The 111,127-nt window shown below is 63.4% G+C and carries 114 protein-coding genes and 1 pseudogene (2 of these 115 only partly in view); 59 read left to right on the top strand and 56 right to left on the bottom strand.

Annotated elements, in window-relative coordinates; all coding sequences use genetic code 11:
* A protein-coding gene (locus tag ACWGTO_RS03495; protein WP_454573453.1) for an IclR family transcriptional regulator crosses the window boundary here: on the top strand, positions 1-728 show its 3' portion. It extends 19 nt beyond the left edge of the window; the window shows 728 of its 747 coding nt (coding positions 20-747); its start codon lies beyond the left edge, outside the window; its stop codon occupies positions 726-728.
* Positions 729-798: 70 nt separating this feature from the next.
* Here the strand turns inward: ACWGTO_RS03495 and ACWGTO_RS03490 are convergent, their stop codons facing one another.
* Positions 799-1,899, bottom strand: a complete 1,101-nt coding sequence (locus ACWGTO_RS03490) for an OmpA family protein (RefSeq protein WP_454573452.1) — start codon at positions 1,897-1,899, stop codon at positions 799-801.
* Positions 1,900-2,017: 118 nt separating this feature from the next.
* Positions 2,018-2,557, bottom strand: coding sequence for a GNAT family N-acetyltransferase (locus ACWGTO_RS03485; RefSeq protein ID WP_454573451.1), 540 nt, complete (start codon positions 2,555-2,557; stop codon positions 2,018-2,020).
* A 250-nt stretch (positions 2,558-2,807) separates the two neighbouring features.
* Here ACWGTO_RS03485 and ACWGTO_RS03480 point away from each other — a divergent pair, with 250 nt between their 5' ends.
* The 4 genes from ACWGTO_RS03480 (at position 2,808) to ACWGTO_RS03465 (ending at position 6,491) form a co-directional block, all read left to right on the top strand.
* Positions 2,808-3,263, top strand: a complete 456-nt coding sequence (locus ACWGTO_RS03480; protein ID WP_454573450.1) for a DUF2214 family protein — start codon at positions 2,808-2,810, stop codon at positions 3,261-3,263.
* Positions 3,264-3,437: 174 nt separating this feature from the next.
* Positions 3,438-4,415 carry a tripartite tricarboxylate transporter substrate-binding protein gene (locus tag ACWGTO_RS03475; RefSeq protein ID WP_454573449.1) on the top strand — a complete coding sequence of 326 codons (978 nt, stop codon included), beginning with the start codon at positions 3,438-3,440 and terminating at the stop codon, positions 4,413-4,415.
* Positions 4,416-4,499: 84 nt separating this feature from the next.
* Positions 4,500-4,973, top strand: coding sequence for a tripartite tricarboxylate transporter TctB family protein (locus ACWGTO_RS03470; RefSeq protein WP_454573448.1), 474 nt, complete (start codon positions 4,500-4,502; stop codon positions 4,971-4,973).
* A 9-nt stretch (positions 4,974-4,982) separates the two neighbouring features.
* Entirely contained in the window at positions 4,983-6,491 is a 1,509-nt protein-coding gene (locus ACWGTO_RS03465; RefSeq protein WP_454573447.1) for a tripartite tricarboxylate transporter permease, read from the top strand.
* Here ACWGTO_RS03465 and nth read toward each other — a convergent pair.
* Positions 6,488-7,288 (bottom strand): endonuclease III, encoded by an 801-nt coding sequence (gene nth / locus ACWGTO_RS03460; protein ID WP_454573446.1) that lies wholly within the window; start codon positions 7,286-7,288, stop codon positions 6,488-6,490. The genes ACWGTO_RS03465 and nth overlap by 4 nt on opposite strands.
* Before the next feature lie 22 nt (positions 7,289-7,310).
* Here nth and ACWGTO_RS03455 point away from each other — a divergent pair, with 22 nt between their 5' ends.
* Positions 7,311-7,805, top strand: a complete 495-nt coding sequence (locus tag ACWGTO_RS03455) for a DUF2244 domain-containing protein (protein WP_454573445.1) — start codon at positions 7,311-7,313, stop codon at positions 7,803-7,805.
* A 10-nt stretch (positions 7,806-7,815) separates the two neighbouring features.
* Here ACWGTO_RS03455 and ACWGTO_RS03450 read toward each other — a convergent pair whose 3' ends face one another.
* Positions 7,816-8,631, bottom strand: coding sequence for a class I SAM-dependent methyltransferase (locus tag ACWGTO_RS03450; protein WP_454573444.1), 816 nt, complete (start codon positions 8,629-8,631; stop codon positions 7,816-7,818).
* Positions 8,632-8,778: 147 nt separating this feature from the next.
* On the opposite strand from ACWGTO_RS03450, the gene ACWGTO_RS03445 reads away from it, so the two are divergent.
* The 4 genes from ACWGTO_RS03445 (at position 8,779) to ACWGTO_RS03430 (ending at position 12,941) form a co-directional block, all read left to right on the top strand.
* Positions 8,779-9,684: a methylated-DNA--[protein]-cysteine S-methyltransferase gene (locus ACWGTO_RS03445; RefSeq protein ID WP_454573443.1), complete on the top strand. Its 906-nt coding sequence runs from the start codon at positions 8,779-8,781 to the stop codon at positions 9,682-9,684.
* Between the two features lie 151 nt (positions 9,685-9,835).
* Positions 9,836-10,744 (top strand): ribokinase, encoded by a 909-nt coding sequence (locus ACWGTO_RS03440; protein WP_454573442.1) that lies wholly within the window; start codon positions 9,836-9,838, stop codon positions 10,742-10,744.
* Between the two features lie 5 nt (positions 10,745-10,749).
* Entirely contained in the window at positions 10,750-12,201 is a 1,452-nt protein-coding gene (locus tag ACWGTO_RS03435) for an amidase (protein WP_454573441.1), read from the top strand.
* 125 nt (positions 12,202-12,326) lie between these two features.
* Complete coding sequence (locus ACWGTO_RS03430) at positions 12,327-12,941, top strand: LysE family translocator (protein ID WP_454573440.1); 615 nt, start codon at positions 12,327-12,329, stop codon at positions 12,939-12,941.
* A gap of 168 nt (positions 12,942-13,109) precedes the next feature.
* Here ACWGTO_RS03430 and ACWGTO_RS03425 read toward each other — a convergent pair whose 3' ends face one another.
* Positions 13,110-14,051 (bottom strand): nucleoside hydrolase, encoded by a 942-nt coding sequence (locus tag ACWGTO_RS03425; RefSeq protein WP_454573439.1) that lies wholly within the window; start codon positions 14,049-14,051, stop codon positions 13,110-13,112.
* Between the two features lie 144 nt (positions 14,052-14,195).
* Here ACWGTO_RS03425 and ACWGTO_RS03420 point away from each other — a divergent pair, with 144 nt between their 5' ends.
* Both ACWGTO_RS03420 and ACWGTO_RS03415 read left to right on the top strand, forming a co-directional pair.
* On the top strand, positions 14,196-14,621 hold the full coding sequence (locus ACWGTO_RS03420) for an Hsp20 family protein (RefSeq protein ID WP_023669741.1): 426 nt from the start codon (positions 14,196-14,198) through the stop codon (positions 14,619-14,621).
* Positions 14,622-14,686: 65 nt separating this feature from the next.
* Positions 14,687-14,944 carry a BQ00720 family protein gene (locus tag ACWGTO_RS03415; RefSeq protein ID WP_023683072.1) on the top strand — a complete coding sequence of 86 codons (258 nt, stop codon included), beginning with the start codon at positions 14,687-14,689 and terminating at the stop codon, positions 14,942-14,944.
* A 134-nt stretch (positions 14,945-15,078) separates the two neighbouring features.
* Here the strand turns inward: ACWGTO_RS03415 and ptsN are convergent, their stop codons facing one another.
* The 6 genes from ptsN to lptC form a co-directional block, all read right to left on the bottom strand.
* The gene (gene ptsN, locus ACWGTO_RS03410) at positions 15,079-15,543 is read right to left on the bottom strand and encodes a PTS IIA-like nitrogen regulatory protein PtsN (protein WP_454573438.1); all 465 of its coding nucleotides are present in this window, start codon (positions 15,541-15,543) and stop codon (positions 15,079-15,081) included.
* 106 nt (positions 15,544-15,649) lie between these two features.
* Positions 15,650-16,234 (bottom strand): ribosome hibernation-promoting factor, HPF/YfiA family, encoded by a 585-nt coding sequence (gene hpf / locus ACWGTO_RS03405; RefSeq protein ID WP_454573437.1) that lies wholly within the window; start codon positions 16,232-16,234, stop codon positions 15,650-15,652.
* Positions 16,235-16,528: 294 nt separating this feature from the next.
* Positions 16,529-18,055, bottom strand: a complete 1,527-nt coding sequence (gene rpoN / locus ACWGTO_RS03400; protein ID WP_454573436.1) for an RNA polymerase factor sigma-54 — start codon at positions 18,053-18,055, stop codon at positions 16,529-16,531.
* 215 nt (positions 18,056-18,270) lie between these two features.
* Positions 18,271-19,089: an LPS export ABC transporter ATP-binding protein gene (gene lptB / locus ACWGTO_RS03395; protein ID WP_454573435.1), complete on the bottom strand. Its 819-nt coding sequence runs from the start codon at positions 19,087-19,089 to the stop codon at positions 18,271-18,273.
* On the bottom strand, positions 19,089-19,670 hold the full coding sequence (locus ACWGTO_RS03390) for an LptA/OstA family protein (RefSeq protein WP_454573434.1): 582 nt from the start codon (positions 19,668-19,670) through the stop codon (positions 19,089-19,091). The genes lptB and ACWGTO_RS03390 overlap by 1 nt, the downstream gene beginning before the upstream one ends.
* Positions 19,657-20,370 carry an LPS export ABC transporter periplasmic protein LptC gene (gene lptC / locus ACWGTO_RS03385; RefSeq protein ID WP_454573433.1) on the bottom strand — a complete coding sequence of 238 codons (714 nt, stop codon included), beginning with the start codon at positions 20,368-20,370 and terminating at the stop codon, positions 19,657-19,659. Before lptC ends, ACWGTO_RS03390 begins: the two co-directional genes overlap by 14 nt.
* Positions 20,371-20,666: 296 nt before the next feature.
* On the opposite strand from lptC, the gene sppA reads away from it, so the two are divergent.
* The 4 genes from sppA (at position 20,667) to ACWGTO_RS03365 (ending at position 23,383) form a co-directional block, all read left to right on the top strand.
* Positions 20,667-21,623 carry a signal peptide peptidase SppA gene (gene sppA / locus ACWGTO_RS03380; protein ID WP_454573432.1) on the top strand — a complete coding sequence of 319 codons (957 nt, stop codon included), beginning with the start codon at positions 20,667-20,669 and terminating at the stop codon, positions 21,621-21,623.
* Between the two features lie 80 nt (positions 21,624-21,703).
* Positions 21,704-21,988: an integration host factor subunit beta gene (locus ACWGTO_RS03375; RefSeq protein WP_006200394.1), complete on the top strand. Its 285-nt coding sequence runs from the start codon at positions 21,704-21,706 to the stop codon at positions 21,986-21,988.
* Positions 21,989-22,042: 54 nt separating this feature from the next.
* Positions 22,043-22,387: a DUF1049 domain-containing protein gene (locus ACWGTO_RS03370; RefSeq protein WP_454573431.1), complete on the top strand. Its 345-nt coding sequence runs from the start codon at positions 22,043-22,045 to the stop codon at positions 22,385-22,387.
* Between the two features lie 30 nt (positions 22,388-22,417).
* Positions 22,418-23,383 carry an ornithine cyclodeaminase family protein gene (locus tag ACWGTO_RS03365; protein WP_454573430.1) on the top strand — a complete coding sequence of 322 codons (966 nt, stop codon included), beginning with the start codon at positions 22,418-22,420 and terminating at the stop codon, positions 23,381-23,383.
* On the opposite strand, the gene ACWGTO_RS03360 is transcribed toward ACWGTO_RS03365, so the two are convergent.
* From ACWGTO_RS03360 to ACWGTO_RS03345, 4 genes are all read right to left on the bottom strand, one after another.
* Positions 23,373-23,813: a VOC family protein gene (locus tag ACWGTO_RS03360; protein WP_454573429.1), complete on the bottom strand. Its 441-nt coding sequence runs from the start codon at positions 23,811-23,813 to the stop codon at positions 23,373-23,375. The two genes, ACWGTO_RS03365 and ACWGTO_RS03360, sit on opposite strands and share 11 nt — an antisense overlap.
* 80 nt (positions 23,814-23,893) lie before the next feature.
* Positions 23,894-24,328: an EVE domain-containing protein gene (locus ACWGTO_RS03355; protein WP_454573428.1), complete on the bottom strand. Its 435-nt coding sequence runs from the start codon at positions 24,326-24,328 to the stop codon at positions 23,894-23,896.
* Positions 24,325-24,705 carry a VOC family protein gene (locus ACWGTO_RS03350; RefSeq protein WP_454573427.1) on the bottom strand — a complete coding sequence of 127 codons (381 nt, stop codon included), beginning with the start codon at positions 24,703-24,705 and terminating at the stop codon, positions 24,325-24,327. The genes ACWGTO_RS03355 and ACWGTO_RS03350 overlap by 4 nt, the downstream gene beginning before the upstream one ends.
* Positions 24,706-24,793: 88 nt before the next feature.
* The gene (locus ACWGTO_RS03345) at positions 24,794-25,492 is read right to left on the bottom strand and encodes a helix-turn-helix transcriptional regulator (RefSeq protein WP_454573426.1); all 699 of its coding nucleotides are present in this window, start codon (positions 25,490-25,492) and stop codon (positions 24,794-24,796) included.
* 129 nt (positions 25,493-25,621) lie between these two features.
* Here ACWGTO_RS03345 and ACWGTO_RS03340 point away from each other — a divergent pair, with 129 nt between their 5' ends.
* The 6 genes from ACWGTO_RS03340 to ACWGTO_RS03315 all read left to right on the top strand — a co-directional run bounded on the left by ACWGTO_RS03340 (position 25,622) and on the right by ACWGTO_RS03315 (position 32,607).
* Entirely contained in the window at positions 25,622-26,698 is a 1,077-nt protein-coding gene (locus ACWGTO_RS03340; RefSeq protein WP_454573425.1) for a class I SAM-dependent methyltransferase, read from the top strand.
* 34 nt (positions 26,699-26,732) lie between these two features.
* Positions 26,733-27,590 carry a TrmH family RNA methyltransferase gene (locus ACWGTO_RS03335; protein WP_454573424.1) on the top strand — a complete coding sequence of 286 codons (858 nt, stop codon included), beginning with the start codon at positions 26,733-26,735 and terminating at the stop codon, positions 27,588-27,590.
* Positions 27,587-28,075: a signal peptidase II gene (gene lspA / locus ACWGTO_RS03330; protein ID WP_454573423.1), complete on the top strand. Its 489-nt coding sequence runs from the start codon at positions 27,587-27,589 to the stop codon at positions 28,073-28,075. Before ACWGTO_RS03335 ends, lspA begins: the two co-directional genes overlap by 4 nt.
* A 98-nt stretch (positions 28,076-28,173) precedes the next feature.
* Entirely contained in the window at positions 28,174-29,163 is a 990-nt protein-coding gene (gene acuI, locus ACWGTO_RS03325) for an acrylyl-CoA reductase (NADPH) (RefSeq protein WP_454573422.1), read from the top strand.
* 100 nt (positions 29,164-29,263) lie between these two features.
* Positions 29,264-31,555 (top strand): response regulator, encoded by a 2,292-nt coding sequence (locus ACWGTO_RS03320; protein WP_454573421.1) that lies wholly within the window; start codon positions 29,264-29,266, stop codon positions 31,553-31,555.
* A gap of 176 nt (positions 31,556-31,731) precedes the next feature.
* Complete coding sequence (locus ACWGTO_RS03315) at positions 31,732-32,607, top strand: GNAT family N-acetyltransferase (protein WP_210285015.1); 876 nt, start codon at positions 31,732-31,734, stop codon at positions 32,605-32,607.
* A gap of 123 nt (positions 32,608-32,730) precedes the next feature.
* Here the strand turns inward: ACWGTO_RS03315 and ACWGTO_RS03310 are convergent, their stop codons facing one another.
* Both ACWGTO_RS03310 and grpE read right to left on the bottom strand, forming a co-directional pair.
* Positions 32,731-33,363, bottom strand: a complete 633-nt coding sequence (locus ACWGTO_RS03310) for a trimeric intracellular cation channel family protein (RefSeq protein ID WP_454573420.1) — start codon at positions 33,361-33,363, stop codon at positions 32,731-32,733.
* A gap of 104 nt (positions 33,364-33,467) precedes the next feature.
* Entirely contained in the window at positions 33,468-34,097 is a 630-nt protein-coding gene (grpE, locus tag ACWGTO_RS03305; RefSeq protein WP_454573419.1) for a nucleotide exchange factor GrpE, read from the bottom strand.
* Between the two features lie 239 nt (positions 34,098-34,336).
* Between grpE and ACWGTO_RS03300 the strand changes: the two genes are divergently transcribed.
* Both ACWGTO_RS03300 and ACWGTO_RS03295 read left to right on the top strand, forming a co-directional pair.
* Positions 34,337-34,537, top strand: a complete 201-nt coding sequence (locus ACWGTO_RS03300) for a hypothetical protein (RefSeq protein WP_454573418.1) — start codon at positions 34,337-34,339, stop codon at positions 34,535-34,537.
* Between the two features lie 84 nt (positions 34,538-34,621).
* Entirely contained in the window at positions 34,622-35,644 is a 1,023-nt protein-coding gene (locus ACWGTO_RS03295) for a fatty acid desaturase (RefSeq protein WP_454573417.1), read from the top strand.
* A 48-nt stretch (positions 35,645-35,692) separates the two neighbouring features.
* On the opposite strand, the gene ACWGTO_RS03290 is transcribed toward ACWGTO_RS03295, so the two are convergent.
* The 7 genes from ACWGTO_RS03290 to cysG all read right to left on the bottom strand — a co-directional run bounded on the left by ACWGTO_RS03290 (position 35,693) and on the right by cysG (position 43,058).
* Complete coding sequence (locus tag ACWGTO_RS03290; protein WP_454573416.1) at positions 35,693-36,313, bottom strand: DJ-1/PfpI family protein; 621 nt, start codon at positions 36,311-36,313, stop codon at positions 35,693-35,695.
* 194 nt (positions 36,314-36,507) lie between these two features.
* Entirely contained in the window at positions 36,508-38,112 is a 1,605-nt protein-coding gene (locus ACWGTO_RS03285) for a GMC family oxidoreductase (RefSeq protein ID WP_454573415.1), read from the bottom strand.
* Positions 38,113-38,205: 93 nt separating this feature from the next.
* Entirely contained in the window at positions 38,206-38,739 is a 534-nt protein-coding gene (locus ACWGTO_RS03280; protein ID WP_454573414.1) for a DUF934 domain-containing protein, read from the bottom strand.
* Between the two features lie 121 nt (positions 38,740-38,860).
* Positions 38,861-39,625, bottom strand: a complete 765-nt coding sequence (locus ACWGTO_RS03275; RefSeq protein WP_454573413.1) for a phosphoadenylyl-sulfate reductase — start codon at positions 39,623-39,625, stop codon at positions 38,861-38,863.
* A complete protein-coding gene (locus ACWGTO_RS03270; RefSeq protein ID WP_454573412.1) occupies positions 39,600-41,270 on the bottom strand; it encodes a nitrite/sulfite reductase in 1,671 nt (556 codons plus the stop codon). The genes ACWGTO_RS03275 and ACWGTO_RS03270 overlap by 26 nt, the downstream gene beginning before the upstream one ends.
* Before the next feature lie 46 nt (positions 41,271-41,316).
* On the bottom strand, positions 41,317-41,610 hold the full coding sequence (locus ACWGTO_RS03265; protein WP_454573411.1) for a DUF2849 domain-containing protein: 294 nt from the start codon (positions 41,608-41,610) through the stop codon (positions 41,317-41,319).
* On the bottom strand, positions 41,607-43,058 hold the full coding sequence (gene cysG, locus ACWGTO_RS03260; protein ID WP_454573410.1) for a siroheme synthase CysG: 1,452 nt from the start codon (positions 43,056-43,058) through the stop codon (positions 41,607-41,609). The genes ACWGTO_RS03265 and cysG overlap by 4 nt, the downstream gene beginning before the upstream one ends.
* Here cysG and ACWGTO_RS03255 point away from each other — a divergent pair.
* Together ACWGTO_RS03255 and ACWGTO_RS03250 are read left to right on the top strand one after the other, a co-directional pair.
* Positions 43,057-43,311 carry a hypothetical protein gene (locus ACWGTO_RS03255; protein ID WP_454573409.1) on the top strand — a complete coding sequence of 85 codons (255 nt, stop codon included), beginning with the start codon at positions 43,057-43,059 and terminating at the stop codon, positions 43,309-43,311. The two genes, cysG and ACWGTO_RS03255, sit on opposite strands and share 2 nt — an antisense overlap.
* A 165-nt stretch (positions 43,312-43,476) precedes the next feature.
* Entirely contained in the window at positions 43,477-43,926 is a 450-nt protein-coding gene (locus ACWGTO_RS03250; protein WP_454573408.1) for a baeRF12 domain-containing protein, read from the top strand.
* On the opposite strand, the gene ACWGTO_RS03245 is transcribed toward ACWGTO_RS03250, so the two are convergent.
* Entirely contained in the window at positions 43,907-44,071 is a 165-nt protein-coding gene (locus ACWGTO_RS03245; RefSeq protein ID WP_454573513.1) for a hypothetical protein, read from the bottom strand. The two genes, ACWGTO_RS03250 and ACWGTO_RS03245, sit on opposite strands and share 20 nt — an antisense overlap.
* Here ACWGTO_RS03245 and ACWGTO_RS03240 point away from each other — a divergent pair.
* Positions 44,013-44,301: pseudogene (locus ACWGTO_RS03240) on the top strand (hypothetical protein); the annotation flags it as partial. The gene ACWGTO_RS03245 and the pseudogene ACWGTO_RS03240 sit on opposite strands and share 59 nt — an antisense overlap.
* Here ACWGTO_RS03240 and ACWGTO_RS03235 read toward each other — a convergent pair.
* Positions 44,222-45,028: an AraC family transcriptional regulator gene (locus ACWGTO_RS03235; RefSeq protein ID WP_454573407.1), complete on the bottom strand. Its 807-nt coding sequence runs from the start codon at positions 45,026-45,028 to the stop codon at positions 44,222-44,224. The pseudogene ACWGTO_RS03240 and the gene ACWGTO_RS03235 overlap by 80 nt on opposite strands.
* A gap of 98 nt (positions 45,029-45,126) precedes the next feature.
* Between ACWGTO_RS03235 and ACWGTO_RS03230 the strand changes: the two genes are divergently transcribed.
* A complete protein-coding gene (locus ACWGTO_RS03230; RefSeq protein WP_454573406.1) occupies positions 45,127-46,047 on the top strand; it encodes a zinc-binding dehydrogenase in 921 nt (306 codons plus the stop codon).
* A gap of 20 nt (positions 46,048-46,067) precedes the next feature.
* Here the strand turns inward: ACWGTO_RS03230 and ACWGTO_RS03225 are convergent, their stop codons facing one another.
* The 7 genes from ACWGTO_RS03225 to ACWGTO_RS03195 all read right to left on the bottom strand — a co-directional run bounded on the left by ACWGTO_RS03225 (position 46,068) and on the right by ACWGTO_RS03195 (position 52,393).
* The gene (locus ACWGTO_RS03225) at positions 46,068-46,820 is read right to left on the bottom strand and encodes an SDR family NAD(P)-dependent oxidoreductase (RefSeq protein WP_454573405.1); all 753 of its coding nucleotides are present in this window, start codon (positions 46,818-46,820) and stop codon (positions 46,068-46,070) included.
* A 63-nt stretch (positions 46,821-46,883) separates the two neighbouring features.
* Complete coding sequence (locus ACWGTO_RS03220) at positions 46,884-49,175, bottom strand: transglycosylase domain-containing protein (RefSeq protein WP_454573404.1); 2,292 nt, start codon at positions 49,173-49,175, stop codon at positions 46,884-46,886.
* A gap of 205 nt (positions 49,176-49,380) precedes the next feature.
* Positions 49,381-49,527 carry a hypothetical protein gene (locus tag ACWGTO_RS03215; protein WP_454573403.1) on the bottom strand — a complete coding sequence of 49 codons (147 nt, stop codon included), beginning with the start codon at positions 49,525-49,527 and terminating at the stop codon, positions 49,381-49,383.
* Positions 49,528-49,610: 83 nt separating this feature from the next.
* On the bottom strand, positions 49,611-49,865 hold the full coding sequence (locus ACWGTO_RS03210) for a GlsB/YeaQ/YmgE family stress response membrane protein (protein WP_112397442.1): 255 nt from the start codon (positions 49,863-49,865) through the stop codon (positions 49,611-49,613).
* 107 nt (positions 49,866-49,972) lie between these two features.
* Positions 49,973-50,179 carry a hypothetical protein gene (locus ACWGTO_RS03205; RefSeq protein WP_142868968.1) on the bottom strand — a complete coding sequence of 69 codons (207 nt, stop codon included), beginning with the start codon at positions 50,177-50,179 and terminating at the stop codon, positions 49,973-49,975.
* 127 nt (positions 50,180-50,306) lie between these two features.
* The gene (locus ACWGTO_RS03200; protein WP_454573402.1) at positions 50,307-50,927 is read right to left on the bottom strand and encodes a ribonuclease D; all 621 of its coding nucleotides are present in this window, start codon (positions 50,925-50,927) and stop codon (positions 50,307-50,309) included.
* Between the two features lie 80 nt (positions 50,928-51,007).
* A complete protein-coding gene (locus ACWGTO_RS03195) occupies positions 51,008-52,393 on the bottom strand; it encodes a M20/M25/M40 family metallo-hydrolase (RefSeq protein ID WP_454573401.1) in 1,386 nt (461 codons plus the stop codon).
* On the opposite strand from ACWGTO_RS03195, the gene ACWGTO_RS03190 reads away from it, so the two are divergent.
* On the top strand, positions 52,386-52,676 hold the full coding sequence (locus ACWGTO_RS03190) for a hypothetical protein (RefSeq protein WP_454573400.1): 291 nt from the start codon (positions 52,386-52,388) through the stop codon (positions 52,674-52,676). The two genes, ACWGTO_RS03195 and ACWGTO_RS03190, sit on opposite strands and share 8 nt — an antisense overlap.
* Positions 52,677-52,929: 253 nt before the next feature.
* The gene (polA, locus tag ACWGTO_RS03185) at positions 52,930-55,878 is read left to right on the top strand and encodes a DNA polymerase I (RefSeq protein WP_454573509.1); all 2,949 of its coding nucleotides are present in this window, start codon (positions 52,930-52,932) and stop codon (positions 55,876-55,878) included.
* 167 nt (positions 55,879-56,045) lie between these two features.
* Here the strand turns inward: polA and ACWGTO_RS03180 are convergent, their stop codons facing one another.
* Positions 56,046-56,450 (bottom strand): Fur family transcriptional regulator, encoded by a 405-nt coding sequence (locus ACWGTO_RS03180; protein WP_112562754.1) that lies wholly within the window; start codon positions 56,448-56,450, stop codon positions 56,046-56,048.
* A gap of 258 nt (positions 56,451-56,708) precedes the next feature.
* Between ACWGTO_RS03180 and ACWGTO_RS03175 the strand changes: the two genes are divergently transcribed.
* From ACWGTO_RS03175 to amrB, 5 genes are all read left to right on the top strand, one after another.
* On the top strand, positions 56,709-58,928 hold the full coding sequence (locus ACWGTO_RS03175) for a caspase family protein (protein WP_454573399.1): 2,220 nt from the start codon (positions 56,709-56,711) through the stop codon (positions 58,926-58,928).
* A 92-nt stretch (positions 58,929-59,020) separates the two neighbouring features.
* Positions 59,021-59,413 (top strand): hypothetical protein, encoded by a 393-nt coding sequence (locus tag ACWGTO_RS03170; protein WP_454573398.1) that lies wholly within the window; start codon positions 59,021-59,023, stop codon positions 59,411-59,413.
* Complete coding sequence (locus ACWGTO_RS03165; protein WP_454573397.1) at positions 59,410-60,135, top strand: DUF4760 domain-containing protein; 726 nt, start codon at positions 59,410-59,412, stop codon at positions 60,133-60,135. Before ACWGTO_RS03170 ends, ACWGTO_RS03165 begins: the two co-directional genes overlap by 4 nt.
* Positions 60,136-60,146: 11 nt before the next feature.
* The gene (locus ACWGTO_RS03160; RefSeq protein WP_454573396.1) at positions 60,147-63,170 is read left to right on the top strand and encodes a caspase family protein; all 3,024 of its coding nucleotides are present in this window, start codon (positions 60,147-60,149) and stop codon (positions 63,168-63,170) included.
* A gap of 65 nt (positions 63,171-63,235) precedes the next feature.
* Positions 63,236-64,894: an AmmeMemoRadiSam system protein B gene (gene amrB / locus ACWGTO_RS03155; protein WP_454573395.1), complete on the top strand. Its 1,659-nt coding sequence runs from the start codon at positions 63,236-63,238 to the stop codon at positions 64,892-64,894.
* Positions 64,895-64,916: 22 nt separating this feature from the next.
* Here amrB and ACWGTO_RS03150 read toward each other — a convergent pair whose 3' ends face one another.
* On the bottom strand, positions 64,917-66,716 hold the full coding sequence (locus tag ACWGTO_RS03150) for an MORN repeat-containing protein (protein ID WP_454573394.1): 1,800 nt from the start codon (positions 66,714-66,716) through the stop codon (positions 64,917-64,919).
* Between the two features lie 190 nt (positions 66,717-66,906).
* The gene (locus ACWGTO_RS03145) at positions 66,907-67,986 is read right to left on the bottom strand and encodes a trypsin-like serine peptidase (protein WP_454573393.1); all 1,080 of its coding nucleotides are present in this window, start codon (positions 67,984-67,986) and stop codon (positions 66,907-66,909) included.
* A 395-nt stretch (positions 67,987-68,381) separates the two neighbouring features.
* Here ACWGTO_RS03145 and ACWGTO_RS03140 point away from each other — a divergent pair, with 395 nt between their 5' ends.
* Positions 68,382-69,473 carry a S1 family serine peptidase gene (locus ACWGTO_RS03140; RefSeq protein ID WP_454573392.1) on the top strand — a complete coding sequence of 364 codons (1,092 nt, stop codon included), beginning with the start codon at positions 68,382-68,384 and terminating at the stop codon, positions 69,471-69,473.
* A gap of 65 nt (positions 69,474-69,538) precedes the next feature.
* Here the strand turns inward: ACWGTO_RS03140 and mgrA are convergent, their stop codons facing one another.
* The 8 genes from mgrA to ACWGTO_RS03100 form a co-directional block, all read right to left on the bottom strand.
* Positions 69,539-70,585, bottom strand: a complete 1,047-nt coding sequence (mgrA, locus tag ACWGTO_RS03135) for an L-glyceraldehyde 3-phosphate reductase (RefSeq protein ID WP_454573391.1) — start codon at positions 70,583-70,585, stop codon at positions 69,539-69,541.
* Positions 70,586-70,641: 56 nt separating this feature from the next.
* Positions 70,642-71,784: a Gfo/Idh/MocA family protein gene (locus ACWGTO_RS03130; RefSeq protein WP_454573390.1), complete on the bottom strand. Its 1,143-nt coding sequence runs from the start codon at positions 71,782-71,784 to the stop codon at positions 70,642-70,644.
* A gap of 11 nt (positions 71,785-71,795) precedes the next feature.
* The gene (locus ACWGTO_RS03125) at positions 71,796-72,542 is read right to left on the bottom strand and encodes a sugar phosphate isomerase/epimerase family protein (protein ID WP_454573389.1); all 747 of its coding nucleotides are present in this window, start codon (positions 72,540-72,542) and stop codon (positions 71,796-71,798) included.
* 88 nt (positions 72,543-72,630) lie between these two features.
* Positions 72,631-73,722 (bottom strand): ABC transporter ATP-binding protein, encoded by a 1,092-nt coding sequence (locus tag ACWGTO_RS03120; RefSeq protein ID WP_454573388.1) that lies wholly within the window; start codon positions 73,720-73,722, stop codon positions 72,631-72,633.
* 5 nt (positions 73,723-73,727) lie between these two features.
* Positions 73,728-74,669, bottom strand: coding sequence for a carbohydrate ABC transporter permease (locus ACWGTO_RS03115; RefSeq protein ID WP_454573387.1), 942 nt, complete (start codon positions 74,667-74,669; stop codon positions 73,728-73,730).
* Between the two features lie 4 nt (positions 74,670-74,673).
* Positions 74,674-75,567 (bottom strand): carbohydrate ABC transporter permease, encoded by an 894-nt coding sequence (locus ACWGTO_RS03110; RefSeq protein ID WP_454573386.1) that lies wholly within the window; start codon positions 75,565-75,567, stop codon positions 74,674-74,676.
* 81 nt (positions 75,568-75,648) lie between these two features.
* On the bottom strand, positions 75,649-76,887 hold the full coding sequence (locus ACWGTO_RS03105) for an ABC transporter substrate-binding protein (RefSeq protein WP_454573385.1): 1,239 nt from the start codon (positions 76,885-76,887) through the stop codon (positions 75,649-75,651).
* A gap of 70 nt (positions 76,888-76,957) precedes the next feature.
* Positions 76,958-77,227, bottom strand: a complete 270-nt coding sequence (locus ACWGTO_RS03100) for a hypothetical protein (protein WP_454573384.1) — start codon at positions 77,225-77,227, stop codon at positions 76,958-76,960.
* Between the two features lie 54 nt (positions 77,228-77,281).
* Here ACWGTO_RS03100 and ACWGTO_RS03095 point away from each other — a divergent pair, with 54 nt between their 5' ends.
* On the top strand, positions 77,282-78,325 hold the full coding sequence (locus ACWGTO_RS03095; RefSeq protein ID WP_454573383.1) for a LacI family DNA-binding transcriptional regulator: 1,044 nt from the start codon (positions 77,282-77,284) through the stop codon (positions 78,323-78,325).
* On the opposite strand, the gene gndA is transcribed toward ACWGTO_RS03095, so the two are convergent.
* Positions 78,322-79,749: an NADP-dependent phosphogluconate dehydrogenase gene (gndA, locus tag ACWGTO_RS03090; RefSeq protein WP_454573382.1), complete on the bottom strand. Its 1,428-nt coding sequence runs from the start codon at positions 79,747-79,749 to the stop codon at positions 78,322-78,324. The two genes, ACWGTO_RS03095 and gndA, sit on opposite strands and share 4 nt — an antisense overlap.
* 193 nt (positions 79,750-79,942) lie before the next feature.
* On the opposite strand from gndA, the gene ACWGTO_RS03085 reads away from it, so the two are divergent.
* The gene (locus tag ACWGTO_RS03085) at positions 79,943-80,389 is read left to right on the top strand and encodes a VOC family protein (RefSeq protein WP_454573381.1); all 447 of its coding nucleotides are present in this window, start codon (positions 79,943-79,945) and stop codon (positions 80,387-80,389) included.
* Positions 80,390-80,486: 97 nt separating this feature from the next.
* Here ACWGTO_RS03085 and ACWGTO_RS03080 read toward each other — a convergent pair whose 3' ends face one another.
* The 6 genes from ACWGTO_RS03080 to ACWGTO_RS03055 form a co-directional block, all read right to left on the bottom strand.
* Positions 80,487-81,011 (bottom strand): hypothetical protein, encoded by a 525-nt coding sequence (locus tag ACWGTO_RS03080; RefSeq protein ID WP_454573380.1) that lies wholly within the window; start codon positions 81,009-81,011, stop codon positions 80,487-80,489.
* A 193-nt stretch (positions 81,012-81,204) separates the two neighbouring features.
* The gene (locus ACWGTO_RS03075) at positions 81,205-82,830 is read right to left on the bottom strand and encodes a copper resistance CopC/CopD family protein (protein ID WP_454573379.1); all 1,626 of its coding nucleotides are present in this window, start codon (positions 82,828-82,830) and stop codon (positions 81,205-81,207) included.
* A 53-nt stretch (positions 82,831-82,883) separates the two neighbouring features.
* Positions 82,884-83,402 carry a YcnI family copper-binding membrane protein gene (locus tag ACWGTO_RS03070; RefSeq protein WP_454573378.1) on the bottom strand — a complete coding sequence of 173 codons (519 nt, stop codon included), beginning with the start codon at positions 83,400-83,402 and terminating at the stop codon, positions 82,884-82,886.
* A gap of 37 nt (positions 83,403-83,439) precedes the next feature.
* A complete protein-coding gene (locus tag ACWGTO_RS03065; RefSeq protein WP_454573377.1) occupies positions 83,440-83,976 on the bottom strand; it encodes a copper chaperone PCu(A)C in 537 nt (178 codons plus the stop codon).
* A 97-nt stretch (positions 83,977-84,073) separates the two neighbouring features.
* On the bottom strand, positions 84,074-84,430 hold the full coding sequence (locus tag ACWGTO_RS03060; protein WP_454573376.1) for a DUF2946 family protein: 357 nt from the start codon (positions 84,428-84,430) through the stop codon (positions 84,074-84,076).
* A gap of 222 nt (positions 84,431-84,652) precedes the next feature.
* Positions 84,653-85,555, bottom strand: a complete 903-nt coding sequence (locus ACWGTO_RS03055; RefSeq protein WP_454573375.1) for a GntR family transcriptional regulator — start codon at positions 85,553-85,555, stop codon at positions 84,653-84,655.
* A gap of 260 nt (positions 85,556-85,815) precedes the next feature.
* Between ACWGTO_RS03055 and ACWGTO_RS03050 the strand changes: the two genes are divergently transcribed.
* The 6 genes from ACWGTO_RS03050 (at position 85,816) to ACWGTO_RS03025 (ending at position 93,481) form a co-directional block, all read left to right on the top strand.
* A complete protein-coding gene (locus ACWGTO_RS03050; protein ID WP_454573374.1) occupies positions 85,816-87,321 on the top strand; it encodes a UxaA family hydrolase in 1,506 nt (501 codons plus the stop codon).
* A gap of 141 nt (positions 87,322-87,462) precedes the next feature.
* Complete coding sequence (locus ACWGTO_RS03045; RefSeq protein ID WP_454573373.1) at positions 87,463-88,461, top strand: aldo/keto reductase; 999 nt, start codon at positions 87,463-87,465, stop codon at positions 88,459-88,461.
* 296 nt (positions 88,462-88,757) lie between these two features.
* The gene (locus tag ACWGTO_RS03040; RefSeq protein ID WP_454573372.1) at positions 88,758-89,753 is read left to right on the top strand and encodes a substrate-binding domain-containing protein; all 996 of its coding nucleotides are present in this window, start codon (positions 88,758-88,760) and stop codon (positions 89,751-89,753) included.
* A 139-nt stretch (positions 89,754-89,892) separates the two neighbouring features.
* Positions 89,893-91,446 (top strand): sugar ABC transporter ATP-binding protein, encoded by a 1,554-nt coding sequence (locus tag ACWGTO_RS03035; protein WP_454573371.1) that lies wholly within the window; start codon positions 89,893-89,895, stop codon positions 91,444-91,446.
* Entirely contained in the window at positions 91,443-92,408 is a 966-nt protein-coding gene (locus ACWGTO_RS03030; RefSeq protein WP_454573370.1) for an ABC transporter permease, read from the top strand. Before ACWGTO_RS03035 ends, ACWGTO_RS03030 begins: the two co-directional genes overlap by 4 nt.
* A gap of 56 nt (positions 92,409-92,464) precedes the next feature.
* Complete coding sequence (locus tag ACWGTO_RS03025) at positions 92,465-93,481, top strand: zinc-binding alcohol dehydrogenase family protein (protein WP_454573369.1); 1,017 nt, start codon at positions 92,465-92,467, stop codon at positions 93,479-93,481.
* Between the two features lie 21 nt (positions 93,482-93,502).
* On the opposite strand, the gene phnF is transcribed toward ACWGTO_RS03025, so the two are convergent.
* The gene (phnF, locus tag ACWGTO_RS03020) at positions 93,503-94,237 is read right to left on the bottom strand and encodes a phosphonate metabolism transcriptional regulator PhnF (RefSeq protein ID WP_454573508.1); all 735 of its coding nucleotides are present in this window, start codon (positions 94,235-94,237) and stop codon (positions 93,503-93,505) included.
* Between the two features lie 134 nt (positions 94,238-94,371).
* On the opposite strand from phnF, the gene phnG reads away from it, so the two are divergent.
* The 3 genes from phnG to ACWGTO_RS03005 are packed head-to-tail and all read left to right on the top strand — an operon-like array spanning position 94,372 to position 96,558.
* Positions 94,372-94,833 (top strand): phosphonate C-P lyase system protein PhnG, encoded by a 462-nt coding sequence (gene phnG, locus ACWGTO_RS03015; protein ID WP_454573368.1) that lies wholly within the window; start codon positions 94,372-94,374, stop codon positions 94,831-94,833.
* On the top strand, positions 94,833-95,444 hold the full coding sequence (phnH, locus tag ACWGTO_RS03010; protein ID WP_454573367.1) for a phosphonate C-P lyase system protein PhnH: 612 nt from the start codon (positions 94,833-94,835) through the stop codon (positions 95,442-95,444). The genes phnG and phnH overlap by 1 nt, the downstream gene beginning before the upstream one ends.
* A gap of 1 nt (position 95,445) precedes the next feature.
* Positions 95,446-96,558 carry a carbon-phosphorus lyase complex subunit PhnI gene (locus ACWGTO_RS03005; protein WP_454573366.1) on the top strand — a complete coding sequence of 371 codons (1,113 nt, stop codon included), beginning with the start codon at positions 95,446-95,448 and terminating at the stop codon, positions 96,556-96,558.
* A gap of 2 nt (positions 96,559-96,560) precedes the next feature.
* On the opposite strand, the gene ACWGTO_RS03000 is transcribed toward ACWGTO_RS03005, so the two are convergent.
* Positions 96,561-96,764, bottom strand: a complete 204-nt coding sequence (locus ACWGTO_RS03000; protein ID WP_454573365.1) for a hypothetical protein — start codon at positions 96,762-96,764, stop codon at positions 96,561-96,563.
* 65 nt (positions 96,765-96,829) lie between these two features.
* Between ACWGTO_RS03000 and ACWGTO_RS02995 the strand changes: the two genes are divergently transcribed.
* From ACWGTO_RS02995 to phnE (ACWGTO_RS02955), 9 genes are all read left to right on the top strand, one after another.
* A complete protein-coding gene (locus tag ACWGTO_RS02995) occupies positions 96,830-97,723 on the top strand; it encodes an alpha-D-ribose 1-methylphosphonate 5-phosphate C-P-lyase PhnJ (protein WP_454573364.1) in 894 nt (297 codons plus the stop codon).
* Entirely contained in the window at positions 97,720-98,496 is a 777-nt protein-coding gene (gene phnK / locus ACWGTO_RS02990; protein ID WP_065009749.1) for a phosphonate C-P lyase system protein PhnK, read from the top strand. Before ACWGTO_RS02995 ends, phnK begins: the two co-directional genes overlap by 4 nt.
* Positions 98,497-98,498: 2 nt before the next feature.
* A complete protein-coding gene (gene phnL / locus ACWGTO_RS02985) occupies positions 98,499-99,206 on the top strand; it encodes a phosphonate C-P lyase system protein PhnL (protein WP_454573363.1) in 708 nt (235 codons plus the stop codon).
* Positions 99,203-99,820 carry a DapH/DapD/GlmU-related protein gene (locus ACWGTO_RS02980; protein ID WP_454573362.1) on the top strand — a complete coding sequence of 206 codons (618 nt, stop codon included), beginning with the start codon at positions 99,203-99,205 and terminating at the stop codon, positions 99,818-99,820. Before phnL ends, ACWGTO_RS02980 begins: the two co-directional genes overlap by 4 nt.
* Before the next feature lie 86 nt (positions 99,821-99,906).
* Positions 99,907-100,620, top strand: coding sequence for a DUF1868 domain-containing protein (locus tag ACWGTO_RS02975; RefSeq protein ID WP_454573361.1), 714 nt, complete (start codon positions 99,907-99,909; stop codon positions 100,618-100,620).
* 109 nt (positions 100,621-100,729) lie between these two features.
* On the top strand, positions 100,730-101,587 hold the full coding sequence (phnC, locus tag ACWGTO_RS02970; RefSeq protein ID WP_454573360.1) for a phosphonate ABC transporter ATP-binding protein: 858 nt from the start codon (positions 100,730-100,732) through the stop codon (positions 101,585-101,587).
* A gap of 88 nt (positions 101,588-101,675) precedes the next feature.
* Entirely contained in the window at positions 101,676-102,584 is a 909-nt protein-coding gene (phnD, locus tag ACWGTO_RS02965) for a phosphonate ABC transporter substrate-binding protein (protein ID WP_454573359.1), read from the top strand.
* 57 nt (positions 102,585-102,641) lie between these two features.
* Entirely contained in the window at positions 102,642-103,598 is a 957-nt protein-coding gene (gene phnE / locus ACWGTO_RS02960) for a phosphonate ABC transporter, permease protein PhnE (RefSeq protein ID WP_454573358.1), read from the top strand.
* A 2-nt stretch (positions 103,599-103,600) separates the two neighbouring features.
* Complete coding sequence (gene phnE / locus ACWGTO_RS02955) at positions 103,601-104,968, top strand: phosphonate ABC transporter, permease protein PhnE (RefSeq protein ID WP_454573357.1); 1,368 nt, start codon at positions 103,601-103,603, stop codon at positions 104,966-104,968.
* Positions 104,969-105,200: 232 nt separating this feature from the next.
* Here the strand turns inward: phnE (ACWGTO_RS02955) and ACWGTO_RS02950 are convergent, their stop codons facing one another.
* From ACWGTO_RS02950 to ACWGTO_RS02940, 3 genes are all read right to left on the bottom strand, one after another.
* Positions 105,201-106,052: a sugar phosphate isomerase/epimerase family protein gene (locus ACWGTO_RS02950; RefSeq protein WP_454573356.1), complete on the bottom strand. Its 852-nt coding sequence runs from the start codon at positions 106,050-106,052 to the stop codon at positions 105,201-105,203.
* 98 nt (positions 106,053-106,150) lie between these two features.
* A complete protein-coding gene (locus tag ACWGTO_RS02945) occupies positions 106,151-107,338 on the bottom strand; it encodes a Gfo/Idh/MocA family protein (protein WP_454573355.1) in 1,188 nt (395 codons plus the stop codon).
* Between the two features lie 147 nt (positions 107,339-107,485).
* Complete coding sequence (locus tag ACWGTO_RS02940) at positions 107,486-108,541, bottom strand: sugar phosphate isomerase/epimerase family protein (RefSeq protein ID WP_454573354.1); 1,056 nt, start codon at positions 108,539-108,541, stop codon at positions 107,486-107,488.
* Positions 108,542-108,941: 400 nt separating this feature from the next.
* Between ACWGTO_RS02940 and ACWGTO_RS02935 the strand changes: the two genes are divergently transcribed.
* The 3 genes in view from ACWGTO_RS02935 to ACWGTO_RS02925 are tightly spaced (at most 58 nt apart) and all read left to right on the top strand, a layout consistent with a single transcriptional unit that may run on beyond the window.
* Positions 108,942-109,829, top strand: coding sequence for a sugar phosphate isomerase/epimerase family protein (locus tag ACWGTO_RS02935; RefSeq protein ID WP_454573353.1), 888 nt, complete (start codon positions 108,942-108,944; stop codon positions 109,827-109,829).
* A 58-nt stretch (positions 109,830-109,887) separates the two neighbouring features.
* Positions 109,888-111,057, top strand: a complete 1,170-nt coding sequence (locus ACWGTO_RS02930) for a mandelate racemase/muconate lactonizing enzyme family protein (RefSeq protein ID WP_454573352.1) — start codon at positions 109,888-109,890, stop codon at positions 111,055-111,057.
* A 2-nt stretch (positions 111,058-111,059) separates the two neighbouring features.
* Positions 111,060-111,127 carry the 5' end (the start) of a FadR/GntR family transcriptional regulator gene (locus ACWGTO_RS02925; RefSeq protein ID WP_454573351.1) on the top strand. Its footprint extends 649 nt past the window's final position, so the window shows 68 of its 717 coding nt (coding positions 1-68); the start codon lies at positions 111,060-111,062; its stop codon lies beyond the right edge, outside the window.

Raw genomic sequence — 111,127 nt, 5'->3', positions numbered from 1 at the left:
AGCCGTTACAGGCCGATGGCGTCGCCGCGCTCGACCGCGCGATCGCCATTCTCGACGCTTTCGCGACCGCCGACCGCTCGCTCAGCCTGGCCGAGATCGCGGCGCGCACCGGGCTTTACAAGAGCACCATACTGAGGCTGGCGAACTCGTTGCTGCGTGGCCAGTTGCTGGAGCGGCTCGACGATGGCCGCTACCGCATAGGTCCCGCCACCTTCCGCCTCGGCGCGCTCTACCAGCGCTCTGTGGTGGCGGTCGACATCCTGTTGCCGATCATGCGTGATCTCGCCGAGCGGAGCTGGGAAAGCGTGGCCTTCTATGTCCGCTCGGGTGACGCCCGCACCTGTCTCTACCGCGTCGAATCCAAGCATCCTATCCGCTACACCATCCAGGAAGGTGACCTGTTGCCGTTGCTCGCCGGCTCGGGTGGCCGCGTCTTGGCGGCGTTTTCAGGCCAGCAGGGCGAGCCATACGAGACCATTCGCCAGGCCTGCCACTATATGTCGATCGGCGATCGCGACCCGGAGACGGCGGGCGTATCAGCCCCGGTATTCGGACCGGGCCGTGTTCTGCTCGGCGCCTTGACGCTCGCCGGTCCGTCGACGCGCGTCGATACGGCCTTCCTGCGCCGCATGACGCCGGCTCTGCTGGAGGCGGCCGCCCGCGCCACCCGCGCCTTCGGCGAGGACGCCTCGATGCTCGAGCAGGCCGCGCGTCTGGCCGAGGCCTAAAAGCATTCCAGGAAAAGTGCGCAGCGGTTTTCCGTCCGCGATTGCGTCAAAAAAGAAGGCGTGGCTAGCCTCAGTTCGCCTTGACCAGCACCACGCGGCGGTTCTTGGCGCGGCCGGTTTCGTCGTCATTGCTGGCGACGGGCGCCATCATGCCGGCGCCGGCGGCCGTCAGCCGCCCGCCGTCAATGCCGTATTTCGAAACAAGCGCTGCCCTCACGGATTGGGCGCGGCGCGACGACAGGTCGATATTGTAGTCGAAAGCGCCCTGGTTGTCGGTGTGGCCGACCACGATCACCGCCATGCCGGGCTCGTTGGTCAGAAGCGTCGAAATTTCCTTCAGCGTCGGTTCCGATTCGGGCTTGATGTCGGCCTTGTCGGTGTCGAAGAAGATGCCGTAGAGCGAGATCGAGCCGGTTGCCGACAGCGAATCCGCCATCTTGGCCGCCTCGACCACCACCATCTTCTTGTCGCGCGCCTTGGGCTCCAGCACCTGGACGACGGCGATGGTGCGGCCGTTGAGTTCTTTGCAGTAGAGGTCATCGATCAGCGAATAGGCCTGAACGGTGACGTACGCGTCGCCACCGTCCTGCGGCACCTTGGCGGCGAAGAATCGCTGGTCGTTGATGCCCGTGGTTACCGCACAGGCGCCATTGGAAAAGGCCGCGTCCTTGATGTCGCTTTCGTGGAAGAAATACATCATCAGGCTCATGTCGCCGCCGCCGCCGCTCGACGACCGGTCGGCAGCGCCGCCGCACTCTTCCTTCTTGCAGTCGAACAGGACTTCGCCGCCGGCGGCCTCGATCACATCCTGATAGTTGCGCAGCACTTCGAGCGGCGAACGCTCGGCCGGCAGCACATAGGCAATGCGGGTCAAGGCGCCTTCGACCTCGGCCTTCTTGTCCGGCGCATAGATGCGATTGTTCATCGCATCACGCGCGTCCGCATCTGCACTCGGCTTCAGCGGCGACAGCGGCACGGTGAAATCGGTATAGGCGAATTTCTCGTAGGAGACGATGAACGACCCCTCATAGCGCTTGGCCAGATGATTGTCGGCCGCACCCTCGATGTCGGCGGTCGGCACCGTCGCATCGGCGCCCGCCAGCCGCACGGCCGCAAACAGCAGCAACCCCGCCCAGAAAAGCTTCAGAAGTATCGCATTGATTGCACGCATTGGCCGGCTCCCCCATGAGCAATTCCAGGAAAGATGTGAGCGGTTTCCCACAGGAATTGCGTCGCTAGATCAGGATGGCAATTTTTGCAGAACGAGGCAATTGCGTCGATGAAGTGCTTCACACCCGCCGTTCGAGCAGGATGGTCGGCCCATCGTGATAGGTCGTTTCCAGCACCTTCGTGTAGCCGCACTTTGCCGCGACGTTCAGCGAGCCCGTGTTTTCCGGATCGATGATGCAGACGGTTCTGGCGCCGGCAAAGGTTTCGTCACCCCAGGCCAGCGCCCGCTTGACGACTTCGCTAGCAAGACCCTTGCCATGCGCCTGCGGCGCCAGCGCCCAACCGGCCTCGGGAATGCCTTCGAGCGACGGCTCGATATCGCGCTTGAGGTCGTGGAAACCGGCCTCGCCGATGAAACGTCCGCTGGCCTTGTCCTCGATCGCCCAGAAGCCGTAGCCCAGCAGCGACCACAAGCCGGCGTGCCTGAGGAAGCGGATCCAGCTTTCCTCGCGCGTCCGCGGCTTGCCGCTGATGAAGCGGGTGGTGACGGGATCGGCCCACATGACGGCATAGTCGTCGAAATCATCGATCCGGTGCGCCCGCAGGATGGTCCGCTCCGTTTCGATGACCGGAACGCCGGCTGCTTTTGGATTGCCCATGAAACTCTGCCTCCGTTGACGGTTGTCGCTTAACAGACCGACGCTCGCCAACAAGGGCCAAGGCGCATCATTGTGCGGCCAGGCAAGCTTTCTCGATCCATCAATCGAGCTTGCTGTCAGGATGTGGCGTCAATGACGCTGATGACTGGACTGGAAGCAGCCCGCCTCTGGGAATTCTGCCGAACGATGCTACCTTCCGCAGCCGGTCCGGTGAGGGCCGGTCTTGATACCGCCAATGGAGCAGAACGCCATGGACACCACCGATCTCGTACTTGCCATTTTCCATCATTTCTTGGTGTTCTCGTTGGCCGGCATTATCGGCGCCGAATTCGTCCTGATCCGCGGCGATCTCTCTGCCGCCACGCTCAAGCGGCTTGCCGGTATCGACCGCCACTATGGCATCATCGCCAGTCTGATCATTGTCATCGGCATCGGCCGCGTCATCTATGGCCTGAAGGGCTGGGAGTTCTACGTCTACAACTGGGTGTTCTGGGCCAAGATGGCGGCGTTCGGCATTGTCGGCCTGTTGTCGATCATCCCGACCATCCGCTTCATCTCCTGGAACCGGCAGGCCAGCTCCAGTCCCGGCTTCCAGGTGCCGGCGGCGGAGCTCGCCTCGGTGAAGACCTATGTGCGCGCCGAAGCCTTCATCTTCCTGCTGATCCCGGTCTTCGCGGCGGCCATGGCGCGCGGCTACGGTTATTGAAGCGCCAACACGAAACCCATCTCCGCCGGGATACTCTCCACCGATCGCCATGGTTGCCGAAGACTGTATTTTGCAGTTTGCGTCAGGCGACAATCTGTTAGCCTGCCTATGTTGCACATCGCTGGCGGGGTTCCGGGCAACGGTTGGAAATTGATATCCTGGGAGGAGATCACGATGAGGAAATTCGTTACCGCCCTGGCCGCCGCCGCGGCCGTCACGCTTTATTCGTTCACCGCCGGCGCACAGACCTATCCCGAGCGCACCATCACCGTCGTGGTGCCGTTTGCGGCCGGCGGTCCGACCGACACGGTCACGCGCCTCGTCGCCGAAGCCATGTCGAAGGATCTCGGCCAACAGATCATCGTCGAGAATGTCGGCGGCGCCGGCGGGACGCTGGGCGCCGGCCGCGTCGCCAACGCCGACCCGGACGGCTACACGCTGCTCCTCCATCACATCGGCATGGCGACAAGTGCGACGCTCTACAGGAAGCTCGCCTACGACACGCTGAACGCCTTCGAATATGTCGGCCTCGTCACCGAGGTGCCGATGGCCATCGTCGCCCGCAAGGATTTGGAGCCGACCGATCTGAAAGGGCTGGTCGAATACGCCAAGGCCAACAAAGACTCCATCACCGTCGCCAATGCCGGCATCGGGGCGGCCTCGCATCTGTGCGGCATGCTGTTCATGAGCGCCATCGGCACGCCTCTGGTCACCGTGCCTTACAAGGGCACCGGGCCGGCCATGACCGACCTTCTCGGCGGCCAGGTCGACATGATGTGCGACCAGACCACCAACACCACCAAGCAGATCCAGGGCGGCACGATCAAGGCCTATGCCGTCACCACGCCGGAACGCCTGGATGTGCTGAAGGACGTGCCGACCACGATCGAAGGCGGCCTGCCCGCCGTGCAGGTCGGCATCTGGCACGGCCTCTATGCCCCCAAGGGCACGCCGGCCGCGGTCACCGACCGCCTGTCGAAATCGCTCCAGGTCGCGCTGAAAGACCCCAATGTCATCGCCCGCTTCGCCGAACTCGGCACCAAGCCGTCATCGGAAGCCGATGCGACGCCGACGGCGCTGAAGGCCAAGCTGGAAGGCGAGATCACGCGCTGGAAGCCGATCATCGAAGCCGCCGGACAGTACGCTGATTGATGGCTTGAACGGGGCGCTTCCGGCGCCCCGCTTTCATTCGTTTCACAGTAGCAACGGCAGGCCCCGGAGCCTGGGAGGACCGTCATGAAACCCTTCGCAATCGACAGGACAAACGGCCTGTGCGCCGCGCTGTTCATCTTTTTCGGCGCCTTTTTCGCGATACAATCGCTCGGCCTCGAAATCGGCACCGCCTTCCGCATGGGACCGGGCTATTTCCCGCTGGTGCTGGCGATCGTGCTGATCGTGCTGGGCGCCATCATCCTCGTCCAGGCGGTGCGCGTCGAGGGCGAGCCGGTCGGTCCTATTGCCTGGCGCGGCATGTTCTTCATCCTGCCGGCGCCGATCTTCTTCGGCCTGACGGTGCGCGGCCTCGGCTTCGTCCCGTCGATCTTCTTGACGTCGCTGATCGCCGCCTTTGCCAGCGGCCGCATGAAGCCGCTGACCGCACTTGTGCTGTCGGCCGGCCTGACGCTGTTTTCGGTGCTGGTCTTCAGCTACGCGCTCGGGCTGCCGTTCCAGCGCTTCGGCCCCTGGCTGCCCCAATGGCTGGCATTGTGAGGTGACGGGATGGACCTTCTCAAAAACCTCGAGCTCGGCTTTTCGACGGCCACAACGCCGGCAAATCTCGGCTTCTGCCTGATCGGCGTGCTGCTCGGCACGCTGATCGGCGTCCTACCCGGCATCGGCGCCACCGCAACCATAGCCATGCTGTTGCCGATCACCTTCCAGATCGGCGACCCGGTCTCCTCGCTGATCATGCTCGCCGGCATCTACTACGGCGCCCAGTATGGCGGCTCGACCACCGCCATTCTCATCAACATGCCCGGCGAATCCTCGTCGGCCGTGACCGCCATCGACGGCTACCAGATGGCCCGCAACGGCCGCGCCGGGGCGGCACTGGCCATCGCCGCGATCGGCTCGTTCTTCGCCGGCACGGTGTCGACCTTCCTGGTCGCCGTCTTTGCTCCGCCGCTGACGGCGATAGCGCTGCAATTCGGCGCGGCGGAGTATTTTTCGCTGATGATCGTCGGCCTCGTCTCGTCCGTCGCGCTCGCCCACGGCTCGATCGTCAAGGCGCTGGCGATGGTCGTGCTCGGCCTGCTGCTCGGCATTGTCGGCACCGACATCTACACCGGCACGCCGCGCTTCACGCTCGGCATCCGCGAATATGCCGACGGGCTGAACTTCGTCGCGGTGGCGGTCGGCGTCTTCGGCGTCGCCGAGATCCTGCGCAACCTCGAAAACGAGCATGAGCGCTCGGTGATGATCAAAAAAGTCTCCGGATTGATGCCGACCCGCGACGACTTCAAGCGCATGGCGGCGCCCATCGTGCGCGGCACCATCATCGGCTCGGCGCTCGGCATCCTGCCTGGCGGCGGAGCGGTGCTTGCGGCCTTTGCCTCCTATACGGTCGAGAAGCGTGTGTCGAAAAACCCGAAAGAATTCGGCAAGGGCGCCATCGCCGGCGTCGCTGGACCGGAATCGGCCAACAATGCCGGCGCCCAGACCTCCTTCATTCCGATGCTGACGCTGGGCATTCCGGCCAACCCGGTCATGGCACTGATGATCGGCGCGATGATCATCCAGGGCATCGTGCCCGGTCCCAATGTCGCGACCGAACAGCCGGCGCTGTTCTGGGGCATCATCGCCTCGATGTGGATCGGCAATCTGATGCTGATCGTGCTCAACCTGCCGCTGATCGGGCTGTGGGTGAAGCTCCTGACGATCCCCTATTATGTGCTCTTCCCGATCATCATGGCGTTCTGCTCTATCGGCGTCTACAGCGTCAACACCAACGCCTTCGATCTGCATGCCGTCGCCTTCTTCGGCCTGCTCGGCTACGTCCTGACCAAGCTGCGTTGCGAACCCGCTCCGCTGCTGCTCGGCTTCGTGCTCGGCCCGCTGCTCGAGGAAAACCTGCGCCGCGCTATGATCCTGTCGCGCGGCGACCCCTCGACCTTCGTGACACGGCCGATCAGCACCGGCCTGCTGCTCGTTGCGCTGGCCGTGCTCGTCGTCGTCTTCCTGCCGTCGGTCAAGAAGAAGCGCGAAGAGGTGTTCGTGGAGGAGAACTAGTTATCCGGGGCGTCGGAGGGGCCGAGCGCCGCGATTTCCACCAGCGGCGCCGGCACGTCTGTCGTCTTCTCCGCCGCCTTGCAGATATCGGCGATGACGCAGGCCGGGCAGTCCGGCTTGCGCGCCTTGCAGACATAGCGGCCATGCAGGATCAGCCAGTGATGCGCATGGCGCATATATTCATCCGGAATGATCCTCAGCAGCCCTTGCTCGACCTCCTCCGGCGTCTTGCCGGGCGCCAGGCCGAGCCGGTTGCCGATGCGGAAAATATGGGTATCGACCGCCATCGTGTGCTGGCCGAACGCCATGTTGAGCACGACATTGGCGGTCTTGCGCCCGACCCCCGGCAGGTTGACCAGTTCATCGCGTTCACCGGGCACCTCGCCACCATGGTCGCGGATCAGCGCTTCGGACAGCGCAATGACATTCTTGGCCTTGTTGCGCCAGAGCCCGATGGTTTTGATGTACTCGCCGACCTTGGCCTCGCCCAGCGCCAGCATTTTTTCAGGCGTGTCGGCGACCTTGAACAGCGCCCGCGTCGCCTTGTTGACGCCGGCGTCGGTCGCCTGCGCCGACAGCACCACCGCCACCAGCAGCGTAAACGCGTTGACGTGCTCGAGTTCGCCCTTCGGCTCAGGCCGCTGCACCGAAAACCGCCGGAAGATCTCATGCACTTCGGCCGCACTGTAGAGCGACCGGGCCGGCTGTGGCCGCGGCTTGGCGTTCGAGCCATCGCGCCGGCCGGGCAGGAGTTCACTTTTGGGTAGCGGAAGATTTTTGGACTTGGGGGTCGCCATTCCCTTCCTATAATATCCCCGCATGAGCGACACAAACGCCTCGTTTCAGGCTGACGAGCCCTTCTTTCACGCATTGCTGACCCCACACCGGTCGCTGGGCAAGACGGGCTTCCTGATCCTGATGAGCACGCTGCTGTTCGGCTGGGCGGTGACAGGCGCATTCTTCCTGTCGCGTGGCGCCTGGCCGGTGTTCGGCTTCTTCGGCCTCGACGTGATCGCCGTCTACATCGCCTTCCGCGCCAACTACCGCGCAGCTCGCGCCCGCGAGGAGGTCTCGGTGTCGCGCACCAGCCTCGACATCCGCAAGACCGCACCCTCGGGCAAGTCGGAAGCGCACCGCTTCAATCCGTTCTGGGCCCGCTTTTCCGTTGCCCGCCATGCCGAGATCGGCATCACCAAAATGGTAGTGGAGGCACAGGGCCAGAATGTGCCGATCGGATCATTCCTTGACCCCGACTCTCGCGAGAGTTTTGCTACGGCCTTTTCACGTGCGCTGACGAAAGCCAGGATACGCTAGAGCCGGCGCCTCAGAACCGGAAGCGCAGAATCCTGCCGACCTTGCGCAATGCGGGAATGTTTCTCCAGAGCGCGATGAACAGCTTTGAAGACCAGCCCATGTGAGCTGTACGTTCAGCGCTGTAGGCCGAGATATCGTCGACAAAACGCAGCTTCGGAACAGCGCGCTCCAGTTCGTGCGGATCGTCGATCGCCCAGTGGACCTCGGCCCCCGTCGCCCTGATGGTCGGGTTGAGGCGCAACATCTTCAGGCCGAAGCGGCTGTAGGCGTCGAACATCAACTCGCCGCCGGAGAGATGCGAGACAAGGCGCGACAACAGCCGTGGCCCCTCCTCTGCCGGGAGATAGGGCGTCAGTCCTTCCATCACCACCACGGCCGGGCGGTTGCGGGGCACCTCAGCCAGCCAGTCCGGATCGGTCACCGAAGAGCCGACCAGGTGATAGTGCTCCCGGGACGGGTAGAGCTTGCGCCTGATCGCGATGACATCCGGGAAGTCGACGTCGAACCACTCCACGCCGTCTGGCGGATCGACACGGAAGATGCGCGTGTCGAGCCCGCAGCCGAGATGCAGCACGATGGCGCCGGGATTCCTGGCGATGAAGTCCTGGACGCGGACATCGTACGTCTTCGCCCGGATCGCCAGCCCGATGCCCAGATTGGTGTCGACCTTGAGCCGCGAGAAATCATAGTCGATCTTGCGCACAGCATCATCCGCGAAACGGTCTCTGAGCAGCGAACCGGGCAGCCGGCTCTCCAGCGCCTTGCCGTAGAGCGTCATCAGCAAGGTCTCCCTTGCCCCGGTCAGGTTTACCTTTTCGCCGGCCATCGGCATCTCCCGGTTCGCAATCCAGTGTCTATCTCGGCCAGTGTCTATCTGGGTCAGCTTCTATCTGGGTTTGCGCCGCAACAAGGCAAGTTTCGGGTGGTTGCAAAGGGCGGGAAGACCGATATTCGCGGTCAAGGAGATATTGCCATGAACGCCCAGATGACCATGAATACGCAGATGAAACCGACAGCGATCCTGCAGCACGACATCACTCCCGAAGGCAGCGACTACGAGGTCGTGCGGCGCGCCATCGAGAAGATCAGCCTCGACTATCGCGACCAGCCGTCGCTGGAAGCCTTGGCCGCCGATGTCGGCGAGACGCCGACCGGGCTGCAGAAACTGTTCACCCGCTGGGCCGGCCTGTCACCGAAGGCCTTCCTGCAGGCGGTCACGCTCGACCATGCGCGCAAGCTGCTCGATTCCGGCATGCCGCTGCTCGAAACGTCGTTCGAGCTCGGCATGTCCGGCCCCGGCCGGCTGCACGATCTGTTCGTCACCCATGAGGCGATGTCGCCGGGCGACTACAAGACGCGCGGCGCCGGGCTGACCATCCGCTACGGCTACCACATCTCGCCCTTCGGCATCGCCCTGATCATGGTCACCGACCGCGGTCTTGCGGGGCTGGCCTTCAACGATCCGGGCGGCGAGCGGGCGGCCTTCGCCGACATGTCGGGCCGCTGGCCGAACGCGACCTATGTCGAGGATATGAGCGCCACCCGGCCCTATGCCGCGCGCATTTTCGATCCGACGCTGTGGCGCGCCGACCAGCCGCTGCGCGTGGTGATGATCGGCACCGACTTCCAGCTGCGCGTCTGGGATGCGCTGCTGAGGATCCCGATGGGCAGGGCATGCACCTATTCCTCGATCGCCGCCGGCATCGGCGCGCCGAAGGCAAGCCGGGCGGTGGGTGCGGCGGTCGGCGCCAACCCGTTGTCCTTCGTCGTGCCGTGCCACCGGGCAATCGGCAAGTCCGGCGCGCTGACTGGCTATCATTGGGGCCTGACGCGCAAGCGCGCCATCCTCGGCTGGGAAGCGGGCCAGACCGCCTCCTGATGAAGCACCCCGCGTAAGCAACGCCGGCGAAAACCCTTCGCCGGCGTTTTTCTTTCTGCGAGCCCTCGGAAATTACGCAAAAATTCTGCCTGCTCTGGCAAGCCGCCGGCTTACAGGTTAGCTTCCCGCGCATTCCGCAGGAGGCATTTTCTTGATCATCGTTGTCGGCTCGATCAACCTCGACCTCATCGCCAATGTCGACCGCTTGCCCTCGCCGGGTGAAACGGTCCGCGGCTCCGGCTTCACCACTGCTCCCGGCGGCAAGGGCGCTAACCAGGCGCTGGCTGCGGCGCGCGCCGGCGCCAAGGTGCGCATGGTCGGTGCCGTCGGCAAGGACAACTTCGCCACCGACGCGCTCGCCCTGCTTGTGGCCGGCATGGTCGATCTCTCCGGCGTCGGCCAGAGCTTCGCTTCCACCGGCACGGCGCTGATCCTGGTCGGCGCCGATGGCGAGAACGTCATCGCCGTGGTGCCAGGCGCCAATGATTCTGTGCTGCCCGGCGATCTCGCAAAGGCTTTCCTTGCGAAGGGCGACGTCGTCCTGCTGCAGCACGAAATCCCGCTGCAGACCGTCGAAGCCGCTCTTGACGCCGCGCGCGCCGCCGGTGCGGTCACCGTGCTCAACACCGCGCCCTTCCGCAGCGAGGCCGCTGCCTTTCTCGGCAAGACCGACTACGCCGTCGCTAACGAAACCGAATTCGACCTCTACGGCGAGGCGCTGTCGCTGAAAGGGCGCGACCGCCCAGCGCGCATGCGCGACTTCGCCGGCAAGACCGGCCGCACCATTGTCGTCACGCTCGGCGGCGATGGCGTGCTGGCGGCGACGCCGGACGATTTCCTGACCGTGCCGGCGCTGAAGATTACGCCGGTCGACACGGTCGGCGCCGGCGACACGTTTTGCGGCTATCTCGCTGCCGGGCTGGCGTCCAACCTGCCGCTCGAACAGGCTCTCACCCGCGCCGCAGCTGCCGGTTCGCTGGCCTGCCTGAAGCCGGGCGCCCAGCCGGCGATCCCGCTGGCGGCGGATGTCGATGCCGCCCTGCGAAACAACGCCGGTTGACAGCCATGCGCCCCGCCACGAAGCACGCCGTGCCGCCGGCCGGCGACATCTGCCGCCTGTCCGCCATCGACCTTGCCGAGGCAATCAGACTGCGTCGCCTGTCCGTGCGCGAGGTGGTCGCCGCATTCCTCGACCGTATCGACGCTGTGAACCCGCTGGTCAACGCCATCGTCTCGTTGCGCGAGCGCACGGACATTTTGCGCGAGGCCGACGCAGCTGACGCGCATCTGGCTCGGGGCAAGCCGGCCGGCTCGCTGTTCGGCCTGCCGATGGCGATAAAAGACCTCGCCATGACCAACGGCTTGAGGACCAGTTTCGGCTCGCCGATCTTCGCCGATTTCGTCCCGCAGGAGGACGATTTCTTCGTCGAGCGCATCCGCAATGCCGGCGCCATCATCATCGGCAAGACCAACGTTCCCGAATTCGGACTGGGATCCAACACCTACAACGACGTGTTCGGCCCGACGTTGAACGCTTTCGATCCGGCGCTCACCGCCGGCGGTTCGAGCGGCGGCGCTGCGGTCGCCCTTGCGCTGGACATGGTTCCTGTCGCCGACGGCAGCGATTTCGGCGGTTCGCTGCGCAATCCGGCTGCCTGGAACAATGTCTATGGCTTCCGCCCGTCGCAGGGCCTTGTCCCCGGCGGACCGGACGTCGAGGTCTTTCATGCCCAGATGGGCGTCGACGGGCCGATGGGCCGCGGTGTGGGTGACATAGCACTGCTGCTCGATGTGCAGGCGGGCTACCATCCGCACGCGCCATTGTCCTGGGAGAAACCCGGCTCGTTCCTCGAAGGGCTGGCCACGCCGGCAACCGGCGGCCGCATCAGCTGGCTCGGCGATCTCGGCGGCCATCTGCCGGTTGAAACAGGCATCCTCGATCTATGCGAATTTGCACTCGGGCGCTTCGCCGAGGCCTCCTTCGTGACCGAGCCCTTGCTGCCGGATGTCGATTTCGAAGCGCTGTGGCAGGCCTTCGTGACGCTCCGCCAAGCAAGCAGCGGCACGGCGCTCAAAATCCACTATGACGATCCGCACAAACGTGGCCTGCTAAAGCCGGAAGCCGTGTGGGAGGTCGAGAACGCCATGCGGCTGACAGCGCCGCAAATCCGCGCGGCCTCGGTCGTCCGCACCTCCTGGCACCGGACGCTGCTGGCGCTGTTCGACCGCTTCGACCTCATCGCGTTGCCGACGGCGCAGGTGTTCCCTTTCGAAATCGGCACGCACTGGCCGCATGAAGTCGCCGGGCGCGCAATGGACAGCTACCATCGCTGGATGCAGGTTTCGGCCTTCGCTACGCTGGGCGGCTGTCCGGCGCTCAACGTGCCGGTCGGCTTCGACGCCAAGGGCAGGCCGATGGGCATGCAGCTGATCGGCCGACCGCGCGGCGACCTCGCCGTGCTGCGCGTGGGCGCGGCCTATGAGGCGGCTCTGCCGTGGCAGGTCGGAGCGAGCTGACGTCAATTCGCGACCGAAGGCGACCTGTCCTGACGGCTTGCACCAGAGTCGATGGCGTGCATTGATCAGGCCCTGACGCGCCGAGCGAGGCGCATTCTGCCTGAGGAAATCCCCGAGGAACCCCAATGTCGCTGGAACTCTACGCCGCCTATGTCCTTGCCTGCATCGTCATCATCCTGGTGCCCGGTCCGACGGTGACGCTGATCATCGCCAACAGCATTCGCCACGGCGCGCGCGCCGGGCTTGCCAATGTCGCCGGCACGCAGGCCGGGCTTGCCGTGATGATCGCCATTGTCGGCATCGGCCTCAACACGCTGATCGCGGGCATGGGCCACTGGTTCGAATGGGTGCGCCTGATCGGCGCCGCCTATTTGATCTGGATGGGCGTGCAGATGTTCCGCTCCAGGGGCACGCTGAACGCCGACGGCACGGCGAGGAAGCCGCGCGGCGGCTTCTTCCTGCAGGGCTTGGCTGTGGCGCTGAGCAACCCGAAGACGCTGGTGTTCTTCGGCGCCTTCTTCCCGCAGTTCATCGCCCCGCAGGGCAATTACACGCTGCAGATCGTCGTCATGGGCTTCACCGCCATGATCTTCGCCGCCGTCTCGGACTCGACCTATGCGCTCGCCGCCAGCCGCGCCGGACGCCTGCTTTCAGCCAGCCGCATCAAGCTGATGTCCAGGATCAGCGGCAGCTTTTTGGTCGGCGGCGGCCTGTGGCTCGCCTTTTCGAAGGCGAAGTAAGCGCCTTTCCTTCCCCCTTCTTGTGGGGGAAGGTGGATCGGCGCGATAGCGCCGAGACGAATGAGGGGTGTTCCAGCGGAGTGAGACGTCAGCGTCCTAGAACAGCCCTCATCCGCCGCCTTCGGCGACACCTTCTCCCACAACAAGGGGAGAAGGCAAAAGAAGCGCCTAAAGCCGCGCCAACCTCTCCGTCAGGAGCGCGAAAAAGGCGTCATGGTCGATGTCGCGCATGACCATGGCGTTCTTCGGCCGCTTGGTCACGCCCCACCAGTCGATCACGGTCATGCCCATGGTGAGCTCGGAAGCCGTTTCGACGGTGACGTTGCAGTTGCGGCCCTTGAACAGCTCCGGCTTCAACAGATAGGCGATGACGCACGGGTCATGCAGCGGCCCGCCATCGGTGCCGTATTTCTCCTCGTCGAAGCGCTCGAAGAATTCCAGCATCTCGGCCGTGGCGGTGCCGACCCGGGTGCCGAGCTTGCGGATGGCTTGCGTGCGCTTGGCCGTGGTCAGTGCCTTGTGGGTGACGTCGAGCGGCATCATGACGATCGGAATGCCCGATTTGAACACCAGGTCGGCGGCCTGCGGGTCGACATAGATGTTGAACTCTGCGGTCGGGGTAACATTGCCGCCCTCGAAGAAACCGCCGCCCATCAGCACGATTTCCTTGATGCGCGGTGCGATCTTCGGTTCGCGGATCAGCGCCAGCGCGACATTGGTGAGCGGACCGAGGGCGCACAGCGTGATCGTGCCGGCCTCTTCCTTCATCAGCGTCTCGACGATGAAATCGACTGCATACTGGCCCTGCAGTTTCATCTTCGGATCGGGCAGTTGCGGGCCGTTGAGGCCGGTCTTGCCGTGCACTTCCTCGGCGGTGACGAGTTCGCGCGCCAGCGGGCGGATGGCGCCGGCATAGACCTTGATATCGGGCCGACCGGCCAGTTCGCAGATTTTTCTGGCGTTCTTTTCGGTCAATTTCAGCGGCACGTTGCCGGCAACAGCGGAGATGCCGACGATCTCCAGCTCGGCGCTGCCGAGCGCCAGCAATATGGCGACGGCATCATCCTGGCCGGGATCCGTGTCGATGATGATCTTGCGGGTCTGGGGCATTTCATTTCCTTATGCGGGGGAGTCTTTTTGGCGGGGGTGTTCGGCGGCTTGAACTTGGCCGCGGCGCGGACCATATCAAGACCATCGGGAAAAATGCCATCCGGGTTTTTCCAGTTTATGTCGCTCCAAAGAGGACAGTGTAACATGAGCCGAATGACGCCCTTCTCCAGCCCGCTTCTCCTGGGTTTCGATGCCATGGAAAAGACCCTGGAAAGATTGGCGAAATCCGGTGACAGCTATCCTCCCTACAACATCGAGCGCCTCAGCGGTGCCGACGGCAAGGCCGAAAGGCTGCGCATTACGCTCGCTGTAGCGGGATTCGCCGAAAGCGATCTCGATGTCACCACGGAGGAAAACCAGTTGGTCGTGCGCGGCCGTCAGACCGACGACACCGAGCGCGAATTCCTCCACCGCGGCATCGCCGCGCGCCAGTTCCAGCGTTGTTTCGTGCTGGCCGACGGCATGCGGGTGATCGCAGCGGAACTGAAGAACGGCCTTTTGTCGATCGATCTCGATCGGCCTGATACCGAACGGCTGGTACGGAAAATAAATATATCGGTGAAAGACTGATCTTTACCGATGGCTCTCATGCGGGATGGCCTTGAGCGGCGTCCTCGCGCCAAGGAGGCTTTGAAATGACTAGAACTGACGAAACCATCACCATGACCAGCGGCGAATTCGCCCATCTCGGCGAAGGCTCGGTCGCTTACCTCCGCAAGGTCTCGAGCGACGAACTGCTGGGACGTTTCCCCAATCTCGGCGAAATAGCGCCCGGCATGGTCCTGTGGGCCTTGTTTGCCGCCAACGGCCAGCCGATCCTGCTTTCGGACGCCAAGGACCGGGCTCTGGCCGGCGCCATGGAAAACGACCTGACGACGGTCGCCATCCACTAAAACCATGATCCCGAAAAGTGGGAACCGGTTTTCGGGCAAGATCATGGTCGACCGATAGAAATAGGCGACTGTCACGATCGGAAATGCAAAGGGCCGCCTTTGGCGGCCCCTGGAAGCTTAATCCAACAAAACCTTCAAGCTGCGTGCGAAGCCTGCGTGTCCGACAACAGCGCGTGGATGGCGACCGCATCGCGCGTGCCTCGGATCTTCGCCACCGTGTCGGCGTCGCGCAACACCCGGGCGATGCGCGACAGCGCCTTGAGGTGATCGGCGCCGGCGCCTTCCGGGGCCAGCAGCAAGAACACCAGATCGACCGGCTGGTCGTCCAGCGCCTCGAAATCGACCGGCGTCTCCAGCCGGGCAAAGACGCCGGCGATGCGATTGACCCCGGCGAGCTTGCCGTGCGGAATGGCGATGCCGTTGCCGACGCCGGTGGAACCCAGCCGTTCGCGCTGCAGGATGGTGTCAAACACTTCACGCTCCGGAATGCCGGAAATCGCCGCCGCTCTCTCGGACAGCAATTGCAGAAGCTGCTTTTTGGAGTTCGCCTTCAACGCCGGCAAGATCGCCGGAACGTTGATAAGATCGCTCAGATCCATGCTTGAAAATCCCTTATTCGCCTGCCGTCGCCAGTCCTCGCCCCTCGCGCGGCTGGCTATTATCTCTGTGCGACCATTGTCGTCACGCCCGTGCGACCCATTGTCGTCACGCCTGTGCGACTTTGGTCGTGGACGGGTCGATCCAGCCGATATTTCCGTCCGGCCGCCGATAGACGATGTTGAGGTGGTCGTTTCCGGCGTTGCGGAAGACGAAGACCGGGCTCTCCTTGGTGTCGAGCTCGATGACTGCCGACGCCACCGACATGGTCTGCAGCGTCATGGTTGATTCGGCGACGATGGCCGGGGCGAAATCCTCCGGAATCTCCTCGTCGTCGTCGGCCAGCGGCGCCATCACCGTATAGGCGATGTCGGTGATGTCGCCATTTCCATTGCCTGAATTGTGCGATTTCAGACGGCGCTTGTAGCGCCGAAGCCGGGTTTCGAGGCGATCCGCAGCCGCCTCGAAGGCAAGCGTTGGATCCTGTGCATCGCCGGTCGCCTGCAGCGAAGCGCCGGAATCCAGCCTGATCATGCAATCGGCCGAATAGCGCGACCCCGATTTGATGACGGTGACATGCCCTGAAAAACCGCGATCGAAATATTTACCGATCGCCTCGCCGACACGATCTGTGATGCGCGTACGAAACGCATCGCCGATATCCATGTGCTTTCCCGATATGCGCAGCTTCATCTGAAAACTGACCTTCCTTGCTCAGGCTTCAAACTGGCCAGAGTTTATACTCGTGATCCGTGCGCACAAGCTTTGCGGCGTCAACTCGCGCCGATTTTAGATCCGAACTTTCCGGTTGATCACAATCCGCCTTCTTGGCCGTCCCGTGGCCTTCATCGTGACGGACCATCCGCATGCGGGTCTAGAAGCCCGTCTCATGCGGGCGGGCTTCTAGACACTTCATTGCAGCTTGTCAATGAAGGTCTGGAGTTGTGGAAATCCAGCTATAGCAAAAGCCCTGCCGGGCAAGCAGAACTAGCGCCCGGCGCTGGCCAGCGCGCGCTTTTCACGCCGCCGCTGCACCGATGAGGGAATGTTCATGCCTTCGCGGTATTTGGCCACGGTGCGTCTGGCGATATCGACGCCGCTTTCCTTCAACATGTCGACGATGGCGTCATCGGAAAGCACGTCGGCGGGCTTTTCCTCGTCGATCAGCTGCTTGATGCGGTCGCGCACCGCTTCCGAGGAATGCGCGTCGCCGCCGCCCGACGCCGCGATCGAGGCGGTGAAGAAATAGCGCAGCTCGAACACGCCGCGCGGCGTCAGCATGTATTTGTTGGCCGTCACCCGGCTGACGGTCGATTCGTGCATGCCGATGGCATCGGCCACCGTGCGCAGGTTGAGCGGCCTGAGGTGACGCACGCCATGAACGAGAAAAGCGTCCTGCTGGCGCACGATTTCCGACGCCACTTTCAGGATCGTCTTTGCCCGCTGGTCGAGGCTGCGCGTCAGCCAATTGGCGTTCTGCAGGCATTCGGCCAGGAAATCCTTCTCCGCCTGGTTCTTGGCCTGCGGCGAGACCTGGGCGAAATAGATGTGGTCGACCAGAACCCGCGGCAGCGTCTCGGCATTGAGCTCTACCGTCCAGCTGCCGTCATTGGCCGCGCGCACCTCGACATCGGCGACGATGGCGTCGCTGGTGCCGCCCGAAAAAGCCGTGCCCGGGCGCGGGTCGAGCGCTCGGATTTCGGCCAGCATGTCGAGGAGATCCTCCTCGTCGACCCCGCAAAGCCGTTTCAGTGTCTGGAAATCGCGCCGCGCCAGGAGTTCGAGGTTGCCGACCAGCGTCTTCATCGCCGGATCGAGCCGATCGCGCACGGCAAGCTGCAGCGACAGGCACTCGGCAAGGTCGCGCGCAAACAGGCCGACCGGCTCGAATGTCTGGCAGACCACCAGCACCTTGGCCACCATGGCCTCATCGGCGCCCAGCCGTTTCGCGATCTCGACAGGGTCAGCGCGCAGATAACCGGCCTCGTCCAGGCCATCGGCCAGTTCGCCGGCAATCAGCCTTGCGGCCGGATCGGCAAAGGCAAGCGCGATCTGCTCGCCGACATGCTGGCGGAGCGTGATTGCCGCGGCAGCCATGTCGCCGACGTCGAAGCCTTCGGACGAGCTGGACGAACCATTGCCGGTGGCGGACTTCCACTGCGCCGTCAGGTCGGGACCGAGCCGCTCGCTGGTGCCGGGATCATCAGGAAACAGGTTCTCCAGTGAGCTGTCGAGCTTGTCCGAGATCGCTTCGGCGCTCCACACCGTCTCGCTCTCGAACCAGTCGCCATCGGCGGCAGGCTCAAGCGCGGTGTCGCCCTTCTGCACCTGGTCGCTTGCCGCATCTTCCTGGGGCTCGGCGCGCTCCAGCAACGGATTGCGCTCGATCTCGTCGTCGATGAAGTGGTCGAGCTCGATATGGGTGAGCTGCAGCAGCCTGATCGACTGCATCAGCTGCGGCGTCATCACCAGCGACTGGGATTGTCGTAGCTGTAATTTCGCCGCCAGCGCCATGGTTCGGTTTCAAACGCCCTTCTGTACCAGGAAGCCTACACATCAGAAGCTGCCGGAAAATGAATTTTTCCGACCCTCCATAAAAACTGGCCCAGCTTTTGCTTGTCAAGGCGAATGGCGGCGAAAGGGCCCTTACCGGAGCATTATCTCACGCAAATCGGAGAAAAAGGCCCGGCGGGGCGGCAAAAAGTAGCGTCAGGAAACAAATTTCACGCTCAGAGCGTAAAACCCTCACCGAGGTAAAGCCGCCGCACATCGGGGTTCGCCACCACCTCGTCGGCGCGACCATGCGTCAGCACCTGGCCGGCATGGATGATGTAGGCGCGGTCGATGAGGCCGAGCGTTTCGCGCACATTGTGGTCGGTGATGAGCACGCCGATGCCGCGCGCCGTCAGATGGCGCACAAGCTGCTGGATGTCGGCCACCGCAATCGGGTCGATGCCGGCGAAAGGCTCGTCGAGCAGCATGTAGGCCGGCCGCGTCGCCAGGGCGCGGGCGATTTCCAGGCGCCGCCGCTCGCCGCCGGACAGCGACATGGACGGCGACTTGCGCAGATGGCTGATATGGAATTCCTCGAGCAGTTCGTCGAGATTGCGCTCGCGCACCTTGCGATCCTTCTCGACCACTTCGAGCACGGCGCGGATGTTCTGCTCGACATTGAGGCCACGGAAGATCGACGCTTCCTGCGGCAAATAGCCGATGCCGAGGCGGGCGCGGCGATACATCGGCATCGACGTGACGTCGAAACCGTCGATCTCGATCGTGCCTTCGTCCACCGGCACAAGGCCTGTGACCATGTAGAAACAGGTGGTCTTGCCGGCGCCGTTCGGGCCGAGCAGACCGACAGCCTCGCCGGCGCGCACACCGATGGTGACGCCGCTGACCACCTTGCGACCCTTGTAGCTCTTGGTCAGACCCTTGGCGATCAGGGTGCCCTTGAACTTCGTGGACTCGACGGTGACTGTGTCGGGTGTGGCAACTTTGCTGGCTGCCCGTCCCGGAAGACGGGTCAGCAGCGACGATACGCCGGCCATCAGTTCTTCGGCGCCTCGGATTTCGGCGGCGGCGTCATCGACATGATGACGCGCTTGCCGCAACCATCGACCTGAGCCAGGCCACTCTTCATCTGCACGGTGAGCTTGCAGCCCTTGAGCACGTTGGGGCCCTGGGACAGCACGACTTCATTGCCTGATAGGACCAGAACCTGCGTCTTCATGTCGAACGTGGCGTTGTCGCCAGTGGCAATCTGGTCATTCGACTTCATGTAGACCTTGTTCTTGACCACCAGGTGATCGATGTTAGCCGAACCTGTCATCGCAGACGCGCCGGCGGCCGCACCCTTGGCGGCATTTGGGTCCTTGACGTAGTAGACCTCCATGCTGCCAGCCTTGAGCAAAGTCGGCCCTTGCGTAACGGTGACGTTGCCGCTGAACAGCGCCATGCTGTCGGCCTGGCGGACCTCGAGCTTGTCGCTCTCGATCTGGATCGGCTGGTCACCCGACAATTTGAGCCCGGACTGGCTGCTGGCGCTGGACTGAGCCCAGCACGGCGCCATGCCCAGCAACAGCAAGGCCGAAGCTGCGGCGACAAGCCGTGCCGAATTACTGGGACGCATTCGATTCTCCGCTCTTTGCCTCTGCCGCCTTCATAGTGGCCGGATCGATGTGGACGCTTACCTTGTTTTCGAACACGACAACCTTGCCGTTTTCCTCGACCGCCATCGAACCCGCCGTGATCCGCGAACCATCACGGCTGACATCGACCGGATCACCTGTCTTCATAGAGCCTTTGCCCATATCGAGGAAGACCGATTTGAACTTCGCCTCGACACCGTCGGTGGTGGTTACGGTGACGTCGCTGGTCATGTCCATCGTGTTGGCGTTTCGGTTGTAGATGCCGCGCTTGGCCTCGACCGTTGCCACATTGTCGGCCGTCAGCGGCAGTTTGGCATGGATGCCTTCGAGTTCGATGATGTCCTGCTTGCCGACGTCCTGGATGGCGCGCAGCGCCGTCAGCGAATAGGGCAGCTTGCCCTTGGTGAAGCCGTTCAGCTTGGGGTTAGCCATCACCAGCTTGCCATCGGAATAGGCGGTGCCGTCGGCCTGTATCGAGATCGAGACCGGCGCTGCGAGATAGGAATAGACCGGAAAGGCAACCGCGATGCCAGCGGCAAGCAGCGGCACTGCGAACTTCAGCACGCGCACGCGGCGCGAATGGCGCTGGGCACGGTCGAAGGCGTCGCCGCGCGTGCTCGCTGGCGCCGTGTGCGCCAAGGCCGCATCGGCGTTGGTCGTTTCGTTCGATCGCGCTAGCATGACTGTCTTCTAATAAACCCTTGTCCGCCAAAACACCTGCTATAGGTGGGTTGCCGGCCCCCGCAAGCAAGCACAAGCGGAGGAAAACCGCAAAAATGTGACGGCCGCTGTTTTACAGACGGAATTCAGGCGACACAGTTTCGGCACTTCATAGCAGAAACGGACGCGCCGCGTAATTATTTCCTGAAATGCTGGCGGCCGTGACGGTCGCTTCGTCGCAGGCCCGTGAGGAAGAGGTAGCCGGGCGCGGATGCTTGCTTTAAAAGCATCGCTTCCCACCGACCATGAGGCAGACCATGGCACTGAGAGCCGACGACCTGATCGACCGCCGCCGCTTGCGGCGCAAGCTGACCTTCTGGCGCGGCGCGGCCATCGTCATCGTGGCGCTCGGGGTGGTTGCGCTTGCAAGCTGGTTTTATGGCGAAGACATTGGCGGTACTTCCGTCGACCACATCGCCAAGGTCAGGATCGAAGGCACCATCACCGAGGACGAGGAACTGATCAAGCGGCTGGAGACCATCCGCACGTCCTCGCAGGTCAAGGGCGTCATCCTGGCCATCGATTCGCCCGGCGGGACCACGGTCGGCGGCGAATCGATCTACGAGGAGGTGCGTAAGCTCGCCGCCGACAAGCCGGTGGTGGCAGAGGTCGGCACGCTGGCAGCGTCGGCCGGCTACATGATCGCCAGCGCCAGCGACCATATCGTCGCTCGCAAGACCTCGATCGTCGGCTCGATCGGCGTGCTGATCCAGTATCCCGATCTCAGCGGCCTGATGGACAAGGTCGGCATCAAGCTCGAAGAGGTGAAATCCTCGCCGCTGAAAGCCGCGCCCTCACCCTTCAAGCCGACCAATGACGACGAGCGCGCCATGGTCCGCAAGCTCATCCTCGACAGCTATGACTGGTTCGTCGGCATCGTCGCCGAGCGCCGCAAGATGACCCGCGAGCAGGCACTCGTCCTGGCCGACGGTTCGATCTTCACCGGCCGCCAGGGCCTTGCCAACGGCCTGATCGACGCTGTCGGCGGCGAAAGCGTGGCCATCGACTGGCTGGCGACCAAGGGCGTCGACGCAAAGCTCAAGGTGGTGGAATGGAAGGACACCGAACGGCGTGGCGGCTTCCTGTTCTCGAAGGCAATAGCGCGCAGCGTCGGCAGCGCGCTCGGCCTGTCGGACGCCGGCAGCGACGTCCTTCACGAAATTGGCGCGGATCGCTTGTTTCTTGACGGTCTCGTTTCCGTCTGGCACCCTTGATCTGCCGTTTGGGGCGAGTAAAAAAGCAAATAAAATCATCCTGATAATTTGACCGCAGCGCTTTCACGGGGACCTTTCTGATGATCAAATCCGAGCTTGTACAGATCATTGCCACGCGCAACCCGCATCTTTTCCTGCGCGACGTCGAAAACATCGTGGGGGCGATATTCGACGAGATCACCGATGCCCTTGCCGAAGGCAACCGGGTCGAGTTGCGCGGCTTCGGCGCTTTTTCGGTGAAAAATCGCCCGGCCCGGACCGGCCGCAACCCGCGCACCGGCGAATCCGTCGAGGTCGAGGAGAAGTGGGTGCCGTTCTTCAAGACCGGCAAGGAATTGCGTGAAAGGCTGAACGGCGGCAAATAAGCGCGGACGTGACGCGTCGGCCTTCTCAAGGCTCTGCCTTCCCAGGGAATCTCCATGTTCAACCGCTTCATACTTATCGTGGTCTTCGTGCCGCTGGCTGTCATCCTGATTGCGCTGGCCGTCGCCAACCGCGAGCTGGTCGCCTTCACGCTTGACCCGTTCAACCCCGGCAACCCGAAGCTGACGCTGAACTTGCCGCTGTTCATCTTCCTGTTCGCGGCACTGGCCATCGGCATGGTCATCGGCAGCCTGGCGACATGGGTCAAGCAGGGCCGCTACCGCAAGCTGGCGCGCCAGCGCGGTGTCGAGGCCGAGAATTTGCGTCAGGCGGTCAGCCGTGTGCCGGCCGCGCCGCAAGGCTCTGCCCCAGAGACGGCGCTGCCGAAGCCAACGGCCTGAGCCAGCGCTTTTATCTTCGCGGAGTTTTGCATGCTGACCATTTCGGCCGACGCTGTCGACCAGGCGCTGACCTTTCCAGGGCTGGTCGAGACATTGCGCGCGGCCTTCCGCGACGGCGCCGTGCAGCCGGTCCGCCATCACCATGCGGTCGAGCGGCCCGACGGTGCGGCTTCCACCCTGCTTCTGATGCCGGCCTGGACCGACTTCAATGCCGCCGGCACATCGGCGGGCGGCCATATCGGCGTCAAGATCGTCACCGTATCGCCCGACAACAACGCCATCGGCAAGCCGGCGGTGATGGGCCTCTACCTCTTGCTCAACGGCGCCACCGGCGAGCCCGAAGCGCTGATCGACGGCCAGCGGCTGACACAGTGGCGCACCGCTTGCGCCTCGGCGCTGGCCGCATCCTATCTCGCCCGCGAGGACGCCTCGCGGCTCCTGGTGGTCGGCGCCGGTGCGCTATCGCCGTTCCTGGCCAAGGCGCATTCGGCAGTGCGGCCGATCAAGACCATCCGCATCTGGAACCGCACGCCGGCCAATGCCGAAAAGGTCGCGGCTGATTTGCGCGGGGATGGTTTCAACGCCGAAGCCGCAAGCGATCTCGATGCCGAGCTTGCCGAAGCCGACATCGTCTCCTCGGCGACGATCACGACGACACCACTGGTCAAAGGCGCGCGGCTGAAAGCAGGCGCGCATGTCGATCTGGTCGGCGGCTTCACGCCGACGATGCGCGAAAGCGATGACGACGCGATCACTCGTGCCCGCGTCTATGTCGACACCCGCGCCGGCGCCACCAAGGAAGCCGGCGACATCGTCCAGCCGCTCGCCTCCGGCGTGCTGAAACCGGAGGCTATCGTCGCCGATCTGCACGAACTGGCGCGCGGCGAGAAAAAGGGCCGGCAGAGCCCCAGTGAGATCACGCTGTTCAAATCGGTCGGCGCCGCGCTCGAGGATCTCGCCGCCGGGATTGCCGTCTACAACGCGCTCAAGTCGTAGCGTCTGGCCGTGCCGGCGCCACGGCACCAGCCTTGCGGTCGAACTTCCGGATCGCTTCCGCGCTGACCGGGGTGAAGAAGTTCACCAGATTGCCATCGGGATCGCGCAGCAGCAGCGATCTGTTGCCCCATGGCATCGTCGTCGGCGTCTGTACGAAGCCGCCGATGACGTTCGCCAGCCTGCTGTACTCCGCATCGACATCGCCGACACGAAACTCGATGATCGCTGAGCGATTGGCGGCCGGCTGCGCTACATCCACCCCGAACAGCGCCAGCGTGCGCGTGCTGCCGATCGCCAGTGTGCAGGAAGCGGTGGCCAGTTCCGCGAAATCCGGCGTGAACCAGGTCGCGGTCAGGCCGGTGATGGCCTCGTAGAAGGCCACCAGAGGCTTGATCTGGTCGGTAATGATGCGGATCGAGACGAAGTCCATACTATTTTCCTTTGAACAAGTGCGGCGGTTCAGACCACCATTGTATTGTTGTCGGACAAGCCTGCTGATGGCTTGGCGCCTCACGCCGCCTCGGCGATTTTGACGTCCATCGCCTGCGCGATAAGCAGGAAATCGTGCTGGCCGATCTCGAACAGGCCAAAGCGCAGCTGATAACCCCAGTTCAACTTGCCCTTGGTGAAATCAAGCTTATCGAGCAGCGGCTTGACCGGCGCTTCCGCCCCGTTCGACCAAGCAACGTCGCGCCGGAACGGCGCGAAGCCGCCGCCCATCTCGCCCTGATAAGGTTCGCCGTCGCGCACCGTGCCGATGGCGGTAAAGGCCTGCAGCCCGTCCTTCTCGCCGAGCACGGTGCTCGACGAATAATAGACCACACCGTCGCCGGGCTTGATTCGGCGCAGCGGCGCCGCCCTACCGTGGTTGACCTGCATGAAGCCGTCAGCGCGGCCGCGTCGAACATGTTGGGCGGAAGCCACAGCGATCCAATGGGCGGTCATCCCTGGGCTCCTTCGAACGGCCAATAGACACGCAGGCGATGGTTGTCCGGATCGAGAGCAACGAAGGTGCGGCCGAAATCCAGATCAGTGGGCACCTGCAGCATGTCGAGGCCGCGGCTCGCCCAATCCGCATGCGTGGCGTCCACCTCTGCCGCGTTTTCGACTGCCAGCACAAGTTCGCCGCCTCCGCCCGTCGCGGCGGCCGCCGGCTCCACGGTATGGCGCGACCAGAGGCCGAGCTTGAAGCCCTTGTCGAGAACGAACAGCACGAAGGTCGGCGACGCCTCCACCGGCTGGCGTCCGAGGAGCGCGCTGTAGAAGGCGCCGCTCCGCTCCGGGCTGTCGACATAGAGGATGACGAAATTGGGGGTGTGCATGTCCGCTCTCCAAGGGTTTCGATGGGAAGAGCATAGACGGCGCTACTGTCAATTTCTGGCAGCATCGATTTCAAAAGCGTTTAAAAAATCACGCGTCGGTTTGGCGCTTCGACGCATCCATCATCACCCGCCATTCCTTCAGCAGCACCTGCCGACGACGCGGATAGCGGATAGCGGTGGTGTTGAGATCGGACATGCGGTCGGCGCGAAAATGGCGGAAATCCTGCCGCGTCTCGCACCAGGCCGCCACCACCCGCACCTTGTCGAAGAAGCCGAGCGCAAACGGCCAGACCAAGCGCTGGGACGCGGCGCCGCCGGCGTCACGATAGAGAAAGCCGAGTTTTCGCTCGTCGCGGATCGCCTGGCGCACCACGCCGAGGTCGATGCTTTCGACCAAATCGCTGCGTGGCCCGACCAAGAGCGCGGTGGCATCGAGATCCTCGCGCAAATCGTCCGGCAGGACGGCGGCGATCTTGGCCAGCGCATCGATGGCTGCTTCAGACAGCCGCTTGTCCGGTTGTCTGGCAACCCAACGCGATCCGAGCACAATGGCCTCGATCTCTTCGTCGGTGAACATCAGCGGCGGCAGCATGAAGCCGGGCTTCAGCACATAGCCCAGCCCCGCCTCGCCCTCGATCGGCGCGCCCTGCCCCTGCAGCGTGGCGATATCGCGGTAAAGCGTGCGAATCGAAACACCCATCTCGCCGGCAAGCGTGCGCCCGCTGACCGGCCGGCGATGCCGGCGCAGGGTCTGGATCAGGTCGAGCAGGCGTTCGGAACGGGACATGATCCCAGATTTGCCTGTTTCCTCAAGGGAGGTCCACCACCTCAGACATTCGGTATGCTGGACCATTTTGTTTGCGCAGCCGGTGACCCTATGTCAAAAGCGGCCTGCCGCCTCCGGAGACGCTCCTGCTTGAAGTCTTTTCGCGACAAACGCCGCGACAACCGTCCGCCCGCAAAGGGCAGGGCCGAACATGCGCGGCCGCGGCCGGACACAGTCCGATCGGAAGCCAAACCGCAGCGCAACGAAACAAAACCGGACGACCGGTCTGATCCCAAGCCGGCGCCTCGCATCCTGGCGCGCCGCGATGGCGCCCTGCCCGCCGAACGCCTGCCGGTGATCCTGGAAGTGGCGCCCAATCAGGATTATGCGTTGCTCGACAGCGGCGCCGGCGAAAAACTCGAACAATACGGGCCCTACCGCATCGTGCGGCCGGAGGGTCAGGCGATCTGGCAAAGGGCCCTGCCGGCGAGGGACTGGGACCGCGCCGACGCCATCTTCACCGGCGACACCGACGAAGAAGGCATCGGCCGCTGGCGCTTTCCCAAAACGCCGCTCGGCGAGACCTGGCCGATGAAGCATGACGGCATCGACTATCTCGGCCGCTTTACCTCGTTTCGCCATGTCGGCGTGTTCCCCGAGCAGGCTTCGCACTGGGACCACATGGCAGGGCTGATCGCGGCGGCGAAGCGCCCGGTCAAGGTGCTGAACCTGTTCGGCTACACTGGGCTCGCGTCTCTGGTGGCCGCCCGCGCGGGCGCGGAGGTTACCCATGTCGATGCGTCGAAGAAGGCGATCGGCTGGGCGCGTGAAAACCAGGAAATGGCCGGCCTTGGCTCGAAGCCGATCCGCTGGATCGTCGATGACGCAGTGAAATTCGCCGAGCGCGAGGAGCGCCGCGGCAGCCGCTACGACATCATCCTGTTCGACCCGCCGGCGTATGGCCGCGGCCCCAAGGGCGAGGTCTGGCTATTGTTCGAGGATCTGCCTGGGCTGACCGACCTCTGCCGCGCGATCCTGACGCCGAAACCGCTGGCCATGGTGCTGACCGCCTATTCGATCCGTGCCTCCTTCTTCGCCATCCATGCCTTGATGCGCGACACCTTTGCCGGCATGGGCGGCACGGTTGAGTCAGGCGAACTGATCATCCGCGAGCAATCCGCTGGGCGGGCGCTGTCGACGTCGCTGTTTTCACGCTGGGTGGCCTGAATGCCCGGGAAACCTGAATGCCCCGGAGTTTTCAATGAATGAGCGGCACGCCGGTGCGCCGGGGCAGGTGAAGGAAGTCACCAGCCTCGCCAACCCGCTGATCAAGGACATCAAGGCACTGGCGCAGAAGAAATTCCGCGATCAGCAGAACGCCTTCATGGCCGAAGGGCTGAAGCTGGTGATCGACGCGCTCGACCTCGGCTGGTCGATCAGGACGCTGGTTTTCGGCAAGGCCGGGCGCGGCAACGCGGCCGTCGAGAAGGTGGCGGCGCGCACGGTTGCCGCCGGCGGCACGGTGCTCGAAGTGTCGGAAAAAGTGCTGGTCGCCATCACCCGCCGCGACAACCCGCAAATGGTGGTCGGCGTCTTCGCCCAGAAGATGCTGCCGCTGAAGGACATCCGCGCTCATGACGGTGACGTCTGGGTGGCTCTCGACCGGGTGCGCGATCCCGGCAATCTCGGCACTGTCATCCGCACTGTCGATGCCGTCGGCGCCAAAGGCGTCATCCTGGTCGGCGAGACCACCGATCCGTTTTCCGTCGAAACCGTCCGCGCCACCATGGGCTCGATCTTCGCGGTGCCGGTAACCAGGGCCACGCCGGAAGCGTTCCTGGCCTGGCGAAACAGCTTTTCAGGCCTCGTCGTCGGCACCCATCTCAAGGGTGCGGTCGATTACCGCTCGGTCGATTTCTCCCGAGGCCCGGTGCTGCTGATGATGGGCAACGAGCAGCAGGGCCTGCCCGATAGTCTGGCCGAAAGCTGCGACCGGCTGCTCCGGATTCCGCAGGCCGGCCGCGCCGATTCGCTTAACCTGGCGGTCGCCACTGGCGTCATGCTGTTCGAGATCCGCCGCGGCGCCCTGAAGCTTGCCCCCGAGGATACCAAACCGTGAAATCATGGTCCCCCTACGTCCTGCTGGCCATCGTCGCCTTTGCGCTCGATCAGTGGATAAAATATCTGGTCGAGACCAGCCTCGCCTTTCAGGAGAAGATTGATCTGGTACCGTTCCTGGCGCTGTTTCGCACCTTCAACACCGGCATTGCCTTCTCGATGTTCGAGTCCTTCGGCGACACCGGCCTGGTGGTGATTGCGGTTCTCGTCGTCGCTTTCGTGCTATATCTCGCGACGCGTACGCCGCCCGGCCATGTGCTTGCCCGCATCGGCTTCGCGCTGATCGTCGGCGGCGCGCTCGGCAATCTCGTCGACCGCGCTACGTATGGCCACGTCATCGACTACATCCTGTTCCACACGCAGACTTGGTCCTTCGCCATCTTCAACCTCGCCGACGCCTGCATCTCGGTCGGCGCCGTGCTGGTCGTCTTCGACGAACTCATCGGCTGGCGGCGCGAGGCTAAGCCGCAAAGTCCCGACGCTTGAACGCCCGACTCTTTTGACCAATTGACCTCGCCGGACCGTCGCCGCACAGTTCGGCCAGTTTTGCCAGTCTTCGCAGCTGCTCGCCCGAGGAGAAAAAAGTGTCCGAGACGTTCAAAGCCCTCCTCGTTTCGCGCGATGCCGAAAAGAAGCAATCGGTCGAGATTGTCGACTTCACCGAAGCCGATCTGATGGAAGGCGATGTCACCGTCGCTGTCGAAGCGACGACGGTCAATTACAAGGATGGGCTCGCCATATCTGGCAAGGCGCCGGTGATCCGCCGCTGGCCGCTGGTGCCGGGCATCGATTTCGCCGGTACCGTTCTCTCGTCGTCGCATGCCGACTGGCGCAAGGGCGACAAGGTCATCCTCAACGGCTGGGGCGTCGGCGAAACGCATTTCGGCGCCTATGCCGGGCGCGCCCGCGTCAAGGGCGACTGGCTGGTGCCGCTGCCCGACGGCATCAGCGCCCACAACGCAATGGCGGTCGGCACCGCTGGGTATACGGCCATGCTGAGCGTGATGGCGCTGGAGCGGCACGGCATCCTGCCGGATCGCGGCCCGGTGGTGGTGACGGGGGCAGCCGGCGGCGTCGGCTCGGTCGCGGTCTCGATCCTGTCCAGCCTCGGCTACCACGTCATCGCCTCCACCGGCCGCAACGCCGAGAGCCCCTATCTGATCGACCTCGGTGCCGCCGAAGTGATTTCGCGCGAGGAACTCTCCCTGCCGGCCAAGCCGCTGGCCAAGGAGCGCTGGGCCGGCGGCATCGATGCCGTCGGCAGCCATACGCTGGCCAATGTGCTGTCGATGACCGCCTATGGCGGCGCGGTCACCGCCTGCGGCCTGGCCGGCGGTATGGACCTGCCGTCGAGTGTCGCCCCGTTCATCCTGCGCGGCGTCTCGCTGCTCGGCATCGATTCGGTGATGGCGCCCAAGGCCGTGCGACTGGAAGCATGGCGCCGCATCGGCACCGATCTCGACCTGGGAAAGCTCGCCAGCCTGTCGACGACCATCGGCTTCGACGGCATCATCGCCGCCGCCCACGACATCGTCGACGGCAAGATCAGGGGTCGCGTGGTCGTGGATATGTGAGACCCCGAAGCCACCGGAACGGCGGCAAAAATGCATGACCGCTAAAATTCGAACGATCCGCCGCGCTTTTCCATAATCTATGTCTGGCAAGGATTTCCGCATGATCGCGGAGTCCGCCAGGAAAGAGAAGAACCGTGCCGAGAGCGTCGCCGGGCCGAGCCCGGCGACGCCCAAGCGGCTGCTTGTTGCCCCACCACCGCTGGCGCCGGATTTTCCGCGCGCCACGCACGAGGGCCTGCTGTTCCTGACGGTCGTCGCCAGTGTCGCCCTGGCGGGCCTGTCCCACCTCAGCGGCGCGCCAATCTTCATCACGCTCGGCCTGCTGGCGATCGGGCTCGCCGGCGTCGCTATGCACCTGCGCAGCCGCCGCTCCGTTCATCGCGCGACGGCCTTGCTCGACGAAACCGCCGCCCGCAGCCGCGCCGAGATCGAGACGCTGGCCGACCGCATGTGGGAAATGCAGGAGAGCGAGGAGCGTTTTCGCGGCTTGATCGATGCGCTCGGCGATCTCGTCGTCCACCGCGACCGCGACGGCCACATCGTCTATGCCAATAAGGTTTTCGCCGGCCTCGTCGGAACCGATCAGCGCGACCTTGCCGGCAGGACGCTGGCTGACCTGGGCATCGATGTCGGTATCGTTCCCGACGCCGCCTTTTCAGATCACGAATGCCTGAGTTCCACCGACGTCTCCATCCGCACACCGAGCGGTCCGCGCTGGTTCTCTTGGATCGAACTGTCGGTGCGCGACAAGGACTCGGGCGCCGTTTCGCACCGGGCGATTGCCCGCGACATCACCGCCCGCAAACGCGCCGAATCCTCTCTGATTACCGCGCGCGAGCGTGCAGAATACGCCAGCCAGGCCAAGTCGCGCTTCCTCGCCACCGTCAGCCATGAGATTCGCACGCCGATGAACGGCATCATGGGCATGGCCAAGCTTCTGGCCGACACCAACCTGTCGCCCGAGCAGCGCACCTATGTCGGCGCCGTCTCGACCTCGGCCAGCGCCCTTTTGGCGCTCATCGAAGACCTGCTCGATTATTCCAAGATCGAGGCCGGCCGCTTCGACCCGGAGCCGCAGCCGACATCGCTGCGCGAGATTGCCGACAACATCATTGAACTGATGGCGGCGAAAGCCTTCGCCAAGAACATCGGCCTTGGCTGTCATGTCGAGCCCGACGTGCCGCAGATGATCATGGCCGATCCGGGACGAGTCAGGCAGGTGCTGCTCAACCTGATCGGCAATGCGATCAAGTTCACCGACACCGGCGGCGTGCTGGTTTCGGTTGCACGGGCCCGCACCGAGACCAGCGACCGCATCTGCTTCACCGTCGCCGACACCGGCCCTGGCCTGCGCGAAGAGGACATGGAGCGCATCTTCGAGGAATTCGAACAGTCCGACGGCACCTCGACCCGCACCCATGGCGGCGCCGGCCTCGGCCTTGCCATATCGAGACGACTGGTCACCGCCATGGGCGGCGCCATTTCGGTGTCGAGCCGGCTCGGCGAGGGATCGGAATTCGTCTTCGAGCTCCCGGCCACAGGGGCAACCGAAGCGCCGCAGAACCGGCAGAACATCCTTGCCGGCCGGCGTGCCGTGATCGTGTCGAAGAACGCCGTCGAGGCCGACGCCATCGCCCGCACCATCCGCGCCCATGGCGGCGCCGTCGAGGTCGCCGCGACCGCTTCCCAGGCGGCGCCCCTTACCGAACATTGCGACGCGCTGTTGATCGATGCCGCCATGGAAGACAGCGACGGCAGACTGCTCAAGCGCCTGCGCCAGGGCGGCTTTGCCGATTGCGAGGCGATCACGCTGATCGCGCCGACCGACCGCGGCATGCTTGGCGAATTCCGCGCCAGCGGCTACGCCACCTTCCTGGCAAGGCCGGTGCGCGGCGAAACGCTGCTGCGGGTGCTGCTGACCAGCCACGCTCCTGCTTTACCCCTGCCCAAGAAGCCGGAAAAAAGCGGCGCGTCGTCGCTTCGCGCCGCTGGCGCGCGCCAGCATGGCCTGTCGGTGCTGATCGCCGAAGACAACGACATCAACGCCATGCTGGCCCGCGCCACGCTTTTGAAGGCGGGCCACCGCGTGAAGGTGGTCGGCAACGGCAAGGCGGCCGTCGAGGCGATCACCGAAGCCGGGATGAAACACCGTTTCGACGTGGTACTGATGGATCTGCACATGCCGGTGATGGACGGGCTGGACGCAATCGCCGCCATCCGCCGCCACGAGGAAGAAATGGCCGTGCCACCGGTTCCGATCATGGTGCTTTCGGCCGACAGCCAGGAAAAGACACGCCACACAGTGCTCGCGCATGGGGCCAGCGGCTTCGTCACCAAGCCGCTGGACCCCGAGGCACTGGTCCATGCCGTCGAAGGCCAGGTGGCCGCCTGAGGCCGCCTGGGGATGCTCTCGGCCATCCCGTAAGGTAGCCGGTTGAGGGTTTTCGCCAGCCGACGAAGTATTGCCCGCAGCGGCGTATCACGGTACTGTCACAATCCTGTTGCACCTACACCGTATCCCCGTGCCAAGAGGGATGGCTCGAAGGAGAATCACTCGTGCATACAGTTATGCCGGAATGTGACACTCGGCCCAACGCAGGCGGCGCTTTGCTCGCCGCGCGTAACGCCGATGCCGTCGCAACAGGCGCACCGCTGGGCCGGATCGGCAATCTCGAAGTACGGCTTGCCCGCAACGAGGCCGAGATCGCTGCCGCACAGGAAGTGCGCTACCGGGTATTCTATGACGAGCTTGGCGCCAGAAAGGACCTGTTCCAGGCGCAGGACCGGCGCGACGCCGACCGTTTCGACCCGCTCTGCGACCATCTGCTGGTGCTGGACACCTCGATCTCAGGCCCCGAGCACCGCCGCATCGTCGGCACTTATCGGTTGCTGCGGCAAGAGATCGCCGCGACCGCCGGCGGCTTCTATTCCGAAGGCGAATTCGAGCTGACCAAGCTGATTGCCCGGCATCCCGGCCAGCGCTTCCTTGAGCTCGGCCGCTCCTGCGTCCTTAAGGAATACCGCTCCAAGCGCACCATCGAGGCGCTGTGGCAAGGCATCTGGGCCTACATCAAACACTATGAGATCGGCGTGATGACCGGCTGCGCCTCGTTCCACGGCACGGTGCCGGCGGCGCATGCCGAGGCGCTCACCTACCTTGCCCATCACTGCCGCACCAATTCGGCTTGGGATGTGCGGGCGGTCTCCGGACGCTATTGCTCGATGGACCTGATGCCGATCGAGGCGGTCAACGCCAAGGCAGCGATTGCGGCCATGCCGCCGCTGGTCAAGGGCTATCTGCGCGTCGGCGCCCGCATCGGCGACGGCTGCGTCATCGACCGCGAATTCTCCACCGTCGATGTGTTCGTGGTGATGCCGGTCAAGGAAATCGGCGCCCGCTACGTGAATTACTATGGCGGGGAAGCCCAGCGCTTTGCGGCGTGATATTTAGTGAGTAGGGATTAGTCAGTAGTGAGTAGGGGAAATCTCCCACCACGCTGCGGATTGTCGATCCCCTTCACTACTGCCTATTCCCTACTCTCTATTCCCTACTCACTATTCCCTCTCTCACGGAATATCCTCCGGCCGCCGCCCCGGGCGGCTCTTGTAGGACGGAAACGTCCAGCCGAACTTGAGCGCGCCGCCGCGCACCAGGAACGCCGCGACGAAACCGGCGATATCAGAGGCGAGCGGTGGCAGTCCGGCGAGGTCGCCAAGCGTGTAGAGGCCGGCACCCGCAAGCGCCGCCGTGACGTAGATTTCGGGCCTCAGCAGCACCGATGGCTCGCCCGCCAGCAGATCGCGCAGGATGCCGCCGAATGTGGCGGTCAGCACGCCCATAACGACGGATACGACCGGCGAGCCGGTAATCGCCAGCCCTTTGGCCGCGCCCATCACGGAAAAGGCTGCCAATCCGATGGCGTCGAGCCAGAGCAGCCATTTCCAGCGGGATTCGACGCGGTGGGCGATAAAGAAGACCAGCACCGCAACCACTGCGCAGACCAGCACATAGCCGGTATTGGCGACCCAAAAGACGGGCAGGTTGAGGATGACGTCGCGCAGCGTGCCGCCGCCGATGCCGGTGACGCTGGCCAGGAACAGGAAGCCGATAATGTCGAGCTGCTTGCGCGAGGCAGCAAGTGCCCCGGTCGCAGCAAAGACAGCGACGCCGGCGTAGTCGAGGAGGTCGATGGGATTCATGGGCTGGGCGAATAGTGAGTAACGAATAGTGAGTAGGGGAATAGCACGAAGCCGCAGATTAGTATCAGTCCCTACTCGCTACTCCCTATTCGCTACTCGCTCTCTCAAGCGTCCTTCTCAGCCTGCTCATTCACCGGGCCCGGCTCGACCGGCGCCTCGGCGGCCGCGATCTTGGGGCCGCCCTTGGCGACGCCGACCATGGCTGGCCGCAGCACCCGTTCGCCGATTGAATAGCCCGGCTGTACGACCTGGACCACGGTGTTGGCTGGCACGTCGGGATTGGGCACCTCGAACATCGCCTGGTGGAAATTCGGGTCGAACTTCTCGCCTTCCGGCTCGAGCTTCTTCACCCCATGCCGCTCCAGCGTCGACAGCATGGCGCGCTCGGTGATCTCGACACCGTCGATCAGCGCCTTGAAGCCGGCGTCGCCGGCTGCCTTGGCCTCGGCCGGGATGGCGTCCAGCGCACGGCGCAGATTGTCCGACACCGACAGCATGTCGCGGGCGAAATTGGCCACCGCATAGGCGCGCGCATCGTGCACGTCGCGCGCGGTGCGGCGGCGCAGATTCTCCATTTCGGCCGCGACGCGCAGCGCGCGGTCCTTCAGTTCCTCGTTTTCCTTCAGCAGCCGCACCAGCGCTTCATAGTCGCCGTCGACGCCGCCTTGCGCACGCTCGGCCTCGTTCGTTTCGATATCCTCGGGCGCGCGTTCGTCTTTTGCCTGGTCGCTCATCGCCGTTTCCCGTCATTCGAATGGTTTGGATTTGCGCTCGATATCGAGGTTTGGCGGTCAAAAATCAAGGGGCAAGCGATGCTTGGAACCGTTCGGAGGAATTGGCACGGATCGCAAATATCTTTCGAAATTAATTCAAATTTTACCGTGATCGCCGGCTTTGCTTGCCAATACCCCGCCATGGGGGAACCATTCCGTGGCCGGAGGAGTTTCGAAGCCAACACAGGATTTTTGGGTCAATGACAGGCAACAACGGCAACAGGAGCGAAGAGCTCGCCGCCGATATCAGGCGCCAGTTCGGCACCGAGGCAACGAAGCGCTTCCTGCGCAGCTTGCCGGCATTCAGTACCGAGGCCGACATTCCGGAGCATTTTCGGAACCTGCTCGACCGTCTGGACGGCATAGAAGCCAGCGTGGCAGGCGACCGACGCCGGCAATAGGGACGCAATCGCGCGACAATTACGCGCAGTAATTTTGCGTGAGCCATGCCTTGCGGCAGCGGCAAGCCACACCTATGCTTCCTGATGAACATGATTTCCCCCGAGACGGCGGCCAACAGCAAGCGCGCCTGGTTGAAGATTCTGGCGCGCTACAAGAAGCCCGACCGGCGGCGTAGCGCCCTCGAACTGGCCATCACCCTCATTCCTTTCGTCACGCTGTGGGCGCTCTCTTCGGCCGCCTATTCCTACGGCCACTGGTGGGGCCTGATCCTCATCCTTCCCGCCGCCGGCTTCCTGGTGCGGATCTTCATGATCCAGCACGATTGCGGCCACGGCTCCTTCTTCGCCAACCGCACCGCCGACGACTGGATCGGCCGAGCGCTCGGCGTGCTGACGCTGACGCCTTATGATTGCTGGCGGCGCGCCCATGCGACGCATCACGCCAGCGCCGGCAATCTCGACGAGCGCGGCATGGGCGATATCAGGACGCTGACGGTTGCCGAATACCGGCAGCTGTCATGGCGGGGACGCCTTGCCTATCGTCTTTACCGCCATCCGCTGGTGATGTTCGGCCTCGGGCCGATCTGGCTGTTCATCTTCGAGCAGCGGCTGCCGATCGGCATGATGCGCGGCGGCTTGACGCCCTGGGTATCGTCGATGACGACGAATCTCGCCATTGCGATTGCCGCGGCTCTGCTCATCTGGTGGATCGGTCCCGGCGCTTTCCTGGTTGTCCATCTGCCGATCGTTGTCCTCGCCGGTTCGGCCGGCATCTGGCTGTTCTACGTCCAGCACCAGTTCGAGGAGACGGAATGGGCGAACGACGAAGAGTGGGAGTTCCAGCGTGCCGCGCTGCACGGCTCGTCCTATTACGACCTGCCGCCGGTGCTGAACTGGTTCACCGGCAATATCGGCGTCCACCACGTCCACCATCTCTCGGCCAAGGTGCCGGGCTACAGGCTGCAGGAAGTGCTGCGCGACTATCCGGAACTGCGCAGCATTGGCCGCGTCACGCTGCTCGACAGCCTGCGCTGCGTCAAGCTGGCGCTGTGGGACGAGAAAAGCCGCAAGCTGATCTCGTTTCGCGAAGCGCGCGCCACCGCCTGAAATCATCCACCGCGCCAGAGGCGCGGCGGTATTTTCTCCGGAAGCTGCTTAAGCAGTCTTGCGCTCGTCGCGCATCAGCGCCTTGCCATCGCGGATCTCCGTGCCGAGCACCTTCAGGCATTCGCGCATGAAGGCGGCGAGGCCAGGCCAACCCTTGGCCGACACCAGATTGCCATCGACATGGGCGCCGGTCGGCGCGACATCGATGTAGATGCCTCCGGCCAACGTCACTTCCGGCTCGCAATATTGCAGCGCCGCGACTTCCCGGCCGCGCACCACGCCATCGACCGCGATCAGGATCTGCACGCCATGGCAGATGGTGAAGATCGGCTTGCCGGTCTCGTGGAAATGCCTGACCAGCGCCTGCACCCTTTTGTCGATGCGGATATATTCGGGACCGCGCCCGCCGGCGGCGTAGACGGCATCGTATTGCGCCGGGTCGACATCGGAAAACGTCTTGTTCAGGATGTAGTCGTGGCCGAGCTTTTCCGTATAGGTCTGGTGGCCTTCGAAATCGTGCAGCGAGGTCTTCAGTATGTCGCCGGCCTTCTTGTCGGGGCAGACGACGTGCACCGTATGGCCAACCGCATGCATGGCCTGTTCAAATACGAAAATCTCATACTCCTCGCTGAACTCGCCAACGAGCATCAATATCTTCTTGCCTGCCATGCCGGTTCCTCCCTTGCTGGCCAACATTTCGGATCGCGAAATAATGGCCTTATCCTAAGGGCAGGCTCGCGACAGGGAAAGACCAAATCGCACAATTGGTCTTACCAGATAAGACTTTTTCCCATCGGAATGCCGGCCTTCAAGACGCAGAGCAGGAGAAACATCAAACGTGGTCCGACCAATGACTTGAAAGGTCAGGCGGCCCTGATCATGTCGGCCGCCTTTTCCGCGATCATGATGGTCGGCGCGTTGGTGTTGCCGCCGATCAAGGCCGGCATGACCGAGGCATCGACAACGCGCAACCCCTGCAGACCGCGCACGTTGAGCTCGGGATCCACCACGGCCATGGCATCGACGCCCATCTTGCAGGTGCCGACAGGGTGATAGATCGTGTCGGCGCGCGCCCTGATATGACCCATCAGCTCGGCATCGCTGGAAACGCCGGCGGTGTAGATTTCCCTGTCGCGGTATTTCGCCAGCGCCGGCGCCTCCAATATGGCGCGCATCATCCTGGCACCCTTGAGCAGCAGGTCACCGTCCCTTTCGTCGGATAAAAAGCGAGGATCGATGCGCGGCGGCGCCAGCGGGTCCGGGCTCGACAGCCCGACCTCGCCGCGCGAATGCGGCCGAAGCACGCAGACATGGCAGGAGAACCCGTAGCCCAGATGCAGCTTGCGGCCGTGATCGTCGACGATGGCGATGCAGAAATGCAGCTGCAGATCGGGCCTGTCGATCGCCGGATCGGATTTGAGGAAGGCACCGGCTTCCGCATAGGGCGTGGCAATCATGCCAGTGCCGTTTCTGCGCCAGCGTGCCATATGCTTGAGCAGGCCAGGCAGACCGCGCAGGCCGATGCCCATCATGTCGGCACTCTTCGATGTCCAGGCCAGGATGAAATCGAGATGGTCCTGCAGGTTCTTGCCGACGCCGGGCAGCTCATGGGCGACGGCAATGCCCTGCGCGGCAAGCTCGTCCACAGGACCTATGCCGGATAGAAGCAGCAGTTGCGGCGAACCGAAGGCGCCGCCGCAAACGATGACCTCGCGCCTGGCTGTCGCAACCGCCTCGCTGTTGCCCTTGCGATAGCGGACGCCGGTGGCGCGCTTGCCGTCGAGCACAATGCCGGTGGCGTGCGCGCCGGTGATGATTGTGAGGTTCGGTCGGTTCATCGCCGGATGCAGATAGGCGGCGGCCGCCGAGCAGCGCTCGCCATTCCTGGCGCCACCCCAGAACTGCGTGACCTGATAGAGCCCCGCCCCTTCCTGTTCCGGTCCGTTGAAATCGTCGTTGCGGCGGATCTGGTTTTCACCGCAGGCCTCGACAAAGGCTCGGGCGATCGGGCGCGGCTCCTGCTGTTCGCCGACCCTGAGTGGTCCGTCGCCGCCATGCAGCGCATCCGCGCCGCGCTGGTTACCTTCGGCCCGCCGGAAATAGGGCAGCACCTCACCCCACGACCAGCCCTCGCAGCCGAGACCGGCCCATTCATCGTAGTCGCCGCGATGCCCTCGCGTGTAAAGCATAGCGTTGATGGCGCTGGAGCCGCCGAGCGCCTTGCCGCGCGGCTGGTAGCCCTTGCGGCCGCCGAGACCTTGCTGCGGCACCGTCTGCAATCCCCAATTGTTGATCTTTGGACGGCCCGGCAACAGCGCGATGACGCCTGCCGGCGCGCGGATGAGCAGGTTCCTGCCCTCGCCGCCGGCTTCGATCAGGCAGACGGTTTTCGAAGGATCTTCGGAGAGCCGTGCGGCAAGCGTGCAGCCGGCGGAGCCGCCGCCGGCGATGACATAGTCGAAGTCCATGTCTCCCTCCCTGGCCGGCGGATATTTCCGTCCGGGCAGCCAAGAGAAGGCCTGATTTCAGCCGATGTAAAGGCGGGTGGAACTACCGCTGCGTCAGCTGTCGCGAACGCGCCGCCAGGAGTATTTCGGTCCCTTCGGCTCCGACGCTTCAGTCGGCTGGTAGTAGAGCCCCAGCCCGCCGACGCGGCCTTCCTCAAGCCGCTTCAGCAGCACCGGGTTCGATATCTCGAACTCGTCGAAGCCGAGCCGCAGCATATGTGGCAGCTGGTCGACCAGCACCTGGCCCGTGGCGCGGACAGCGCCCTCGAAATGGTAGCGGCTGCGCAGCAACTCGCCCTTGGAAAACGAGCGGCCGTCGTTGAAGGCCGGAAAGGCAAGCGCCACCAGCGACAGCTGGTCGAGCAGATCAACGATCTTTTCCAGCTGGTCACCGGGCTGCAGCGCGACGCCAAGCCGCTCCTTGGCTGAACGCCGCACTTCGGCATCAAGGCCGAGAAATGCCTGCAGCGGCAGGATGAAGCGGCCATTGCCCGCCAGCGCCTCGGCGCTTTCGGCGTGGCTCCACTCGTCCTCGCGAAAACCCGTCTGGGTCCAGAGCCGGGTCTCCGGTGTCGTCGGTTCAGTCATAAGAAATTCCTAAAAAACCCCAAGAATCGAAAGTTCGCTGAAAGCCAGTCCATCCGAAACCGGCGGCCTCCGAGTGGAAGCCGCCGTTTGCAGGCCAGCCTCACCTGAATATCTACATAGCCTAAAGGGAAGCGTCGGTCAGCGACTTCTCCAAGCCCGACAGATGGATGCCGCACTCGGTCTTGGCATGACCGGCCCAGCGGCCGCTGCGCGCATCCTCGCCCGGCTGCACTGGCTGCGTGCACGGGAAGCAGCCGATCGACAGATAGCCATAAGCGACCAGCGGATTTTCGCGCAGCGCATGCGCGCGCATGTAGTCGGCCTGGTCCGAAGTCGTCCAATGCGCCAGCGGGTTGATGCGCACGCGCGGGCCAACCGCCTCGAACACGGGCAGTGCCGCCCGCGTCGACGCTTGGAAACGCTTGCGGCCGGTGAACCAGGCGCGGAACGGTGCGACGCCACGCGCCAGCGGCTCGACCTTGCGCACGTCGCAGCAGGCATCGGTGTTGCTCTGGTGCAGGTTGCCGGTCGGGTCGATCCGCTCAAGCGCTGCTTCCTCGGGCTTGATCACCCTGACGTTGGTCAGCCCGAAATCGGCGACGAGCGCGTCGCGGTAGCCGAGCGTCTCCTCGAAATGCTTGCCGGTGTCGAGGAAGATGACCGGCAGCGTGCGGTCGACCTTGGCGATCATGTGCAACAGCACCGCCGAATCCGCGCCGAAGGACGACACGGCGGCGATCTCGTCGTGAAACAACTCGCTCGCCGCACGTTCGATGATCTCGAGCGCGCTCAGATGGCCATACAGCGCATCGAACCCCGCCGCTTTCGCGGCGATGCTGTCGTCGACGTCGACGATACGGTCAAGCGGCCTTGGTTTCGCCAGCATAGAGCGCCTCCTTGAACGGCGCGGGACCGACACGGCGGTAGGCGTCGATAAAACGTTCACTGGGATTGAGCCGAAGGCCGAGATAGGTGTCGACGATCTGCTCGATGGCATCGGTGATCTCTTCCGAGGAAAAGCCGCGACCGATGATTTCGCCGACGGACGTGTTCTCGTCGGCCGAGCCGCCGAGCGTCACCTGATAGAGCTCGGAGCCCTTCTTCTCGACGCCGAGAATGCCGATATGGCCGACATGGTGATGGCCGCAGGCATTGATGCAGCCCGAGATCTTCAGCTTCAGTTCACCGATCTCACGCTGCCGCTCCAGCGAGGCGAAGCGAAGCGAGATCTCCTGGGCGATCGGGATCGAGCGCGCGGTCGCCAGCGCGCAATAATCGAGACCGGGGCAGGAAATGATGTCGCTGATCAGATTGGAATTGGCTGTCGCCAGGCCGATGTCGACTAGCGCGTCATAGACCACCTTGAGGTCGGCGCGCGCCACATGCGGCAGGATCAGGTTCTGCTCATGGCTGACGCGCAGCTCGTCGAAAGCGTATTTCTCGGCGATGTCGGCGACCGCTTCCATCTGGCTGTCGGTGGCGTCGCCCGGTACCTCGCCGATGCCCTTCAGCGAGATCGTCACTGCGGCATAGTCGGGATGGCGATGTGTCACAACGTTCTGGTCGAGCCAGTCCGAGAAGCTTTTGGAATCGAGTCGTGCGAGCTTGACCGCCGCGTCGCCTTCCGGCCGATCCACCAGCTGAGGCGGGGCGAAATAGGCATCGATGGCGCGAATGTCGGCGTCCGGCAGCTTCAGCTCGGCGTCCTTCAATTCCTGCCACTCGGCCTCGACCTGGCGGGTGATTTCTTCGACACCCGTCTCATGGACGAGGATCTTGATGCGCGCCTTGTACTTGTTGTCGCGGCGGCCGTAGAGGTTGTAAACGCGCAGGATCGCCGTGCAGTAGGATAGAAGGTCGGCTTCCGGCAGGAAGTCGCGGATCTTCTTCGCCACCATCGGTGTGCGGCCCTGGCCACCGCCGACATAGACGGCAAAGCCGAGCTCGCCTGTAGCGTTCTTCTTCAGATGGAGGCCGATATCATGCGTCTGGATGGCGGCGCGGTCGCGCTCGGCCCCGGTCACCGCAATCTTGAATTTTCTGGGCAGGAACGAGAATTCCGGATGCACCGACGACCACTGCCGAAGGATCTCGGCGTAGGGGCGCGGATCGGCGACTTCGTCGGCGGCCGCACCGGCGAAGTGATCGGCGGTGACATTGCGGATGCAATTGCCGCTGGTCTGGATGGCGTGCATTTCCACACTGGCCAGATCGGCCAGGATCGCAGGAATGTCCGACAGCGCCGGCCAGTTGAACTGGATGTTCTGGCGCGTGGTGAAGTGGCCGTAGCCCTTGTCGTATTTGCGCGCGATGTGGCCGAGCATGCGAAGCTGCGCGGCGTTCAGCGTGCCATAGGGAACCGCGATGCGCAGCATGTAGGCGTGCAGCTGCAGGTAGACGCCGTTCATCAGCCGAAGCGGCCGGAACTGCTCTTCGGTGATTTCGCCGGACAGCCGGCGCTCGACCTGGTCGCTGAACTCGGCGACGCGGGCCTGGACAAAATCGTGGTCGAACTCATCGTAACGGTACATGCTTCGTCTTTCAGGGCGCGTCCGCCCGTTTTACTCAAAATCCTGGCTATGCCGCCTGCTCGGCCTGCTTGCCCAGATCGTTGCGGATGGTCGGGCCGGCGGCGCGGATCTTTTCGCGCAGCCGCACCGGCTCGACGACGCCATCGACCACTTCCGCATCGATCAGGTTGACGTCGACCACTTCATTGTCGGCATAGGCCTTGGCGCCGATCGCTTCGAGCCGATCCTCGGCCGCCTTGTCATGGGCGAGGTCGGCGTGGTCCACTGTCTCGGCCCAGCCGCCATCGGCGTACCAGACGGCGATGCCGTCAGTGAGGCGGTTTGCGGTCAGTACCTTCATTGTTCGACCTCTGCGGCGGCCGTATTGGCGACGCCCTCATGACTATGTGCCGCGAGCGGCTCGGAACGTTCAAAGTTGGCGCCGGCGACCGCATCGCCGATGATGGTCATCACCGGGCCTGTCAGATCGGCGCGCGCTTCCAGCGACGGCAAATCGGCCAGCGTGCCATGGAAGCGGCGGCGGTTTTGCAGGCTGGCATTCTCGACCACCGCGACCGCCGTATCGGGCGACAGGCCGGCCTCGATCAGCCGTCCCGCAACCTCGGCGGCGACCGAGCGGCCCATATAGACGGCGACGGTGGCACCGGAGATGGCGAGCTTGGCCCAGTCCGGCAGCGAATTTCCTTTGAGATCATGGCCGGTGGTGAACACCATCGACGAAGAGACGCCGCGCAGCGTAAGCGGCAGTTCGAAATCGGCGGCGGCGGCGAAGGCGGCAGTGACGCCAGGGACGACATCATAGGCGATGCCGGCATCGCGCAGTGCCCCCATCTCCTCGCCGGCGCGGCCAAACACCAGCGGGTCGCCCGACTTCAGCCGCACGACGCGCTTGCCCTGCCCGCCGAGATCGACCAGCAGCGCATTGATCTCGGCTTGGCTCTTGGTGTGGCAGCCTTTGCGTTTTCCGACAGGCAGGCGTTCGGCGTCGCGGCGGCCCATGGCGACGATCGCCTCCGGCACCAGTGCGTCATAGATGATGACGTCGGCTTCCATCAAAAGCCGGTGCGCGCGCAGCGTCAAAAGATCTTCGGCGCCGGGGCCGGCGCCGACCAGGGCGATGTGGCCCGAAGCCGGTGCTTTCGACAGCAACAGATCGACGGCGGCGTCGTGCGCCTGCGAAAGCTCGCCGGCTTCGACGGCACGGGCCGGCGCGCCCTGGAAAAAGCTCCCCCAGAACTGGCGGCGGGCATTGCCTTTCGGCAGCAGCTTTTCGGCTGCACCGCGGAACGAAGCGGCAAGCGTTGCCAGAGGCCCGAGCGACGGCGACAGCATGCGATCGATGCGGCTGCGCAGCATCTGCGCCAGCACCGGGCCGGCGCCCTCGGTGCCGATGGCAATGGCGACCGGCGCGCGGTTGACCAGCGCAGGGGTGAAGAAATCGCAGAGCTCCGGCCGGTCGACGGCGTTGACCGGGATACCCAGCCGGCGTGCATCCTTAGCGACGCGACGGTCGAGCGCCTCGTCGCCGCTGGCGGCAAACACCATGACCGCGCCTTCGAGATGCGCGGCATCGTAGAGAGCGGCGATGTGGGTGGCGCCGGTCGCGGCAATGAAGGCCAGCAATTCGGCATCGGCCGTGTCAGTGATGATGCACAGTGTCGCGCTCGACTGCTCAAGCAGCCGCGCCTTGGCCAAGGCCTCGGCGCCGCCGCCAACGATGGCTACGGCTTCGCCTTCGACCCACATGAAGACGGGGAACGCGTTGAGCTTGGGATTGACCTGCGGCATGACGAACAGATTCCGGAACAAGGCGGCAGTTTTACGCGCGGGCGACAAAAAGCTGAAGGAACTCACTCGCGCATCCCCTGACAGGAGGCAATCGCTTTTCCGCAAGCCTGAAGGCCAAGAGAAAAATATTCCACATCCGCATATCAGGCGGATTCAAGCTGCTGCCGCAGGCCTTGTTCTGCGGCTCTTTTGTCCGGGAGCAGGCCAGGCCGCAAAATTGTTTTTTCTAAATTCTACCAATTTAGTAGATTAAGGCCGCCACCACGGACGCTGCTGCGATAGCCGGTTCGATCGGCCGATTTTAGGCTCGACGCGAGCCCGGCGAACGGAGTGGAACGTTCCGGTTCCGCCATGCGTTCTGATCCTGCCGACGCCGACGACAGTCGGCTGGATTTGAAACCTCAAGCAGGAGCACGCGATGAACAAAATCAACCTCAGACATGGCCTTCTGGTCATGGTGGCCGATGGCGAGAAAGCGCTGTTCCTGAAGAACGAAGGCGACAATCTCTATCCGAACCTGCAGCTCTTCCAGGAGATGAAGCAGGACAATCCGGCCACGCGCGAGCAAGGCAGCGACAGTCCCGGCCGCTACAATGACGGCCCTTCCGTGCATCGCAGCGCGGTCGAGGACACCGACTGGCACCGGCAGGGCAAGGAACGCTTCGCGCAAGAGATTGCGGATCGGCTCTACAAGTTCGCTCATCACGGCATCTTTAGCGATATGGTCCTGATCGCGCCGCCGCTTGTGCTCGGCACGATGCGCAAGAAATTACACAAGGAAGTCACCGACAAGGTGCAGGCCGAAATACCGAAGACATTGACCAACCGCCCGCTGATGGACATCGAGGCTATGCTTCAAGCGGCCTGAAAATTAACCGGATGACCATCCGGTACCAGTTCTCAGGCGCGCGCAGGTTTTGCTGCGCGCGCCTTTCGTTTTTCGGCATCGCACCTTTTTCGAGGCCGCAGGTCGTGCTCAGGGTCCGCGCCGCCAACCCCGGCATCAACGTCATCGCACGCGCCCATTCCGACGCCGAGGTCGCATCTCAAGGGGCTCGGCGCCGAGACCGTGATCATGGGCGAACGCGAAATCGCCCGCGGCATCGTTGAGGAAGTCATCGGCCATAAGCCACAGATGCCCGAGCCTTCGGCAGCGCAACCAGTCAGGCCACGAAGGCAGAGCCGCCATTCTGCGCGACGCTGGCGAGATACTTTGCCGGCGGCTTGCCAAGCGCCTTTTTGAACATGGTGATGAAGGCCGTCACCGATTCATAGCCGAGATCGCCCGAGACCTGCTGCACGCTGGCGCCGGCAGCAAGTTCCCGTATGGCGACGATCAAATGCAGTTGCTGGCGCCAGCGGCCGAAGCTCAGTCCGGTCTCCTTCACCACGAGACGGGCGAGGCTGCTTTCGCTGAGCGCGACGCAGCTGGCCCATTCCGCCAATGTGCTGCGATCGGCGGGATCTTGCGCCAGTGCTTCGGCGATCCGTCGCAAGCGCGGCTCGGCGGAAATCGGCAGATGCAGCTGCTGGACCGGCATATCAGGCAGTTCGGCAAGCAGAACGCTTCCCAGGAAAGCGCACCTGTCATCATCCGGTGCGCAGTCCGACAGCTCGATGATCAGCTCGCGCAACAGCGGTGAGATCGACAGCGTGCAGCATCGGTCCGGCAGATCGGCGGCTCCCGGCTCGATGTAGACGAAGAAAATCCGGGCATTGGCGGTGGCGATATTGCTGTGTTCCATGCCGCCGGGAATCCACACACCGCAATGCGGCGGCACCATCCATAGCCCGCTAGGGACGCGGCATGTGACGCCACCGCCTAGCGCGAAAACAAGTTGCCCTTTGCGATGCCAGTGGGCGGACACTTCTGCCTTGGTCTCGGGTACTTCAACGCGCACCGCAATCGCGGGCACGGAAAAGTCGTCCACATCGAAATCGAGCCAAGGGTAGCGGAGTGGTTGTTTCATGATTGACGGTTTTTAGCGACAAAATGCCATGATAGCTAAATTCTTCAATGGGGGAAGTCGCTAGCTTTGGGGTCCACAACCAGCAGGGAAGGTTCTCCATGCGCGCCCTCGTCATCTCTCCCGACAGCACCACCCGGCTCAGGCTCGCCGAGATCGACGAACCCCAGCCGCTCGCCAACGAGGCGCTTGTCCGCGTCCACGCAACCTCGCTGAATCGTGGCGAACTGCGCCTGCTCACTATACGCCCGGAAGGATGGATACCCGGCCAGGACGTGGTTGGAGTTGTCGAAAGGGCAGCTGCCGACGGCTCCGGGCCGGCCGTTGGCGCCCGGGTTGCCGCCTTGGTCGACGAGGCCGGATGGGCCGAACGTGTCGCCGTTCCGACCGACCGTCTCGCCGTCATCCCGGATGGGGTCAGCTTCGCCTCTGCCGCGACACTCCCGGTTGCGGGCACGACGGCGCTGCGGACGTTGCGCAATGGCGGCGACCTCGTCGGCCAGCAGGTCCTGATCACCGGCGCCAGCGGTGCGGTCGGCCGTTTCCAGATCCAGATCGCCCGCGAGCAAGGCGCCGCGGTGACCGCGATTGCCGCCGCCCGGCACAACGACGATCTTCGTCAGCTGGGAGCCGGGCAGGTCGTCGAGTCGATCGAGCGGGCTGAGGGGCCGTTTTCGCTGATCACCGAGTCGGTCGGCGGTGAAAGCCTCGCCCGCGCCATCGAACGCGTCGCACCGGGCGGCACCATCGTCATGTTCGGTTCAAGCAGCGGCGAACTGACGCCAATTGGCTTCAGACAGTTCGTTCCCGGCCACGAGGGTGCGCGGCTTCAGACCTTCGCTTACTACACGTCAGGTGCAGGCATTGGCGCTGATATCGCCTCCCTGCTCGCTCTGGTCGCGGCTGGCCGGCTGAAAACCCGCGTGTCCCTGACAGTTCCGTGGACGGATATCGGCCAAGCGCTAGACGCCCTGCGGCAGCGCAGCTTCAGCGGCAAGGCCGTTCTCACCATCGCCGGATGAGCAGTCCTTGGCCTGACCGTCTAGACGTGCTGGCCGCCATTGATGTGGATTTCCGAGCCCGTCACGTAAGACGCCTGGCCCGAGCACAGGAAGAAGATGATGTCGGCGACTTCCGCGGTCGTGCCGAGCCTTCTCAGCGGGATCGTCTCGACGATCTTGTCGGTCCCGGGCGACAGGATGGCGGTATCGATCTCGCCCGGCGCAATGGCGTTGACGCGGATACCGTGCGGGCCGAAATCATGCGCCATCTCGCGCGTCAGCGAACCGAGCGCTGCCTTCGATGTTGCATAGGCGGTACCGGCGAAAGGATGCACGCGGGTGCCGGCGATCGAGGTGACGTTGACGATCGAGCCCTTGGCCGCCGCCAACTCCTTGAACAAGCCGCGCGCCAGCATGATCGGCGCAAAGAAATTGATCTGGAACACGTCGCGCCAGACATGCATCGGCGTGTCGATCGAGTTCATCCGGCTGTTGCCGTCCTTGAGTTTGGGCGAGATGCCGGCATTGTTGACCAGTGCGTGCAGCTGCCCGCCATGAGCCTCCAGCCGGTGGCGGATCTCCGAGACGGCGATGCCGACATCTTCCTGGTCGGCAAGGTCGACCTTGATGTGGTCCTCCGGCCCGGCCGGCCACGGACAATCCTCGGCAAAGGCCTGGCGCGAGCAGGTGATGACCCGCCAGCCCTCACGCGAAAAGCGCTTGACGGTGGCATGCCCGATGCCGCGGCTGGCGCCGGTCAGCACGATGGTTTTTCTGGTATCGGTCTCGGTCATGTCGCGGTCTCCGGCCGGAGATGTAGCCGAAGGTAACCTTGCTGGCGAGAGGCTACTTGTCGCTCAGCCGCCGCCGAGAATATCCAGGATCGATGTCTTCCGCTTCTTCGTCGGGCCGCCGACGCTGCCGGGCGGTACCGGATGCTTGATCGAAGCTGTGGTGCCGCCGTCGCCGGGCATGTCGAAGCCGTCGGCATCGACGGTTTCGGCCGGGCGGCGGACAGCGCGGACTGGCGGCGCAGGAGCCTGGGCGGTCACGGGAGCCGCTGCGGCAGAAGCCGGAGCTGATTGGCCGACCGACGCCGGCGGGACCGGCGCTACTTGATTGTTGCCGGCTGAGGGTATGTCGTCGGGGACAATGGTGTCGGGCGGCGTCGATTTCCAGGTGCCGGGCAGCGGCCTGACCGGCACGCCTTCATGCGCGGCAACCATGAACTGGTGCCAGGCCTGTGCCGGCAGCGCGCCGCCGGTGACCTTCCTCATCGGCGTGCCGTCATCATTGCCGAACCAAACGCCGGTTGTCAGATTGGCGGTGTAGCCGACGAACCAGGCGTCGCGCGAGTTCTGGCTGGTGCCGGTCTTGCCGGCCGACGGCCAGGCAAAGGCGGCTTTCTTGGCGGTACCGATCTCGACCGTGCCGGTCATCATCGAGTTCATCATGCCGACAATGTCCTGCTTGACGACGCGCGGCGCGCTGCCGCCATTATCGTCGAACAGGACCTTGCCTTCGGCCGTGGTGATGCGGCGGATGAAATGGATGTCGGGCTTGTAGCCGCCATTGGCGAACGGCACGTAAGCCGAAGTCAGCTCCAGCGGCGTCACTTCCGAGGTTCCCAGCGCGATCGAGGTGTTGGCCGTCAGATCGGACTGAATGCCCATGCGGTGCGCCGCCTCGACCACCGCGTCGGGGCCTACCTCCATGGTCAGCTGTGCCGCGACCGAATTGAGCGATTTCGCCAAAGCAGTCGCCAGCGTCACCTTGCCGAAGTACTTGCCGCCGTAATTGTCCGGCGTCCACTTGCCGATCTTGATCGGCGCGTCGTTGCGCACACTGTCGGGCGTGCGGCCGGCCTCGAGCGCGGCCATATAAACGAACGGCTTGAACGCCGAGCCCGGCTGGCGGCGCGCCTCGGAGGCACGGTCGAACTGGCTGGTCGAATAGTCATAGCCGCCGACCATGGCGCGCACGGCACCCGAATTGTCGATCGACACCAGCGCGCCCTGGCTGACATTGAGCTTCTTGCCGCTGTCGTCGATCAGCCGGCGGATCGACTGTTCGGCGAGCTTCTGCAGGTTCAAATCGACGGTCGTGTCGACGACGATGTCGCTGCGCACGTCGCCGATCAGGTCGGGCAGTTCTTCCATGATGGTGTCGGCGACATAATTTTCCGAACCGGTCCAGTAGGACGGTGCGCGCGTCGCCGGCGCGCTCATTGCCGAGGCCAGTTCCTTGGCGCTGATCTTGCCTTCATCGCGCATGGCGGCCAGCACCAGCTGCGAGCGCTGCTCCGCCGCTTTCGGATCGCGCGCCGGCGACAGCCGCGACGGCGCTTTCAACAGGCCGGCGAGAAGCGCCGCCTCCGACAGCGTGACATCGCGCGCGCTCTTGCCGAAATAGCGGCGCGAGGCCGCCTCGACGCCATACGCGCCGGAGCCGAAATAGACCCGGTTGAGGTACATTTCGAGAATCTGGTCCTTGGTATGCTTGTGCTCCAGCCACAGCGACAGCAGCACTTCCTGCACCTTGCGCTCCAGCGTTCGGTCAGGCTTCAGGAACAGGTTCTTGGCCAGCTGCTGGGTCAGCGTCGAGCCGCCCTGCGAGAAATGCCCGCCGAGCACGTTGGTCACCATGGCGCGCGACAGGCCGATCGGATCGATGCCGAAATGCGAATAGAAGCGGCGATCCTCGATGGCGATGACGGCTTCGGGAATGTAGGGCGACATTTCGTGCAGGCCGACCGCCTCGCCGCCGCTCATGCCCCTGTTGGCGAGCAACTGCCCGTCGACCGAAACGATCTTGATGTTTGGGGCGCGGTCGGGGATCGACCAGGTCGTGGCCGCCGGCATCTTGGCGCCGTAATAGACGACGATGCCGGCAACCGCGATGCCGCCCCAGATGCAGAGCACGAAGCACCAGTAGAACATTCGGGCCAGCACGCCGAACAGGCCGCGCCGGCCTTTGCCGCGCCGGCCGCGCGAGGATGATTTTGCCTTGGAGCTTTTGCGCGCCGTGGAGGTTTTGCGATTGCCCGGCACGACGCGATCCTCCTCGTTCACCGAAAAACCGGCCGGAGATTTCGCCTTTGGCGATCCCTCGAAGCTGGGTTCGATGCGACTGTCTCTGCGGTTCGCCATGCGTTGCGCTGTTTTCCCGGTGCCAATGGCGCTCGGGTTGGAGAGTAGATGCGGCGGTTTAAGGGCGCGTTAAAGCAGGGTTTATGCACCCTTTTGAAATTCCTTAAGAATTTCTAAATCCGCTACCGCCCGCTGCTTCCCGCAAGGCGCTTGCGCACGGCCTGTCTTCCACAGAAGGTACGGGCCTGGGCAACCCCGTAATATTTCAATTCTGCTGGATCGAAATGCCCTTGTCATCGATCTTGAGTTCGACGCCCTTCGGCTTGGTCTGCTCGTGATAGACATAGATGCCGAGCGCGATGACCACGACCACGAGCGCGCCAATGACGAGATAGAGGGTATTCTGTTTCATGGCGCGCTCCGTTTGGAGCAATTCCAGGAAAAGCGCCTGGCGCTTCCGCCCAAGGAATTGCGTGAAATAGGAAAGTCCGAGCGTCACGCTCGCTTCAGCACCTTGACCAGCACCAGCAGGATGACGGCGCCGATCGTGGCGTTGATGATGGCAGCCAGAATGCCGCCGCCGATGGCAAAGCCAAGCCTTGGGAAAAGCCAGCCGGCGATGAAGGCACCGATGATGCCGACGACGATGTTGCCGATCAGGCCGAACCCGAAGCCCGAGACGATGAGGCCGGCGAGCCAGCCGGCAATGGCGCCGATGATGATGAAGATGAGAAGGCTTTCGATGCCCATGACGCGTTCCTCCAGGATGAGAGGCAGCAGCGGAGCGGAAGGCCCCGAATCGGCCTCGTTATCAACGGCTTGAGGCTATGCGAAAGCGGCTCACCCCGCCAGCGCGCTCATTGGTCGTCGTCATCATCGCTGGAGGCAGGCCGCCAGCTGGTCGGGTCGACCTTCTTCTGGGTATCGCTGTCGGTGTAGACCCACCAGGCGCCGTCGCGGTACTGCCCGACGGATTCGCTGACGACACCGGCGCCGTCCTTCCACAGGACAGTGACCTTGGACCCGTCCGTCGGGGCGGTCGCTATCGGCTTGCGGTCTGCCATGTCATCCCTCATCGAGCAATTCCAGAAAAAGTGTGCAGCGGTTTTTCGTCCGGAATTGCGCAGAACAATTTGAGTCGACAGAAACGCCACGGCGCGTGTCTGGTTCCAAACGGGTCACGAGGACGGCTCAGCTATGGGCAAAAATATCCTCTTCGTCCCAGCCCATCAGATCGAGCTTTGCACGCGTCGGCAGGAAGCGGAAGCAGGCGTCGGCCTCCTTGGTCCTTCCGTCCCGCGCCAACCGCCCCGCCAGCACATCGCGCAGACGGTGCAGGTAGAGTACGTCGGAAGCGGCATATTCGAGCTGTTCGGGTGACAGGGTCTCGGCCGCCCAGTCCGACGATTGCTGCGCTTTCGACAGGCCGACGCCGAGCAGCTCGAAGCAGATGTCCTTCAACCCGTGCCGGTCGGTATAGGTGCGGGTCAGCCGCGAGGCGATCTTGGTGCAGAACACCGGCTCCGGCATGACGCCGAAGGCGTTGTAGAGCACCGCGAGGTCGAAACGGCCGTAGTGGAACAGTTTGGTTATGCCGCGATTCCTGAGCAGGCTGACCAGGTTCGGCGCCTTCTTCTGGCCGGGCGCAATCTGGATCACGTCGGCGGAGCCGTCGCCCGGCGAGATCTGCACCACGCAGAGCCGGTCGCGATGCGGGTTCAGCCCCAGCGTCTCGGTGTCGATCGCCACTGCATCGACATTGTAGCGGGACAGGTCGGGCAGATCGTTCTTATGGAAGCGGATGTCGCTCATCATTTTCTCCGGATCGCGGTTTTACGGCCGTCCTCGCCGCGATCCGCTGAAAAATCAACCAGAAACTGGCTTTCCGTCGCTCAGCGCGTCAGCGCATCGAGAATCCGCGCCCAGGAGCGCTGCCCCTTGTGGAAGGAGGTCAGCTCGTATTTCTCGTTCGGCGAGTGGATGCGGTCGTCGTCGAGGCCGAAGCCGACCAGCAGCGATTCCATGCCGAGATAGGTCTGGAAGTCGCCCACCACCGGAATCGAGCCGCCGCTGCCTGTCGTCACCGCCGGTTTCGGCCATTCATCCGACAGCGCAGTCTTGGCCTTGGCCAGGAACGGCGAGTCGTAGGAAAGCTGGATCGCCGGCGAGCCCCCATGCGGGTGGAACTCGACCGAACAGTCCGCGGGAATGCGCTCCCTGACGAATTTCTGGAACGCGGCGCGGATCCTTTCGGGATTCTGCTTGTGGACCAGACGGAAGGAGATCTTTGCCGACGCCTCCGCTGCGATCACCGTCTTGAAGCCTTTGCCGGTATAGCCGCCGATGACGCCGTTGAACTCGGCCGTCGGCCGCGCCCAGGTCAGCTCCAGCACAGAGCGGCCCTTTTCACCCGAGGGGATCGACAGGCCGATAGGCCCGAGGAAGGTCTCGGCGGTCTCGCCGAGCGTCTCCCATGATTTCAGGATCTGCGACGGCGTCTCCTCGACCCCGTCATAGAAGCCGGGGATGGTGATGTGGCCGTTCTCGTCATGGATGTCGGCCAGGATTTTCGCCAGGATGCGGATCGGGTTGGCGGCAGCACCGCCATAAAGGCCGGAATGCAGGTCGCGATCGGCCGCCTTCACGGTGATCTCCTCGCCCACCATTCCGCGCAAGGAAACGCAGATCGACGGCGTCTCGCGGTCCCACATGCCGGTATCGCAGACCAGCGCGAAATCGGCCTTCAGTTCTTCGGCATTGGCCTTCAGGAACGGTATCAGCGACGGCGAGCCGGATTCCTCCTCGCCCTCGAACAGGATGGTGATGCGGCAGGGCAGATTGCCATGCACCTGTTTCCAGGCACGGCAGGCCTCGACGAAGGTCATCAACTGCCCCTTGTCGTCGGCCGAGCCGCGGCCGGTGATCACCTTGTGGCCGGGCTCGACCTCCTTGACCGCCGGCGCGAACGGGTCGCTCTCCCAAAGCTCGATCGGGTCGATCGGCTGCACGTCGTAGTGGCCGTAAAACAGCACATGCGGCGAACCGGCCGGCCCTTCATGATGCGCCACCACCATCGGATGTCCTGGCGTGTCGCGCACCGAAGCATCGAAGCCGATCAGCTTGAGCTCCGCCACCAGCCACTCCGCGGCCTTGCGGCAGTCGGTGGCGTAGTCGGAATCGGTGGAGATCGACTTGATGCGGAGCAGACCGAACAGGCGCTCCAGGCTCTGGTCGAGATTTGCGTCGAGACGATCGAGCACAGGGGAAATCGTGGACATTATTGCGAGCCTTTCTTTTCGGTGCCGGGACCGTAAAGGCAGCGCATCAAAACGAAAAGCCCGTGATCACTGCATCGGCCGGAAAATCGAATTCGATTTTCCGAAAAGCTCGATGCAGCAGATTCAAAGTTTTAGAGCGTCCTTTGTGCGTCCAATAGGACGCACGGCGCTCTATTGGACCACGCAATTGTTTGCTGAGGGCAAAAAAGAGCCGCCGTGGTGGAGGGGGAACCACGGCGGCCTTTTACTCGAAACGATGCGGCAGCCCGGAGAGGGGGGATAGGCTGCCGCAATTGTCCGGGATAGGCGGGGGACGGGCCTTGCTCCGGACTCGGCGAAAACTGCCGATGACTTATATTTGTGTCTTCGAACGTGGCGTTTCAAGGGCAAGAAAATTACACTTTTGTAACATGGCCGTGAGCGCCCCGGGGCATCCGGCGGCTTTGAGGCAGGCTCTGTCAGGATGTCGCCGCAACCGTGTTGGAAGTCCGCCTTTGCCATGGACCGCGAAGCTTGGCCGCGCTATCCCTGCCGGCATGAAAAAAGGCGATCATCTCTTCCTTATCGACGGCTCCGGCTACATCTTTCGTGCCTACCACGCGCTGCCGCCGCTGACCCGCAAATCTGATGGCCTGCCGGTCGGCGCCGTGTCCGGCTTCTGCAACATGCTGTGGAAGCTGATGCAGGACGCCCGCAACACCGATGTAGGCATTGTGCCGACGCATTTCGCGGTCATTTTCGATTATTCGTCGAAAACCTTCCGCAACGAGCTCTACCCGGAATACAAAGCCAACCGCAACGCGCCGCCCGAAGACCTCATCCCGCAATTCGGCCTTATCCGCCAGGCAACCGTCGCCTTCAACCTGCCCTGCATCGAGATAGAAGGGTTTGAGGCCGATGACCTCATCGCCACCTATTGCAAGCTGGCCTGCGAGGCCGGCGCCGACACCACCATCATCTCATCCGACAAGGATCTGATGCAGCTGGTCGGCCCCACGGTCGGCATGTACGATCCGATGAAGGACCGCCAGATAGGCATCCCCGAAGTCATCGAGAAATGGGGCGTGCCGCCGGAGAAGATGATCGACCTGCAGGCACTGACCGGCGACTCCGTCGACAATGTGCCCGGCGTGCCCGGCATCGGACCGAAGACGGCGGCGCAATTGCTGGAACAGTTCGGCGATCTCGACGGGCTGCTCGCGCGAGCCAGCGAGATCAAGCAGGACAAAAGACGCGAATCCATCATCGCCAATGCCGACAAGGCACGCATATCGCGCCAGCTGGTGACGCTGAAGAACGACGTGCCGGTCACCGACGGGCTCGACGATTTCGTGCTGCACGCACCGGATGGGCCGAAGCTGATCGGCTTCCTCAAGACCATGGAATTCACCTCGCTGACCCGCCGCGTGGCCGAAGCGACCAGCACCGAAGCCGGCGATGTCCAGGCCGTCGCTGTAACCGTCGAGCGCGCCGACACCGCGCACGGTCCCGATGTCGGGTCTGGCGCGCCGGCAGTTGCCCGCGGCGACGGAACCAGCGAAGCAGCACAAGCTGCGCCCAAGGCCGATACCGCCAAGGCCGGCGATACCCCTTCTTTGCTTTCAGCACTTCGTCTCGAAGCGGCGTCCGCCGCCAAAATCGATCCTGGCGCCTATGTCGCGATCCGTGACACGGCAACGCTCAAGAGCTGGCTGGCTCAGGCGAAGGAAACCGGCATTGTCGCTTTCGACACCGAGACCACGTCGTCCGATCCGATGCTTGCCGACCTCATCGGCTTCTCTCTGGCGATTGGCCCCGGCCGCGCCGCCTATGTACCACTGGCCCACAAGAGCGGCGCCGGCGACCTGCTCGGCGGCGGCACACTGGAAAACCAGATCCCGGTTCGCGAGGCGCTGGCGCTGCTGAAACCCTTGCTGGAGGACAAATCGGTCCTCAAGATCGCCCAGGACGCCAAATACGACATCGTCGTCATGAGCCGCCACGGCATCGATATCGCGCCCTTCGACGACACCATGCTGATCTCCTACGTGCTCGACGCCGGCACCGGCCACCACACTTTGTCGTCTCTTGCCGACAAATGGCTTGGTCACGCCACGATCCCGCTCAAGGAGCTCGCCGGTTCGGGAAGGAGCTCCATCGGCTTCGAACAGGTCGATATCGAGAGAGCGACCACCTACGCCGCCGGCCACGCCGATGTGGCGTTCAGGCTGTGGCAGGTGCTGAAGCCGCGACTGGCTGCCAAGGGACTGGTCTCGGTCTATGAGCGGCTGGAGCGGCCGCTGGTGCCGGTGCTGGCACGGATGGAACAGCGCGGCATCTCGGTCGACCGCCAGATCCTGTCGCGGCTCTCGGGCGAGCTGGCGCAAGGCGCGGCGCGGCTGGAAGAGGAAATCTATGGTCTCATCGGCGAGCGCATCAACATCGGCTCGCCAAAGCAGCTCGGCGACATCCTGTTCGGCCGCATGGGTCTGCCTGGCGGTTCCAAGACCAAGACCGGGCAATGGTCGACCTCGGCGCAGCTTCTGGAAGACCTCGCCGCCGAGGGCCACGAACTGCCGCGCAAGATCGTCGACTGGCGCCAGCTGACCAAGCTGAAATCGACCTATACCGACGCCCTGCCCGGCTTCATCCATCCCGACACCAAGCGCGTGCACACCTCCTACGCGCTCGCCGCAACCACGACGGGCCGGCTGTCCTCCTCCGATCCCAATCTGCAGAACATCCCGGTGCGCACCACCGAGGGACGCAAGATCAGGACCGCCTTCATCGCCGACAAGGGCCAGAAACTGGTCTCGGCCGACTACAGCCAGATCGAATTGCGCGTGCTTGCCCATGTCGCCGAGATTCCGCAGCTGACGCAGGCTTTTGCCGACGGCGCCGACATCCACGCCATCACCGCTTCGGAAATGTTTTCCGTGCCGGTCGAAGGCATGCCTTCGGAAGTGCGCCGGCGCGCCAAGGCGATCAATTTCGGCATCATCTACGGCATTTCAGCCTTTGGCCTCGCCAACCAGCTGTCGATCCCGCGCGAGGAAGCCGGCGCCTACATCAAGAAGTATTTCGAGCGTTTCCCCGGCATCCGCGACTATATCGAGGCGACCAAGGCCTATGCCCGCGAGCATGGCTTCGTCGAAACCATCTTCGGCCGCCGCATCCACTATCCGGAGATCCGGTCTTCAAATCCGTCGATCCGCGCCTTCAACGAGCGCGCCTCGATCAACGCCAGGCTGCAAGGCACCGCCGCCGACATCATCCGCCGCGCCATGGTGCATATGGACGAGGCGCTGGAGAAGGCCGGCCTGTCGGCGCGCATGCTCTTGCAGGTGCATGACGAATTGATCTTCGAGACGGTGGAAGCGGAAGTCGAGGCGACGATCCCCGTGGTGCGCCGCGTCATGGAGAACGCGCCGATGCCGGCAATTTCGATGTCGGTGCCGCTGCATGTCGATGCACGGGCGGCGAACAACTGGGATGAGGCGCATTAGCACCCCACCCTTGCTGCGTCCCGCCGTAGGGGCGTCGAGATTCAGGTCAGGCCGAGTCGAAAATGGCTGATGCCGAGAACCGGAGCGGAGCGTACTTTTCGTACGTGAGCACCGGAAGCGCAGGTATCGGCCATTTGCAGGCCGGCCTCACCTGAATATCAGCGTACCTAAGCCGCCTCGGCCCGACACTTCGCACACGTCCCGCGAAACTCGATCACCGCCTTCTTGGCGGCAAACCCCGTCGATCGAACCCACTCATCGAGCCGGTGATCGACATCGTGATCCGACATCTCCGTCACCTGCCCGCATGTGTCGCAGATAGCAAAGGCGGTCATCGAATGGCTGTGGTCGTGCGGTTCGGCGCAGGCGACGAAGGAGTTGAGGCTTTCGAGCCGGTGCACGAAGCCTGACTTCACCAGACTGTCGAGCGCCCGGTAGACCTGCAGCGGTGCGCGAAAACCGCGCTCGCGCAGCTGGTCGAGCAGCGTATAGGCGCTAAGCGGTCCGCTGGCGGCCTCGAGTTTCTCGAGCACGCTCAGCTGATTCTTCGTCAGCACATCCCTTGCCGCCATGATCCTGTTTTCCGATCGTTCAGAGCACGATGCCGAAAAGCGTGAAGCGGTTTTCGGACGACATCATGCTCTATCTCTTTGACTCTTAATTCCCTTGAGATAGCGATGAAATGGGCCTTTTGCCACTGTTTCCGTTATCGCCACGACCTCATGACCGCTACCCCTGGTTGACGGCACCGACCACATTCAAAATACTGACAAAATTCGCGACGAAAGGTGCCCGCACTTGCAAATTCGATCGGGCTTGGGGAAGCAATCATGATCAAACTGACACGACGCACGCTGCTCGTCGGCACGTCGGCGCTTGTTGCCGCCGGTACGGTCTCGTTCCGCGCCCTCGCCGCCTCGCGTACCTATCATGCGCTGCTGGTCGCCTGCACCGACTATCCCAACCTGCCGCAGAAGAACTGGCTGATCGGGCCGAAGAACGATGCCGGTCTGGTCCGCGACTATCTCCTGAAGAACACGCCCGATCCGGTCAAATTCGCGGCCGAGAACGTGACCTTGCTCGCCAAGGATGTCGAAGGCGCCAACGGCCCGCCGACGCATGCGGCGATCAAGGCCGCCCTTGCCGACCTCGCCGGCAAGGTGCAACGCGACGATTTCGTCTATCTGCATCTGTCGGGCCACGGCGCCCAGCAGCCGCAGGCCAAGGCCGGCGACGAGACCGACGGGCTCGACGAGATTTTCCTTCCCTCCGACATCGACAAATGGATCAACCGCGAAGAAGGCGTGCCCAACGCACTCGTCGACAATGAGGTCGGCGCGGCGCTCGACGCCATACGCGACAAGGGCGCCTTTGTCTGGGTCGTGTTCGACTGCTGCCATTCCGGCACCGCAACGCGCGCCGCGGAAGTCGATGACGAACTGGAGCGCAAGGTCGAGTTCGCCGATCTCGTCGGCGGCGATGATGCGGCGAGAGCAGCGGCCGTGAAGGCCTATGACGACATTTCGGCAAGCACATCGCGCGGTTTCGACGAGAATGGCGGGCGCAAGCCGGCCTTCAACCTGACGCCGACCGGCGCCGAGCCGATCGCCAGGGGCAAGCTGGTTGCTTTCTATGCCGCGCAGACGGTCGAGACGACGCCCGAAATGCCGCTGCCCAAGGGCACGCCCGACGCGCCGCGCTTCGGCCTGTTCACCTTCACCATCCTGTCGAAACTGGCCGAGAACCCCAACGTCACCTATCGCCAGCTCGGCCAGGCCGTGCTGCAGCAATATTCGGCCGACGGCCGCACAAGGCCGACGCCTTTGTTCGAGGGCGAGCTCGACGCCCGCGTGTTCGGCACCGACAAGACCGACGCGGTCATGCAATGGCCGATTGCCGTCAAGGACGGCGACGTAGCGATCGGCGCCGGTCTGCTGCAAGGCCTCACCCCCGGCAGCAAGCTCGCCATTCTGCCTTCGGCGCTGTCGAAGCTCTCCGACGCGGTGGGCTATCTCGAAGTACAATCGGCAAGGAACCTGGAGAGCAACCTCAAGCCGGTCGAATTCGACGGCAAGCCGGCGCTTGCGCCGACGGCCGTGCCCGCCGGTGCCTATGCGCGCGTCGCCGAACTCGCCGTCGACTACAAGCTGCTGGTGGCAAAGCCGGCGGCAACCCCGGGTCTCGAAAAGGAAACCGGGCTGGTCAACTCGGTTCTCGACGAACTGGCGGCGAAGCCGAATTCCGGCTTCCATATCGCGCTGGTCGAGCCCGGCAAGAGCGCCGATCTGCGCCTTGCGGTGCTGCGCGAAAAATCCATTGCCGGCGCCGCGGCAGATGCGACCGAAGAGCCGGCGCTGTGGTTCCTGCCGGCGTCCGGTGACATCAGCTTGAAGGATGGCAGCAAGCCGCCGCGCATCGTCATCCATCCTGATGGCCGCGAGAAGCTCGCGGAAAACACCGCCAAGAACCTGACCACCATCTTCCGCGCCACGGGCCTGTCGCGACTCGCCGCCGCTTCCGACTACCGGCCGGACGAGGTCAGCGTCCAGTTTCTGATCAAGCGCCAAGACAGCGATGCGATGGAGCCGATCGAATCCTCGACCGTGCCGCGCGTTTCGCCGGGCGATCAGGTGCATATTGCTGCCAGGAACGAGTCCGACGAGTTTGTCGACATCAACGTGCTCTATATCGGCAGCGACTACTCGATCACCCACATCGTCTCCGAGCGGCTGGCGCCGATCAACCAGCAGGCCGACCAGGGCCTGAAGGAAGGTCTGCTCGCCTTCACCGACACCAGCTTCGGCATGGAGCGCATGATCGCCGTGCTGACCGAGGCGCCGCCGCAGAGCGAGAAGGAAGACCTGAGCTTTCTTGCGCAGGAAGGCGTCCGCGCCGTGACGCGGGCAGCATCGGGAACACCCGGCTTCTCCGACATGCTGACCGACATCGGCATGGCGCCGACGACGCGCTCGGTGATGCGGCTTGCCGACAAGAGCGGTCCCAAAGGCGCCGTGATGATCTTCCCGATGGAAACGGTGCCGCGCGCCTGAACATGCTTTGTCGGCTCTTGCGCTACCGGCATGATATGGTGAAACATTTCCCGGCTCGCGGCGCCTCGATATGCTGCGGCGGGATGCAAAAGATGAGGACATCAGTGACTATCGGCGTGCTTTCCTGGCGTGCCGCGACTGCCGGCCTTGCAGCCGGCCTGTTGCTGGTTGCCAGTGCCTCGGCGGACGAAAACTGCGGCCTGTGTGCCAAGCAGATCGTCACCAATTCCGAGCTCGCCACCTGCTTTCTCGACCAGTACGACCAGATCGCCAAGACCGGCGGCACGGCCGTCGTCGTCGATCTCTCCAGTTGTGCCTCGCGAGGCGTGGTCGAGCCCTTGCCGTCACCGAACAAGGCGGCTGCCGAGCCGGACGTACAGTTCATGATTTCGCGCACGCAGCTCGATTGTCTGAAAAAGAAGCTGGAGGCGCCCGGCATCGTGCTCGATCCCTCCGCCACCATACAACTGGACAGCTGCGGATGAAAAAGCCGGGGGGCACTGCAACACAAAAATCGCCGGCCGCATCGCTGCCGGCTCCAGCACCGGCACCGGCCAAGAAGCCGGAGAGCTTGCCGGAAACCACCGAAGGTTTTCCGTGGCCGAGCAGCCACGAAATCAAGAAGGAATCAAACCCCTTCACCGATCGCGACTGGCGCATGCTCGCCTACGCCTGGTCGGGCCTCGCCGTGCGCCTGGCGATCATCTTCACCCTGGGCTTCTCGGTCCTTCAGTTTCTGGCAAACCAGGAACAGAAGCGCGTCGAGCAGACCATGTCATTGGTTGAGCTCTGGGAAAGCAAGGATTTTCAGCAGGCGCAACGCGCGCTCAAGGAGCGGCTGGCGGCGCTCAACGCCAAATATGACAATCTACTCAGCGCCACGCCATCGCCGACCGAGGAGCAGGTGTTTCGGCAACGCATCGGCATCGAGGCGATGACGGCCGCCGGCGGGACTATGTCTGTCGCCGATTTCAACGACAATTTCGACCGCATCGTCTATTTCCTCAACCGTCTCTCCATCTGCGTCGAGGGCAAGCTCTGTTCGCGCGATGTCGCCGATGCCTATTTCCGCGACTATGCCGTGTCGTTCTGGAGCTACTTTGCCGGCTACATAGAAAAGGAACGCAGGACCGGTTCCGCGAATTATGCCCAGGCGATCGAGAACTATGTGCGCCACGGGTCGCCGCCGCCCACTGAATCCAAATAGCGGCGCACAAGATGCCGGGCAGCTCTCTCCCCTTGCGTGCTTTCCGGTGGCTGATCCTGATCGGTCTTATGGCGCTGGCGTCGACCGCGCATGCCGAAGACCTCGATTTCCATCTCGATCTCAACACCGGCGGTCACAGCGCAAGGGTCACCGACCTTGCCTTTACGCCGGACGGTCAGGAACTGGTCTCGGCGTCTGACGACAAGACCATCCGCATCTGGGACTGGCAGAGCGCCGTCACCTTGCGCACCATCCGCGGCTATATCGGCAACGGCAATGACGGCAAGATCTTTGCGATCGCCGTGTCGCCGGATGGCAAGACCATCGCGGCCGGCGGCTATTTCGGCGCCGGCATCGGCGACAAGCCGCCTTATGGCGATATCAGGCTGTTCGATTTCGCCACCGGCAAGATCAAGGCCGTGCTCAAGGGCGCCGACTACGCAGTCTATGATGTCGCCTTCTCGCCGGACGGGAACATGCTGGCCGCCGGCGGTGGCGATGGCTTCGTTTATCTCTGGCGGGTGGATGACAAATCCGCCTCGGGCTGGATGCTGGCCGAAAAGCTCGATGCCGATTCCTGGCGTGTTGAAAAGCTTAGCTTTGCCGCCGCGGGAACCCGGCTGGCAGCGACGACCACCGACAATGGCATAAGGCTCTGGGACGTCGCCAAGTCGGAGGAAATCCCGCTGCCCGCCGAGGCCGAACCGCTGCGCGACGTCAGCGTGGCCGCACTTGCTGTCTCGCTCGACGGAAGCCTCTTCGCCACCGGCAGCAAGGATGGCGACGTCCAGCTCTGGCAGGCCAGCGACGGCAAGTTCGTCCGCGCCATGCCCAAGCAGGATTTCCAGATCGGCGCGCTGAGCTTCGCTGCGGGTTCACGGCTTGTCGCATCCTGCAGCTATCGCTGCGCCGACAAGCACCGCACGGTGGTCTGGAATACCGACAGCGGTGAGCAGGTGCTCGACTATAGCGGCCATGACGGCACGGTCTTTGCCAGCGCCAGCAATGCCGACGGTTCGCTGGTGGCGACCGCCGGCGGCAGCCGCAATGCCATCCAAGTCTGGAACCCCGCGACGAGCGAGCGCAAGGCGCTGCTACAAGGGGTTGGCGAACCGGTGACGGCGGTCGGTATCGATGCGGCAAGTAACTCCGTCGCCTGGGGCAACGCCAACCCCTGCCCCGAACGCGTGTCCTGTCCTGAACTCCAGGGCACGCTGGACAAGACGCTGGCACTGCCGACGACCGACCGGTTCTTCGAGGATCCGAAAGCCTTGGCGCAGCAGAGCGCCTTCGCCCGCGCCGTACTGGCCGACAGTCGATGGTCGCTTCGCGCTGTTCCCGGCGGTAAGGACGGCCTAGAGAATGCCGTGCTGGAAATCTCGAGCAGCGGCAAGGTGGTGCACAGCATCGAGAAAGCCGCCACCAGTGGTTTTGTCCATTCGGCATATACGCTGATCGACAGGGGCCTTGGCCTGATCACCGGCGGCAGTGACGGGACGCTACTGGAGTACAAAACCGCGACCGCCGAGGTGTCAGGCGAATTCACCGGCCACACCGGCGAAATCAACGCTATGGCCGCCTCGGGGAAGGAGGGGCTGCTGGTCACCGGCAGCGCCGACCAGACCTTGCGGCTGTGGAATTTGAAGACGCACAAACTGATCGTGTCGATGTTCTTTGCCGGCTCCGAATGGATCGTCTGGATGCCGCAGGGCTACTATTATTCCTCCGCCGACGGCGACAGGTTGATCGGCTGGCAGGTCAACCAGGGCCGCGACCATGAGGGGCGCTTCATCAACGCGGGTCAGCTGAAGAAATATCTCTGGAGCCCGGAAATGGTGCGCCGCGCCATCATCCTGCGCAGCGCCGAACAGGCGGTGCAGGAGATGCGCCCGGGCGTCGACCGCGAGCTGGAAAAGCTGCTTGAGCGCAAGCCGCCGGAATTCGGCATCAAGCTCGCCGCCGACCAAAGCAATGTTCGCGAAGGTTATGTCGCCGTCGAGATCACTGGCGCGCAGGAAGCCGGCGCCGATGTCGCCGGGTTTTCGATCCTGTCGAACAGCCGCAATGTCGGCGATGTCACCGCACGTTCGGTCGATGGTGGCAAGAGCATCATCGTCGAAGTGCCGGTCGAGAGTGGCGAAAACACCATCCGCATCACCGGCACCAACGAATTCGGCTACCTGACCGAGCGCAGCGTCACAGCCCTGGCCAGGAAAACCGAGAAGCAAGCCAACAAGGGCAAGCTTTACGTCGCCGTGATCGGCGTCGATAAATATCCCTTCCTGACCGATGCCTGCGCCGGCCGCGCCTGCGATCTGCGCTACCCCGTCGACGACGCGACGGAGTTCCTCAAGGTGATCTCGCAGAAATCGGCCCCCTTGTTCTCGTCGATGGAAACGCTGGTGCTGGTCAACCGCGAAGCGCTGGATGAGGCGCCCGGCGCCGGCAAGGACGTGTTCAAGGTCGCCAGCGCCGACAGCATCCTGGAACCGGACTCCGACACGATCGACGACCAGCTCGCCGACTTCCTCGACAAGCCCGGCGAGAACGACACCACCATCATCTTCGTCGCCGGCCACGGCATCAACATCGACGAGGACTATTATTTCATCCCGACCGATGGCCGCAAACAGGATGCCGACCGCTGGAAGCGTTCCTCGCTCGTCGACTGGGGCGACATCCAGAAATCGGTCGAGCGCGCCAAGGGCATGCGTTTCATGCTGCTCGACACCTGCCATGCCGCCAACGCCTTCAACCCGCGCCTGGAAAAGGATGCGCAGGACGCACGCATCGTCGTGTTCTCGGCCACCGCAGCCAACAACACCGCCGCCGAGCTGCCCGAGCTCGGCCATGGCGTCTTCACCTATTCAATCCTCGAAGGCCTGCGCGGCCGGGCCAAGACATCGGATGGCGGCGTGACGCTGTTCGGCCTCGCCGACTATATCTCGCGCGAAGTGCTGCGGCTGACCGCTTCCAAGCAGAAGCCGTTCTATTATGTCGGCGGTGTCGAAAACATTGTTTTGGCTGAGCCGTGAGAGTGAACCGTCGGCGCCCAGGCACCCCCCTCTGGGCGCGAACTTGGCTGTCAGTCGCAGCAGCATTGTTCACATTCATCTTAACGCTCCCCGCCCTCGCCGCCCCCATCCCCTGCCCGCCAGGCAACGCAGACTTCCCACCCTTCTACGACAACTCCGCCCTCTTCACCGACGCCATCACGGCCGTCGCCAAAATCGAGCCCTCCAACCAGCGGCTGACCGGCATCACCGTGCCGCACCATCTGCTGGTCGCCGATCTCGTCGCGCTCGGTTTCCATGCCGCATCCGGCTTCCGCTACAAGCGCATCGTCATCCTGTCGCCGGACCATTTTCACAAGACGCAAAAACTCTTCGCCACCACGACGCGCGGCTTCGGGACGGTGCTTGGCCCGGTCCTGGCCGACACGGCAGCCGTGCGGCTTCTGGAGGAGAACAGTGACATGGTCGAAGACTCCTGCCTGTTCGCCAAGGAGCATGGTGTGCAGGCCATGCTGCCCTTCCTGCATCATTATTTTCCCGAAGCTGAAATTGTGCCGGTGGCAATGTCGGTCAAGGCCAGACGTGGCGACTGGGACCGGTTGGCTGAGGTGCTGAAGGTGATCGTCGACAAGGACACGCTGATCGTCGAATCCACCGACTTCTCGCACTATCTGCCGCAGCATGAGGCCAGGCGTTTCGATCAGCAGACGCTGAACATGCTCGCCGCCGGTTCGCTCGACGGCATCGCGGCGCTGCAACAGCCTGATCACGCCGACTCCGTCGGTGCGCTCTACATCCAGACCAGGCTGCAGCGCGAACTGTTTGGTGCTGCGCCGCTGGTCGTCGCCAACGAGAATTCGCAGGCGCATTCGAGCGACTATGTCGAGCGCACCACCAGCTACGTCGTGGCACTGTTCGGCGCCTTCGGCCCCGGTTTCAACAACCCGACCCGGCCCGACGACAAGCTCTATTATCTCGCCGGCGATGTGAATTTCGGCCGCGCCATGAAGAAGATCCTGGTCCGCGACGGCGTCACCGAGAAGATCGTCGACAGCGTGCTTGCTTTGACCCGCTCCCGGCCGCTGATCGTCAACCTGGAAGGCGTCATCCTGCCCAACGTTCCTGAAGCGATCGACGACATGACGCTGGCCATGCCGGCCGATCTCGCCATCGGCATGCTCAGGAAATTGCGTGTCGCCGCCGTCAGTCTTGCCAACAACCATGCCTACGACCTCGGCCCGTCAGGCTACGCCGAGACGCTGGGCGCACTCGATGCGGCCGGTATCGCCCATTTCGGCCAAAGCGAGACGCTGGCGCTAGCCGACCTCGACCTTGTCGGGCTCACCGACATCGACACCAATGGCTCCAGGAACACCGACCTTTTGACGCCTGCCTTGCTCGACCGGCTGCTGCACGACAATGCCGAGCGGCCGGTGATTGCCTTTGTCCATTGGGGGCGCGAATACAAGACGGAGCCATCGCCGCGCGAAGAGATGCTGGCCGACCAGATGCGGCTGCACGGCGTGTCAGCCGTCGTCGGTGGGCATCCGCATGTGTCGAGCGAAGCAATCCTTCCGCTCGCCGGCGGCGATGTGGCGGAGATCTATTCGCTCGGCAATTTCCTGTTCGACCAGAAGGCCGAGCGATCGTCCGGGTCCATGCTGGAACTCAGGGTGTTCAGCCAGGGCACGATCTTTGCCAGGCTGATCCCGCTGCCCAACTATTTCGAGATGGGTTCGAAATAGAGCAATTCCGGGGAGCGGCGGATCAACACCCCTGCAGATCTTCCGGCAGATAGCACACCGCCGGCTTGGTCCTGGTCTGGAACAGGGACTGCTTCGGCCGGAAATAGAAGAAGGTCGCCGGCTTGCTCTCGCGCGTGCTGCCGTCGGCAAAATGGGCGGCGATGCTGAAGCGATGGACCGACGACATAGACGACCACATCTTCAGCCGCGCCGTGTAAGCGCTGAGGTTCTTGTTGCCGCGCACCGGCATGGCGATGCTGTAATCGGTCTTGCCGATCGGAAATTCGATGTTCTGGTAACGCAGGGCTTCGGGCGAGGCACCGCCGCCATCGCCGCATTCGGCGAGCGATTCGGGAACCTCGATGCTGACCAGCGAGACGACAACGCGAAACGGCTCGCTCTGCTGGTAGACAGCACCCTGATCGTCGGCCCAGGAATAATCGAGCTTGCCGATCCCGGTCACGCTCATCTTCTCGACACTGCCGCTGATGTAATCGGCGACGTCGCCGAATTTGACCTTGTTGGCGACCTGGGCGCGGCAGACGTCGAGCGCGTCCCTCGATGGGCACGTGAAGCGCTCGGTCTCGAGTGTGGTCGTGTCGACGCCGGCCTCGGCCAGCACATTCTTGACCGACACATCGACGCCGTCGCCGAAAGTGCCGATGTCTTTTGTAAACATGCGGCTCGGCTCGCCGGTCGCGTTGTCTTCCTCGTCGGTCCTGGTGAACTGGATCGACATCTTCATGTCTTTCACGTCGCCCCAGCCATTGTTGACGATCGAGAAGTCGGGGCGGAAGCCGACGCAGCCATAGTGCTCGCTGATCGACAGCATTGGCTTGCGGTAGGCTTCGCTGGAGGCAACCTTCATTTCCAGGCTGTCGAGCTTGACCCGCGACTGGTCTGTGGTCTTGAGGTCGACTTCGGCGAATGCCGGCGCCGTCTCCCAGTCCATGCCGTCATAGACATTGCCGGGGCCGAGCTGTCCGGTACCGTTCCAGGCGTCATTGTATTGGTCCGACACCGGATAGATCGCGATGTCGTCCTCGCGCACCAGATGCTGGTACTGCATGTCGGCCTGCTGCGTCATGCGCTGGTCGACGGCAATGCCGATCTCGACCTTGTCCGCGGCACCGCTGCCGGTCTGCGCCTTGAGCAGCCCGCCCACCCTGGCATCGGCCAGCACATCAGGGCGCGCGCCACCCATCTCCTTGCCCATCGCCCATTGCGACCAGTAGACGGTACCGCCAGGCAGCCGGGTGCGCCCCTTGCCGTTCTTCAGCCCATCGGCAAACGGACCGACGAATATCTCGCCCGTTTTCGTCTCCAGCCGGCCGCTGCCATTCGGCACGCCGGCGCTGAATTCCCCCTCATAGCGATTGCCGTCGGCGTCGACATGGATGCCGTGGCCGTCGAGCTGCCCGGCGACCCAATGCCCGTCGAGTATCTCGCCTGAACGCAGTTCCAGCCGGCCCTGCCCATCGGGCCGGCCATTCCTGATCTCGCCGAAATAGCTGGAATAGATGGTCTTGGGGTCATAGCTCGCAGAGCCACGTACCCGCCAGACCAGCCTGCCCTTGCCATTGACGGTGCCGTCGGCGGCGACCGTCCGGTCCGGCGACTGGCCGGCGGCAGGCTCCCAGACAAAGTCTAGACCGAGTTCGGGATGGAAATCCCAGACCCGGACGTTCTTGCGCAGCACCGAGCGCGTCTGGCTCCGATAGAGGATTTGCACCCGCTCGGCCCAGGCGCCAGGTGAGGCGCCACCTTGATCGGCCGCCGCCGGAAACCATGTCAGCGCGGCCAGCATGGATGCAGCCGCCATCGCTTTGACCCCGAAGATCACCCCTGCCCGCGCCATCGTTCCCAACCCCTTGGATCGCTTAGGGTAAGCGCCACTGTAAAACTGTGCAAGGGAGTGATTTCGATTCAAAAAACCGGCAGCGGGAAAGTCCCGCCACCGGTTTGGCATTGCCAGCCTTCGCCGCTGTTTGCCGGCGAAAGATCAAGCGGCTTTATTTGTACAGGCTGTTGATCCACTCCACATTGGCGGCGTTCAGGCGCACGGCCGTGTTGGCATTCGGGCTTTCGGCCACGTTGACGCCGGTGACAACCCGCTGCTTGGCGCCATTGTCATAGGCGTAGACCGAGCTGCCGCTCGACCCCGGATAGGTATCGCAGTCGTACTGGAAATACTCCGCGCCGATATTTTCGGCATGCACTTCGCAGGTCGCCTTCCACATCGTGCCCATCGGCTTGTCGCCGGGATACCCGACGATGTTGGCGGTGAAATCGCCGAGATTCTCATAGTTGGCATAACCCAGCCAGCCGAGATTTGTGCCGACATCCTGCTTCAGCGTGATAATGCCGAGGTCCCACGGAATGACCGAGCCGTAGTAACCCTGATAATTGTCGATGAAGCCCTGCAGGATATAGACGCTCTCATAGCTGAAAGCGCCAAACGGTGCATCGTCGGCCGTGTTGCCGTTGAGCGACGGCACGAAGATGACGTCGTCGAGCCAGGCCTTGTCTTCGTTGCTGTAGAGGCAATGCGCGGCTGTGAGCACCGTGCGCGGACCGATCAAGGTCCCCGAACAGCTGCCATAGCCGCTCTTGGCTTTGCCTTCGATATACCCGATCGCGGTGAACGGGTAGGTCTTGGTGTTCTTGATCTGCTCGCGGTCGTCGGCCCCGAACACCTGGCGGCCGGCTTCGTCGCCGCCCGTCAGCCCGGTCTTGTCGGCGGCCGGTGCGTTGGCAGGCGCATTCAGTTCCTTGATGACGAGGTCCTTCAGCGTCTCGCCGGCATCGATCTTGATGTCCTTGCCATCGGCGGAACGCCCGACGATGCCATAGGATTTGACCGCCGACCCCTCGTCGGTCAGCGGCGCTGCCCGGCTGGCTTCGTCTTCGGTCAGTTTCGGCGGCGCGATCGGCTTCGCCCGGCCCGGCTGGTAGTCGCCCGTGCCAAGATCGCGCATGCTTTCGCCATTGCCGGCATTCGCTGAGCCAGGATCGGCGGCAAAGGCGGGCATCGCCCACAATGCGGTGGATAGCAATGCGGACGCAATGATAGTGGTTGTCAGTTTCGTCATGGTGAGACTCTCCCAAAAGTCAGCAAGGAGTGGATCAAAATACAGAAATATTGTCGAGATCGTGGTGGCGTTAAAAAATCAGTTTGGTTACCCGCCCGTGTCGGATCATCGTTCCGGGCGGCCTCGTTAAAGCCCTCCACCAAACGCATCCGCGTCGATATACTGCCTAAAATAATTCAACATTGGCAATGACAAATCGCTTCCACGTAGCCCGTGGGGGGCTATAGGGTTTGGGGTGGGTTCTGCCCGACTGGGCACGATTAGCAAAAGTGGTATTTCGGTTTTATGACCGCGCGGGTGCCGTTCGATCTGGGCGATCGACGAACCAACCCACTTCTGCCGATCCTGCGTCGTGGCGACCTCATCAGGCAATTGTCGTCTCAGGAGGTTTCAAGGTGAACATTTTCCATCGGTTCAGGCCGCTTGTCGCTGCATCGCTGTTGGGCATCGCAGCCGCTTTTCCCGCCGTCAACGCGCTGCAGGCGGCCGACGCCGCCGTCAGACCGGAAGCGGCGGTCTCGCCGATGCAACGCGTCGCCGAAGCCAGGGACAAGGCCAAGGCCGAGAACCCCGACGGCGCCGACCGCGTCTATGGCGGCAAGGAAGCCGACAAGGGCGCCTATCCGTTCCAGGTGGCGCTGCTGACCACCGCCCGGCTGGACCCCAGCCCGGCCTCGCAGCCGAACGCGCAATTTTGCGGCGGCAGCCTGATTGCACCGCAATGGGTGCTGACGGCGGCGCACTGCCTCAACGACAAGGGCCGGCCGATTTCGCCCGACACGGTGACGGTGCTGACCGGCGCCACCGACCTCACCGAAGGCAAGCGCTACAAGGTGGTAGAGGTCATCGTCAACGAGGGCTACAGCGAACAGACGCTGGATAATGATCTCGGCCTGCTCCGGCTGGCGGAGCCCGCCGATGCGCCGGTTATCAAGATCACCAACGAGCCGACACCCGACAGCGGCAAGACCACGGTCATCGGCTGGGGCAAGATGCAGGACGGCACCTTCCCGACCGCGCTGATGGTCGCCGATCTCGATCTCGAGCCCAGTGCTGCCTGCAACAGCGGCATCAAGTCGATCTACGCGCATGACCTCAAGGCGGCGCTCAGCGATCTCTCACACCGCATGCGCTATTCGGAAAAGGGCATCGATGCCGCCGCCAATGCGATTGCCGCCGATATGTCCGATCCGCTGACCAACAACATGATTTGCGCCGGCACCGACAGCGGCGAACGCGACGCCTGCAACGGCGACAGCGGCGGGCCGCTGTTCATGACCGGCGCCGACGGTCCGGTGCAGGTCGGCGTTGTCAGCTGGGGCGAAGGTCCGTCCGACGGCACCGCCGCCTGCGGCCACAAGAACGCCTATGGCATCTACACGCGGCTGGCCAACTACACCGGCTGGATCGAGGAGAAGATGAAGATCCCGGCTCCGGCTGCCGCGGCAGCACCCAAGGCCGGCCTCGGCACGGCCAAGAAGCCCTGAGGCAAGAGCGGTTCAAAACGGCGGGATCCTCCCGCCGTTTTCGTTCGTATCGTTTGCCGGCTGTCTTACTTTCTCGGCGGCCCTTTGCGCTCGGCCGAAGCCGCCCACAGATTGATGTCGGACTCGCGCGCGTAAGTGTCGATCTCGGCGAGCTCGGCATCGCTGAACTCGAGCACTTTGAGCGCACCGACGCAGTCCTCGACCTGTTCCGGCCGGCTGGCGCCGATCAGCGCCGAGGTAACCCGGCCCTTGCGCAGCACCCAGGCCAGCGCCATCTGCGCCAGCGTCTGGCCGCGCTTGCCGGCGATCTTGTTCAATGCCTGGATGTTGGCGATAGTCTTGTCGTTGATGAACGCGGGCCGCAGCGACTTGCCTTGGGAAGCGCGGCTGCCCTCGGGAATGCCTCCGAGATATTTGTCTGTCAGCATGCCTTGCGCCAACGGCGAGAACACGATCGAGCCGACGCCGAGCCCTTCGAGCGTGTCGAGCAGCCCATCCTCCTCGACCCAGCGGTTGAGCATCGAGTAGCTCGGCTGGTGGATGATGCAGGGCGTGCCGAGCTGCTTCAATATGTCGGCCGCCTCGCGCGTGCGCTGCGAATTGTAGGACGAGATGCCGGCATAGAGGGCCTTGCCCGAACGCACCGCATGGTCGAGCGCGCCCATCGTTTCTTCCAGCGGCGTATCGGGATCGAAGCGATGCGAATAGAAGATGTCGACATAGTCGAGCCCCATCCGCTTCAGGCTCTGATCGAGGCTGGCCAGAACATATTTGCGGCTGCCCCATTCGCCGTAAGGACCGGCCCACATCTCGTAGCCGGCCTTGGTCGAGATGATCAGCTCGTCGCGATAGCCGGAGAAATCGGTGCGCAATATCTCGCCAAACGCCGTCTCGGCCGAGCCGGGCGGCGGACCGTAATTGTTGGCCAGATCGAAATGGGTGATGCCGAGATCGAAGGCCTTGCGCGCAATCGCCTGCTTGGTCTTGTGCGGCGTGTCGTTGCCGAAATTGTGCCACAGACCAAGTGAGATCGCCGGCAGCTTCAGGCCGGATCGCCCACACCTGTTGTAGAGCATTTTCTCATAGCGGTTTTCAGCCGGCTGCCAGCGCATGGGGACATATCCTGGATTGAATGGTGTCGGCGCGAGTGCACCGACACCCTTCTACCTCATTTCTTCTTCGCCAACAGCCCTTTTGCGTCCTTGACGCCGAGTGCAGCCGGCCGCTCGCAACTGGTCTGCATCGCGACGAACTTGCCGGTCTCGCCCGACCGCAACAGCCCGGTCATGACGTCGACGGCATGCAGCGCCAGCTCCATCGAGCAACGGTGCGGGCGGCCTTCGGCGATCGCCAGCGCCATGTCGGCAAGGCCTGCGGTGCGGTAGTTGGCCATCATGCCCTGGCCGTGCATTTCGTTGGGCACGCCGAACGGATGCTTCCATTTCGGCAGTTTCTTCACCGGCTTGGCCGCCTCGGTGACGCGCACGTCGCCGCCGAAGAAATTCGGATCCGGCACATAGACCGTACCCGCCTCGCCATAGAGTTCCATCGGCGCATGGCCATGGCTCCAGACGTCCCAGCTGGTGTTGAGCGTGATCACCGCACCGTTCTCGAATTCCAATAGGCCGTGGATGGTGGTTGGGGTGTTGACCGGGATTTTTTCGCCCGCGCGCGGCTTCGATGAAATTGTCCGCTCCTTGGCCGGCGTTGTCGCAAAGGCCGCGACCTGTTTCACGGGCCCGATCAATTGGATCAGATTGGTGATGTAGTAGGGTCCGATGTCGAGCACGGGCCCGGCGCCCGGTTGGAAGAAAAAGTCCGGATTGGGATGCCAGTGCTCCATGCCGTGGCCCATGACATGGCAAGTGCCGCTGGTGATCTTGCCGAGCGCGCCGGTGTCGATGAGATTGCGCACCAGCTGGTGCGCGCCGCCGAGGAAGGTGTCGGGGGCCGAGCCGATGCGCAGACCCTTCTTCTCAGCGCGGCTCTTCAGGTCGAGCCCTTCCTTGACTGACAGCACGAACGGCTTTTCCGAATAGACGTGCTTGCCGGCATCGAGGATCTGCTTCGACACCTCGTAGTGCACCGCCGGAATGGTCAGGTTGACGATGATGTCGATCTCGTCGTCCTTGAGCAGTTCCTCGACGGTCTCGGCGCGCAGCTTGAACTCCTTCGCCCGCGCCTTGGCCGCGTCCATGTTGATGTCGGCGCAGGCGCGCATCTCGATGCCGCGAAACAGCGGCGCCAGCGAGAAATACGCCTTCGAGATGTTGCCGCAGCCGATGACGCCGATACCCAGTTTCTTTGTCATGATGATTGTTCCTAGTAAGCCTTGACGGATGCGAGCGAGCGGCTGGCGAAGCGCTCGATGTCGTTGGGGTTGTCCTGTTCCATGACGTAGTATCTGGCCGTACTCTTGGCACGCAGCGTCTTGATCAGGCCGGCCCAGTCGATGGTGCCGTGGCCGACATCGGCCCAGCCGTCCTCGTCGAGGCCCTCGCCCGGTTTGGCCATATCCTTGACATGGACGGCGCTGATGCGCTTGCCGTGTTTTTCGATCCACGGCAACGGATCGACGCCGCCACGGATCACCCAGGCGACGTCCATCTCCCAGCCGATGTCAGGTGCGGCCGACAGGATATGGTCCTGCGGGACCGAGCCGTCGGCGAGCTTCTTGAACTCGAAATCATGGTTGTGCCAGGCAAAGCCGTAGCCGGCCTTCTTCGCGGTCTCGCCGACCTTGGCCAGCCGCTCGCCAAAGCCGCGCCAGCCGGCCGCATCCGCAGGCCGCTGCTCGGCCACGAGATAGGGACAGATGACCAAGGTGATGCCAAGCGCATCGGCTGTTTTGCGCACGCCGTCGAAATCATTCTCCAGCGCGTCGATCGAGAAATGCCCGGTCGGCATCGCAAGCCCGTTCTTGTCGAGTTCGGCGCGGAACGCCTTGGGGTCGTCATAGACGCCGCCAAAGCCTTCGACTTCCTTGTAGCCGACCTTGCCCAGCATTTTCAGGATGCCGTCCCAAGGCAGGAAATTGCGGGCGCTGTAGAGTTGGAATGACCAGTTCATCGTCTCTGTCCGTTTCTTGGGTGGTGGGTCTTGGGATCGTTCTTGGGGGGATCGTTCTTGGGGATGTGATTGGGATGATTGTCGAAAGTTACAGGCGGTTGCCGGTGGCGGCATCGAACAGCGAAGCGCGCGCCGGATCGAAACCGAACTGGACCGGGTCGCCGCTATTCAGCGTCCTTTCCGCCTCGACGCGGAACGAAAGGTTGCGGCCGCCGAGCTTGGTCCATACCAGCGTGTCGGAACCCATCGGCTCGACGATCTCGACCGAACCGGTGGCAGAAAACGGCATCGACTTAGCCGCGTCACCGAAGGCGATGTGTTCAGGCCTAATGCCGAGCACGCAAGCTCCGGTCGGACGCTGCGTACCGTCAAAGGCATAGCGCTCGAGCGGCACCGAAACACCGTCGGTCTTGAACGTCGGACCGGCCTCCAGTTCCCCTTCGAGGAAATTCATCGCCGGCGAGCCGAGAAAGCCGGCGACGAAGCGGTTGACCGGGCGGTTGTAGATCGTCTGCGGGGCGTCGAGCTGCTGGATGACGCCGCCGCGCATGACGGCGATGCGATCGGCCAGTGTCATCGCCTCGATCTGGTCGTGGGTGACGTAGATCATGGTGTTTTGCAGCTTGCGGTGCAGGAGCTTGATCTCGACGCGCAGTTCGGAGCGCAGCTTGGCATCGAGATTGGACAGCGGCTCGTCGAACAGGAAGACGTCGACGTCGCGCACCAGCGCCCGCCCGATCGCCACGCGCTGGCGCTGGCCGCCGGACAAGGCCGCGGGCTTGCGCTGCAGCAGCGGCTCGATCTGCAGGATCTCGGCGGCGCGCGCGATGCGCTTGGCGATCTCGTCCCTGGGCACGCTGGCAACGCGCAGGCCGAAGGACAGGTTCTTCTCCACCGTCATCTGCGGATAGAGCGCGTAGGATTGGAACACCATGCCGATGCCGCGGTCCTTGGGCTCTTCCCAGGTGACGTTCTTGCCCTTGATGAAGATGCGGCCGTCGGAAATGTCGAGCAGGCCCGCGATGCAGTTGAGCAAGGTCGACTTGCCGCAACCCGAGGGACCGAGCAACACGATGAACTCGCCCTCGGCAACATCGAGGTTGAGCGTCTGCAGCACCGATACAGAGCCGAAATTCAGCGACAGGTCCTGGATCGAAACGCTGGTGCCGTTCTGAGCCATCGCGGTTATCCCTTCACCGCGCCGGCGGCGATGCCACGCACGAACAATTTTCCGGAGACGAAATAGACGATCAGCGGCACCATGCCGGTGATCAGGGTCGCCGCCATGTTGACGTTGTATTCCTTCACGCCCTGTACCGAATTGACGATGTTGTTGAGCTGCACCGTCATCGGATAGGTGTCGGGCTTGGTGTATATCACCCCGAACAGGAAGTCGTTCCAGATGCCGGTCACCTGCAGGATCATGGCGACGACGAAGATCGGCAGCGACATCGGCAGCATGATGCGGAAATAGATGCCCCAGAAGCCGGCGCCGTCGACGCGCGCCGCCCGGAACAACTCCTCCGGCATCGACGAGAAATAGTTGCGGAACAGCAGGGTCAGGATAGGCATGCCGAAGATCGAATGGACGATGATCAGGCCCCAGATGGTCCCGTAGAGACCGACCTCACGCAGCACGATGACGATCGGGTAGATCATCACCTGATAGGGGATAAAGGCGCCGACGATCAGGATGGTGAAGAACAGGTCCGCGCCCTTGAAGCGCCAGTTGGCCAGTGCATAGCCGTTGACCGAGGCAATCGCGATCGACAGGACAACCGACGGCACGGTAATGCGCACCGAGTTCCAGAAACCCCGCGAAAGCCCGTCGCAGTTGAGGCCGGTGCAGGCTGTCGACCACGCCTTGACCCAAGGCTCGAAGGTGATCTCCACCGGCGGCGAGAAGATGTTGCCTAGCCGGATCTCCGGCATGCCCTTGAGCGAGGTGACGACCATCACATAGAGCGGCAGCAGATAGTAGACGGCCACCACGAAGAGTGTGCCGTAGAGGATGATGTTGCGGCGCGACAGCACCCGCCGCGGCTTCGGACCATAGGGCCCAGTGACATCCCGGCTTGCGGCATCAGCGCCGATTGCGGTTGGAGTGAGGACTGCGGTGTTCGCCATGGCGCTACCTCCGCCGTCCGAATTCGAGATAGGCCCATGGTACGATGACAATGACCACCGACAGCAGCATCATGGTCGAGGCGGCAAAGCCCTGGCCGAGATTCTGGGCGTGGAACATGTACTCGTAGACATATTTCGCAGGCACTTCGGAAGAGATGCCGGGACCGCCGCTGGTCTGCGCGACGACGAGGTCATAGACCTTGACGATGCCCGCCGCGATGATCACCAGCGTGGTGATCAACACCGGCCGCATCATCGGGATGATGATGAAGAGATAGGTTTTCCACATCGGAATACCGTCGACGCGCGCGGCCTTCCAGATGTCTTCGTCGATGCCGCGCAAGCCCGCCAGCATCAAGCACATGACGAGACCGGTCCCTTGCCACAGGGCGGCGATCAGGATGCCGTAGATGACGATCGTGGAATCATAGAGCGGGTCGAAGGCGAAGTCCGTCCAGCCGAGCGAACGCACGACATGTTGGACACCGAAATTCGGGTTCAGGATCCACTGCCAGACCAACCCGGTGACGATGAAGGACAGGGCGAAGGGATAGAGGAAGATGGTGCGGAACGTGTCCTCGAAGCGGATCTTCTGGTCGAGCAGCGCCGCCAGCATGAAGCCTATCACCAGGGAGAAGACGAGCATGCACACGCCGTAGATGGCCAGGTTCTCGACCGCGACCAGCCAGCGCGGCGCCTCCCAGAGGCGGCGATACTGGTCGAGGCCGACGAAGTTCAGCCTCGGCAGCAGCCTGGAATCGGTGAAGGAGTAGACGACGGTCCAGATCGTGCCGCCGAGGAAGATGACCAGCGCGTTCAGCACCATCGGGATCGAGGCGATCTTGGCGTTGAGATTGTGAAACAGCCGAATGGGCCGTCTGCTCGTTGGCTCGATCATGAAGTCCACTCCACCGGGCCGGAAGGTGTTGCGGCCCTCCGGTCCGGACGGGGTGACCGGAGGGCTGCTCGGGAGGAGCCGTCAATCAGCCTTGGAGACGATGTCGGCGAAGCGCTTCTGCGCATCCTCGGGCGTCATCGTCGGCGTCGCGAAGAACTCGGCGAACAGGTCGTTGACCTGGGTCAGAGAGTCCTCGGTCATCAGTTGGTTGGTGTCGGGGATGGTGTTGCCTTTGGCGAGGATATCAAGCCCCTTCTTCATGCAGTCGTTGGCGGCGTTTAGGTCGACGTCGCCGCGCACTGGTAGCGAGCCTTTCTTCAGGTTGAACGCAACCTGCGTGGCCGGCGAAAGCATGGTCGAGGCCAGCACTTCCTGCGCCTTCGACTTTTCCTCGTCCTTGAGGACCGGGAAGTAGAAGGAATCGCCGCCGGTCTGGATGACCGCGTTGACGCCGAGGCCCGGCAGGCAGGTATAGTCCTTGCCGGCGGTCTGGCCGGCCACCTGGAATTCGCCTTGCGCCCAGTCGCCCATGATCTGGCCGCCGGCCTGGCCGGTGATCACCAGATTGGTTGCTTGGTTCCAGTCCTGCACCTTGGACTTCGCCTGCATCTTGCGCGCGTCGTCGGCCGCCTTGAACACCTTGGCCACCTCAGGCCCACCGGCAACGGCAGCATCCTTGTCGCCATAGACCTTCTTGAAGATGTCTGGGCCGCCGATCGCCACCATCAGCACCTGGAAGGCGCCCGAGGTCTGCCAGGCCTGCTGGCCGACGGCGAGTGGGATTTTGCCGGCCTTTTCGAGCGCGGGTGCCGCCGCAACAAACTCATCCCAGTTCTTCGGCACCGGCACGCCGGCGTCGGCGAAAGCCTTGTTGGAGAGCCATAGCCATTGCCAGGAGTGGATGTTGACGGGGATGCAATAGACCTTGCCGTCGACGGTGCATTCGTTGAGCAGGCTCGCCGGCCGGATGACATCCTTCCAGTGTTCCTTGGTCGCCAGATCGGTGAGGTCGCGCATCAGGCCGGCCTTGACCAGTTCCTCCGCCTGGCGGCCGTGGTTGAACTGGGTGGCACCCATCGGATCGCCGCCGGTGATGCGGCTGATCATGATCGGCCGTGCCGTATCACCCGAGCCGGCGATGGCGCCGTCGACCCAGTGATTGCCGGTGGCATCGAAAGCCTTGGCGAATTCGGCGACCGCCGCCGCCTCGCCGCCGGACGTCCACCAATGGGTGACTTCGAGGTCGGTCGCGGCCGCCGGGCCGGCAAACTGCAACGCGGCTGTCGCAGCAAACGCAGCGGTCAAGAGTTTATAGCGCATTTCGGTTCCTCCCAGAATCTGAAACGTTACAGATTTTCGATACGGCAATTGTGCGGTGCGCGCAACCCCCTCAACAGAAGCTGGTGTGATATTTTTTCGAGGCGCGAACAAATTCCTTGCGCATAAGTCGGCAAATCCACCCTAAAATCGGCTGGTGCACTGCAAAATCACGCTGCAGTGCAAGAAATTCACCCCAAGCCTCGTTTTCTCGCATGGCTTCTGCCCGGCCTGAAACCCTGCCGGAACCATGAATTAAGTGGCCCGCGGTGGCAAGGTTGGTAATCTGTAACGTTTCAGTGTATTGACGCTTGGCGGGTGAACGGCCTTGCCACGTCGTCATGGAACGATTGTCGGCAGGCCCAGCGGCTGCTATGCGCCTGATGGGGCGGGATGAATGGACAGGGACCAGACGGACAAGGACGACGAAGCGTCGGCGCATGAGCGGCCGACGCTGAAGACGCTTGCCTTCATGACCGGGCTCGGCGTCACCACCGTCTCGCGTGCGCTCAAGGATGCACCCGAGATCGGCGCCGAGACCAGGCGGCGCGTCCAGCTCGTCGCCAGGCAGATCGGCTACCGGCCGAACCGCGCCGGCGTGCGCCTCAGAACCGGCAAGACCAATGTCATCAGCCTCGTGCTCAACACCGAGCGCGAGATCATGAGCTTCGTCTCGGACATCATCTACGGTGTCACCGAAGTGATCGCAGACACGCCCTATCACCTGATCGTCACCCCATACTCACGTTCGCAAGACCCGCTGGATCCGGTGAAATATCTGGTCGAGAGCGGCTCAGCCGATGGCATCATCATCTCGCGCACCCAGCCCAACGACCCGCGTGCCCGCTATCTGCTGGAGCGCGGCATCCCCTTTGCCACGCACGGCCGCACCGATATGGGGCTGGTGCACCCCTATCACGACTTCGACAACTACGCCTTCGCCGCCGAGGCGGTGCGCCATCTCACCGGCATGGGCCGGCGCCGGCTGGCCCTGGTGACACCGCCGATGGGGCTCACCTATTACGGCCACACGGTGAACGGCTTTGCCGATGCGCTGGGCGAAGTCGGCGCCAGCGAAGTGCCGTTCAACACCGTTTCGATCGACCAGTCGATGGAACAGATCAGGACGCGGACCGCGCAGCTGATGCGCCGCGACATCAGGCCGGACGGCTTTGTCTCGAGCGCCGCCGCCGCAACGCTGGCCATCGTCGCCGGCATCGAGGATGTTGGCCTGAAACTCGGCCGCGACGTCGATGTGGTGTCGAAACAGTCGTCCGAACTGCTGCACCTGTTTCGCCGGGAATTGCTGGTCGTCAACGAGAACTTCCGCCTGGCGGGTACCGAGCTTGCCCGCGCCGTGCTGGGCTGGATAGGCGGCGCGGCGCCCGGGTCCTTGCAGACCCTGAGCACACCAGGCGAGGTTTTGCCCTATCGCGGTTAGCCAGCCGCGCCGCTGCCCCATGGTCCATGGAAGGCGCCCTGCTCGCCGATGCGTTCGAAGCCATGCGCGCCGAAGAAGTCGCGCTGCGCCTGGATCAGGTTCGAGGTGCCGCGGCCCTGGCGATAGCTGTCGAAATAGGCGAGTGCCGACGCCAGCGCCGGAACGGGCGAGCCGGCCTCGGAAGCCTTGGCGACAATGCGCCGGAGCGACGGATGCGCCTCCTGCATCATGGTGATGAAGGCCGGCGCCATCAAAAGGTTGGTGGAAGCGCCGCCGGAGCCGAAGGCTTCCGCCATGGTGTCCAGCATCTGCGAGCGGATGATGCAGCCGGCGCGCCAGATCTTGGCGATGGTCGGCATTGGCAGGTTCCAGTTGAACTCCTTCGAGGCGCCGCTCATCACCGCGAAACCTTGCGCATAGGCGGCGATCTTGCCGGCGAGCAACGCCAGCTCCAGGTCTTTCAGAAGTGCCGCCTTGTCGCCGGAGATCCTGGTCACACCGATATTGCCATAGGCCTTTTCCGACGCCTGGCGCTCATCCTTGATCGACGACAGCACACGTGCCGCCACCGCCGCCTCGATCGCCGTCGCCGGGATGCCGAGTTGCTGCGCCTCGATGACCGACCATTTGCCGGTGCCCTTCTGTCCCGCGCGGTCGAGGATGATATCGACCACCGGCTTGCCGGTCTTGGGATCGTCGGCGGCCAGCACCTTGGCGGTGATCTCGATCAGATACGAATCGAGCCGGCCCTTGTTCCATCCTTCGAAGACCTTGCCGATCTCCTTCGGCCCCATGCCGAGGCCGTCGCGCAGGATGCCGTAAATCTCGGCGATCATCTGCATGTCGGCATATTCGATGCCGTTGTGGATGGTTTTCACGAAATGCCCGGCGCCGTCGGTGCCGAGCCAGGCAGCGCAAGGTTCGTCCTTGAATTTTGCCGAGATCGCGGTCAGCACGCTTTCGACGCGCTTCCAGGACTCTTCGGTGCCGCCGACCATGATCGACGGCCCGTGGCGCGCCCCCTCCTCGCCGCCGGACACGCCCATGCCGATAAAGGTGAGGCCCGAGCCCGACAGTTCGGAAAAGCGCCGCATCGTGTCGCGGAAATTGGCATTGCCGGCATCGATGACGATGTCGTTGGCCGACAGTACGCCGCGCAGCGACGCGATCTGTTCGTCGACCGGCTTGCCGGCCAGCACCATGATGATGATCGGTCGCGGCGGCCGGATGGATTCGGCGAGTTCCTCCAGGCTGTAGCACGGCAACACCCTGTCGCGCAGCGCGCCGGCGCTTTCGAGGAAGGCGTCGGTACGCGCTTTGGTGCGGTTGAAGACGGCGATGCGGTGCCCGTGCTCGGCAATGTTGAGCGCCAGGTTTGAGCCCATTGTGCCAAGGCCGATCAGGCCGATTTCGGCTTTTTCCATCGTTTCTTCCCTGCTTTCGGATTTGTAGGACTTTTGCCCGGATGTTTGACGGGCCTTCGCGACGACGTCAACCGCCTCGCCGAATTGTGTTGTGTCCGCGCTGTGCAAGTTTCAGGTCAGGCGGAGTCAGGAAGGGTCAGTTGGCGACCAGGCGACGCCTTGCCGATTGAACATACGGCGTTACGTTGGACATATGGCAGTCAAACGGATGGACAATGTAGGAATCGTCGTCGATGACCTCGAAGAGACGGTTGCCTTCTTTCGCGAGCTCGGCCTCGAGCTCGAAGGGCGGGCCACGATCGAAGGCGAATGGTCCGGACGTGTCACCGGACTGGGCGATCAGCGCGTCGAGATTGCCATGATGCGCACACCGGACGGCCACAGCCGGCTCGAGCTCTCCCGCTTTCTCACGCCGCCTGTCGTCGCGGATCACCGCAACGCCCCGGTCAACGCTCTGGGCTACCTCCGCGTCATGTTTACCGTGGACGACATCGACGACACCCTTGAAAGGCTCCGCAAACGCGGCGCGCAACTCGTAGGCGAAGTCGTCCGGTACCAGGACGTGTATCGGCTCTGCTACATCCGCGGGCCTGAGGGGCATCTCATCGGGCTCGCCGAAGAGCTCGGCCGAGGGCGTTGAGAGCCGGAGCGACTTCCCGGTAGTCAAGTTACGTTCCGGCGTCGGGTACTATCCTCTTACCAGGGACGAGAAATGCAGCGCTCCGGGCGATACGTGGTCAGGACTGTGTCCATGGCTTTACTGTATTCGGAAAAGCTTGGAATGAGTCCCAATTTGCTGGCCTGGGCGACACACACCTGTCGCCAGCAGCGGAGGAGTTTGCCTGAGAAAGGCAATTTTCCAACTCTGTCATTAAAACCGGAGGGGGAGGCTTGATCGAGCTATAACTGATCGCGCCAGAACGAATGGATACAACCGTTACATCGCCCTTATTCCATCCAGCAGGGTCAAAGATGTAGTGAAGATTGGGCTTGCCAGGATGTTTTGACGCTGTCGCACCATAGATCGTCATGACAAGCACATTGGCAAATGATCGATCTCCCGGATCAACGTTCATATCCGAATCCGAAGCAGGCATCTCGAGCCTTGACCCAAGCTCAAAGGCAAGCTCTGAAAGGGCTTCGCCATCGCCTTCTCGCGCCAAGGGCCAAAGCACCGCCCATTGCTTTTTACATTGGTTTTTGAAGTAGGAATCTGCGGCAAACTTCAGACGCTCCTCACGGGTCAGACTTGGCTGCGTCAAGCTTGATTTACCTGTGAGATCGCATCCGCAGACAACCGAGAAGACCAGAAGACCGCAACACACTTTGACTATAGACCGGGTTGATACAACCATCTGTGGCACCGTCCCGATCCCGAACATCTCAAAGCATTAGTAACACCAATGAACTGCACAAGGCGACCCGCAACTTGTGCGGAGAACGAAAACATAGCCATCACTTAGCGCGAATATCGATCGGCGCCTCTATCTTCACAATGTCGAAATCCGAAACCAGAATATCGAGCCGCGCCGTCCAGCGGCCGGGAACCGGGATGACGAGATTGTCGACGCGCCATGTGCCGTCGCCGGGCTTGGTCGCCGGACGCTTTATCGGCTCGATGCCGGAATCGGGCTTGGACAGCACCAGTGTCACCTCCTTGGCGTCGAGCGGTCCGAAATCGCCGTCCATGATGACGATGGAGGCGGCAACCTGTCCGGTATGGCCGGGCGTGATACCGATGTCGGCCATCGCCTTCAGTGTGTGGATATGGATCGACGCCGGCTGTGCCGCAGCGATGGCCAGCGCCCGTGGCGGCGGCGTGAAGCGCCAGCCCGCGGCAACGCCGAAGATCAGGAGCACGATCAGCATTTCGACCGAGATCGAACGGGTGAGCCGGCGCCGCACTTCCGTCGCGCCTGCCTCGGCGGAGGCGGTGAGCCGCCAGCGATTGACCGCCGCCAAGGTGAACAGAAACACCAGCAGCGCCAGCTTGATCACCAGCAGCCGGCCATAGGCGGTGTCGACCAGTGCCGCCGGTGTCTGCACCTGGATGATGGCGAGCACGACGCCGGCGGCGGCAAGCACTGCCACCACAGGCAGGATCGTGCTTGAAAACCGCCGCAGGAACGCGCCGGCCTCCGCCGATTGGCTGTTCAGTGCCAGGCCGAGCGGCAGCAGCGCTCCGGCCCAGAAGGCGATGCCGGTGCCGTGCAGGAACACCATCGGCCGCGTCAACCATTGCGGCTCGGCCGCACTGGCATGGCCGCTGGCGGCAAGAGCTACGCCCACACCGGCCAGTCCGGCGAGCGCCAGCGGCCTGGCGCCGGCGCGCGGCCCGGCCAGCGACAGCAGGCCAAGCCCGAGCGCCGCCAGCCCGATCATCACCGTCCAGCCAAAGCTGGTGGCGAGGCCGGTGCGCCAGATCAGCGGTTGCGCCAGCTGGGCGAGCGGCGCACCCAGCGCATCCAGCCCCTGGAAACCAAGCGACAAGGGTGCCGCGACAAGGCCGCACAGGATGGCGGCAATGACGCAGCGCTGACCCCAGCGCACGCCTTGCGCCAGCCAGGTCAGCGCGAAGGCGCCGCCGACACCTAGGAAAAGGCCGATGTAGAGGAGAAGCTTTGCGGCCCATATTGCCGACCGCAGATCGAGGTCAACGGCCTCCCCCGTCGCCGGCACGGAACTTGGCGCGCCGACGGAAAACAGCACGGAACCGCCGACCGGATGGCCGTCGGCGGAAATCACCCGCCAGCTCAGCACATGCGTGCCCGGCCCGAGCTTTTGCGGATTGTCGATCGCGACCGTCTGGTCGTCGAGCCTGAACGAGGTCAGCGCGACAGGCGAGCCGTCGGGCCGCACCAGCATCAGCACCAGCGGCGACACCGGCTCGCTGAAGGTCAGCGAAAACTGCGTCGGCGCCTGCTCCAGCACCGCACCGTCGGCCGGCTCGGCCTTGATCAGCGCCGCATGGGCAAGGGCCTGGTTTGGCGTAGCGAGGACGGCAAGAAGCAGGATCGCTGCCAGCAGGCCGAGGCAACTACCGACTGTCCGCACTATCCGCTGGAAACAGGCCACGCTCATGCCATCCACCAAAACAGCGACGCGCCGCTTCGAAGCAGCCCGCCACCAATGCATCACTTCTTGGGCAGCAGGTTGAGGCCGGGCGCCGGATCTTCCAGCGCATCCTCATCCTGACCAGCCGCCGGAATCTCTATCCAACGCGTAGTGGCGCCATCGCATTCCTGCACCACCGGAAAATAGAGTTTTTGGCCGGCCGGCAGATCGGCGGCCAACGTGCCGCGGAAGACAAACTCGTCATAAAATTCGTCAGGCAGGCTGCCGCCGCTCCAGTCGACCTCCTTCACGCCCGACGTCACCGCCTCGCCATAGAGCTGGTAGGACTTCTCGTATTTTCCCTTCTTGACCTGCAGCGTCCAGCCCGGCTTCGGCATCGGCTTCACCGCGATGACCCCTTCCGGGATCTGCACTCGCACGGCAGTCGTCGCCTTGCCGTCGCAGCCATGCGGCACGCGCAGCACGGCCTTGTAGGTCGAGCCGACGGGCGCCTCCTGGGTTTCGAGCGTGATATGGGCGAAGGCGGCATTTGTCCCCAGGACGAGACATGCAGCGGCCGGCAAAAGATACTTGTTCATGATGGTCCCTCTCGAAAAATCGCTTGGCAACAATTGGTCAGTCGTTGTCTTCCTGGGGCGGTGCGCTGCCGATGGCTTGCACGGCGAACTCGACATTCACCGTTCCGGCCTTCTCGAAGGTGAGCGTGGCGGCAAACATCTGGCCCTCCCTGGGCGGCTGCTTCAGATCCATGAACATGATGTGGTAGGCGCCGGGCCCCAGCGTGACCTTGCCGCCCGCCGGGATTTCCAGACCACCCTCGACCGGGCGCATGGTCATGACGCCGTCCTTCACCCCCATTTCGTGCAGTTCGGCCTTTGCCGAGATATCGGAGGAAATCGACAGCAGCCGGTCCGGCGCGATGCCCTTGTTGACGATGGTGAAGTAGCCGCCGGCGACCTTGGCGCCGGCCGGCGTGGCGCGCGACCAGGGATGCTCGATCTCGATGTCGCCGGCCTTGAATTCATGCGCTAGGACGGAATGGGCGCCGACGAACAGCAAGGCGAAGGCAAAGACGGCGCCGCCAAGACGGCGCTCGAGCGTGCGGAGGAAATGCGTGCAGCGCGATGCGGCGGCACGAAGAAAACGGGACATGGGTAGGCTCCATGAATGTGAGGTCGCGCCGTTGCCGGTCGCAAGCGATGTCGATCATTGGATGATTGTCGCTCGCGCAAGTTACGCGAGGCAGTTTTCAGACCGTAAGCGGCGGCGCGCGTGGATTGGCCGGAGAACGCTCGCGTGTGAAGTCCAGATGCCTGGCTACCGGAACGACAAAGGCGACCGCTTCAAAGGACAGGCTGACCGGCCCTATGCCGACACCCGGTGGCGGCGCATAGGCAACTGACACCATGCTGCAGCCAAGCATGCAGCATGCCGGCATATGCTGCTGGTGCGGATCGCCACCGGGACGCTGGACCGCTCCCTCATGGGCGCAGATGACATTGCCGAAGGCATCGAGTTGCGAGGCGCCCGGCGCCGCGCCGAAAGCGAACGCGCCGAGCGTCGACTGGAGCAGCAACACACAGGCCGCGACAAACGCGGCCGTCATGCTCCATCTCTTACGCCGGATGTTCAAAGACCTGCCTCTTCACGCAGCAACGGCAAATACCTAGCACGCGGCAGACGGCCGGAAAATCGCCAAATCATCGCTGCGGCAACGCGGCGCGTTCAATGCATGTCGCCAAAGCATGCCCTCGGGCTCGACCCGGGGGTGCGCAACGGTCTTGGGATAACGACTTGCATAGGCAAGACGCCTGGGCGCGTCGCGCGCTCAGGCAACGATGCGGCCGCCGATCTCCGGGATGGAGGTCAGCAACGTGTGGCGCGCCGACTTCAGGTGCTTGCGGCAGGCGGCGTCGACCTTGCCGAGATCGCGCGATTTGAGCGCCGCGATATAAGCGAGATGCTCCCCCACCGCGACTTCGTTGCGCTCGCGCTCCTGCGCCTTGTTCCACTGATAGTGGTAGTGGAAGATCATGGCGATGACGTCGTAAAAATCGACGATGAAGCGGTTGTGCGACGCCCGGTGGATCAGCCGGTGAAAACGCTCGTCGAGCTCGGAGAATTCGTTGAAGCGGGTGGCGATCTCGCTGGCCAGTAGCCGGTGCTCGTCCTCCAGCCGGTCGAGGTCGGCCCAGACCGGACTGTCCTGCGGCAAGGCGGCAAAGGCCGCCGCCGAGCGTATTTCGAACATCTCGCGGATTTCGGTCAATTCGAGCGCGAAGGCTCGCGTAAAACCCTTCAGCACCCAGTGGCTGTTGCGCCGCTTCTCGATCAGGCCGAAGCGGGAGAACCGGATCAGGAATTCGCGCACGCTGGTGGTGCCGACGCCGATCTCGCGCGCCAGCTCGAGCTCATTGATCTGCATGCCGGCCTCGGCGCCGCCGGCGAGCAGCCTGCGCATGAACGAGCGCTCGATGATCTGGGCCAGCGTGTCGGTTTCCTCCTCGGGGAAGAAATCGTCCGGCTTCGGCGCCCTGAGCACTGTCTTGCTGCGTTTGTTCCACGCTATCAGCCCGGTCTCTTCCATGCGCGCCAAGATGGTGCGCACCGTGGTGCGGCTGACGCCGAGCATAGTGCCAAGCTCCGGTTCCGACGGCAGGCTCTGCGTTTCATCGAGTAGCCGCAGACCTCTGTTATAGGCGTCCTTGTAAACGTTGTTACTCTTCGACATCCCTGCCCCGTTGCGCGCCGGCGCTTGCTGTGGCTGGCTTGAAGCGCGATATCACCATGTCCTGGCGCATGACCCAGCAAAGCAAAACGCTGTGCGTGTCAGACGCGGCTTCCTACAACCCACGCGTCCATCGGATGCATGGTCTCTCCCCCTGAAAAAACAATTGACGCAAAAATGTTTTTTCCCGATAAAAGACATTATATGTAAACAGACGCGTGTCAATCCGCGCATCCCCCAGGAACAGACCCAGGAAACTGCCCGTGAACGCCTCGAACAGCATTCTTCTGTCCCCCGCCGACAATGTCGCGGTCGCCAATGGCCGCATCGAGATCGGCACCGCGCTCTCCGGCGGCGCCGTTGCCACGGCCTTGATCGAGCCCGGTCACAAGGTGGCGATCAAGCCTATCGCTGCCGGCGAGGCGGTGGTCAAGTATGCCCAGGCCATCGGCCGCGCCACGATAGACATTGCGCCCGGCGACCACGTCCATTCGCACAATCTGGTTTTCGAGAGCGGCCGCCTGCCGGTGGTGCCGCCAAGCGAGGCCGAACACGCGACGGAAGCCGATCGTATCAGAACCTTCATGGGCTATCGCCGCGCTGACGGCCGTGCCGGCACCCGCAACTTCATCGGCATCATAGCCAGCGTCAATTGCTCGGCTACCGTCTGCCACGCCATTGCCGATGAGGCCAATCGTGTGCTGTTGCCGAAATATCCGGGGATCGACGGCTTCGTGCCGATCGTCCACGGCCAGGGCTGCGGCATGAGCGGCACCGGTGACGGCATGATGGTGCTGCACCGCACGCTCGCCGGCTATACCCGTCATCCGAACTTCGGCGGCGTGCTGATGGTCGGCCTTGGCTGCGAGGTCAACCAGCTTACCCTTTACGGCCAGAAGGGTGCTGCGGCCGGAAAACGCCATTTCAACATCCAGGACGCCGGCGGGTCGCGCAAATCGGTGGAAAAGGCGATGGGCGTGCTGGCGGAAATCGCCGAGGAAGTCGGTACATTGCAGCGTGAGCCGATCCCCGTCAGCGAGATCGTCGTCGGTCTGCAATGCGGTGGCTCCGACGGTATGTCGGGCATCACGGCCAATCCGGCGCTGGGTGCGGCCGTCGACATCCTGGCCGGCGTTGGCGGCATCGGCATCCTGTCCGAGACAACGGAGATTTATGGCGCCGAGCATCTGCTCGCCTATCGCGCGGCGACCCCGGAAATCGCCGCCAAGCTCGACGGCTATATCAAATGGTGGGAAGAGCATGTCGCCAAGCATGGCGCGTCGATCGACAACAACCCTTCGCCCGGCAACAAGCGCGGCGGCCTGACCACCATTCTGGAGAAGTCGCTGGGCGCTGTCGCCAAGGGCGGCCAGACGCCGCTCAACGGCGTTTTCGGCTATGCCGAGAAGGTCACCGGCAGCGGCCTGGTGTTCATGGACACGCCCGGCTACGACCCGGTCTCGGCGACAGGCCAGGTGGCCGGCGGCGCCAACATCATCGTCTTCACCACCGGCCGCGGCTCCTGCTTCGGCTGCCGGCCGACGCCCTCGATCAAGGTCGCCACCAACTCGACCATGTATCAGCAGATGGAAGAGGACATGGACGTCAATTGTGGCGTCATCGCTTCGGGTGAAAAGACCATCGCCGGCATGGGCCGCGAACTCTTCGAACTGATCGTCGAGACCGCATCGGGCCGCAAGACCAAGAGCGAGGCGTTCGGCTACGGCGACAACGAATTCGTGCCGTGGCATCTCGGGGCCACGCTGTAAACACCGACGAAAAAACATGGGCTGCAAAAGACAGCCCGCAGAGCAATTCCAGGAAAAGTGTAATCGGTTTTCCGTCCGGAATTGCGTCAAAACTGTCCGCCGTTTTCTTGAAATGGCGAAATGCTCTTGGGGAGGCTTCGGATGAACAAACGCCGCATCGGCACGACTGTGCTCGAGGTCACCGAGATAAGTTTTGGCGGGGCGGCGATCGGCGGTCTCTACCGGGCCTGCCCGCGCGAGGCGGCGATGGAAACGCTGCAGACTGCCTGGGAGGCCGGCCTGCGCTATTTCGACACCGCGCCCTTCTATGGCTTTGGCCTGTCGGAACGCCGGACCGGCGATTTCCTGCGCTACAAGCCGCGGGATTCCTATGTCTTGTCGACCAAGGTCGGACGGCTGTTCCATCCCGTGCCGGAAGACCAGGTTCCCGATCACTCCTATGTCGACCCGCTGCCTTTCGCGCTCGACTACGACTATTCCTATGACGGTATCATGCGCTCGGTCGAGTTCTCCTACGCGCGGCTCGGGCTAAACCGGATAGACATCCTGTTTGTCCACGACATCGGCGCCTATACGCATGGCGTCGAGAAGACGACGCTGCACTTTCGCCAGCTGATGGATGGCGGCCTGAAGGCACTGGAAGAGCTGAAATCGTCCGGCGTGATTTCCGCCTACGGGCTCGGCGTCAACGAGGTGCAAATCTGCCTCGACGTTCTGCGCGAAGCGCCGCTCGACTGCATCCTGCTCGCCAGCCGCTATTCGCTGCTCGACCGCTCGGCCGAGGCCGCGCTGCTGCCACTTTGCCGTCAGCGCCAGACCTCGCTGATCATCGGCGGTGTCTTCAACTCCGGCATCCTCGCGACCGGGCCGGTGCATGGCGCCCATTTCGACTATGCGCCGGCGACGCAGGACATACTCGAGCGTGTCGGCGCGATGGAGAAAATCGCTGATGAGGGCGGCTATCCGCTGGCGGCGGCGGCGTTGCAGTTTCCACTGCACGAACCTGTCGTGGCCAGCGTGCTGACCGGAACGGCCAAAGCCGCCAATCTGACACGCAATCTCGACCTGTTCGACATCAAGGTGCCGCAAACGGAATTCGCCCGCTACGCCCCCTACACAATCGTGCAGGAGCTCGGCTGACGAAAAGCCACGATCACGCGATTCTCAAGAAGGAATGAACATTCCATATTGACTGAGTTGTGGAATTAATATTCCATGACAGTCATGGAGGATCGGGAGCGTCGGAACGTGCAGAGGATCGGTAAGGAGACTTGTTTCGCCGCCGAGCCATGTGAATGAAACACCGCTTGCGTCGGCTTGGTCGATGCACTATCAAAAAGCGGCAACTGTTTTTTATTGATAAAGTTCCTTTTGGGTCGCGCCTATCCGAACGGAGCTTCCGTAACCTTCACCGGGCGATCTAGGGAGGATTCCTAATGAAATTCGTGACCAGCATTCTCAACCGCCGCTCACTTGTTGCGCTTGCAGCCGCCTCGATGCTTGCCGGCGCGCTGCACACGGCGCCGGCTTCGGCGGCGGATGTGACCATTCCGATCATCGTCAAGGATACCACGTCCTTCTACTGGCAGATCGTTCTGGCCGGCGCTCGCAAGGCCGGCAAGGACCTCGGCGTCAACGTGCCGGAGCTCGGCGCCCAGGCTGAAACCGACGTCAACGGCCAGATTTCGATCCTCGAGAACGCCGTCGCCGGCAACCCGGCCGCCGTCGTCATCGCGCCGACCGAAGCCAAGGCGCTCGGCAAGCCGATCGACGAGGCCGCGGCCAAGGTCAAGGTCATCGGCATCGACTCCGGCGCCGACTCCAAGGCCTTCACCTCGTTCCTGACCACCGACAACGTGCAGGGCGGCCGCGTCGCAGCTGACGGTCTCGCCGCCGCGATCGGCGCCGCCAACGGCGGCAAGGTCGAGGGCAAGGTTGCGCTGATCACCGCGCTTCCCGGCGCCGGCTCGCTCGAACAGCGCGCGCAGGGCTTCAAGGAACAGCTCAAGGCCAAATATCCCGGCCTCGAACTGATCGCCGACAAATACGCCGACGGCCAGGCCACCACCGGCCTCAACATCGCGACCGACCTGATCACCGCCAATCCGGACCTGAAGGGCATCTTCGCGTCAAACCTGATCATGGCGCAAGGCGTCGGCCAGGCGATCGCCGAGAACAACCTTGCCGGCAAGGTCGGGCTGATCGGCTTCGACAGCGACGAGAAGCTGATCAAGTTCCTCAACGACGGCGTCATCTCCGGCCTCGTCGTCCAGGATCCGTACCGGATGGGCTATGACGGCATCAAGACGGCGCTCGCGGCGTCCAAGGGTGAGAAGGTCGAAGCCAATGTCGACACCGGCGCCAATCTCGTGACCAAGGACAATATGAAGGATCCGAAGATCGACGCGCTGCTCAACCCGAAGCTCAACTAAGCAGCTCGACAAGTATCGTTTCCGGGGCTTCGCGGCCCCGGAAACATCCCTCACCGGCCCCATAGAGGCCGGCCGAATGCCTTGACGATGCCCCGCATCGCTGCGTGCCCAACCGCAAGACCAATCTGGGAGGATTGTCATGACGTCGACGGCGCAGGAACTGCACCCGGCCCCAACGCTGCAACCCGGCAGGACGATCCTCGAACTGCATGGGCTGGAAAAGCGCTATCCCGGCACGCATGCGCTGAAGCCAGTGCACCTTGCTTTCAAGGCCGGTGAGATCCACGCTATCGTCGGCGAGAACGGCGCCGGAAAATCGACCCTCATCAAGCTTCTGACCGGCGTCATGCCGCGCACCTCCGGCGATGTCATCTGGGAGGGCAAGCCGGCAGCGCTCGCTACGCCACATGAGGCAATGGCGCTCGGTATCAATGCCGTGCACCAAGAAGTGGTGCTCTGCCGCCACCTCACCGTCGCCGCCAACATGTTCCTCGGCGACGAGAATTCGCGCTTCGGCATCCTGCAGCAGCGCGCCATGGTCAGGGAGGCGCAGAAGATCATCGACGGCCTCGGCTTCGACTTGCCGGCGCATGTCATGCTGGGTGACCTCACCATCGGTCAGCAGCAGCTGATCGCCGCCGCCCGCGCCACTGTGCGCGGCACAAAATTCCTGATCTTCGACGAGCCGACCGCCTACCTCACCCGCAAGGAGGCCGACCAGCTGTTCACGCTGATCCGCCGGCTTAAGGGAGAAGGCGTCACGATCATCTATATCAGCCATCGCATGGAAGAGGTCTTCGAGCTCGCCGACCGCGTCTCCGTGCTGCGCGACGGCACGTTGGTAGGCACCCGCAACATTGCCGAGACCAACGACGCCGAGCTGGTCAAGTTGATGATCAACCGCTCGATCGAGCAGGTCTACCACAAGGAGCATTTTACCCCGGGCGCTGCGATCGTCGAGACGAGGAACCTGTCGGGCAAAGGTTTCGAGAATGTCTCCATGACTGTGCGCGCGGGCGAGATCGTTGGGCTCTACGGCCTGATCGGTGCCGGCCGCAGCGAGTTCGTCACCACGCTCTATGGCCGCCACAAGAAGTCGGCCGGCGAGGTCCTGTGGCAAGGCAAGCCGGTCCACATCAATTCCGAGCATGACGCGATAAAACTCGGCATGGCGCTGGCGCCGGAAAGCCGCCGCGACCAGGGCCTGTGCCTGAACCTGCCGGTCGGGATGAACCTCAATCTGCCGATCTACAAACGCATCTCCAGCAACCTGTTGATCTCCGGCGCGAAGGAGAAGGCCGAGGCTGACCGCCAGATCGCCGACCTCAGGATCAAGACGCCGACGCGTCATGCGCTGGCGTCCAGCCTGTCGGGCGGCAACCAACAGAAGATCGTCATCGGCAAATGGCTGGCGCACGGCGCCAAGCTGTTCATCTTCGACGAACCGACGGTCGGCGTCGATGTCGGCACCAAGGCCGAGATCTACCGCCTGTTCGGCGCGCTTCTGTCGAAGGGCGCCGGCATTATCCTGATCTCGTCCTATCTGCCGGAAGTCTATGAACTGGCCGACACGCTGCACGTGTTCCGGCGCGGCAAGCTTGTCGCCACGCACGGCTTCCGCACCGCCGACCACGAAGAAATTCTCACACAGGCGCTCGCCGAGAAACAAGAAAAGCTGGGAGGACAGACATGAGCACCGAAGCAGCCGCTGTCGAAAGACCGAAACGCAACTACAACGCCCTGTTTGGGTTGACGCTGCTGGCGTTGCTGGTGCTGCTGTGGGTCATCCTGTCGTTATCCACATCGAGCTTCGCGTCGGCCAACAACATCTCGAATCTGCTGCGTCAGGGTTCGATGATCGCCATTTTGGCTGTCGGCCAGACCTTCGTCATCATCACCGGCGGCATCGATCTGTCTGTCGGCGCGGTGGTCGGCTTCGCCACCGTCATCGCCGCGATGTTGATCAATGCCGGCGTCCCGGTCTTCCTCGCCATTCTGCTCACCCTGCTGGTCGGCGTCGCCATCGGCCTCTTCCATGGCTTCGGCATCGTCAAGATGGGTCTGCCGCCCTTCATCATCACGTTGGCGACCCTGACGTCGCTGCGCGGCATTGGCCTTTTGATGACCAACGGCAATTCGATTTCGATCAACAATGATGCTTTCCAGGAATTCTCGCGCAACTCCTTCCTCGGCATCCCCAATCTGTTCTGGATGGTCCTGCTGGTCGGCATCCCCGCCTATGTCTTCCTGCATCACAGCCGCTGGGGCCGGTACCTGTTCTCGGTCGGGTCGAACGCCGAGGCCTCGCGCCTGTCCGGCGTCAACGTCCAGCGCACCATCTTCATGGCCTACACGCTCTCGGGTCTCTGCGCGGCGTTCGTCGGCGTGCTCTTGGCTTCGCGCATCGGCATCGGCAACCCGACCCAGGCCGAGGGCTGGGAGCTGCAGGCGATCGCATCGTCGGTGATCGGCGGCACCTCGCTGTTCGGCGCCGTCGGCTCGGTGCACGGACCGCTGCTCGGCGCCTTCATCCTCGCCACCATTAACAACGGCGCCAACCTGCTCAACGTCAACGCCTTCTGGCAGCGCATTATCACCGGCGTGCTGATCATCGTCATCGTCTACTTCGACGGCCTGCGCCGTCGCGGCAAATAATCCTCCCGCCGGTCCGCTCGACGGACCGGCGCCTTTTTGAACACTGGAATTGCTGAATGAAAGCCGTTATCTGCCGCTCGCCCGGCGATCTTGTCCTGGAAGATCGCGCCGCACCCGGCGCGCCGCCTGCGGGTTGGGCGCTGGTCGCGGTCAGCCATGTCGGCATATGCGGCACCGACTACCACATCTTCGAGGGCAAGCACCCGTTCCTCGCCTACCCCCGCATCATGGGCCACGAGGTGTCGGGCACCGTCGTCGAGGCCAGCGAAGGCGTCGATCTGGCCATCGGCGAACCGGTCGTCATCAACCCCTATCTCGCGTGCGGCAAATGCATCGCCTGCCGGCACGGCAAGCCCAATTGCTGCGTCAAGATCGAGGTGCTCGGCGTCCATCGTGACGGCGCCATGGCCGAGCAAATTCTTGTCCCGGCACAAAATCTCTATCCGACCAACGGCTTGTCGTTGGCGGACGCCGCCGCTGTCGAATTCCTCGCCATCGGCGCGCATGCCGTTCGCCGCGCCCGCGCCGAACCGGGTGCCCGCACGCTGGTGATCGGCGCCGGCCCGATCGGGCTCGGCACGGCCATCTTCGCCGGTATCGCCGGGCTCGACGTCAGTCTGCTCGACATGAGCAGCGAGCGGCTGACTTTCGCCGCAAACGAGCTCGGCTTCGCGACGCTCGACGGCTCACAAAAAGCGGCAGCCGAGCTGGTGCGGGACGCTACCGGCGGCGAGGGCTTCGATGTCGTCTTTGATGCCACCGGCAACACCGCCTCCGTGCAGTCGGCCTTCGCTCATGTCGCGCATGGCGGCATGCTGGTGCTGGTCAGCGTCGTCAAGGACGATATCGTTTTCTCAGACCCCGAGTTCCACAAACGTGAGATGACGCTGGTCGGCAGCCGCAATGCGCTCAAGGCCGACTTCGACCACGTCGCCGCCTCGATCCTAAGCGGGGCAGTGCCGCTGGCGAAGCTCGTCTCGCATCGCACGACGCTCGCCGGCACACCGCGCGATCTGGCTCGCTGGGCGCATGAGAAATCCGGCCTGATCAAGGCGGTCATCGAGGTCGGATAGCTTGCCGTCTCGAGCCCTTGGTCACAGTGCCGATAGCTTGAGCTCCACCCGCTCGGCCGGAAACCGCGTTTCGGCAAACTGGATCGGCTGACCGTCCGGCGTGACATTGACAGCGGTGGCGACCAGCACGATGGCGCCCGGCTGCAGATCGAGATCGGCGAGGTCGGCGGCATCGGCGTGGCGCGCGGACAGAACAGTCGACTGCCGGAGATAATCGTCGATGCCGAAGTGCTTGAGCGAAGCGGTGATGGATCCTGTCTCGGCCATCGCCTTCTCGATGCCGGCGAAACGCTTTGCTTCGTACCAGCTGGCAGCGCGCGACACCGGCCGTCCATCGGCCTCGCCGCGCGTCTCCAGCCGGATCACCTCGGTGCTCCTGGCAAGGCCGAGCCCCTCGGCGACGCGCTGGCTGGCCGGCTCGACCACTGATGTAAGCAGGACGATATGCCGTTCCGACGTCTGTCCTTGCAGGCCCGTCGAAAACCGCGTCCGCGCGCCGATCGGATAGGACAGCCGTTTGCGCGACAGCACAAATGTGCCGCGTCCCTGTTCGGCTCGAAGCACGCCGTCCTGCACCAGGGCTGATATGGCGCTGCGCACCGTGTGACGATTGACGCCGTAGCGTTCGGCCAACGCCACCTCCGGCGGCAGCACGGCATTCTCGGCAAAGTCGCCAGCGGCAATCGAATGCAGGATCTGGTCGGCGATCTGCCGCCACAGCGAGACGCCGCTGCGCCGTTCAATACTGCTCACCATCTTTTGCCCGGCCATTCTTGCCCCCGATCACGCCCCTGTCATCCACCCGTCATGGACACGGGTTAGATAATAGGTATAATTTGTATAGTTGTCTATATCACTAGACAAATTTTACATAGTCAGGGAGTTGCTGCATGCGAGGACAGGAAGCGCGCGACCAGGTCGAGCGCAAAGCCGTCATGGCGACGCTGGCGCAGGCCAGCGGCGACGATATCGCCCGGCTCTGGAACGGGGCCGGCCTGACCTCGGAAGCAGAACTTCTGCGTGGGCCGGAAACCGGCCTGGTAACCGTGCGCGGCCGCATCGGCGGCGGCGGCGCGCCCTTCAATGTCGGTGAAGCCACGGTGACCCGTGCCACTGTGCGGCTGCCGAGCGGGCAGGTCGGCCACAGCTACATGCTCGGCCGCGACCGCAAGAAGGCGAAGCTGGCGGCGATCGCCGACGCGCTCTGGCAGGATCCCGCGCAGCGCCAGACGGTCGAGACCGCGCTGGTGGCGCCGTTGCGGGCTGCCCAAGGCGAGGCGCGTGAAAAACGCCGCGCCGAGACGGCGGCAACGAAAGTGGATTTCTTCACCATGGTGCGCGGGGAAGACTGATGGATATCGCAGCCCAATCGATCGATGGCGGTTTCGCCGATCCGGTGTTCAACGCCCAGACAGTCTTCCGCGCGGTCATGGACGCCATGGCGCGACCGGGCAGCGTGCAGCCTTTGCCGGCCTTCGCCCGCCCGCCGGCGCCGCTGTCGGCAACCGCCGGCGCCATCGCGCTGGCGCTATGCGACAACGATACCCCACTCTGGCTCGACCCTGCTCTGCAGGCGTCCGCGGCGGTGAAATCCTGGCTCGGCTTCCACACCGGCGCGCCGCTCGCCAACACGCCGGCCGATGCGCATTTCGCTGTGATCGCCAACCCTGCGGAGATGGCAGCCCTCGACGGTTTCTCGCAAGGCACGCAGGACTATCCCGATCGCTCGACGACATTGATCCTGCGGGTCAGCGACCTCACCTCCGGCGCCCCGCTGCTGCTCGAAGGTCCCGGCATCGAAACCAGCGCGACCATCGCGCCGGCGCAAATGCCACGGCATTTCGTCGAACAGTGGAAGCAGAACATCGGGCGCTTTCCGCGCGGCGTCGACATCGTCCTGGCAGCGCCCGACGGCGTCGCCTGCCTGCCGCGAACGACGCGCATCAAGACGATGGAGGCGTAAAATGTATGTCGCGGTAAAAGGCGGTGAGGCCGCTATCGCCAATGCCCACAGCCTGCTCGCTGACCGCCGGCGCGGCGATCGTTCGGTGCCGGCATTGCGCCTCGACCAGATCGTCGAGCAGCTGGCGCTCGGCGTCGACCGGGTGATGAGCGAAGGCTCGCTCTATGATCGCGAGTTGGCCGCACTCGCCATCGTCCAGGCGCGCGGCGACATGATCGAGGCGATCTTTCTGGTGCGTGCCTACCGCACCACGTTGCCGCGCTTCGGCTACAGCAATCCCATCGACACCGGCGCCATGCTGGTCGAGCGGCGCGTGTCGGCAACCTACAAGGACCTGCCCGGTGGCCAGTTGCTTGGGCCCACCTTCGACTACACGCACCGGTTGCTCGACCCCGAGCTTGCCGCCGGCGCCGATGTCGCCGAACCGCTGCGGCGCGAGACGGAAGCGCAGGCCATGCCGCGCGTTTCGGCGATCCTCGCCCGCGAAGGCCTGATCGAGCCGGATGGCGACATGCCTCAGGACCATGTCCCCGGCGACATCACCCGCGAGCCGCTGGAATTCCCGATGGCGCGCGACATCCGCCTGCAGGCGCTGTCACGCGGCGATGAAGGGTTTTTGCTGGCGCTGGGCTATTCCACCCAGCGCGGCTATGCCCGCAACCACCCCTTTGTCGGCGAAGTCCGCATCGGCGAGGTCGAGCTGGAGCTCGACGTGCCGGAACTGCCCTTCGCCGTGCCACTCGGCACAGTGCGCGTCACCGAATGCCAGATGGTCAACCAGTTCAAGGGTTCGGCCAAGGCGCCGCCGCAATTCACCCGCGGCTATGGCCTCGTCTTCGGCCAGAGCGAGCGCAAGGCGATGGCGATGGCGCTATGCGACCGCGCGTTGCGCGCCAAGGAACTCGGCGAGGATGTCGTCGCCGCCGCGCAGGACGAGGAGTTCGTCATCTCGCATTCCGACAATGTCCAGGCGACCGGCTTCGTCGAGCATCTGAAGCTGCCGCACTATGTCGACTTCCAGGCCGAGCTCGATCTGGTGCGCCGCATGCGCGCCGAACACGAGGCGCGGGAAAATGCCGGCGTCCTGGAAGAAAAGAAGGAGGCGGCGGAATGAGCTTAGTCGCCCGACCCGCCATGACCGCCGCCGCTGTCGTGCGAATGGCCGCCATGCCCTCCGCTGTAGCCGCTGCTGCCGCCAATGTTTTCGCCGTGCGCGCCCTCCCTCGGCGCGGGCAGAACCATTCTTCGAAGAACAAAAGCGACCACGCCAACAAACACCAGCAGCAGGATTCCGAGATGCATCCAACCGGTTTGGGTCATCCGATGTCGCCCCTGTTTCCGCTCCCTGGACGCCAATTCGATAGCACAATGTGGATGTGATCGCCATGACCGACATCGCCACCTACAACTTCGCCTATCTCGACGAGCAGACCAAAAGGATGATCCGGCGCGCCATCCTCAAGGGCATCGCCATCCCCGGCTATCAGGTGCCGTTCGCTTCGCGTGAAATGCCGATGCCCTATGGCTGGGGCACCGGCGGCGTCCAGGTCACCGCCTCGATCATCGGTCCCGACGATGTGCTGAAGGTCATCGACCAGGGCGCCGACGACACCACCAATGCCGTCTCGATCCGCGCCTTCTTCAAGAAGGTCGCCAATGTCGCCGTCACCACCGACACGGCAACCGCCACCATCATCCAGACCCGCCACCGCATCCCCGAACATCCGCTCAGCGCCGGGCAGGTGCTGGTCTACCAGGTGCCGATCCCCGAGCCGCTGCGCTTCCTCGAGCCGCGCGAGACCGAGACGCGCAAGATGCATGCGCTGGAGGAATATGGCCTCATGCATGTGAAGCTCTACGAGGATATCGCCAAGCACGGCCGCATCGCCACCACCTATGCCTATCCGGTCAAAGTCGAGGGCCGCTATGTCATGGACCCCTCGCCGACACCGAAATTCGACAATCCCAAAATGCACCGCTCGCCGGCTCTGCAGCTGTTCGGCGCCGGCCGCGAGAAGCGCATCTATGCCGTGCCGCCTTTCACCGGCGTCGTCAGCCTGGACTTCGAGGATCACCCCTTCGAGGTGCAGACCTTCGACCAGCCCTGCGCGCTGTGCGCGGCAGAGAATGTCTATCTCGACGAGGTCATCCTCGACGACCATGGCGGCCACATGTTCGTCTGCTCCGACACCGACCATTGCGAGAAGCGGCGCGAAGACGGCCATCGTGGTCACCTCGCCCCTGAAACTGCTGCAGAGAAAATGGAGCCGGCGCAATGACCGACGAACCGCTGCTGCGCGTTTCAGCATTGTCCAAATTCTACGGCTCGCGCGTCGGCTGCGAGAACGTTACCTTCGATCTTTGGCCAGGCGAAGTCCTGGCTGTCGTCGGTGAGTCCGGCTCGGGCAAGACGACGCTGCTCAACTGCCTGTCGACACGGCTCTTGCCTTCCTCCGGCACCGCCAGCTACCGCATGCGCGACGGCCAGTTCCGCGAGCTCTACCGCATGAGCGAGGCCGAGCGCCGCTTCCTGATGCGCACCGACTGGGGGTTCGTCCACCAGAACCCGGCCGACGGCCTGCGCATGACGGTATCGGCCGGCGCCAATGTCGGCGAGCGGCTGATGGCGGTCGGCGATCGCCATTATGGAAAAATCCGCGCCACCGCCGTCGACTGGCTGTCGCGCGTCGAGATCGACGAGGACCGCATCGACGACGAGCCGCGCGCCTTTTCCGGCGGCATGCGCCAGCGTCTGCAGATCGCCCGCAACCTCGTCACCGGCCCGCGGCTGGTGTTCATGGACGAGCCGACCGGCGGCCTCGACGTCTCGGTGCAGGCACGCCTGCTCGATCTGTTGCGCGGCCTGGTCACCGATCTCGGTCTCGCCGCCATCGTCGTCACCCATGACCTCGCGGTGGCCAGGCTTCTGTCGCAGCGCATGATGGTGATGAAGGACGGCCGCGTCGTCGAAAGCGGTCTCACCGACCGCGTACTCGACGATCCGCGCGCGCCTTACACGCAGCTTCTCGTTTCTTCGATCCTACAGGTGTAACCATGCCGACACCTCTCGTTGTCTCCGACGTCGCCAAGAGCTTCACCATGCATCTGCGTGATGGCATCAAATTGCCGGTCGTCGCCAGCGTTTCCTTCTCGATCAGGGCTGGCGAATGCGCCGTGCTTGGCGGCCCGTCCGGCGCCGGCAAGAGCTCGATCCTCAAGATGCTCTACGGCAATTATGCCGTCGACGAGGGCCAGATCATCGTCCAGCACGAGGACGAACTGATCGATCTCGCCAACGCCAGTCCGCGCACGGTGCTTGCCGTGCGCCGGCAAACGATCGGCTATGTCAGCCAGTTCCTGCGCACCGTGCCGCGCGTTTCGGCCCTCGATGTCGTCGCCGAACCATTGGTCGAGCGCGGCGCGGAGCGCGAGGCAGCCAGAGCCAAGGCACGCGCCTTGCTGGCGCAGCTCAACCTGCCGGAAAAACTCTGGGCGCTGCCGCCGGCGACCTTCTCCGGCGGCGAGCAGCAGCGCGTCAACATCGCGCGCGGCTTCATCACCGAGCACCCGATCCTGCTGCTCGACGAGCCGACCGCATCGCTCGATGCCACCAACCGCGACGTGGTGATCGAACTCATCGCCACCAAGAAGGCGGCTGATGTCGCCCTGCTCGGCATCTTCCATGACCACGATGTGCGCGAGGCGGTTGCCGACCGCATCATCGACGTCACCGCTTTCGCTCCGGGAAAAATCGCGGCATGACGAGAAAACTGTCGGAAACGTCGCTGATCCATCCGACGGCGGAGGTCGAGAATTCGACGCTCGGCCGCTGGACCGAGATCGCCGACCGCAGCCGGGTCTCGGAGAGCATTCTCGGCGACTATTCCTACATGATGCAGGATTGCGCCGTCTGGTGCGCAACCGTCGGCAAGTTCTCCAACATCGCAGCCGCCGTGCGCATCAACGCCACCAACCACCCGACATGGCGGCCGACGCTGCATCATTTCACCTACCGCGCTTCCGACTATTGGGACGACGCCGAGCACGAAACGGAATTCTTCGCCCAGCGCCGCGCCAGGCGCGTCACCATCGGCCACGACACCTGGCTCGGCCACGGCTCGACCATCCTGCCCGGCGTCACCGTCGGCGATGGCGCCGCGGTCGGCGCCGGCGCGGTCGTGTCGAAGGATGTCGCGCCCTACACCATCGTCGGCGGCGTGCCGGCAAAACCGATCCGCGAGCGCTTCGACCGCCGAACCGCGGAACGCTATCAGACGCTTGCCTGGTGGGATTGGGACCACGCAAGACTGCGCGCCGCCCTCGACGATTTCCGCGAGCTGGAGGCGGAAGCCTTTTTGGAAAAATACGGCGGATAGCTCATCACATTGTCGTCATAAGACCGGCCCGATTCACATCCCTGACACAGGGTAGAGACAAGACGCGGTCTTCCCTGGAGATCGCAATGCCCCACATCCGACCCTCACTCGCCGGCTTTTTCGAAGGCCTCAATCCCAAGCCACCTGTGCATCTCGGCACCCGCTACGACACATCAGGCAATTTCCTGTTCGAGCCCGGCAACACGGTCGTCAGCCACCTAGTCAGCGGTTCGCCGTCCGAGGCCGTCGTGCTTGCGGTGCGCGAGAAGATGCTGGCGATGCCTGACGCCGATCGGCTCGCTTTCACGCCCATCTCCAGCCTGCACATGACGCTGTTCCAGGGCATCATCGAATATCGTCGCCGCCTGCCCTACTGGCCGCACGACGTGCCGCTCGACACCAGCATCGACGCGATGACCAGTCTCTATCTGGAACGCTTGAAAGGCTTCGAGGGCCTCACCCCGTTCAACATAAAAGTGATAGAGGTCGTGCCGACCGGTCTCACCGTTGCCGGTGCGACCGATGAAGACAGGCGTGTCATGAGTGCATGGCGCGACGCGTTGTCGGTGCCGTTCGGTTACTGCCACCCCGACCACGACAGCTACATCTTCCACATCACCTTCGCCTACCAGATCAAGCGTCTCGCCGATGACTGGGCTGCCGCATGGCAGGACCTCTTCGACAACAGTCTGGCGCTTTTCGAGCGACAAGCCCAGGTGATCGAAATCAAGCCGCCCGCCTTCTGCAGCTTCAACGATATGAACCATTTCGAAGAGCTGCTGACCTTCGGGCGCCCTTAACTCACATCTGTGGAACGTAACAAAACTGACATGCAGGCGACACGGCAGGTTCATGTGGCTGCGTTAGGCGAAAGCCTGACGATCAATATGGTCCGCACCGGAACCTGCCATGTCAGCAAGCTCTGCCACCCTCGAAATCCGCGGCGTCTCCCGCCGATTTGGCAAGAACACCGCCGTCAGCGCCATCGACCTGTCGATCCCGCAGGGCCAGATGGTCGGCATCATCGGCCGTTCGGGCGCCGGCAAGTCCACCCTTCTTCGCATGATCAACCGTCTCATCGACCCCAGCCAAGGGTCGATTTTTTTTGACGGTGCCGAGGTTTCCCGGCTGCGCGGCTCGCCGCTTCGGCGCTGGCAGCGCGACTGCGCCATGATCTTCCAGCAGTTCAATCTTGTGCCGCGCCTTGATGTGCTGACCAATGTTCTGCTCGGCCGGCTCAATCATCGCTCGACCTTCTCTAACCTGCTCGGCATGTTCACCCGCGCCGAATGCGCCGAGGCGATCGCAGCGCTTGAACGTCTCGACATTGCCCGCACCGCATTGCAGCCGGCCGGCACGCTGTCCGGCGGCCAGCAGCAGCGCGTCGCCATCGCCCGCGCCATGATGCAGCAGCCCAAGGTGCTGCTCGCCGACGAGCCGATCGCTTCGCTCGACCCGCTCAACGCCAAGGTGGTGATGGACTCTTTGCAGGACATCAATCTGCGCGAAGGCATCACCGTCGTCACCAATCTGCACACGCTGGACACCGCCCGCACCTATTGCAACCGCATCATTGGCATGGCGGCCGGCAAGATCGTCTTCGACGGCCCGCCGGAAGCACTCAACCGCGAAGCCGTACGCCAGGTCTATGGCGCCGACGCCAATGGCGCCGAGATCTCCGAGGCCATCACCTCGACCAGCATCGCCTACAAGCAAAAGATCGAAGCATCCGCCAGCCCGCTCGAACCCGCATTCCCGGGTTATTGAGCGGCTGGGATCGCCAGCCCGCGTCAAGGGCATCTGTCAAGATCAAGAACGCTGCCGGCGCGGGGCCGGAATCTACAGGAGAGACAAAATGTTCAGGAAGATGGTATTCGGCGCCGTATCGGTGCTCGCCATGGCAACCAGCATGGCTCACGCGGCCGACCTCAAGGAATTCCGCGTCGGCATCCTCGGCGGTGAAAATGAAACCGACCGTCTGCGCAACTACCAGTGCCTGGCCGACCATCTGAAGACCGAATTCGGCTTCGAAAAGGTGTCGCTGTTCCCGGCCGCCGACTATGACGGCGTCATCCAGGGGCTGCTCGGCGGCACGCTCGACTTCGCCGAACTCGGCGCTTCCGGTTATGCCAGCGTCTACATCAAGGATCCGAAGGCGGTCACCCCGATCCTCACCACCCAGCAGACCGACGGCGCCACCGGCTATTATTCGATCGGCCTGGCGCTGAAATCCTCTGGTATCACCGACATCAAGTCGGCCAAAGGCAAGAAGCTCGGCTACGCCGATCCGGATTCGACCTCTGGCTACCTGATCCCTCTGACCCAGATCCCGAAGGAGACCGGCGCTTCCAACGACGCTTTCTTCGCCTCGACCCAGTTCAACGGCGGCCATGAGAACAACATCCTCGCCGTCCGCGATGGCAAGGTCGACGTTGCCGTCGACGATTCCTCGGGCATCGGCGACTTCAAGAACGGCTACACCTCCGGCACCTTCCACAAGGTAACCGCCAAGAGCGCCGTCGACCCCAACGACTTCGTCGAAGTCTGGCGCTCCGGCCTGATCCCGAACGGTCCGCTGGTCGTTCGCACCGCACTCGGCGACGACATGACCGCCAAGCTCACCGCCTTCTTCACCGACCTGCCGAAGAAGGACAAGGCCTGCTTCGAAGGCGTCGAAGGCGGCGATTTCACCGGCTATGTCCCGGTCAAGCCTGACTTCTACAACGTCATCGTCGAAGCCCGTAAGGCAGCCATCGGCGGCTAACGGCAAAATCAGAAAGGGCGGCGTTCTCCGGCGTCGCCCTTTTTGCATGTCCCGATCATGACCATGTCAGCGACAGCCCGCTCCGACGCGACCTTGCAGGTAGCCAGTGCCTGGCGGCGCCAGCTCTCGTTGCGGCGGCTTTACACCCTCCTCGGCATCGCCCTGCTGCTGGCCGCGACGCTTTCCAGCATGTGGTTCGCCGACGAGGCCAATGCCGGTCACTTCTTCGACCGGCTGCCGCATATCCTCGATTTCCTGAGCTGGCTGATCCCCAAGGACTGGAACGACGTCTGGCGGGCGCTGTTCGACATCGCCTCGCCCAATGACAAGGGTACGCAGGAATTCAACTTCCCGCTCGGCCGCGTCTATGTCTGGGGCAGCTTCTTCATCCCCGAATATTTCGAACTGATGTTGACCACGGTGAACGTGGCGCTGGTCTCGACCTTCATCGGCTTAATCTTCGCCGTGCCGTTCTCCTTCATCGCCGCGCGCAATCTGACGCCGCACCCGGTGCTGAGGCTTGTCGTCAAGCGATTCATGGAATTGCTGCGCGCCTTTCCCGAGATCGTCATTGCCGGCCTGTTCGCGGCCATCGTTTCGACCGGTCCGATCGCCGCCATCATCGCCATCGGCCTGCACTCGATCGGCGCGCTGGGCAAACTGTTCTACGAGATCAACGAGAACATCGACATGCGCGCCGAGGAAGGTTTGAGGGCGGTCGGCGGCAACTGGTTCGAGCGCGTGCGCTTCGCCGACCTGCCGCAGGTCCTGCCCAACTTCATGTCCTACACATTGCTGCGCGTCGAGATCAACGTACGTGCGTCGACCATCATCGGCGCCGTCGGCGGCGGCGGCATCGGAGAGGAGCTGAAATTGTCGATCTCGCGCGGCTTCGGCGCCAAGACGCTGGCGCTGGTTCTGCTGTTGTTCACGACGATCTTCATCGTCGACCAGTTCTCCGCCTGGCTGCGCCGCAAGCTGGTCGGCGAGCAAGCTTTTCTGATGAGCGCCTAATCATGGCAACGATGACCGCCGAGCAAATATCGTCCATCGAGGAGCGCTATCCCCAGGTGTTCCAGCGGCCGGCATACAAACGCTTCGGCCCGCTGTTCCTGTTCGGCGGCATCCTTCTCTACCTCGTCTACGCCTTGTGGTTTTTCAACCTGCCGCAGGTGATGCGCGACTCGCACTGGGAGCGCCTGCCGCTCTTCCTGACGCAATGGATCAGCTACGATCTGCAGCCTGAATTCCGCCTCGACCAGCCCGAGATCACGCCGAAGTACCCGCGCTTTTCAGCACTTGGCGAGAATCCAAATCCCGATTGGGTCGTCAAGAATGCGGACGGCACATTCACCGTCCTGATCGACGGTCCGGCCAAGTCCGTCACCTTCGACAAGACCAGGGCGACAATCACGGCCAATGGCGAGACGGTTCCCGTGGCGCTGACCAGCGGCAGGCCGGTGATATCTGGGGCGGTACCCGGCTGGATCACCGCGCATGACGACGAGATCGTCGCCAGGATGGGCTTTGTCGGCGAGGTGCGCGTCACCGTCGACCGAGTGAAGGTCCGCAAGCGCTTCCTCGGTTGGGCGAATTTCGTTTTCGACACGCGCTCGCCCTTCTTCGGCAAATCGGCCGGTGAAGTGATCTCGCTGATCTGGTCCGGACCCGAACTGAAGCCCGGCACCTCGAATCTCGCGCTGGCCGGCGACAACATCTGGAACAATGCACAGTGGCAGCACGGCGACGTCTGGACGAAGCTCTTGCAGACCATCGTCATGGCGTTTCTCGGCACGCTGCTCGGCGGCGTCGTCGCCTTCCCGCTCGCCTTCTTCGCCGCCCGCAACATCACGCCGAGCGGATTGCTCAGCCAGGTGCTCAAGCGCTTCTTCGACTTTATGCGCTCGGTCGACATGCTGATCTGGGCGCTGTTCTTCACCCGCGCCTTCGGCCCGGGGCCGCTGGCCGGCAGCGCCGCGATCTTCTTCACCGAGATCGGCACGCTTGGCAAAACCTATTCGGAAAGCCTCGAAAACATCGACGACAAGCCGCGCGAAGGCATCAAGTCGACCGGCGCCAACGGCTTGCTGGTTCAGCGCTATGGCGTGATGCCGGAAGTGATCCCGGTCTTCATCAGCCAGACGCTCTACCAGTGGGAATCCAACACACGCGGCGCCACCATCATCGGCGCCGTCGGCGCCGGCGGTATCGGCCTGAAACTCTGGGAAGCGATGCGCACCAACTCCAACTGGGCCAACGTCTTCTACATGGTGCTTTTGACGCTGCTTGTGGTGTTCATCTTCGACAACATCTCGAATTTCCTACGCCGCAGGCTGAGCCGCACGATCCATGATTATAACAGGGTCCAGACCGAGCGGGGGTGATTGAGGTAGGCTGCGATTGGCGTCGGCCCACCGCGGCTTCGTCATCCACGGGCGAAGCAAGGAGCGAAGCGACGCAGCGCAGACCCGAGGATCCATTCCGTGACGTCTGTGCCAGAGTGCAGCGGTGCAAAACATACCTACCGCTGCGGAGCGTGAAGGTCGCGGCATGGATCCTCGGGTCTCCGCCTCCGCTTCGCTACCGCTCCGCCCGTGGATGACGAAAGAGAGGGGCTTACGCAGCACCCCTCCACCCATCCCGGATATGCCTATACCCCTCCCGATAAACCGCCTCGGGCGTCTCGGCAAAATCCCGCCACACCTTGGTCGCCGCTGCCAGATCCTTCAGCGAACGCCCGAACGCCTCGATGGTCAGCCAGTCATCGTAGCCGCTCTTGCGGATGGCGGAGAACGTCTCTTTCCACGGAATGTTGCCGCGCCCCGGCACGCCGCGATCGTTCTCCGAAATGTGGATATGCACGACATTCCGGCGGTGCTTGGTATAGGCCCCGATCGGGTCGGCCTCCTCGATATTGGCGTGGAAAGTGTCGTACATCGCCTTGATGTGCGGCCGGTCGATGGCGTCGACGTGCTCGGAGAGGTCGGCCATCGTGTTGAGCAAATAACATTCGAAGCGGTTGAGCGCCTCCAACCCGATGGTGACACCTCGCTTGCCGGCATGGTCACCAATCGCGCGTTGCGAGGCGACCGAGCGCTTCTTCTCGGCCGCCGTCGGCCCGCTGCCGGAAAAGGCGCCAAGCGTCGAATGCAGCGGCCCACTTAGCCTGTCGGCACCGAGCGCCACACTGCAGTCGATCGCCCATTTCATATAGTCAATGCCGGCCTTACGGGTCGCGGCGTCGGGCGAGATCAAATTCATCGCCGGATCGCCCATTGCTGTGACAGCCGTTCGCTCCAGCCCGATGCGGTCGAGCATTTCGCCGAGCCTTCTGTAGTCGTCCGGCACACCGGCAAAGGTCGGGATCTCGACACCGTCAAAGCCTGTCGCCTTGATGTCGCGCAGCAGCGCTTCGTGCTTCTTCGAGACGCTGGTCGTCCACAAGAACATGCACATGCCGATTTTCATCGACACCACTCCCCATTTAACGGCGCGCTGGCTGTTGCCGCCAGTTCGCGCCAAGCCCCCTCATCCGGTCGCCTCGCCCTCGTTGACCGGCGGCGCGATTAAAGTTTCGTCCACGCTCCATTCTTCTTCGACGACTTCACGCAGGCCTCGATAAAAGCCATGCCTTCGACGCCGTCCTGAATGGTCGGAAACACGACCTCCTTGCCCGGCTTGCCACCCTTCTTGCGGGCCGCACGGATCGCCCGCGCCGCTTCCTGGTAGATGTTGGCGAAGCCTTCGAGATAACCTTCCGGATGTCCCGACGGCACGCGGCTGACGCGTCCGGCCACCGGCAGCGCGCCGGCGCCGTTGCGCGTGAGCAGTTGCTTGGGCTGGCCGAACGGCGTGTACCAGAGATAGTTTGGATCGGCCTGCACCCATTCCAGCCCGCCCTTCGAGCCATAGATGCGCAGCTTCAGCCCGTTCTCATGACCGGGCGCCACCTGGCTCGCCCAGATCATGCCCTTTGCCGGATGCGTCTTGCCGACCGGCTTGAAGCGCAGCATCACGTTGACATTGTCGTCGAGCTGTCGCCCCGGCACGAAGGCATCGAGATCGGCCGACAGGGAATCGAGTTCCAGCCCGGAGACGAAGCGGGCGAGATTGTAGGCATGGGTGCCGATGTCGCCGAGCGCGCCGCCAGCGCCCGCCTGTTTCGGATCGGAGCGCCACGCCGCCTGCTTCTGGCCGGTGGCGGCAAGGTCTTCGGTCAGCCAGTCCTGCGGGTACTCCGACTGCACGATGCGGATGTCGCCAAGCTGCCCCTTGGCAACCATCTCGCGCGCCTGCCGGATCATCGGATAGGCGGTGTAGTTGTGCGTCAGCACGAACACTTTGCCGGTCTTCTCGACGATCGCCGCAAGCTTCTTGGCCTCGACCAGCGTCGTGGCCAGCGGCTTGTCGCAGATGACGTGGATGCCTGCCTCGAGAAAGGCTTTCGCCGCCGGCACGTGCACATTGTTAGGCGTCACGATCGCCACCGCCTCGATGCCGTCCGAACGCTTGGCTTCGGCCTTGGCCATCTCGGCATAGGAGGCATAGCTGCGCGCCGGATCGAGCCCAAGCTCGGCGGCGGAAGCCTTGGCGCGCTCGGGATTGGCCGACAGCGCGCCGGCCACCAGAACGAAGTCATTGTCCATGCGCGCCGCGATCCGGTGCACCGCGCCGATGAAGGCGCCCTGGCCGCCACCGACCATGCCATAGCGGATCGGGCCGCCTCCTGCTTCCGACTTCGATGCGCCGACCATTTTTCTCTCCTCGTTGTTTGCCTCCCCCTCGAGGGGAGGTCGATCCGCGCAGCGGATCGGGTAGGGTCGCCGGACGTGGAGCTCGGCATGAACCGACCCCACCCGGCCCGTCGGACCACCCTCCCCTCGAGGGGGTGGGAAATCGCGTTAGATTCCCATCATCGCGCGCAGCAGCTTCTTGTCCGTCGTACCACTGGCGAAATCATCGAAGGCCCTCTCCGTCACCCGGATGATGTGGTGCTGGATGAAAGGCGCGCCTTCGGCCGCGCCGTCCTCGGGATGCTTGAGGCAGCATTCCCACTCCAGCACCGCCCAGGAATCGTAATCGTACTGGGTGAGCTTGGAGAAGATGCCGCCGAAATCGACCTGCCCGTCGCCCAACGACCGGAACCGCCCGGCGCGGTTGGTCCAGCTCTGGTAGCCGGAATAGACGCCTTGCCGCCCTGTTGGGTTGAACTCCGCGTCCTTGACATGGAACGCCTTGATCCGCTCGTGGTAGATGTCGATGAATTCGAGATAGTCGAGCTGCTGCAGCAGGAAATGCGACGGGTCGTAGTTGATGTTGCAGCGCTTGTGGCCGCCGACCGCCTCGAGGAACATCTCGAAGGTCGCGCCGTCGAATACATCCTCCGAGGGATGGATTTCGTAGCCAACGTCGACGCCATTGTCCTCATAGACATCGAGGATCGGCTTCCAGCGTTTGCCGAGTTCGCCGAAGGCTTCCTCGATCAACCCGGCCGGCCGCTGCGGGAAGGGATAGAGGTAAGGAAAAGCCAGCGAGCCGGTGAACGACACCGAAGCATTGAGCCCGAGATTGCGCGATGCCTTGGCGCCGAACTTCATCTGTTCGACCGCCCATTTCTGCCGTGCCTTCGGATTGTTGTGCACCGAAGGAGGCGCGAAGCCATCCATTTGCGCGTCATAGGCGGGATGCACCGCCACCAATTGCCCCTGCAGATGCGTCGACAGTTCTGTGATCTCGACACCGGCGTCGGCGCAAATTCCCTTGACCTCGTCGCAATAGGTCTTGGAAGACGCCGCTTTCTGAAGATCGAACAGGCGTGCGTCCCAGGTCGGGATCTGCACGCCCTTGTAGCCGAGGCCGGCCGCCCATTTGGTGATCGAGGCCAGCGAATTGAACGGCGCGGCATCGCCTGCGAACTGCGCCAGAAACAGCCCCGGACCCTTCATTGTCGACGGCATCGGCATCCTCCCAATTCATTTTCCAGGGACCAAGCATAGCGCCTGATGAAAGCAGGGCCAGCCTCTTTGGTCTTTTGTGATGTGCATTCTCGTATTGCCATTCTGGTATTACCAAATACCGAAAATGGGTCAAGCCATTTGACTCGCGAGCGCAGCAGCCGACACATCCCAAAATTTGGAATATATGCAAGCATAATCAACACAGTAAATGGGTGCCGCGTTCGCACGCCGGCAGTTCTTGCCGCGCGAAGAAAATTGCTGTAGACCTCCATTCAGGCCCAATTGGTCGAACCAGTTTGCGTAAAAATGCTGGAACGCCTTGGGGAGGAATCATGAGACGCGCTTCGGTGAGGCGCATCGCAGGCGAACTGGCACAGACGAATTCTGGGAAGGATAGACCATGCATCTTTCGACGCACAACTGGATGCGCGCGGAACCATTGGAGGTGACGCTGAAGCGCATCAAGAAATTCGGCTACGAGTCGATCGAGATTTCCGGCGAGCCCCAGCAGTACAAGACCAAGGAGACCCGCGCGCTGCTGAAGGAACACGGCATACGCTGCTGGGGTTCGGTGACGCTGATGCTGGGCGAACGCAACCTTGCTGCCAAGGACCAGGGCCAGCGCGAACGCTCGGTACAGTATGTGAAGGATGTGCTGACCATGGTCAGCGAACTTGACGGCGAGATCATCACGTTGGTGCCTGCCACCGTCGGCAAGGTGGTGCCGGACGGTACCGAGGAAGAGGAGTGGAAGTGGGTGGTCGACGCCACTCGCGAGTGCTTCACCCACGCCAGGAAGGTCGGCGTCAAGATCGCGGTCGAGCCCCTCAACCGCTTCGAGACCTATTTGTTCAACCGCGGCGCCCAGGCGCTGGCTCTGGCCGATGCGGTGAGCCCCGAATGCGGCGTCTGCCTCGACGCCTACCACATCCACATGGAAGAATTTAATGTCCATGACGCCATCCGCCAGGTCGGCAAACGCCTGTTCGATTTCCACGTCGCCGACAACAATCGCTTTGCCGCGGGACTCGGCCAGATCGACTGGCCACGCATCGTGCAGACGCTGAGGGAAGTCGGCTACGACGGCGCGCTGACCAACGAGTTCGTCGCGCCCGTCGACCGCACGCCGGCAGCACCCTATCCCGACATGGTCGAGCGCCACCCGGTCGACATCTCGCCCGAACAGCTGAAGTTCATCCAGGATCACGGCTCCAGCGTGCTGACGGAGAAATTCTACACCGACCAGATGCGCATCACCGCCGAAACGCTGCTGCCGCTGATCAAGTAGCCGATCCGATTTGGAATGCGCCCTTCCGCTCTGTCGGCGGCGGGGCCCGAGGATGACCATGCGCATCAGAAACGTCCAGGCCTGGTGGGTCCGCATACCGATCGAAGCCGCGAAGCAGCATCGCAGCGACTTCGGTCAGGTGACGACGTTCGACGCCGCCATCCTGCGCGTCGAAACCGATGACGGGCTGGTCGGCTGGGGCGAAGGCAAGAATGCCGCCGGCAGCGCCGGCAGCTATGGCGCGCTGGTCCACATGCTGAACCATGAGGTCGGGCCGCAGCTGATCGGCCGCGACCCGGCCGATATCGGCATCATCTGGGAGATGCTCTACAATGGCGTGCGCCACGAGACCGCCGCGCATGCCGGCCACGCCATGCCGCAACTGGCGCGGCGCGGCATGAGCGTTGCGGCGATCAGTGCCGTCGACATCGCGCTCTGGGATATTTTGGGCAAGTCGCTGGGCCAGCCCGTGTGGCGGCTCATCGGCGGCCGCAAGCTCGACCGCATGCAGGCCTACGCCTCCGGCGGCTGGGCCGCCGCCGATGCCATCGGCGAGCAGTTGAAGTCCTACATCGCCAGGGGCGGCTTCAAGGCGCTGAAGATGCGCGTCGGCGCCATGGATGGCGCCCCGCACATTTCCGCCGCCCGCGTCCGTGCCGCACGGCAGGCGCTCGGCCCCAATGTCGAGTTGATGGTCGACGCGCACGGCACCTATACGGTGGCCGAAGCCAAGCGCTTCATCAGCCTGGCCGGCGATCTCGATCTCGCCTGGTTCGAAGAGCCGGTCATCGCCGACGACAAGGCCGGCATGGCCGAGGTGCGGGCCTCGGGCTCGATCCCAATCGCCACCGGCGAAAGCGAAGCGACGCGCTACGCCTTCCGCGATCTCGCCGTGCTCAAATCCGCCGATATCTTCCAGCCCGATCCGGCTTTCTGCGGCGGCATCAGCGAAGCCATGAAGATCGGCACCATCGCCAGCGCCTTCAACCTTCGCTTTGCACCGCATCTGTGGGCCGGCGCGCCGTGCTTCTTCGCCGGCCTGCATGTGTGTGCCGCTTCGCCGGCCAGCTTCACCGTCGAATATTCGCTCGGCGCCAACCCGATGATCCACGATCTTATCGAAGAGACTGTCGAAGCAAAGGACGGTATGATAGCGATCCCTGAAAAGCCGGGTCTGGGATTCACCATTTCGGAGCGGTTCCTGGAGGCGCACGTGCTACGCGGTTGACGATGAAAGAAAAGAACCTTCTCGCCGAACTCGCCGCCTATCTGTTCTCCCATTCGGACAACGAGACCGG

The organism is Mesorhizobium sp. PL10, assembly GCF_053714315.1.
Note: the sequence above shows the minus strand (reverse complement) of the source record. Positions and strands in the feature narration are given on the sequence as shown.

Bases quoted from the DNA above. Each gene is read 5' to 3' on its own strand.
- ACWGTO_RS03490 (WP_454573452.1), bottom strand. From the start codon at position 1,899: ATGCGTGCAATCAATGCGATACTTCTGAAGCTTTTCTGGGCGGGGTTG.
- ACWGTO_RS03485 (WP_454573451.1), bottom strand. From the start codon at position 2,557: ATGGGCAATCCAAAAGCAGCCGGCGTTCCGGTCATCGAAACGGAGCGG.
- ACWGTO_RS03480 (WP_454573450.1), top strand. From the start codon at position 2,808: ATGGACACCACCGATCTCGTACTTGCCATTTTCCATCATTTCTTGGTG.
- ACWGTO_RS03475 (WP_454573449.1), top strand. From the start codon at position 3,438: ATGAGGAAATTCGTTACCGCCCTGGCCGCCGCCGCGGCCGTCACGCTT.
- ACWGTO_RS03470 (WP_454573448.1), top strand. From the start codon at position 4,500: ATGAAACCCTTCGCAATCGACAGGACAAACGGCCTGTGCGCCGCGCTG.
- ACWGTO_RS03465 (WP_454573447.1), top strand. From the start codon at position 4,983: ATGGACCTTCTCAAAAACCTCGAGCTCGGCTTTTCGACGGCCACAACG.
- nth (WP_454573446.1), bottom strand. From the start codon at position 7,288: ATGGCGACCCCCAAGTCCAAAAATCTTCCGCTACCCAAAAGTGAACTC.
- ACWGTO_RS03455 (WP_454573445.1), top strand. From the start codon at position 7,311: ATGAGCGACACAAACGCCTCGTTTCAGGCTGACGAGCCCTTCTTTCAC.
- ACWGTO_RS03450 (WP_454573444.1), bottom strand. From the start codon at position 8,631: ATGGCCGGCGAAAAGGTAAACCTGACCGGGGCAAGGGAGACCTTGCTG.
- ACWGTO_RS03445 (WP_454573443.1), top strand. From the start codon at position 8,779: ATGAACGCCCAGATGACCATGAATACGCAGATGAAACCGACAGCGATC.
- ACWGTO_RS03435 (WP_454573441.1), top strand. From the start codon at position 10,750: ATGCGCCCCGCCACGAAGCACGCCGTGCCGCCGGCCGGCGACATCTGC.
- ACWGTO_RS03430 (WP_454573440.1), top strand. From the start codon at position 12,327: ATGTCGCTGGAACTCTACGCCGCCTATGTCCTTGCCTGCATCGTCATC.
- ACWGTO_RS03425 (WP_454573439.1), bottom strand. From the start codon at position 14,051: ATGCCCCAGACCCGCAAGATCATCATCGACACGGATCCCGGCCAGGAT.
- ACWGTO_RS03420 (WP_023669741.1), top strand. From the start codon at position 14,196: ATGAGCCGAATGACGCCCTTCTCCAGCCCGCTTCTCCTGGGTTTCGAT.
- ACWGTO_RS03415 (WP_023683072.1), top strand. From the start codon at position 14,687: ATGACTAGAACTGACGAAACCATCACCATGACCAGCGGCGAATTCGCC.
- ptsN (WP_454573438.1), bottom strand. From the start codon at position 15,543: ATGGATCTGAGCGATCTTATCAACGTTCCGGCGATCTTGCCGGCGTTG.
- hpf (WP_454573437.1), bottom strand. From the start codon at position 16,234: ATGAAGCTGCGCATATCGGGAAAGCACATGGATATCGGCGATGCGTTT.
- rpoN (WP_454573436.1), bottom strand. From the start codon at position 18,055: ATGGCGCTGGCGGCGAAATTACAGCTACGACAATCCCAGTCGCTGGTG.
- lptB (WP_454573435.1), bottom strand. From the start codon at position 19,089: ATGGCCGGCGTATCGTCGCTGCTGACCCGTCTTCCGGGACGGGCAGCC.
- ACWGTO_RS03390 (WP_454573434.1), bottom strand. From the start codon at position 19,670: ATGCGTCCCAGTAATTCGGCACGGCTTGTCGCCGCAGCTTCGGCCTTG.
- lptC (WP_454573433.1), bottom strand. From the start codon at position 20,370: ATGCTAGCGCGATCGAACGAAACGACCAACGCCGATGCGGCCTTGGCG.
- sppA (WP_454573432.1), top strand. From the start codon at position 20,667: ATGGCACTGAGAGCCGACGACCTGATCGACCGCCGCCGCTTGCGGCGC.
- ACWGTO_RS03375 (WP_006200394.1), top strand. From the start codon at position 21,704: ATGATCAAATCCGAGCTTGTACAGATCATTGCCACGCGCAACCCGCAT.
- ACWGTO_RS03370 (WP_454573431.1), top strand. From the start codon at position 22,043: ATGTTCAACCGCTTCATACTTATCGTGGTCTTCGTGCCGCTGGCTGTC.
- ACWGTO_RS03365 (WP_454573430.1), top strand. From the start codon at position 22,418: ATGCTGACCATTTCGGCCGACGCTGTCGACCAGGCGCTGACCTTTCCA.
- ACWGTO_RS03360 (WP_454573429.1), bottom strand. From the start codon at position 23,813: ATGGACTTCGTCTCGATCCGCATCATTACCGACCAGATCAAGCCTCTG.
- ACWGTO_RS03355 (WP_454573428.1), bottom strand. From the start codon at position 24,328: ATGACCGCCCATTGGATCGCTGTGGCTTCCGCCCAACATGTTCGACGC.
- ACWGTO_RS03350 (WP_454573427.1), bottom strand. From the start codon at position 24,705: ATGCACACCCCCAATTTCGTCATCCTCTATGTCGACAGCCCGGAGCGG.
- ACWGTO_RS03345 (WP_454573426.1), bottom strand. From the start codon at position 25,492: ATGTCCCGTTCCGAACGCCTGCTCGACCTGATCCAGACCCTGCGCCGG.
- ACWGTO_RS03335 (WP_454573424.1), top strand. From the start codon at position 26,733: ATGAATGAGCGGCACGCCGGTGCGCCGGGGCAGGTGAAGGAAGTCACC.
- ACWGTO_RS03320 (WP_454573421.1), top strand. From the start codon at position 29,264: ATGATCGCGGAGTCCGCCAGGAAAGAGAAGAACCGTGCCGAGAGCGTC.
- ACWGTO_RS03315 (WP_210285015.1), top strand. From the start codon at position 31,732: ATGCCGGAATGTGACACTCGGCCCAACGCAGGCGGCGCTTTGCTCGCC.
- ACWGTO_RS03310 (WP_454573420.1), bottom strand. From the start codon at position 33,363: ATGAATCCCATCGACCTCCTCGACTACGCCGGCGTCGCTGTCTTTGCT.
- grpE (WP_454573419.1), bottom strand. From the start codon at position 34,097: ATGAGCGACCAGGCAAAAGACGAACGCGCGCCCGAGGATATCGAAACG.
- ACWGTO_RS03300 (WP_454573418.1), top strand. From the start codon at position 34,337: ATGACAGGCAACAACGGCAACAGGAGCGAAGAGCTCGCCGCCGATATC.
- ACWGTO_RS03295 (WP_454573417.1), top strand. From the start codon at position 34,622: ATGAACATGATTTCCCCCGAGACGGCGGCCAACAGCAAGCGCGCCTGG.
- ACWGTO_RS03290 (WP_454573416.1), bottom strand. From the start codon at position 36,313: ATGGCAGGCAAGAAGATATTGATGCTCGTTGGCGAGTTCAGCGAGGAG.
- ACWGTO_RS03285 (WP_454573415.1), bottom strand. From the start codon at position 38,112: ATGGACTTCGACTATGTCATCGCCGGCGGCGGCTCCGCCGGCTGCACG.
- ACWGTO_RS03280 (WP_454573414.1), bottom strand. From the start codon at position 38,739: ATGACTGAACCGACGACACCGGAGACCCGGCTCTGGACCCAGACGGGT.
- ACWGTO_RS03275 (WP_454573413.1), bottom strand. From the start codon at position 39,625: ATGCTGGCGAAACCAAGGCCGCTTGACCGTATCGTCGACGTCGACGAC.
- ACWGTO_RS03270 (WP_454573412.1), bottom strand. From the start codon at position 41,270: ATGTACCGTTACGATGAGTTCGACCACGATTTTGTCCAGGCCCGCGTC.
- ACWGTO_RS03265 (WP_454573411.1), bottom strand. From the start codon at position 41,610: ATGAAGGTACTGACCGCAAACCGCCTCACTGACGGCATCGCCGTCTGG.
- ACWGTO_RS03255 (WP_454573409.1), top strand. From the start codon at position 43,057: ATGACGAACAGATTCCGGAACAAGGCGGCAGTTTTACGCGCGGGCGAC.
- cysG (WP_454573410.1), bottom strand. From the start codon at position 43,058: ATGCCGCAGGTCAATCCCAAGCTCAACGCGTTCCCCGTCTTCATGTGG.
- ACWGTO_RS03250 (WP_454573408.1), top strand. From the start codon at position 43,477: ATGAACAAAATCAACCTCAGACATGGCCTTCTGGTCATGGTGGCCGAT.
- ACWGTO_RS03245 (WP_454573513.1), bottom strand. From the start codon at position 44,071: ATGACGTTGATGCCGGGGTTGGCGGCGCGGACCCTGAGCACGACCTGC.
- ACWGTO_RS03235 (WP_454573407.1), bottom strand. From the start codon at position 45,028: ATGAAACAACCACTCCGCTACCCTTGGCTCGATTTCGATGTGGACGAC.
- ACWGTO_RS03230 (WP_454573406.1), top strand. From the start codon at position 45,127: ATGCGCGCCCTCGTCATCTCTCCCGACAGCACCACCCGGCTCAGGCTC.
- ACWGTO_RS03225 (WP_454573405.1), bottom strand. From the start codon at position 46,820: ATGACCGAGACCGATACCAGAAAAACCATCGTGCTGACCGGCGCCAGC.
- ACWGTO_RS03220 (WP_454573404.1), bottom strand. From the start codon at position 49,175: ATGGCGAACCGCAGAGACAGTCGCATCGAACCCAGCTTCGAGGGATCG.
- ACWGTO_RS03215 (WP_454573403.1), bottom strand. From the start codon at position 49,527: ATGAAACAGAATACCCTCTATCTCGTCATTGGCGCGCTCGTGGTCGTG.
- ACWGTO_RS03210 (WP_112397442.1), bottom strand. From the start codon at position 49,865: ATGGGCATCGAAAGCCTTCTCATCTTCATCATCATCGGCGCCATTGCC.
- ACWGTO_RS03205 (WP_142868968.1), bottom strand. From the start codon at position 50,179: ATGGCAGACCGCAAGCCGATAGCGACCGCCCCGACGGACGGGTCCAAG.
- ACWGTO_RS03200 (WP_454573402.1), bottom strand. From the start codon at position 50,927: ATGAGCGACATCCGCTTCCATAAGAACGATCTGCCCGACCTGTCCCGC.
- ACWGTO_RS03195 (WP_454573401.1), bottom strand. From the start codon at position 52,393: ATGTCCACGATTTCCCCTGTGCTCGATCGTCTCGACGCAAATCTCGAC.
- polA (WP_454573509.1), top strand. From the start codon at position 52,930: ATGAAAAAAGGCGATCATCTCTTCCTTATCGACGGCTCCGGCTACATC.
- ACWGTO_RS03180 (WP_112562754.1), bottom strand. From the start codon at position 56,450: ATGGCGGCAAGGGATGTGCTGACGAAGAATCAGCTGAGCGTGCTCGAG.
- ACWGTO_RS03175 (WP_454573399.1), top strand. From the start codon at position 56,709: ATGATCAAACTGACACGACGCACGCTGCTCGTCGGCACGTCGGCGCTT.
- ACWGTO_RS03170 (WP_454573398.1), top strand. From the start codon at position 59,021: ATGAGGACATCAGTGACTATCGGCGTGCTTTCCTGGCGTGCCGCGACT.
- ACWGTO_RS03165 (WP_454573397.1), top strand. From the start codon at position 59,410: ATGAAAAAGCCGGGGGGCACTGCAACACAAAAATCGCCGGCCGCATCG.
- ACWGTO_RS03160 (WP_454573396.1), top strand. From the start codon at position 60,147: ATGCCGGGCAGCTCTCTCCCCTTGCGTGCTTTCCGGTGGCTGATCCTG.
- ACWGTO_RS03150 (WP_454573394.1), bottom strand. From the start codon at position 66,716: ATGGCGGCTGCATCCATGCTGGCCGCGCTGACATGGTTTCCGGCGGCG.
- ACWGTO_RS03145 (WP_454573393.1), bottom strand. From the start codon at position 67,986: ATGACGAAACTGACAACCACTATCATTGCGTCCGCATTGCTATCCACC.
- mgrA (WP_454573391.1), bottom strand. From the start codon at position 70,585: ATGCGCTGGCAGCCGGCTGAAAACCGCTATGAGAAAATGCTCTACAAC.
- ACWGTO_RS03130 (WP_454573390.1), bottom strand. From the start codon at position 71,784: ATGACAAAGAAACTGGGTATCGGCGTCATCGGCTGCGGCAACATCTCG.
- ACWGTO_RS03125 (WP_454573389.1), bottom strand. From the start codon at position 72,542: ATGAACTGGTCATTCCAACTCTACAGCGCCCGCAATTTCCTGCCTTGG.
- ACWGTO_RS03120 (WP_454573388.1), bottom strand. From the start codon at position 73,722: ATGGCTCAGAACGGCACCAGCGTTTCGATCCAGGACCTGTCGCTGAAT.
- ACWGTO_RS03115 (WP_454573387.1), bottom strand. From the start codon at position 74,669: ATGGCGAACACCGCAGTCCTCACTCCAACCGCAATCGGCGCTGATGCC.
- ACWGTO_RS03110 (WP_454573386.1), bottom strand. From the start codon at position 75,567: ATGATCGAGCCAACGAGCAGACGGCCCATTCGGCTGTTTCACAATCTC.
- ACWGTO_RS03105 (WP_454573385.1), bottom strand. From the start codon at position 76,887: ATGCGCTATAAACTCTTGACCGCTGCGTTTGCTGCGACAGCCGCGTTG.
- ACWGTO_RS03100 (WP_454573384.1), bottom strand. From the start codon at position 77,227: ATGACGACGTGGCAAGGCCGTTCACCCGCCAAGCGTCAATACACTGAA.
- ACWGTO_RS03095 (WP_454573383.1), top strand. From the start codon at position 77,282: ATGGACAGGGACCAGACGGACAAGGACGACGAAGCGTCGGCGCATGAG.
- gndA (WP_454573382.1), bottom strand. From the start codon at position 79,749: ATGGAAAAAGCCGAAATCGGCCTGATCGGCCTTGGCACAATGGGCTCA.
- ACWGTO_RS03085 (WP_454573381.1), top strand. From the start codon at position 79,943: ATGGCAGTCAAACGGATGGACAATGTAGGAATCGTCGTCGATGACCTC.
- ACWGTO_RS03075 (WP_454573379.1), bottom strand. From the start codon at position 82,830: ATGAGCGTGGCCTGTTTCCAGCGGATAGTGCGGACAGTCGGTAGTTGC.
- ACWGTO_RS03070 (WP_454573378.1), bottom strand. From the start codon at position 83,402: ATGAACAAGTATCTTTTGCCGGCCGCTGCATGTCTCGTCCTGGGGACA.
- ACWGTO_RS03065 (WP_454573377.1), bottom strand. From the start codon at position 83,976: ATGTCCCGTTTTCTTCGTGCCGCCGCATCGCGCTGCACGCATTTCCTC.
- ACWGTO_RS03060 (WP_454573376.1), bottom strand. From the start codon at position 84,430: ATGACGGCCGCGTTTGTCGCGGCCTGTGTGTTGCTGCTCCAGTCGACG.
- ACWGTO_RS03055 (WP_454573375.1), bottom strand. From the start codon at position 85,555: ATGTCGAAGAGTAACAACGTTTACAAGGACGCCTATAACAGAGGTCTG.
- ACWGTO_RS03045 (WP_454573373.1), top strand. From the start codon at position 87,463: ATGAACAAACGCCGCATCGGCACGACTGTGCTCGAGGTCACCGAGATA.
- ACWGTO_RS03040 (WP_454573372.1), top strand. From the start codon at position 88,758: ATGAAATTCGTGACCAGCATTCTCAACCGCCGCTCACTTGTTGCGCTT.
- ACWGTO_RS03035 (WP_454573371.1), top strand. From the start codon at position 89,893: ATGACGTCGACGGCGCAGGAACTGCACCCGGCCCCAACGCTGCAACCC.
- ACWGTO_RS03030 (WP_454573370.1), top strand. From the start codon at position 91,443: ATGAGCACCGAAGCAGCCGCTGTCGAAAGACCGAAACGCAACTACAAC.
- ACWGTO_RS03025 (WP_454573369.1), top strand. From the start codon at position 92,465: ATGAAAGCCGTTATCTGCCGCTCGCCCGGCGATCTTGTCCTGGAAGAT.
- phnF (WP_454573508.1), bottom strand. From the start codon at position 94,237: ATGGTGAGCAGTATTGAACGGCGCAGCGGCGTCTCGCTGTGGCGGCAG.
- phnG (WP_454573368.1), top strand. From the start codon at position 94,372: ATGCGAGGACAGGAAGCGCGCGACCAGGTCGAGCGCAAAGCCGTCATG.
- phnH (WP_454573367.1), top strand. From the start codon at position 94,833: ATGGATATCGCAGCCCAATCGATCGATGGCGGTTTCGCCGATCCGGTG.
- ACWGTO_RS03005 (WP_454573366.1), top strand. From the start codon at position 95,446: ATGTATGTCGCGGTAAAAGGCGGTGAGGCCGCTATCGCCAATGCCCAC.
- ACWGTO_RS03000 (WP_454573365.1), bottom strand. From the start codon at position 96,764: ATGACCCAAACCGGTTGGATGCATCTCGGAATCCTGCTGCTGGTGTTT.
- ACWGTO_RS02995 (WP_454573364.1), top strand. From the start codon at position 96,830: ATGACCGACATCGCCACCTACAACTTCGCCTATCTCGACGAGCAGACC.
- phnK (WP_065009749.1), top strand. From the start codon at position 97,720: ATGACCGACGAACCGCTGCTGCGCGTTTCAGCATTGTCCAAATTCTAC.
- phnL (WP_454573363.1), top strand. From the start codon at position 98,499: ATGCCGACACCTCTCGTTGTCTCCGACGTCGCCAAGAGCTTCACCATG.
- ACWGTO_RS02980 (WP_454573362.1), top strand. From the start codon at position 99,203: ATGACGAGAAAACTGTCGGAAACGTCGCTGATCCATCCGACGGCGGAG.
- ACWGTO_RS02975 (WP_454573361.1), top strand. From the start codon at position 99,907: ATGCCCCACATCCGACCCTCACTCGCCGGCTTTTTCGAAGGCCTCAAT.
- phnC (WP_454573360.1), top strand. From the start codon at position 100,730: ATGTCAGCAAGCTCTGCCACCCTCGAAATCCGCGGCGTCTCCCGCCGA.
- phnD (WP_454573359.1), top strand. From the start codon at position 101,676: ATGTTCAGGAAGATGGTATTCGGCGCCGTATCGGTGCTCGCCATGGCA.
- phnE (WP_454573358.1), top strand. From the start codon at position 102,642: ATGACCATGTCAGCGACAGCCCGCTCCGACGCGACCTTGCAGGTAGCC.
- phnE (WP_454573357.1), top strand. From the start codon at position 103,601: ATGGCAACGATGACCGCCGAGCAAATATCGTCCATCGAGGAGCGCTAT.
- ACWGTO_RS02950 (WP_454573356.1), bottom strand. From the start codon at position 106,052: ATGAAAATCGGCATGTGCATGTTCTTGTGGACGACCAGCGTCTCGAAG.
- ACWGTO_RS02945 (WP_454573355.1), bottom strand. From the start codon at position 107,338: ATGGTCGGCGCATCGAAGTCGGAAGCAGGAGGCGGCCCGATCCGCTAT.
- ACWGTO_RS02940 (WP_454573354.1), bottom strand. From the start codon at position 108,541: ATGCCGTCGACAATGAAGGGTCCGGGGCTGTTTCTGGCGCAGTTCGCA.
- ACWGTO_RS02935 (WP_454573353.1), top strand. From the start codon at position 108,942: ATGCATCTTTCGACGCACAACTGGATGCGCGCGGAACCATTGGAGGTG.
- ACWGTO_RS02930 (WP_454573352.1), top strand. From the start codon at position 109,888: ATGCGCATCAGAAACGTCCAGGCCTGGTGGGTCCGCATACCGATCGAA.